The 113,503-nt window shown below is 71.6% G+C and carries 109 protein-coding genes and 3 pseudogenes (1 of these 112 cut by a window edge); 41 read left to right on the forward strand and 71 right to left on the reverse strand.

Annotation, left to right across the window (positions count from 1 at the left end):
- Positions 1-221: 221 nt before the first annotated feature.
- From CLV40_RS28445 to CLV40_RS28485, 9 genes and pseudogenes are all read right to left on the reverse strand, one after another.
- Entirely contained in the window at positions 222-980 is a 759-nt protein-coding gene (locus CLV40_RS28445) for a succinate dehydrogenase/fumarate reductase iron-sulfur subunit (RefSeq protein ID WP_104482080.1), read from the reverse strand.
- A gap of 1 nt (position 981) precedes the next feature.
- The gene (locus tag CLV40_RS28450; RefSeq protein WP_104482081.1) at positions 982-2,892 is read right to left on the reverse strand and encodes a fumarate reductase/succinate dehydrogenase flavoprotein subunit; all 1,911 of its coding nucleotides are present in this window, start codon (positions 2,890-2,892) and stop codon (positions 982-984) included.
- Positions 2,893-2,924: 32 nt separating this feature from the next.
- Positions 2,925-3,707, reverse strand: a complete 783-nt coding sequence (locus tag CLV40_RS28455; RefSeq protein ID WP_104482082.1) for a hypothetical protein — start codon at positions 3,705-3,707, stop codon at positions 2,925-2,927.
- 19 nt (positions 3,708-3,726) lie between these two features.
- Positions 3,727-4,008, reverse strand: a complete 282-nt coding sequence (locus tag CLV40_RS28460) for a hypothetical protein (protein WP_104482083.1) — start codon at positions 4,006-4,008, stop codon at positions 3,727-3,729.
- A gap of 400 nt (positions 4,009-4,408) precedes the next feature.
- Positions 4,409-4,873, reverse strand: a pseudogene (locus tag CLV40_RS39920) (regulatory protein RecX); the annotation flags it as partial.
- Between the two features lie 983 nt (positions 4,874-5,856).
- Positions 5,857-6,897, reverse strand: a complete 1,041-nt coding sequence (gene recA / locus CLV40_RS28470; RefSeq protein ID WP_104482085.1) for a recombinase RecA — start codon at positions 6,895-6,897, stop codon at positions 5,857-5,859.
- Positions 6,898-7,062: 165 nt separating this feature from the next.
- Positions 7,063-7,257 (reverse strand): DUF3046 domain-containing protein, encoded by a 195-nt coding sequence (locus CLV40_RS28475; protein ID WP_104482176.1) that lies wholly within the window; start codon positions 7,255-7,257, stop codon positions 7,063-7,065.
- A 135-nt stretch (positions 7,258-7,392) separates the two neighbouring features.
- Entirely contained in the window at positions 7,393-9,186 is a 1,794-nt protein-coding gene (locus CLV40_RS28480) for an Hsp70 family protein (RefSeq protein WP_104482086.1), read from the reverse strand.
- Between the two features lie 39 nt (positions 9,187-9,225).
- Positions 9,226-11,178 (reverse strand): Hsp70 family protein, encoded by a 1,953-nt coding sequence (locus CLV40_RS28485; RefSeq protein WP_104482087.1) that lies wholly within the window; start codon positions 11,176-11,178, stop codon positions 9,226-9,228.
- 291 nt (positions 11,179-11,469) lie between these two features.
- Between CLV40_RS28485 and CLV40_RS28490 the strand changes: the two genes are divergently transcribed.
- Positions 11,470-16,122, forward strand: coding sequence for an ATP-dependent helicase (locus CLV40_RS28490; protein ID WP_104482088.1), 4,653 nt, complete (start codon positions 11,470-11,472; stop codon positions 16,120-16,122).
- Positions 16,123-16,186: 64 nt separating this feature from the next.
- Here CLV40_RS28490 and CLV40_RS28495 read toward each other — a convergent pair whose 3' ends face one another.
- The 6 genes from CLV40_RS28495 to CLV40_RS28520 form a co-directional block, all read right to left on the reverse strand.
- Positions 16,187-16,918 carry a VOC family protein gene (locus tag CLV40_RS28495; RefSeq protein ID WP_104482089.1) on the reverse strand — a complete coding sequence of 244 codons (732 nt, stop codon included), beginning with the start codon at positions 16,916-16,918 and terminating at the stop codon, positions 16,187-16,189.
- 80 nt (positions 16,919-16,998) lie between these two features.
- Positions 16,999-17,586 (reverse strand): hypothetical protein, encoded by a 588-nt coding sequence (locus CLV40_RS28500; protein WP_104482090.1) that lies wholly within the window; start codon positions 17,584-17,586, stop codon positions 16,999-17,001.
- Positions 17,583-18,089 carry a SigE family RNA polymerase sigma factor gene (locus CLV40_RS28505; RefSeq protein ID WP_104482091.1) on the reverse strand — a complete coding sequence of 169 codons (507 nt, stop codon included), beginning with the start codon at positions 18,087-18,089 and terminating at the stop codon, positions 17,583-17,585. The genes CLV40_RS28500 and CLV40_RS28505 overlap by 4 nt, the downstream gene beginning before the upstream one ends.
- Before the next feature lie 111 nt (positions 18,090-18,200).
- Positions 18,201-18,908, reverse strand: coding sequence for a VOC family protein (locus CLV40_RS28510; protein WP_104482092.1), 708 nt, complete (start codon positions 18,906-18,908; stop codon positions 18,201-18,203).
- Positions 18,909-18,983: 75 nt separating this feature from the next.
- Positions 18,984-19,757, reverse strand: a complete 774-nt coding sequence (locus tag CLV40_RS28515) for a maleylpyruvate isomerase family mycothiol-dependent enzyme (RefSeq protein WP_245931627.1) — start codon at positions 19,755-19,757, stop codon at positions 18,984-18,986.
- The gene (locus CLV40_RS28520; protein ID WP_104482093.1) at positions 19,754-20,161 is read right to left on the reverse strand and encodes an SAV_6107 family HEPN domain-containing protein; all 408 of its coding nucleotides are present in this window, start codon (positions 20,159-20,161) and stop codon (positions 19,754-19,756) included. Before CLV40_RS28520 ends, CLV40_RS28515 begins: the two co-directional genes overlap by 4 nt.
- Positions 20,162-20,387: 226 nt before the next feature.
- On the opposite strand from CLV40_RS28520, the gene CLV40_RS28525 reads away from it, so the two are divergent.
- On the forward strand, positions 20,388-20,909 hold the full coding sequence (locus CLV40_RS28525; protein WP_104482094.1) for a YbaK/EbsC family protein: 522 nt from the start codon (positions 20,388-20,390) through the stop codon (positions 20,907-20,909).
- Positions 20,906-21,472, forward strand: coding sequence for a GNAT family N-acetyltransferase (locus CLV40_RS28530; RefSeq protein ID WP_104482095.1), 567 nt, complete (start codon positions 20,906-20,908; stop codon positions 21,470-21,472). Before CLV40_RS28525 ends, CLV40_RS28530 begins: the two co-directional genes overlap by 4 nt.
- Positions 21,473-21,515: 43 nt before the next feature.
- On the opposite strand, the pseudogene CLV40_RS28535 reads toward CLV40_RS28530, so the two are convergent.
- Together CLV40_RS28535 and CLV40_RS28540 are read right to left on the reverse strand one after the other, a co-directional pair.
- A pseudogene (locus tag CLV40_RS28535) lies at positions 21,516-21,767 on the reverse strand (HD domain-containing protein); the annotation flags it as partial.
- 23 nt (positions 21,768-21,790) lie between these two features.
- Entirely contained in the window at positions 21,791-22,492 is a 702-nt protein-coding gene (locus CLV40_RS28540; RefSeq protein ID WP_181043786.1) for a DUF3153 domain-containing protein, read from the reverse strand.
- Between the two features lie 61 nt (positions 22,493-22,553).
- On the opposite strand from CLV40_RS28540, the gene CLV40_RS28545 reads away from it, so the two are divergent.
- Complete coding sequence (locus CLV40_RS28545) at positions 22,554-24,233, forward strand: DUF885 domain-containing protein (RefSeq protein WP_104482098.1); 1,680 nt, start codon at positions 22,554-22,556, stop codon at positions 24,231-24,233.
- 465 nt (positions 24,234-24,698) lie between these two features.
- On the opposite strand, the gene metF is transcribed toward CLV40_RS28545, so the two are convergent.
- A complete protein-coding gene (gene metF, locus CLV40_RS28550) occupies positions 24,699-25,580 on the reverse strand; it encodes a methylenetetrahydrofolate reductase [NAD(P)H] (protein ID WP_104482099.1) in 882 nt (293 codons plus the stop codon).
- Positions 25,581-25,707: 127 nt separating this feature from the next.
- Here metF and CLV40_RS28555 point away from each other — a divergent pair, with 127 nt between their 5' ends.
- From CLV40_RS28555 to CLV40_RS28570, 4 genes are all read left to right on the forward strand, one after another.
- On the forward strand, positions 25,708-26,835 hold the full coding sequence (locus tag CLV40_RS28555; RefSeq protein ID WP_374066578.1) for a polyprenyl synthetase family protein: 1,128 nt from the start codon (positions 25,708-25,710) through the stop codon (positions 26,833-26,835).
- Positions 26,835-28,355 carry a phytoene desaturase family protein gene (gene crtI, locus CLV40_RS28560; protein WP_104482100.1) on the forward strand — a complete coding sequence of 507 codons (1,521 nt, stop codon included), beginning with the start codon at positions 26,835-26,837 and terminating at the stop codon, positions 28,353-28,355. The genes CLV40_RS28555 and crtI overlap by 1 nt, the downstream gene beginning before the upstream one ends.
- Before the next feature lie 66 nt (positions 28,356-28,421).
- Positions 28,422-29,837 carry a hypothetical protein gene (locus CLV40_RS28565; RefSeq protein WP_146108273.1) on the forward strand — a complete coding sequence of 472 codons (1,416 nt, stop codon included), beginning with the start codon at positions 28,422-28,424 and terminating at the stop codon, positions 29,835-29,837.
- Positions 29,825-30,733 (forward strand): phytoene/squalene synthase family protein, encoded by a 909-nt coding sequence (locus CLV40_RS28570; RefSeq protein ID WP_374066580.1) that lies wholly within the window; start codon positions 29,825-29,827, stop codon positions 30,731-30,733. The genes CLV40_RS28565 and CLV40_RS28570 overlap by 13 nt, the downstream gene beginning before the upstream one ends.
- A 74-nt stretch (positions 30,734-30,807) precedes the next feature.
- On the opposite strand, the gene CLV40_RS28575 is transcribed toward CLV40_RS28570, so the two are convergent.
- On the reverse strand, positions 30,808-31,176 hold the full coding sequence (locus CLV40_RS28575) for an Rv2175c family DNA-binding protein (protein ID WP_181043787.1): 369 nt from the start codon (positions 31,174-31,176) through the stop codon (positions 30,808-30,810).
- 171 nt (positions 31,177-31,347) lie between these two features.
- On the opposite strand from CLV40_RS28575, the gene CLV40_RS28580 reads away from it, so the two are divergent.
- Positions 31,348-33,765 (forward strand): Stk1 family PASTA domain-containing Ser/Thr kinase, encoded by a 2,418-nt coding sequence (locus tag CLV40_RS28580; protein WP_104482103.1) that lies wholly within the window; start codon positions 31,348-31,350, stop codon positions 33,763-33,765.
- Here the strand turns inward: CLV40_RS28580 and CLV40_RS28585 are convergent.
- Positions 33,746-34,573 (reverse strand): class I SAM-dependent methyltransferase, encoded by an 828-nt coding sequence (locus CLV40_RS28585; RefSeq protein ID WP_104482104.1) that lies wholly within the window; start codon positions 34,571-34,573, stop codon positions 33,746-33,748. The genes CLV40_RS28580 and CLV40_RS28585 overlap by 20 nt on opposite strands.
- A gap of 67 nt (positions 34,574-34,640) precedes the next feature.
- Positions 34,641-36,029, reverse strand: coding sequence for a class II 3-deoxy-7-phosphoheptulonate synthase (locus CLV40_RS28590; protein ID WP_104482105.1), 1,389 nt, complete (start codon positions 36,027-36,029; stop codon positions 34,641-34,643).
- A 128-nt stretch (positions 36,030-36,157) separates the two neighbouring features.
- Between CLV40_RS28590 and CLV40_RS28595 the strand changes: the two genes are divergently transcribed.
- Complete coding sequence (locus tag CLV40_RS28595; RefSeq protein WP_219824139.1) at positions 36,158-37,192, forward strand: DUF2891 domain-containing protein; 1,035 nt, start codon at positions 36,158-36,160, stop codon at positions 37,190-37,192.
- On the opposite strand, the gene CLV40_RS28600 is transcribed toward CLV40_RS28595, so the two are convergent.
- The 5 genes from CLV40_RS28600 to CLV40_RS28620 form a co-directional block, all read right to left on the reverse strand.
- On the reverse strand, positions 37,182-38,006 hold the full coding sequence (locus CLV40_RS28600; protein ID WP_181043788.1) for an aminoglycoside phosphotransferase family protein: 825 nt from the start codon (positions 38,004-38,006) through the stop codon (positions 37,182-37,184). The two genes, CLV40_RS28595 and CLV40_RS28600, sit on opposite strands and share 11 nt — an antisense overlap.
- Positions 38,003-39,376, reverse strand: a complete 1,374-nt coding sequence (locus CLV40_RS28605) for an amidase family protein (protein ID WP_104482108.1) — start codon at positions 39,374-39,376, stop codon at positions 38,003-38,005. Before CLV40_RS28605 ends, CLV40_RS28600 begins: the two co-directional genes overlap by 4 nt.
- Before the next feature lie 27 nt (positions 39,377-39,403).
- A complete protein-coding gene (locus tag CLV40_RS28610; protein WP_104482109.1) occupies positions 39,404-39,871 on the reverse strand; it encodes a TspO/MBR family protein in 468 nt (155 codons plus the stop codon).
- Positions 39,872-39,967: 96 nt separating this feature from the next.
- Entirely contained in the window at positions 39,968-40,993 is a 1,026-nt protein-coding gene (locus tag CLV40_RS28615) for a 6-phosphofructokinase (RefSeq protein ID WP_104482110.1), read from the reverse strand.
- A 106-nt stretch (positions 40,994-41,099) separates the two neighbouring features.
- Positions 41,100-41,615, reverse strand: coding sequence for a polyadenylate-specific 3'-exoribonuclease AS (locus CLV40_RS28620; protein ID WP_104482111.1), 516 nt, complete (start codon positions 41,613-41,615; stop codon positions 41,100-41,102).
- A 53-nt stretch (positions 41,616-41,668) separates the two neighbouring features.
- Between CLV40_RS28620 and CLV40_RS28625 the strand changes: the two genes are divergently transcribed.
- Complete coding sequence (locus tag CLV40_RS28625) at positions 41,669-42,757, forward strand: hypothetical protein (RefSeq protein ID WP_146108274.1); 1,089 nt, start codon at positions 41,669-41,671, stop codon at positions 42,755-42,757.
- Position 42,758: 1 nt separating this feature from the next.
- On the opposite strand, the gene CLV40_RS28630 is transcribed toward CLV40_RS28625, so the two are convergent.
- Complete coding sequence (locus CLV40_RS28630; RefSeq protein ID WP_104482113.1) at positions 42,759-43,496, reverse strand: lysophospholipid acyltransferase family protein; 738 nt, start codon at positions 43,494-43,496, stop codon at positions 42,759-42,761.
- A gap of 278 nt (positions 43,497-43,774) precedes the next feature.
- Between CLV40_RS28630 and CLV40_RS28635 the strand changes: the two genes are divergently transcribed.
- Both CLV40_RS28635 and CLV40_RS28640 read left to right on the forward strand, forming a co-directional pair.
- Positions 43,775-44,545, forward strand: a complete 771-nt coding sequence (locus CLV40_RS28635; protein ID WP_104482114.1) for an alpha/beta hydrolase — start codon at positions 43,775-43,777, stop codon at positions 44,543-44,545.
- Positions 44,542-44,994, forward strand: a complete 453-nt coding sequence (locus CLV40_RS28640) for a hypothetical protein (RefSeq protein ID WP_104482115.1) — start codon at positions 44,542-44,544, stop codon at positions 44,992-44,994. The genes CLV40_RS28635 and CLV40_RS28640 overlap by 4 nt, the downstream gene beginning before the upstream one ends.
- Positions 44,995-45,791: 797 nt before the next feature.
- Here CLV40_RS28640 and CLV40_RS28645 read toward each other — a convergent pair.
- From CLV40_RS28645 to CLV40_RS28670, 6 genes are read right to left on the reverse strand one after another with little or no spacing between them, the layout of a single operon-like run.
- Positions 45,792-46,712 (reverse strand): ROK family protein, encoded by a 921-nt coding sequence (locus CLV40_RS28645; protein ID WP_104482116.1) that lies wholly within the window; start codon positions 46,710-46,712, stop codon positions 45,792-45,794.
- A complete protein-coding gene (locus CLV40_RS28650; protein ID WP_104482117.1) occupies positions 46,709-47,041 on the reverse strand; it encodes a hypothetical protein in 333 nt (110 codons plus the stop codon). The genes CLV40_RS28645 and CLV40_RS28650 overlap by 4 nt, the downstream gene beginning before the upstream one ends.
- A complete protein-coding gene (locus tag CLV40_RS28655; protein WP_104482118.1) occupies positions 47,038-48,177 on the reverse strand; it encodes an ArsA family ATPase in 1,140 nt (379 codons plus the stop codon). The genes CLV40_RS28650 and CLV40_RS28655 overlap by 4 nt, the downstream gene beginning before the upstream one ends.
- A gap of 8 nt (positions 48,178-48,185) precedes the next feature.
- Positions 48,186-48,626 carry an SRPBCC family protein gene (locus CLV40_RS28660; protein ID WP_104482119.1) on the reverse strand — a complete coding sequence of 147 codons (441 nt, stop codon included), beginning with the start codon at positions 48,624-48,626 and terminating at the stop codon, positions 48,186-48,188.
- Positions 48,627-48,650: 24 nt separating this feature from the next.
- Positions 48,651-49,439 (reverse strand): metallophosphoesterase family protein, encoded by a 789-nt coding sequence (locus CLV40_RS28665; RefSeq protein WP_104482180.1) that lies wholly within the window; start codon positions 49,437-49,439, stop codon positions 48,651-48,653.
- Positions 49,440-49,449: 10 nt separating this feature from the next.
- Positions 49,450-49,830, reverse strand: coding sequence for an SRPBCC family protein (locus CLV40_RS28670; protein WP_104482120.1), 381 nt, complete (start codon positions 49,828-49,830; stop codon positions 49,450-49,452).
- Between the two features lie 55 nt (positions 49,831-49,885).
- On the opposite strand from CLV40_RS28670, the gene CLV40_RS28675 reads away from it, so the two are divergent.
- The 6 genes from CLV40_RS28675 to CLV40_RS28700 all read left to right on the forward strand — a co-directional run bounded on the left by CLV40_RS28675 (position 49,886) and on the right by CLV40_RS28700 (position 56,625).
- A complete protein-coding gene (locus tag CLV40_RS28675; RefSeq protein WP_104482121.1) occupies positions 49,886-51,649 on the forward strand; it encodes an AMP-dependent synthetase/ligase in 1,764 nt (587 codons plus the stop codon).
- Between the two features lie 97 nt (positions 51,650-51,746).
- A complete protein-coding gene (locus CLV40_RS28680) occupies positions 51,747-52,082 on the forward strand; it encodes a hypothetical protein (RefSeq protein ID WP_104482122.1) in 336 nt (111 codons plus the stop codon).
- Positions 52,082-53,104: a C40 family peptidase gene (locus CLV40_RS28685; protein ID WP_104482123.1), complete on the forward strand. Its 1,023-nt coding sequence runs from the start codon at positions 52,082-52,084 to the stop codon at positions 53,102-53,104. The genes CLV40_RS28680 and CLV40_RS28685 overlap by 1 nt, the downstream gene beginning before the upstream one ends.
- Positions 53,101-53,352: a hypothetical protein gene (locus tag CLV40_RS28690; RefSeq protein ID WP_104482124.1), complete on the forward strand. Its 252-nt coding sequence runs from the start codon at positions 53,101-53,103 to the stop codon at positions 53,350-53,352. Before CLV40_RS28685 ends, CLV40_RS28690 begins: the two co-directional genes overlap by 4 nt.
- A complete protein-coding gene (locus CLV40_RS28695) occupies positions 53,349-53,642 on the forward strand; it encodes a hypothetical protein (protein ID WP_104482125.1) in 294 nt (97 codons plus the stop codon). Before CLV40_RS28690 ends, CLV40_RS28695 begins: the two co-directional genes overlap by 4 nt.
- Before the next feature lie 10 nt (positions 53,643-53,652).
- A complete protein-coding gene (locus tag CLV40_RS28700; protein WP_104482126.1) occupies positions 53,653-56,625 on the forward strand; it encodes an NACHT domain-containing protein in 2,973 nt (990 codons plus the stop codon).
- On the opposite strand, the gene CLV40_RS28705 is transcribed toward CLV40_RS28700, so the two are convergent.
- Positions 56,613-57,761 (reverse strand): glycosyltransferase family 4 protein, encoded by a 1,149-nt coding sequence (locus CLV40_RS28705; protein WP_104482127.1) that lies wholly within the window; start codon positions 57,759-57,761, stop codon positions 56,613-56,615. The genes CLV40_RS28700 and CLV40_RS28705 overlap by 13 nt on opposite strands.
- A 195-nt stretch (positions 57,762-57,956) precedes the next feature.
- Between CLV40_RS28705 and CLV40_RS28710 the strand changes: the two genes are divergently transcribed.
- A complete protein-coding gene (locus tag CLV40_RS28710; RefSeq protein ID WP_104482128.1) occupies positions 57,957-59,306 on the forward strand; it encodes a gluzincin family metallopeptidase in 1,350 nt (449 codons plus the stop codon).
- Between the two features lie 691 nt (positions 59,307-59,997).
- On the opposite strand, the gene CLV40_RS28715 is transcribed toward CLV40_RS28710, so the two are convergent.
- The 5 genes from CLV40_RS28715 to CLV40_RS28735 all read right to left on the reverse strand — a co-directional run bounded on the left by CLV40_RS28715 (position 59,998) and on the right by CLV40_RS28735 (position 65,985).
- Positions 59,998-60,987: a C40 family peptidase gene (locus CLV40_RS28715; RefSeq protein ID WP_245931628.1), complete on the reverse strand. Its 990-nt coding sequence runs from the start codon at positions 60,985-60,987 to the stop codon at positions 59,998-60,000.
- Positions 60,988-61,491: 504 nt separating this feature from the next.
- The gene (locus tag CLV40_RS28720; RefSeq protein ID WP_104482130.1) at positions 61,492-61,677 is read right to left on the reverse strand and encodes a hypothetical protein; all 186 of its coding nucleotides are present in this window, start codon (positions 61,675-61,677) and stop codon (positions 61,492-61,494) included.
- A gap of 115 nt (positions 61,678-61,792) precedes the next feature.
- Positions 61,793-63,553 carry a D-alanyl-D-alanine carboxypeptidase family protein gene (locus CLV40_RS28725; protein ID WP_245931629.1) on the reverse strand — a complete coding sequence of 587 codons (1,761 nt, stop codon included), beginning with the start codon at positions 63,551-63,553 and terminating at the stop codon, positions 61,793-61,795.
- A 222-nt stretch (positions 63,554-63,775) separates the two neighbouring features.
- A complete protein-coding gene (locus CLV40_RS28730; protein WP_104482131.1) occupies positions 63,776-64,630 on the reverse strand; it encodes a hypothetical protein in 855 nt (284 codons plus the stop codon).
- 2 nt (positions 64,631-64,632) lie between these two features.
- The gene (locus CLV40_RS28735; protein WP_104482132.1) at positions 64,633-65,985 is read right to left on the reverse strand and encodes an NYN domain-containing protein; all 1,353 of its coding nucleotides are present in this window, start codon (positions 65,983-65,985) and stop codon (positions 64,633-64,635) included.
- Between the two features lie 110 nt (positions 65,986-66,095).
- On the opposite strand from CLV40_RS28735, the gene CLV40_RS28740 reads away from it, so the two are divergent.
- Positions 66,096-67,799 (forward strand): DEDD exonuclease domain-containing protein, encoded by a 1,704-nt coding sequence (locus CLV40_RS28740; protein ID WP_104482133.1) that lies wholly within the window; start codon positions 66,096-66,098, stop codon positions 67,797-67,799.
- On the opposite strand, the gene CLV40_RS38410 is transcribed toward CLV40_RS28740, so the two are convergent.
- From CLV40_RS38410 to CLV40_RS28750, 3 genes are all read right to left on the reverse strand, one after another.
- Complete coding sequence (locus CLV40_RS38410) at positions 67,796-67,936, reverse strand: hypothetical protein (protein ID WP_181043789.1); 141 nt, start codon at positions 67,934-67,936, stop codon at positions 67,796-67,798. The genes CLV40_RS28740 and CLV40_RS38410 overlap by 4 nt on opposite strands.
- A gap of 294 nt (positions 67,937-68,230) precedes the next feature.
- The gene (locus tag CLV40_RS38415; RefSeq protein ID WP_181043790.1) at positions 68,231-68,386 is read right to left on the reverse strand and encodes a hypothetical protein; all 156 of its coding nucleotides are present in this window, start codon (positions 68,384-68,386) and stop codon (positions 68,231-68,233) included.
- A gap of 68 nt (positions 68,387-68,454) precedes the next feature.
- Complete coding sequence (locus tag CLV40_RS28750) at positions 68,455-68,865, reverse strand: YbaB/EbfC family nucleoid-associated protein (RefSeq protein ID WP_181043791.1); 411 nt, start codon at positions 68,863-68,865, stop codon at positions 68,455-68,457.
- 97 nt (positions 68,866-68,962) lie between these two features.
- Here CLV40_RS28750 and CLV40_RS28755 point away from each other — a divergent pair, with 97 nt between their 5' ends.
- Positions 68,963-69,241: an Lrp/AsnC family transcriptional regulator gene (locus CLV40_RS28755; protein ID WP_104482136.1), complete on the forward strand. Its 279-nt coding sequence runs from the start codon at positions 68,963-68,965 to the stop codon at positions 69,239-69,241.
- Positions 69,242-69,269: 28 nt separating this feature from the next.
- Here CLV40_RS28755 and CLV40_RS28760 read toward each other — a convergent pair whose 3' ends face one another.
- From CLV40_RS28760 to ctaE, 5 genes are all read right to left on the reverse strand, one after another.
- Positions 69,270-70,268 carry a serine hydrolase gene (locus CLV40_RS28760; protein WP_245931630.1) on the reverse strand — a complete coding sequence of 333 codons (999 nt, stop codon included), beginning with the start codon at positions 70,266-70,268 and terminating at the stop codon, positions 69,270-69,272.
- Positions 70,269-70,605: 337 nt separating this feature from the next.
- Positions 70,606-72,279, reverse strand: a complete 1,674-nt coding sequence (gene qcrB, locus CLV40_RS28765; RefSeq protein WP_104482137.1) for a cytochrome bc1 complex cytochrome b subunit — start codon at positions 72,277-72,279, stop codon at positions 70,606-70,608.
- Positions 72,276-73,412 (reverse strand): cytochrome bc1 complex Rieske iron-sulfur subunit, encoded by a 1,137-nt coding sequence (gene qcrA / locus CLV40_RS28770; RefSeq protein ID WP_104482138.1) that lies wholly within the window; start codon positions 73,410-73,412, stop codon positions 72,276-72,278. Before qcrA ends, qcrB begins: the two co-directional genes overlap by 4 nt.
- Positions 73,409-74,206, reverse strand: coding sequence for a cytochrome bc1 complex diheme cytochrome c subunit (qcrC, locus tag CLV40_RS28775; protein WP_104482139.1), 798 nt, complete (start codon positions 74,204-74,206; stop codon positions 73,409-73,411). The genes qcrA and qcrC overlap by 4 nt, the downstream gene beginning before the upstream one ends.
- A gap of 74 nt (positions 74,207-74,280) precedes the next feature.
- Positions 74,281-74,907 (reverse strand): aa3-type cytochrome oxidase subunit III, encoded by a 627-nt coding sequence (ctaE, locus tag CLV40_RS28780; RefSeq protein WP_104482140.1) that lies wholly within the window; start codon positions 74,905-74,907, stop codon positions 74,281-74,283.
- 83 nt (positions 74,908-74,990) lie between these two features.
- On the opposite strand from ctaE, the gene CLV40_RS28785 reads away from it, so the two are divergent.
- The 3 genes from CLV40_RS28785 to trpD all read left to right on the forward strand — a co-directional run bounded on the left by CLV40_RS28785 (position 74,991) and on the right by trpD (position 76,972).
- A complete protein-coding gene (locus tag CLV40_RS28785; RefSeq protein WP_342752314.1) occupies positions 74,991-75,449 on the forward strand; it encodes a hypothetical protein in 459 nt (152 codons plus the stop codon).
- Positions 75,450-75,510: 61 nt separating this feature from the next.
- Entirely contained in the window at positions 75,511-75,921 is a 411-nt protein-coding gene (locus CLV40_RS28790; RefSeq protein ID WP_104482141.1) for a hypothetical protein, read from the forward strand.
- 4 nt (positions 75,922-75,925) lie between these two features.
- On the forward strand, positions 75,926-76,972 hold the full coding sequence (gene trpD, locus CLV40_RS28795; RefSeq protein ID WP_104482142.1) for an anthranilate phosphoribosyltransferase: 1,047 nt from the start codon (positions 75,926-75,928) through the stop codon (positions 76,970-76,972).
- A 116-nt stretch (positions 76,973-77,088) separates the two neighbouring features.
- On the opposite strand, the pseudogene CLV40_RS39125 reads toward trpD, so the two are convergent.
- From CLV40_RS39125 to ctaC, 3 genes and pseudogenes are all read right to left on the reverse strand, one after another.
- A pseudogene (locus tag CLV40_RS39125) lies at positions 77,089-77,815 on the reverse strand (transposase); the annotation flags it as partial.
- Between the two features lie 1,010 nt (positions 77,816-78,825).
- On the reverse strand, positions 78,826-79,224 hold the full coding sequence (locus tag CLV40_RS28805) for a cytochrome c oxidase subunit 4 (protein WP_104482143.1): 399 nt from the start codon (positions 79,222-79,224) through the stop codon (positions 78,826-78,828).
- A 34-nt stretch (positions 79,225-79,258) separates the two neighbouring features.
- Complete coding sequence (gene ctaC, locus CLV40_RS28810; RefSeq protein WP_104482144.1) at positions 79,259-80,218, reverse strand: aa3-type cytochrome oxidase subunit II; 960 nt, start codon at positions 80,216-80,218, stop codon at positions 79,259-79,261.
- 284 nt (positions 80,219-80,502) lie between these two features.
- On the opposite strand from ctaC, the gene asnB reads away from it, so the two are divergent.
- A complete protein-coding gene (asnB, locus tag CLV40_RS28815; protein WP_104482145.1) occupies positions 80,503-82,431 on the forward strand; it encodes an asparagine synthase (glutamine-hydrolyzing) in 1,929 nt (642 codons plus the stop codon).
- Positions 82,432-82,475: 44 nt separating this feature from the next.
- On the opposite strand, the gene CLV40_RS28820 is transcribed toward asnB, so the two are convergent.
- Positions 82,476-82,739 carry a helix-turn-helix domain-containing protein gene (locus CLV40_RS28820; protein ID WP_104482146.1) on the reverse strand — a complete coding sequence of 88 codons (264 nt, stop codon included), beginning with the start codon at positions 82,737-82,739 and terminating at the stop codon, positions 82,476-82,478.
- Between the two features lie 44 nt (positions 82,740-82,783).
- Here CLV40_RS28820 and map point away from each other — a divergent pair, with 44 nt between their 5' ends.
- Positions 82,784-83,548 (forward strand): type I methionyl aminopeptidase, encoded by a 765-nt coding sequence (map, locus tag CLV40_RS28825; protein WP_104482147.1) that lies wholly within the window; start codon positions 82,784-82,786, stop codon positions 83,546-83,548.
- 467 nt (positions 83,549-84,015) lie between these two features.
- Here the strand turns inward: map and CLV40_RS28830 are convergent, their stop codons facing one another.
- Positions 84,016-84,951: a carbohydrate kinase family protein gene (locus tag CLV40_RS28830; RefSeq protein ID WP_104482184.1), complete on the reverse strand. Its 936-nt coding sequence runs from the start codon at positions 84,949-84,951 to the stop codon at positions 84,016-84,018.
- Between the two features lie 217 nt (positions 84,952-85,168).
- Between CLV40_RS28830 and CLV40_RS38425 the strand changes: the two genes are divergently transcribed.
- A complete protein-coding gene (locus CLV40_RS38425) occupies positions 85,169-85,339 on the forward strand; it encodes a hypothetical protein (protein ID WP_181043793.1) in 171 nt (56 codons plus the stop codon).
- A 172-nt stretch (positions 85,340-85,511) separates the two neighbouring features.
- Here CLV40_RS38425 and CLV40_RS28835 read toward each other — a convergent pair whose 3' ends face one another.
- Both CLV40_RS28835 and CLV40_RS28840 read right to left on the reverse strand, forming a co-directional pair.
- Positions 85,512-85,874: a HesB/IscA family protein gene (locus CLV40_RS28835; protein WP_104482148.1), complete on the reverse strand. Its 363-nt coding sequence runs from the start codon at positions 85,872-85,874 to the stop codon at positions 85,512-85,514.
- 122 nt (positions 85,875-85,996) lie between these two features.
- Entirely contained in the window at positions 85,997-87,025 is a 1,029-nt protein-coding gene (locus tag CLV40_RS28840; protein ID WP_104482149.1) for a glycerate kinase family protein, read from the reverse strand.
- Positions 87,026-87,069: 44 nt separating this feature from the next.
- Between CLV40_RS28840 and CLV40_RS28845 the strand changes: the two genes are divergently transcribed.
- The 3 genes from CLV40_RS28845 to CLV40_RS28855 are packed head-to-tail and all read left to right on the forward strand — an operon-like array spanning position 87,070 to position 88,999.
- Positions 87,070-87,723, forward strand: a complete 654-nt coding sequence (locus CLV40_RS28845; RefSeq protein ID WP_104482150.1) for a DUF3043 domain-containing protein — start codon at positions 87,070-87,072, stop codon at positions 87,721-87,723.
- A 54-nt stretch (positions 87,724-87,777) separates the two neighbouring features.
- Complete coding sequence (locus CLV40_RS28850; protein WP_104482151.1) at positions 87,778-88,767, forward strand: aldo/keto reductase family protein; 990 nt, start codon at positions 87,778-87,780, stop codon at positions 88,765-88,767.
- Positions 88,768-88,792: 25 nt separating this feature from the next.
- On the forward strand, positions 88,793-88,999 hold the full coding sequence (locus CLV40_RS28855) for an FmdB family zinc ribbon protein (protein ID WP_104482152.1): 207 nt from the start codon (positions 88,793-88,795) through the stop codon (positions 88,997-88,999).
- 130 nt (positions 89,000-89,129) lie between these two features.
- Here the strand turns inward: CLV40_RS28855 and CLV40_RS28860 are convergent, their stop codons facing one another.
- The 8 genes from CLV40_RS28860 to CLV40_RS28895 all read right to left on the reverse strand — a co-directional run bounded on the left by CLV40_RS28860 (position 89,130) and on the right by CLV40_RS28895 (position 96,741).
- A complete protein-coding gene (locus tag CLV40_RS28860) occupies positions 89,130-90,911 on the reverse strand; it encodes a 3-hydroxyacyl-CoA dehydrogenase family protein (protein WP_104482153.1) in 1,782 nt (593 codons plus the stop codon).
- Between the two features lie 140 nt (positions 90,912-91,051).
- Positions 91,052-91,708 (reverse strand): dihydroxyacetone kinase phosphoryl donor subunit DhaM, encoded by a 657-nt coding sequence (gene dhaM / locus CLV40_RS28865; RefSeq protein ID WP_104482154.1) that lies wholly within the window; start codon positions 91,706-91,708, stop codon positions 91,052-91,054.
- A complete protein-coding gene (gene dhaL, locus CLV40_RS28870; RefSeq protein ID WP_104482155.1) occupies positions 91,705-92,298 on the reverse strand; it encodes a dihydroxyacetone kinase subunit DhaL in 594 nt (197 codons plus the stop codon). The genes dhaM and dhaL overlap by 4 nt, the downstream gene beginning before the upstream one ends.
- Entirely contained in the window at positions 92,299-93,300 is a 1,002-nt protein-coding gene (gene dhaK, locus CLV40_RS28875; protein ID WP_104482156.1) for a dihydroxyacetone kinase subunit DhaK, read from the reverse strand.
- Between the two features lie 53 nt (positions 93,301-93,353).
- Positions 93,354-94,379 (reverse strand): DUF3558 domain-containing protein, encoded by a 1,026-nt coding sequence (locus CLV40_RS28880; protein ID WP_146108275.1) that lies wholly within the window; start codon positions 94,377-94,379, stop codon positions 93,354-93,356.
- 46 nt (positions 94,380-94,425) lie between these two features.
- Positions 94,426-94,689: a hypothetical protein gene (locus tag CLV40_RS28885; RefSeq protein WP_104482158.1), complete on the reverse strand. Its 264-nt coding sequence runs from the start codon at positions 94,687-94,689 to the stop codon at positions 94,426-94,428.
- 11 nt (positions 94,690-94,700) lie between these two features.
- Positions 94,701-96,389, reverse strand: coding sequence for a sodium:solute symporter family protein (locus tag CLV40_RS28890; protein WP_104482159.1), 1,689 nt, complete (start codon positions 96,387-96,389; stop codon positions 94,701-94,703).
- 151 nt (positions 96,390-96,540) lie between these two features.
- Entirely contained in the window at positions 96,541-96,741 is a 201-nt protein-coding gene (locus CLV40_RS28895; RefSeq protein WP_104482160.1) for a DUF397 domain-containing protein, read from the reverse strand.
- 293 nt (positions 96,742-97,034) lie between these two features.
- On the opposite strand from CLV40_RS28895, the gene CLV40_RS28900 reads away from it, so the two are divergent.
- Complete coding sequence (locus tag CLV40_RS28900; RefSeq protein ID WP_181043794.1) at positions 97,035-97,910, forward strand: helix-turn-helix domain-containing protein; 876 nt, start codon at positions 97,035-97,037, stop codon at positions 97,908-97,910.
- Positions 97,911-97,966: 56 nt separating this feature from the next.
- The gene (locus CLV40_RS37495; protein WP_146108276.1) at positions 97,967-98,332 is read left to right on the forward strand and encodes a hypothetical protein; all 366 of its coding nucleotides are present in this window, start codon (positions 97,967-97,969) and stop codon (positions 98,330-98,332) included.
- A 657-nt stretch (positions 98,333-98,989) separates the two neighbouring features.
- On the opposite strand, the gene CLV40_RS28910 is transcribed toward CLV40_RS37495, so the two are convergent.
- Positions 98,990-100,207: an MFS transporter gene (locus CLV40_RS28910; protein WP_104482163.1), complete on the reverse strand. Its 1,218-nt coding sequence runs from the start codon at positions 100,205-100,207 to the stop codon at positions 98,990-98,992.
- 124 nt (positions 100,208-100,331) lie between these two features.
- Between CLV40_RS28910 and CLV40_RS28915 the strand changes: the two genes are divergently transcribed.
- Positions 100,332-100,955, forward strand: a complete 624-nt coding sequence (locus CLV40_RS28915; protein WP_181043795.1) for a hypothetical protein — start codon at positions 100,332-100,334, stop codon at positions 100,953-100,955.
- A gap of 1 nt (position 100,956) precedes the next feature.
- Here the strand turns inward: CLV40_RS28915 and nucS are convergent, their stop codons facing one another.
- Positions 100,957-101,616 carry an endonuclease NucS gene (gene nucS / locus CLV40_RS28920; RefSeq protein ID WP_181043796.1) on the reverse strand — a complete coding sequence of 220 codons (660 nt, stop codon included), beginning with the start codon at positions 101,614-101,616 and terminating at the stop codon, positions 100,957-100,959.
- A gap of 85 nt (positions 101,617-101,701) precedes the next feature.
- Here nucS and CLV40_RS28925 point away from each other — a divergent pair, with 85 nt between their 5' ends.
- Positions 101,702-102,196, forward strand: coding sequence for an NUDIX domain-containing protein (locus CLV40_RS28925; RefSeq protein ID WP_104482186.1), 495 nt, complete (start codon positions 101,702-101,704; stop codon positions 102,194-102,196).
- A 2-nt stretch (positions 102,197-102,198) separates the two neighbouring features.
- Here CLV40_RS28925 and CLV40_RS28930 read toward each other — a convergent pair whose 3' ends face one another.
- From CLV40_RS28930 to CLV40_RS28940, 3 genes are all read right to left on the reverse strand, one after another.
- Positions 102,199-102,711 (reverse strand): hypothetical protein, encoded by a 513-nt coding sequence (locus CLV40_RS28930; protein ID WP_104482165.1) that lies wholly within the window; start codon positions 102,709-102,711, stop codon positions 102,199-102,201.
- Between the two features lie 109 nt (positions 102,712-102,820).
- Positions 102,821-103,465 (reverse strand): response regulator, encoded by a 645-nt coding sequence (locus tag CLV40_RS28935; RefSeq protein ID WP_104482166.1) that lies wholly within the window; start codon positions 103,463-103,465, stop codon positions 102,821-102,823.
- The gene (locus CLV40_RS28940) at positions 103,462-104,616 is read right to left on the reverse strand and encodes a sensor histidine kinase (protein WP_245931632.1); all 1,155 of its coding nucleotides are present in this window, start codon (positions 104,614-104,616) and stop codon (positions 103,462-103,464) included. The genes CLV40_RS28935 and CLV40_RS28940 overlap by 4 nt, the downstream gene beginning before the upstream one ends.
- 154 nt (positions 104,617-104,770) lie before the next feature.
- Here CLV40_RS28940 and CLV40_RS28945 point away from each other — a divergent pair, with 154 nt between their 5' ends.
- Together CLV40_RS28945 and CLV40_RS28950 are read left to right on the forward strand one after the other, a co-directional pair.
- Positions 104,771-105,319 (forward strand): hypothetical protein, encoded by a 549-nt coding sequence (locus CLV40_RS28945; RefSeq protein WP_104482188.1) that lies wholly within the window; start codon positions 104,771-104,773, stop codon positions 105,317-105,319.
- 297 nt (positions 105,320-105,616) lie between these two features.
- Entirely contained in the window at positions 105,617-107,158 is a 1,542-nt protein-coding gene (locus CLV40_RS28950; protein WP_104482167.1) for a chitinase, read from the forward strand.
- 407 nt (positions 107,159-107,565) lie between these two features.
- Here the strand turns inward: CLV40_RS28950 and CLV40_RS28955 are convergent, their stop codons facing one another.
- Positions 107,566-108,339 carry an enoyl-CoA hydratase-related protein gene (locus CLV40_RS28955; protein WP_104482168.1) on the reverse strand — a complete coding sequence of 258 codons (774 nt, stop codon included), beginning with the start codon at positions 108,337-108,339 and terminating at the stop codon, positions 107,566-107,568.
- An 823-nt stretch (positions 108,340-109,162) separates the two neighbouring features.
- On the reverse strand, positions 109,163-109,816 hold the full coding sequence (locus tag CLV40_RS28960) for a hypothetical protein (protein WP_104482169.1): 654 nt from the start codon (positions 109,814-109,816) through the stop codon (positions 109,163-109,165).
- A 56-nt stretch (positions 109,817-109,872) separates the two neighbouring features.
- Here CLV40_RS28960 and CLV40_RS38430 point away from each other — a divergent pair, with 56 nt between their 5' ends.
- On the forward strand, positions 109,873-110,028 hold the full coding sequence (locus CLV40_RS38430) for a hypothetical protein (RefSeq protein WP_181043797.1): 156 nt from the start codon (positions 109,873-109,875) through the stop codon (positions 110,026-110,028).
- On the opposite strand, the gene CLV40_RS28965 is transcribed toward CLV40_RS38430, so the two are convergent.
- Positions 110,021-110,959 (reverse strand): GlxA family transcriptional regulator, encoded by a 939-nt coding sequence (locus tag CLV40_RS28965; RefSeq protein WP_104482170.1) that lies wholly within the window; start codon positions 110,957-110,959, stop codon positions 110,021-110,023. The genes CLV40_RS38430 and CLV40_RS28965 overlap by 8 nt on opposite strands.
- Before the next feature lie 71 nt (positions 110,960-111,030).
- Between CLV40_RS28965 and CLV40_RS28970 the strand changes: the two genes are divergently transcribed.
- The 3 genes from CLV40_RS28970 (at position 111,031) to CLV40_RS28980 (ending at position 113,132) form a co-directional block, all read left to right on the forward strand.
- Positions 111,031-111,570, forward strand: a complete 540-nt coding sequence (locus tag CLV40_RS28970; protein WP_104482171.1) for a cysteine hydrolase family protein — start codon at positions 111,031-111,033, stop codon at positions 111,568-111,570.
- A gap of 118 nt (positions 111,571-111,688) precedes the next feature.
- A complete protein-coding gene (locus CLV40_RS28975) occupies positions 111,689-112,039 on the forward strand; it encodes a hypothetical protein (RefSeq protein WP_104482172.1) in 351 nt (116 codons plus the stop codon).
- A complete protein-coding gene (locus CLV40_RS28980; protein WP_104482173.1) occupies positions 112,029-113,132 on the forward strand; it encodes a WD40 repeat domain-containing protein in 1,104 nt (367 codons plus the stop codon). The genes CLV40_RS28975 and CLV40_RS28980 overlap by 11 nt, the downstream gene beginning before the upstream one ends.
- On the opposite strand, the gene CLV40_RS28985 is transcribed toward CLV40_RS28980, so the two are convergent.
- Positions 113,124-113,503, reverse strand: partial view of a protein meaA gene (locus tag CLV40_RS28985; RefSeq protein ID WP_104482174.1) — the final stretch only. 1,615 nt of this gene lie beyond the right edge of the window; the window shows 380 of its 1,995 coding nt (coding positions 1,616-1,995); the start codon falls outside the window, past its right edge — the gene reads right to left on this strand; it ends in the stop codon at positions 113,124-113,126. The genes CLV40_RS28980 and CLV40_RS28985 overlap by 9 nt on opposite strands.

The following is a 113,503-nucleotide window of genomic DNA, read 5'->3' on the forward strand; positions in this document are numbered from 1 at the left end:
ACTCCATCCGTGTCGTGGTCGAACGCGCCATCGCCCAACTCAAGACCTGGCGTGTTCTCCACACCGACTACCGGCGACCCATCAACACCTTCGCCGACACCATCTCGGCCGTTATAGGACTCTACTTCTACGCCGCTGAATAAGCCTCCGTGGGTAGGCGAAAAATGCGCGAAGCCCGGTGCCGCTTTGGTTGGCGGCACCGGGCTTCGTCCCGCCCGGCGCTAGTTCTTGGTGGTGCGGCGGAAAAGTTTGTTGCCCAGCCAGACAATGGGGTCGTACTTGCGGTCGGCGACCCGTTCCTTCATGGGGATCAGGGCGTTGTCGGTGATCTTGATGTGTTCCGGGCAGACCTCGGTGCAGCACTTGGTGATATTGCACAGGCCCAGGCCGTTCGCCTCCTGCGCGGCGGGCACCCGGTCGGCGGTGTCGAGGGGGTGCATCTCCAACTCCGCGACCCGCATGAGGAAGCGGGGGCCGGAGAAGGATTCCTTGTTGTCCTCGTGGTCACGGACGACGTGGCAGGTGTTCTGGCAGAGGAAGCACTCGATGCACTTGCGGAACTCCTGGGACCGCTCGACGTCGACCTGCTGCATGCGGTAGTCGCCGGGGGCCAGGTCGGCGGGTGGGGTGAAGGACGGGATCTCGCGGGCCTTGGTGTAGTTGAACGACACGTCGGTCACCAGGTCGCGGATGACCGGGAAGGTGCGCATCGGCGTCACCGTCACGGTCTCGTCCTCGGTGAAGGTGGACATCCGGGTCATGCACAGCAACCGGGGCCTGCCGTTGACCTCCGCCGAGCACGAACCGCACTTGCCCGCCTTGCAGTTCCACCGCACCGCCAGGTCCGGGGCCTGGGTGGCCTGCAACCGGTGGATGATGTCGAGGACGACCTCGCCCTCGTTCACCTCGACCAGGAAGTCGTGCAGCTCGCCGGACTCGGCGTCGCCGCGCCAGACCTTGAACTTCGCCTTGTAGGCCACCTCAGTCCCTTCGTCCCGGATGCGCGCCCAGCTCACCGTCGGTGTAGTACTTCTCCAGCTCGGCGAGCTCGAACAGCTCCAGCAGGTCCTGCCGCAGCGGCTCCTGCTCCTGGCGGGTGACCGCGACGTCGGGCACGGTGGCGTCGCCCTCGGTGGAGCAGACCAGCAGGGTGTTGCGCCACTGGGCGTCCAGCATCGGGTAGTCGTCGCGGGTGTGGCCGCCGCGGCTCTCGGTGCGGGTGAGCGCCGCCTTGGCCACGCACTCGCTGACCAGCAGCATGTTGCGCAGGTCGATCGCCAGGTGCCAGCCCGGGTTGAACTGCCGGTGGCCCTCGACGGTCACGTTGCCGATCCGGGCCTTGATCTCCTGCAGCGTCCGCAGCGCCTGCTCGATCTCACCGGCCTTGCGGATGATGCCGACCAGGTCGTTCATCGACTGCTGCAGCTCGTTCTGCAGCGTGTACGGGTTCTCCTCGACGCCGTTGGCGGGCGGGTCGAACGGGGCCAGCGCCAGCCGGGCCGCTTCGTCCACATCGGACTGTGCAACCGCGGGCCGGGATGCCAGACCCTCCACGTAGGACGCCGCGCCGAGACCCGCGCGGCGGCCGAAGACCAGCAGGTCCGACAGCGAGTTGCCGCCGAGCCGGTTGGAGCCGTGCATGCCGCCCGAGCACTCACCGGCGGCGAACAGGCCGGGCACGGTGGCCGCGGCGGTGTCCGGGTCGACCTCGACGCCACCCATCACGTAGTGGCAGGTCGGGCCGACCTCCATCGGCTCGGCGGTGATGTCGACGTCGGCGAGTTCCTTGAACTGGTGGTACATCGACGGCAGCCTGCGCCGGATCTCCTCGGCGGGCAGGCGGCTGGCGATGTCCAGGAACACGCCGCCGTGCGGGGACCCGCGACCGGCCTTGACCTCGGAGTTGATCGCGCGCGCCACCTCGTCGCGGGGCAGCAGGTCCGGGGTGCGGCGGTTGTTCTCCTGGTCGGTGTACCAGCGGTCGGCCTCCTGCTCGCCGTCCGCGTACTGCCCCTTGAACACGTCCGGGACGTAGCCGAACATGAACCGCTCGCCGTCGGAGTTCTTCAGCACGCCGCCGTCGCCGCGCACGCCCTCGGTGACCAGGATGCCCTTCACGCTGGGCGGCCAGACCATGCCGGTGGGGTGGAACTGGACGAACTCCATGTTGATCAGCGTGGCGCCCGCGCGCAGCGCCAGCGCGTGCCCGTCGCCGGTGTACTCCCAGGAGTTCGACGTGACCTTGAACGACTTGCCGATGCCGCCGGTGGCCAGCACGACGGCGGGGGCCTCGAAGAGGATGAACCGACCGGACTCGCGCCAGTAGCCGAACGCGCCCGCGATGCGGCCGTCGTCCTTGAGCAGCTCGGTGACCGTGCACTCGGCGAAGACCTTGATCCGGGCCTCGTAGTCGCCGGACTCGCGGAAGTCCTCCTGCTGCAGCGACACGATCTTCTGCTGCATGGTGCGGATCAGCTCGAGGCCGGTGCGGTCGCCGACGTGCGCCAGGCGCGGGTAGGTGTGGCCGCCGAAGTTGCGCTGGCTGATGCGGCCGTCGGCGGTGCGGTCGAACAGGGCGCCGTAGGTCTCCAGCTCCCAGACCCGGTCCGGGGCCTCCTTGGCGTGCAGCTCGGCCATCCGCCAGTTGTTCAGGAACTTGCCGCCGCGCATGGTGTCGCGGAAGTGGACCTGCCAGTTGTCGTTGGAGTTGGCGTTGCCCATCGACGCCGCGCAGCCGCCCTCGGCCATCACGGTGTGCGCCTTGCCGAACAGGGACTTGCACACCACGGCGACCCGCAACCCGCGCTGGCGCGCCTCGATCACCGCCCGCAACCCGGCGCCCCCCGCACCGATGACCACCACGTCGTAGGAGTGGCGCTCGACCTCGGTCATGTGTTCCTCTCGATGTAGCTGACTAACCGCTTCTAGAAGAAGCGCAAATCGGGGATGGCCTCGCTGGCCACGAGCATCACGTAGAGGTCGGTGAGGACCAGCGTGCCCAGCGTCGTCCAGGCCAGTTGCATGTGGCGCACGTTCAGCTTGGAGATGAGGGTCCAGGCGCGGTAGCGCACGGGGTGCCGGGAGAAGTGCTTGAGCCTGCCGCCCGCGATGTGCCTGCACGAGTGGCACGAGAGGGTGTAGGCCCAGAGCAGCACCACGTTGGTGAACAGGACCAGGTTGCCCAGGCCGAGGCCGTGGGTGAGGGCCGCGACGGCGTCGTAAGTATTGATCACCGAGACGAGCAGCGCCACGTAGAAGAAGTAGCGGTGCGCGTTCTGCACGATCAGCGGCAGGCGGGTCTCCCCCGAGTAGGACCCGTGCGGCTCGGCGACCGCGCACGCGGGCGGGCTCTGCCAGACCGAGCGGTAGTACGCCTTGCGGTAGTAGTAGCAGGTCAGGCGGAAGCCGAGGAGGAACGGCAGGGCGACGAAGCCCAGCGGGATCCAGCCGGGCAGCTCCGGTAGCGGAGTGCCGAAGTGGCTGGATCCCGGCAGGCAGGACTCGCTCAGGCAGGGCGAGTAGAACGGGGTCAGGTAGCCGTAGTCGGCGACCCAGTACCACTTGCCCATGAAGGACCGGACGGTCGCGTAGACCACGAAGGTCAGCAACCCCAGGTTGGTCATCAGGGGCGGGAGCCACCACCGGTCGGTCCGCAGGGTGCGCGCGGAGATGCTCGCCCGGTTGGGGGCGCCTACGCCTGACGTCATCGCTTCCTCTGTTCTCGGGCTAGCGCTGGTAGCCGCCGACTCCCTCGTCGTCGGCGCCGTGCCAGAGCTGGGGGTCGTACGGGGTGTCCGGGATGACCACGATCTCGGCGTCCTCGGCCCGCCTGGGCACCGGCGCCGACGGCGTGGTCGTGAAGTCGGCGGCGTCGATGTCGATGCGCTCGATGTCGTTCACCAACCGCTGCACGGCGGGGACGTCGCCGTACCGCGCCCGCAGGGCGCCGACGCACTGCCGCAGCTGACCGATGGTCCGCCGCAGCTCGCTGATCTCCGTACTCGACATGTCGCACCTCCGTACTCCGGTCCGTTCGCGGGTCGTGTCCGTGCGTAGCCGCCGCCCAGGACCGAACACCGCTCGTCGCCGACTGTGCCTTGCGACGGCAGATGTGACAAGTACCACATGAGGTGCGTCGATGGGTGATCGACCCTTGCCAACCCGTGGTCAAGTGCTGTGATTTCGCGCACACGAGCCCGAGGGGTGGACACTGTCGGTGCTGGTGAAACCGTTGCGCGATAAGGGAAGTGCGGAGAAACGATCGGGTGTGAGACTGACCACTGTGGTCAGCTCTCAAGGTCGTCCGACGACGGTTGAGCACGCATTCTCGACGGCCGAGAAAAGCCCTTGGGAAGACCCCAGCGAACCGCTGGCGATCACGGAGTGTGATCGCCAGCTGTCCCGGTGGTTAGCAGTCCGGGTCGTCTTCGGGGGCGTCGAGTTCGGTGCGGACGACCCGGTAGGCCATGCCCTCGCCGTAGCCGCGCCGGGCGAGCATGGCGACCAGGCGGCGGATCTTGACCTGGTCGTCGAGGTTCCGCATGGTGCCGAGCTTCTTGCGCACCAGGGCGGCGGCGCGGTCGGCCTCGGCGTCCGAGTCGACGGCGGCGACGGCCTCGGCCACGACCTCGGCGTCGACGCCCTTGCGGCGCAGCTCGGTGGCCAGGGCGCGGCGGCCGAGACCGCGGTGGGCGTGCCGGGAGCGGACCCAGGTCTCGGCGAAGGCGGCGTCGTCGATCAGACCGGCGGCGGCGAACTTGTCCAGGACGGTCTCGGCGACGTCGTCCGGGATCTCCTTGCGCCGCAGGGCCTGCGCCAGCTCCAGGCGGGTGCGGTCGCGGGCGGCCAGCAACCGGTAGCAGACGTCCCGGGCCGTGGCCGCCGGGTCCTGCTCCGCGTCCCCGCGCCGCCGCCGCTCCCCGGGCGGGGCCTCGGCATCGTCGTTCGACGACCGCCGGGAGCGACGCCCTCCACGGGACCCGGCACCCGCCGGATCGCCTGTGGACTCCCGCCGCCCAGGTCGCGACCGGGTGGCACCGGTCTCGGTTGAGCCGTCGTCATCCGGCGACCCGACCTCCGGAGGTGTGTCGGGCCGGGGGCTGCCGGACGCACGCGCCCCACGGCCCCGCTTCCCGCCGGAAGGCTCCGGTTCTCGCCGCCGCTCCAACGATTCGAGACGTTGCCGAGCGGCGGCCACCGGATCGGCCACCGCCTCATCCGAGGACTTCCAGCGAGCTCCGGCACCATCGAGGGCAGGCCCCGATGCCTCAGCCTCGGGGGCACCGCTCCCTGCGGGCGAGAGGTCGGACTCGTGCGGACCACCACGCTGCCCGGAACCGGACCGGGGAATTTCCCTTCGCCGGTCCAACGATTCGAGGCGCTGGCGGATGGCGGCGACCGGATCGTCGGCGTTCGCTGTCTTGTCCGAGAACTTCTTCCGTGACCGGCCGCTGTCGGGGGCGGCGGCCGGTAGCTCGGCTTCGTGCGTGCCGTCCGGCGCGATCGGGTTGCGGTCTGGCTTGCGCGAACGGCTGCTGTGCTTGGTCGGAGTGGGCTCGGGAGCCCACCAGTCTTGCTGCTGGGCTGTCGGTTCCGGCCGGTTCGACCGCTCGACGGCCGCGCTCGCCGCAGGTGTCGGATCGTCCTTTTCGGACTTGTCAGGGGTGGGGCGAGGATCGGTGTCCTCGCCCGTTCCCACGTCCGCACCGTCGTCCGGAGTGGACCAGGCGATCGGGGTGGGGGCGGTGGGCGGGGTGTCCGCCCACCAGGTGCCCGGACCGTCCACCGCGGAACCACCGGTTCCGCCGTCCGGCCCGGGCTCGTGCCACCACCGCGGCGCTGGGTCCGGCTCCGGCATCAGAACTCGACGGGTGCCGGGGCGGTCTCGTCGGCGTCGAGCTTGGCGCCGATGCCCAGCTTCTCCTTGATCCGCTTCTCGATCTCGTCGGCCACGTCCGGGTTCTCCAGCAGGAACTTGCGGGCGTTCTCCTTGCCCTGGCCCAGCTGGTCGCCCTCGTAGGTGTACCAGGCGCCGGACTTGCGCAGGATCGCCTGCTCGACGCCCATGTCGATGAGCGAGCCCTCGCGGCTGACGCCCTTGCCGTAGAGGATGTCGAACTCGGCCTGCTTGAACGGCGGGGCGACCTTGTTCTTCACGACCTTGACCCGGGTGCGGTTGCCGACCGGCTCGCCGCCGTCCTTGAGGGTCTCGATGCGGCGCACGTCGAGGCGGACCGAGGCGTAGAACTTCAGCGCCTTGCCACCGGTCGTGGTCTCCGGGGAGCCGAACATCACGCCGATCTTCTCGCGCAGCTGGTTGATGAAGATCGCGGTGGTGCCGGAGTTGTTCATCGCGCCGGTCATCTTGCGCAGCGCCTGGCTCATCAGCCGGGCCTGCAGGCCGACGTGGTTGTCGCCCATCTCGCCCTCGATCTCGGCGCGGGGCACCAGCGCGGCCACCGAGTCGATCACGATGATGTCCAGCGCACCGGAGCGGATCAGCATGTCCGCGATCTCCAGCGCCTGCTCGCCGGTGTCCGGCTGGGAGACCAGCAGCGCGTCGGTGTCGACGCCGAGGGCCCTGGCGTACTCGGGGTCCAGCGCGTGCTCGGCGTCGATGAACGCCGCGATGCCGCCCGCGCGCTGGGCGTTGGCCACCGCGTGCAGGGCGACGGTGGTCTTACCGGAGGACTCCGGGCCGTAGATCTCGACCACGCGGCCGCGCGGGAGACCGCCGATGCCGAGGGCGACGTCCAGGGCGATGGCGCCGGTCGGGATGATCGCGATCGGGGCCCGGCCCTCCTCGCCCAGGCGCATCACGGAGCCCTTGCCGAAGTTCTTGTCGATCTGGGCAAGGGCGAGCTCAAGCGCCTTGTCCCGGTCGGGTGCTGCGGCCATCTTCGATCCACCTTTGGTCTGTTTCGTGCTCACGAGGTGCACGCTACGGGCAGGGACCGACGATTGTCGGCGGGCACCGCCGGTCTGTGGACAAACGGAGCCTGTGTGGATGGCAGGGTAGCGAACACGTGTTCGAGCCGCGCGACCGACACGCCGCCGGCGCGGTCAGCGCCGCTCGGGCGGTACCTCGAACGCCTCGCACACGGCCTGCCAGATCTCCTTGGTCGGCAGCCCCGCGTCGAGCGCTTGGTCGACGGTCCGGCCGCCGAGGGCGGCGAAGACGTGGTCATGGGCGATGGTCTCGGCGCGCTGGTCGCCGAACTCCTCGGCGAGCCTGGCCCGGAAGGCGGTAATACGCATCGGGAGCAGTCTAAGCACAGGGCAGAATCGGGCTATGACGTCTACCGAGAGCCTGCTGCTGGACATCGTGGTCGTCGCCGGTCTGGTGGCGGCCGTGGTGGTGAGCCTGATCGCGCTGCGCAACAACCGCAAGCGCTAGGTGCCCGGCAGCACGTTGGCGACGAAGTAGTCGGCCAGCGCGTCCGGGGTGAACTTGTCGTCGTCGCGCGGCCTACTACGGGTGATCCACCCGACCAAGGGCCGGTCTTGCACGGTGAAGACCAGCACGCCGCTGCTGCTGCTCACGCCCGCGCGGAAGTAGCCGCCCAGACCGTTGCCGCGCCAGTCTGCGCGCACGTGGTCGCCCTCTGTCATGTCGCCGAGTTCGGCTTCCAGGAGGCTCTCCACCTCGTCCTGGGAGCTCAGCTGCGCGTAGCTGACGCTGTAGGAGCCCTGGAGCGCGCAGGTGACGTCGGCGGGTTCGCCGCCCGCCTGGCACTTGTTGTTGTCGGCGATCGTGCCCGCGAGCTGGCGCAGGCAGGCGGTGAAGCCCGTGCCGTCCTTGGTGCCCTCGGTCTGGCAGGACTCCGCGCTCGGCAGGCTGTCCGAGCTGGTCATGAGGTAGATCCCGGTGGCCGCGGCGAGCACCAGGACCACGGCGGCGGCGGCGATGAACGGCAGCGCGCGGCGGCTCTTGTGGGCCTCGGGGCGGCGCGGTGTCGGGAAGTTGCTTTGCAGCGGACCGGTGTAGGTGGCGGTGCTCGGGAAGTTCCCCGTCACCGGCGGCGCCGGGATGTGCTGCTGCTGCGGCGTTACCGGGTTGAGCTGCGGAGGCGGTATCGGGTTGGGCTGGGAGGGCTGGGCCACCGGGGCGGCTCGGTTGGCGCTGTCGTAGCTGACCAGGTGCGCGCCCAACGCGACGGCCGTCTCGGGCTGGTCGAGGCTGACCGGCACGACCCTCAGCTGCTCGGCGAGCAGGGTCGCGACCAGGGGGATCCGACTTGAGCCACCGACGAGGTAGATACCGGCGAGCCTGTCCGGGGTAAGACCGGTCGCGCGGATCGTGCCGCTAAGAAGCTCGACGCTGCGAAGAAGACTCGGACGGATAAGAGCTTCCAACTCGGTCCGCGTGACCAGCACGTCGTCGAAGGGCACCGGCATCGGCACCTCGGTCTGCGGGTGCCGGGACAGTGCTTCCTTGGCCCCCCTGACGTCTTCTTGGAGCGCTCGGCGGGACCGGCGGTCGGCCGTGCTCTCGGGGCGTAGTAGGTGCTGCCAGGCCCGCGGGTCGCGGTGCGAGACCGACCGGCCCACGTGCTCCATCAGCGCTTGGTCGACGTCGACGCCGCCAAGGTCTGGCAGACCGTTCTCGGCCAAGACGGAGAACCCACCAGGGTTGGCACCGACCACGGCCACGTCGAAGGTGCCCGCACCGAGGTCGTAGACCGCCAATGCCTGACCGGGGTGCAGGGTGTGGCCAAGAGAGGTGAAATGCGCCGCTGCGGCGACCGGCTCGGGCACCAGCACGACCGAACCGATACCAACCTGTCGAGCCGCGGCGAGCAGCACGTTGCGCCGCACCGGCCCCCACTGCGCGGGGTGGGTCAAGCGGACCTCGTCCGGCTGACCACCGCCGAGCTGGCGGGAGATCTCCTTGAGCACGTGCGCGAGGATCGCCGCCAACGCCTCGGTGACGGGCACGACGACGTCGCCGAGCAGCAGCGTGCCCTCGTCGACGCGGCGCTTGGGGTTGGGCTCGAAGCGCGCCGGGTCCAGCCGCGCCCGGCGCTCGGCCTCACGGCCGACGACCAAGCCGCCGTCCTCGCTCGCGTAGACCGCTGACGGCATCGTTGTGGCGCCGTCGACCTCGACGACCCTCGGCGCCCTACCATGCGCGGACAGCACCGCGACGGTGTTGGACGTGCCTAGATCAATGGACAACACCCGCACGGGGTTACTACCTCCCAGTGACTACCCGCGACCTGCGCGTCACGCGTCGCCGGTGGGCATCACGTGCTTCTTGAAGTAGTCCACCATCCCATCGGGCGTACCGCCGGACAGGTCCGCGACAATGCCCACGACGGGCGCGTCCTTCACGGTGAACAACAACAACGCGGCGCCGCTATCTGTCCCCACCGCGTAGTAGGTGCCCGATTTGCCACCGCCGTTCCAAGCGTCGGATTTGGTTTCCGACATGGAGAAGCCGAGTTGGCCGATTACCTCGTCGACGCTCTGCTTGGCCTGATCGGCGCTGGCGAAGTGCCCGTAGACGATGTAGTTGCCATCGACCTGGCAGGTGGCCATGTCGGCGCCCGGGGTGGACTGCGTCTTGCCGCTGAGCTTCATGCCGGTCGTGCAGTTCTCTTGGGCGATGGGCCCGGCCAGTTCCTTCGTGCACGGGGTGAAGCCGTGGGAGTCGACCGTGCGATCGCTGCAATCGGCCTTGAGCCCACCCTTACCCGACATGACGATGATGGTGCTGACCACGCCGATGACCACTACGGCCACGATCGCGGCGGCGACGTACCAGGGCCGGTTCGAGCCGCGCCTGGCGGGCGCGGGGGTCGGCACGTGGTGGATCACCGGGGTCGGCACGGACGGCGGGTTCTGCACCGGCGTCGGCATCGAGGGCGGGTTCTGCGGCGAGGGGATCTGCGCGACCTGCGGCGGGGTCTGCACCGGCACCGGGCGCGACGGCGGGCCGACCACGTGCTGCGGGTGGGTGCCGGGGTACTGCTGCACCGGGATGGGGGCGCTCGGCGGGTTCTGCGTCGGCGGCGCCGGGGTGAAGCTGCTGTTGCGGGGCACCATGGCCTGGCTGCGCCGGACCGCGTCGATGGTGTTGGACATGTCGCCCGTGCGCATCGTGATGCCCTCTTGCGGCACGTGGTGCGCGCCGAGGGCGACGGCGGTCTCGGGCTGGTCGAGGCTGGTGGGCACGACCCGCATCTGCTCGGCGATCAGGGTCGCCACCAGCGGGATGCGGCTGGAGCCGCCGACCAGGTAGATGCCCGCGAGGCGGTCCGGGGAGAGGCCGGTCGCGCGGATGGTGCCCGCGAGGAGTTCGACGCTGCGGAGCATGCCGGGGCGGATGAGCGCCTCCAGCTCGACGCGCGTGACGAGCACGTCGTCGAAGGGCTCGGGGAGGGGGACCTCGGTCTGGGGGTGCCGGGAGAGGGCTTCCTTGGACGCCTTCACGTCCTCGCGCAACGCGCGCTGGGCGCGGCGGTCGCCGGTGGACTCCGGACGTAAGAGGCGTTGCCAACCGGCGGGGTCGCGGTGGGAGATCTGACGACCGACGTGCTCTAAGAGGGCTTGGTCGACGTCAAGACCACCGAGGTCGGGCAGACCCGCCTCGGCCAAGACGACGAAGCCGTTCTGCGTGGCGCTCACGATCGCCACGTCGAAGGTGCCCGCGCCCAGGTCGTAGACGGCCAGCGCCTGGCCGGGGGCCAGGGTCTGCCCGGGGAACGAGGCGAAGTGCGCGGCGGCGGCGACCGGTTCGGGCACCAGGACCAGGTTGGAGCCCATACCCGCCTGCCGGGCCGCGGACAGCAGCACGTTGCGCCGCACGGGGCCCCACTGCGCGGGGTGGGTCAGCCGGACCTCGTCGGGTTTCTTGTTGCCGAGCTGGCGGGAGGTCTCGTCGACGACGCGCCGCAGCACCCCGGCGAGCGCGTCGGTGACCGGCACCACGGCGTCGCCGAGCAGCAGCGTGCCCTCGTCGACGCGGCGCTTGGGGTTGGGCTCGAAGCGGGAGGGGTCGAGGCGGGCGCGGCGCTCGGCGTCGCGGCCGACGACCAGGCCGCCGTCCTCGCCCGCGAACACGGCCGAGGGCATCATCGACGCGCCGTCGACGTCGACCACCCGGGGTGGGCGGCCGTGCGCGGACAACACGGCGACGGTGTTCGACGTGCCGAGATCGACCGACAGGACGTTCACTGCTCTCCCCTCAAACAACAACCCCGACCCTGCTTCCCCCAGGGTGTCGTCGCAGATGCTCCCATGCGCGATACGCCCTGTGGGTCCGGTCTCCCAGATCGGCCGCCCCGCCGAACCGCCGAACCGGGTGCCCCACCGTACCCAGGAGTGGACCACGGTCCCAGGGCGAACACCGTGAGGTCCCGGGTGGACACTCCCCGCGATGATCGCGAGTTGTCCACATACACCGGATTCGTCCACCGGAACGGCGGTGGCGTGGAAGTGTCGGACACCAGGGGTAACCATGGGGTCGTGACCGATGACGTGCTCGACCTCTTCACGGCCCCGACCAGGCAGTGGTTCAGCGGGGCCTTCGCCGCGCCCACCGCGGCCCAGGCCGGTGCCTGGCGCGCGGCGGCGGCGGGCGAGCACGCGCTCGTGGTGGCGCCGACGGGCTCCGGCAAGACGCTGGCGGCGTTCCTGTGGGCGTTGGACCGGTTGGCCGCGGAAGGCGTCCCGGAGGACGCCAAACGGCGGTGCCGGGTGCTGTACGTGTCCCCGTTGAAGGCGTTGGCCGTGGACGTCCAGCGGAACCTGCGCGCGCCGCTGGCCGGGATCCGGCAGGCGGCGCACCGGCTGGGGGTGTCCGAGCCGGACATCACCGTCGGCACGCGCACCGGCGACACCCCGGCGGAGGAGCGGCGGTCGTTCGCCAGGACACCGCCGGACGTGCTGGTCACCACGCCGGAGTCGCTGTTCCTGCTGCTCACCTCGGCGGCCCGGGAGTCGCTGCGCGGGGTGCGCACGGTGATCGTGGACGAGGTGCACGCGGTGGCGGGCGCCAAGCGCGGGTCGCACCTGGCGCTGTCGCTGGAGCGGTTGGACGCGCTGCTGGAGCGGCCCGCGCAGCGCATCGGTCTGTCCGCGACGGTGCGGCCGGTGGAGGAGGTGAGCGGCTACCTCGGTGGCGGGCGACCGGTCACTCTCGTTCAGCCGGAGATCGGCAAGACGGTGCTGATCCGGGTGGAGGTCCCGGTGGCCGACATGGCGACCCTGAGCGAGGGTCCGGCCGCGCCGGTCGACCCGGACTCGCCGGAGCCGCCCGCGCAGGCCTCCATCTGGCCCAAGGTGGAGCAGCGGGTGTTGGAGCTGGTGCGCGCGCACCGGTCGACCATCGTCTTCGCCAACTCGCGGCGGCTGGCCGAGCGGCTGACGGCCCGGCTCAACGAGCTGGCGGCCGAGGAGAGCGAGGTGCCCACCCGGTTCCCGGCCCAGGCGATCGGGCAGTCCGGGCTGACCACGATGGTCGAGTCGGTGGTGGCCAGGGCGCACCACGGGTCGATGTCGCGCGAGCAGCGCACGCTGGTGGAGGAGGACCTCAAGTCGGGGCGGCTGCCGTGCGTGGTGGCCACCTCGTCGCTGGAGCTGGGCATCGACATGGGCGCGGTCGACCTGGTGGTGCAGGTGGAGGCGCCGCCCACGGTGGCCTCGGGGTTGCAGCGGGTGGGCCGGGCCGGGCACCAGGTGGGCGCGGTCTCGCAGGGGGTGATGTTCCCGAAGTTCCGCGGCGACCTGGTGTCGTGCGCGGTGGTGGCGGAGCGGATGGCGCAGGGCGCGATCGAGGCGGTGCGCTACCCGCGCAACCCGCTGGACGTGCTGGCCCAGCACGTGGTGGCGATGGTGGCGCTGGAGCCGTGGACGGTGGACGGGCTGGCCGCGCTGGTGCGCCGGGCGGCGCCGTACGCGGCGCTGCCGGACTCGGCGCTGCACTCGGTGCTGGACATGCTGGCGGGCCGGTACCCGAGCGAGGAGTTCGGCGAGCTGCGGCCGCGGATCACCTGGGACCGGATCACCGGCGAGCTGCGCGGCAGGCCTGGGGCGCAGCGGTTGGCGGTCACCTCCGGCGGCACCATCCCGGACCGCGGGCTGTTCACCGTGATGACCCCGGCGGACGAGCGCGGCGCGGGGTCGCGGGTGGGCGAGCTGGACGAGGAGATGGTCTACGAGTCGCGGGTGGGCGACACGTTCCTGCTCGGCACGTCGTCGTGGCGGGTCCAGGACATCACCCACGACCGCGTGATCGTCACCCCTGCGCCGGGGGAGCCCGCGCGGATGCCGTTCTGGAAGGGCGACGCCCCCGGCAGGCCGCTGGAGCTGGGTCGGGCGCTGGGCGCGTTCCTGCGTGAACTGTCCGCTTCGGACGAACCGGCGGCGCGGTCGCGGGCGGCGGCGGCCGGGTTGGACGAGTGGGCCGTCGACAACCTCTTGGCGTACCTGGGTGAGCAGCGCGAGTCCACCCGGCACGTGCCGGACGACCGGACCGTGCTGGTGGAGCGGTTCCGCGACGAGCTGGGCGACTGGCGGCTGGTGGTGCACTCGCCGTTCGGGGCGCAGGTCAACGCGCCGTGGGCGCTGGCCATCGGGGCGCGGCTGCGGGAGCGGCGCGGGGTGGACGCGCAGATCGCGCACGCGGACGACGGGATCGTGGTGCGGTTGCCGGACGCGGTCGACGACGCCGGTCAGGAGGTGGTGGCCGGGATCGAGGACGTGCTGCTGGACCCGGACGAGGTCGAGCAGGTCGTGGTGGCCGAGGTGGGTGGCTCGGCGCTGTTCGCGTCCCGGTTCCGCGAGTGCGCGGCCCGGTCGCTGCTGCTGCCCCGGCGCGATCCCCGGCGCCGGACCCCGTTGTGGCAGCAGCGGCAGCGGTCGGCGCAGTTGCTGTCGGTGGCGGCGAAGTACGAGCGGTTCCCGGTGGTGCTGGAGGCGATGCGCGAGTGCCTGCAGGACGTCTACGACGTGGCGGGGCTGCGCGAGCTGATGTCGGACGTGCGGGCCCGGCGGGTGCGGGTGGTGGAGGTGGAGACGCCGTCGGCGTCGCCGTTCGCGCGCAGCCTGCTGTTCGGGTACGTCGGGATGTTCCTGTACGGCACGGACGTGCCGCTGGCCGAGCGGCGGGCGGCGGCGCTGTCGCTGGACAGCGCGCTGCTGGCCGAGCTGCTGGGCTCGGAGGCGATCCGGGAGCTGCTCGACCCCGAGGTGCTGGCCGAGGTGGAGCGGTCGCTGCAGCGGCTGGACCCGCAGCGGCACGCCCGGCACGCCGAGGACGCCGCCGACCTGTTGCGGTTCTTGGGAGACCTGTCGGTGGCGGAGGCCGCCGAGCGCGGGGTGCGGCCGGAGTGGTTGGCGGAGCTGGAAACCACGCGCCGGGTGCTGCGGGTGCGGATCGCGGGCGAGGAGCGGTTCATCGCCATCGAGGACGCGGGCCGGGTGCGCGACGCGTTGGGCACCGCGCTGCCGGTGGGGGTGCCGGAGGCGTTCACCGAGCCGGTGGCCGACCCGGTCGGCGACCTGCTGGCCCGCTACGCCCGCACGCACGGGCCGTTCCCGGCGGCCGAGGCGGCGGAGCGGTTCGGGCTCGGCGTCTCGGTGGTCACGGGTGTGCTGGAACGGCTGGCGGGCGCGGGTCGGTTGGTGCGCGGGGAGTTGCGGCCGGGCGGGACCCACACGGAGTACTGCGACGCGGAGGTGCTGCGGCGGCTGCGGCGCACGTCGCTGGCCCGGCTGCGGGCCGAGGTGGAGCCGGTGGAACCCGCCGCGCTGGGGCGGTTCCTGCCGAGCTGGCACGGGATCGGGCGGCGGTCGCGGTCGGCGCCGACGGCCGACGACGTGCTGACGGTGGTGGAGCAGTTGGCGGGCGCGCCGCTGCCCGCGAGCGCGGTGGAGTCGCTGGTGCTGCCCGCGCGGCTGCCGGGGTACGCGCCCGCGCTGCTCGACGAGCTGACGGCGGCGGGTGAGGTCACCTGGTGCGGGTCCGGGTCGCTGGCGGGCGGGGACGGGTGGGTGGCGTTCGCGCCGACGGACGTGGCCGACCTGCTGCTGCCCGAGGTGGAGGAGGCGGTGCCGGACACGCCCCTGCACACCGCCGTGCTGTCCGCGCTCGACGGTGGGGCGTTGTTCTTCCGCCAGGTCGCGGACCGGGTGGGGGCGCAACTGCTCGACGGGGGCGCGGAGGCGCCCGGCGACCAGGACGTGGTGACCGCGTTGTGGGACCTGGTGTGGGGCGGGCTGGTCACGAACGACACCATCGCGCCGTTGCGGGCGTTGGTGGTGGGCAAGGGAGCCGCGCACAAGCCGCGGCGGTCGGCGCCGCGCGGCCGGTACGCGCGGCTGCGGACGGCCCGCCCCGCGATGCCGAGCCGTAGTGGGCCGCCGACGGTCGGTGGGCGGTGGTCGCTGGTGGTGCCGCGTGAACTCGACCCGACGCGGCGGGCGCACGCGCGCGCGGAGGCGTTCCTGGAGCGGCACGGCGTGTTGACCCGTGGCGCGCTCGACACCGAGCGGGTGACGGGTGGGTTCAGCGGTATCTACAAGGTGTTGCGGGCGATGGAGGAGTCCGGCCAGATCATCCGCGGGTACGTGGTGGAGGGGTTGGGGGCTTCGCAGTTCGCGGCTCGTGGTGCCGTGGACCGGCTTCGCGCCGTGTCCAAACAGGACTCTCTACCTGAAGAGCCGCGCCTTGACCCGTCCGTGGTGGCTCCGGGCTGGCCCACCCCGGCCGCGTTGCTGCGCGGCGGACCGGCACCACGGGAGCGGGTGGACACCGCCGTGATCCTCGCGGCGGCCGACCCGGCGCAGCCCTACGGCGCCGCGCTGGACTGGCCGGATCCGGTCGGCGAGGGCAAGCACCGGCCGGGCCGGAAGGCGGGCGCGCTGGTGGCGTTGGTGGACGGTGTCCCCGCCCTCTACGTCGAACGCGGCGGCCGAACCCTGCTGTCCTTCACCGACGACGAGCCCGCGCTCCGCGCCGCGGCCCGGGGATTGGTCCGCGCCGTCCAGGATGGCTGGCTGGGCTCCCTGTCGGTCCGCAAGGCCGACGGCGAGGTGGCGCTGACCTCCACCCTGTCCGGCATCCTCCGCGACGCGGGTTTCCAGGCCACGCCCCAGGGCTTGCGGCTGCGGTCATGACCGGAATCGCGAGGAGCACAAGGACTCCCGCGCCCCGGCGCGCCGACGTTCGTGACCGGTGCGGTCAGCGGGAGGACAGGACGCAGAACTCGTTGGCCTCGGGATCGCGGAGGACGTGCCAGGTGACGTCGGGGCCCTGGCCGATGTCGGCGGGGGTGGCGCCGAGGGCGCACAGGGCCTGGACGATCTCGGTCTGCTCATCGCCCGGTTCACCCGCGACCTCGAGGTGGAGGCGGTTCTTCGCGGTGTGCGGCGTCTCGCCGCGCAAGAACTCCAGCCACGGGCCGTGGCCCGGCAGGGCGCGCAGGGTGGCGAAGGCGGGTTCGTCGCGGACGATGCTCCAGTTGGTGGCCGCGGCCCAGAAGTTGGCCTGGGCGCCGGGATCGGCGGCGTCGACCACGATCGCGGCGACGCGGCCGGTGTCGGCGTACTCGGGGCGGGGTTCGAGGACGCAGAACTCGTTGCCCTCGGGGTCCCGCAGCACCACCCAGGGCACGTCGCCCTGCCCGATGTCGGCCCGGGTCGCGCCCAGCAGCTCGGCCCGGGCCACCACCGCGTCCTGGTCCGGCAGGGAGGAGCTGGACAGGTCCAGGTGCACCCGGTTGCGGGTCGTCTTCCGGTCGGGCACGGGCACGAAGGTGAGGCCCAGTCCCGCGCCGTCCTGGTCGGGGGCGACGAGGTCCACCTCTTCCTCGTTGGCGAGGGTGATCTCCCAGCCGAGCAGGTCCGCCCAGAACCGGGCCAGCCCGGCCATGTCCCCCGCGTCCCACCCGACACTGACCAATCGCGACGCCATGCGCCCACGCTAGTGCAGGGCGCGGCTCCGGACGTGACGAACCCGCGCAACGCTTCCGCGGTCGTGGGATCGCTGGTGTGTCACGGGTTCCGGCGGTAGACGGCGAGCACGCGGTGGTTCGAGTCGAAGAGGGTCAGGACGTCTCCCGTGACGGTGTAGGTGGTCGCGGTGGTCACGGCCGCCCCGACGTCGGGGCCGCATCCGGGGGGCGACGCGCCGTCGATGCCGGTGGCGGTGAAGGCGTCGCCGGGGGAGGTCACGTAGGTGCCCGATGTGGGCGAGCAGGGGTCGTCGGTGGTGTACCAGCGGCCGTCGGGGGTGAATTCGACCGCGAGGCCGGGGCGGGATGGCACCGACTGGTGCGCGGTCTTCCCGGCGGAGTCCGCTGCCGCGTGCGAGACCGGTCGCCACGAGCCGACCAGCGACTTGGCGGGTGCGGGTGAGCCCGCGGCCGCGACCGTACCGCTCTCGGACGCCTGGAAGCCCGTGGCCCGCGCCAGCAGGACACCGCCCCCGCCGAGCACGACGACGGCCGCCGCGACCAGGACCCGGCGGGTGCGCCTGCGGCGGACGAGGTGGTGGACGTCGGCGAGCAGCCCCGCCGCGTCGGGCGCGTGGGTGGCGCCCTCGGCCAGGGTCTCCCGCAGCCGCCGTTCGGTGTCGCTCACGGGCTCGGCTCCTTCTCCTCGTCCCCGACCGTCCACGACGACCGCAGCGCCGCCAACGCCCGCGACGCCTGGGAGCGCACGGTGCTCTCCGCGCACCCCAGCAGCTCGGCGATGGCGCGGTCGTCGCAGTCCTCGTAGAAGCGGAGCACCAGCACCGCCCGCTGCCGGGGCGGCAGGGTCGCCAGCGCGCCCCAGGTCCGCGCCCGCTCGGCCACCCCCTCGGCGTGGTCGGCGGCGCTCGCCGCCCCGAACCAGCTGTCCCCCGGCTCCACCGGCAACTCCGTGCTGGACCGCCGACGCCGCCAGTCCAGGTGCGCGTTGACCAGGATGCGTCGCAGGTAGGCGTCCGGCCGGTCGGCGGCGCGCACCCACCGCCACCGCCCGTGGGCCTTCAGCAGCGCGGTCTGCACCAGGTCCTCGGCCAGGTGACGGTCCCCGGTGAGCAGGTAGGCGAACCGCAGCAGCGCCTGTCCCCGGTCCCGGACGTACTCGTCGAAGGTCATCCACCACCCTTTCGCCGCTCCCCCTACGACGAGGTGACCCCACCCGTCCGCTGCGCCCGCCCGGCAACGACTCGGTCTCGAACCGGTCGCCTGGCCGGACCAGCCGGGCGGTCAGGTGCGGACGCGGGCGGGCAGGAGGCGGAACTCGTTGCCCTCCGGGTCGGCGAGGGCGAGTTCGGTGCGGGTGGCGCCCAGGTCGACGAGGTGGGCGGCGTCGCCGTCCAGGGAGGTGGCGGCGAGGTCGAAGCGGACCCGGTTCGGGGCGCGCTTGGTCTCGGGGACGCGCAGGAACTCGAGCCACGGGCCGCCGTCCTCGGTGGCGCGCAGGGCCGCCGAGTTCTCGTCCCGGTGCAGCAGGGGCCAGCCGGTGGCGGCGGACCAGAAGGCGGCCAGGGCGGTCGGGTCGGCGGCGTCCACGACGATGGCGGCGAGGGGACCCGTGCGCTGGTAGATGTCGTTCGGCTCGAGGATGCAGAACTCGTTGCCCTCGGGGTCGCGGAACACCGTCCACGGGACGCCCGGGCCCTGGCCGACGTTCACCTCGCGCGCGCCGACGTCCGCCGCCAGCGAGGTGAGGACCTGGTACTCGTGCGGGCTCTCGGTGGCCAGGTCGAGGTGCACGCGGTTCTTGGCCGCCTTGGGCAGGACCGCGGGCGTGAACAGCAGGTCGACACCGCAACCGCCCAGGTCGGGGGCCACCAGGTGGTAGCTGCCGTCGCGGCAGGCCGTGGCCGTGCCGCCCAGCATGATGTACCAGAACTGGGCGGAGGCCGCCGGGTCGCTTGCGTCGATGACGAGGCTCGCCAACCGGGTGGACATATCCGACACGGTAGTCCCCTTCGCCGGGGCTCCCGCGACCGTGGTTTTCCCACCGGCCGAAACCGGACAGAAGGTTCAGCGGGTGGCCAGCCGCAGCAGCGCCCACAGCTGGGTCAGCGCGTCGAGGTCGCCGCTGCGGTCGATGCGGTCGCCGAAGACCGGGCTGCGGCCCCACAGCCACAGGTAGAGGTCCCGGGGCGCGGCCGTGATGGTGGCCGACGCCGTGGGCGCGACCAGCGGCGACGCCGGGGTGGCGACGGTGCGCTCGGTGCTGACCTCCGCCAGCCAGGTGTGGCCCGCGGCGCGCACGGCGACCGTGGCCTGCCGGGTGCCGGAGACGCCGAGGGCGGCCAGCCGGTGGGTGAACCACAGGGTCAGCGCCTCGTCCACGCCGTCCACCGCGACGTCGTCGCCGATCTCGGTGATCGGGCCGCCGACGGCCGACTGCACGTCCACGCGGTGCACGGTGGCCTCGTGGGCCATGCGCCTGCGCCAGAAGCAGTACGTCTGGTCGTGCGGGTGCCAGGTGGGGCACGGCGCGTCGGGGCCGTGCGCGGCCAACTCCCCCAGCAGCGACCGCAGGCCGTCGCGCAGGTAGTGCTCGACCGGTTCGCCGTCGAGCGGCTGGCGCTGCCAGCGGGTGGGGCGCTCGCCGGTGCGGATCCAGGTGACGACCATGCGGTAGACGCTGCCCACGTGGCGGGCGGTCTCGCCGACCGTGAGCCCCGGGCAGCCGGGGACCGGTTGGTCGTGGTCGGTGTTCTCGGCCGTGGTCGCGATCAGCGCAGTCTCCGCCTCCAGCACGTCGAGCAGTCGGTCCGGGTCGATCAGCGGTGTCAGCGCGGTCACCGCCTGCTGCCGTGCACCGCGCGGTGCACGAGGTCGAGGAACTCGGCGGTCTGGCGGTGCAGGTCGTCGGCGGCGCGCGGGCCGACGCGGCTGGTGATCCCCGCCTGGACGGCGGCGCGGGTGGCCGAGCAGGAGGCGAAGAACGCCGCCCACTCGCGCATCTCCGGCGCCACCGACGACATCAGCGTCCACACGCTGGTCGGCTTCGCGCGCCCCCGGTGCGGCCTGCCGCGCAGCGCCAGCATGGCGGCCGCCGCGCGCAGCGCGCACAGGTAGGACTCGGTGAACCGGGCCGCCGGGGCGGCGTCGACCTCGATGGCGGCGAACCCCCGCTCGGCCTGCCGCAGCAGGGACACCGCCGCGGCGGGCGGTGCCTGGACGGGGAAGTCCAGCGTGCTGGTCATCGGGGCCTCCTCGCGTTCGGGACGTCACGGGCGGACGACAGCGCGCCGAGGGGAGCCGGCGTTCGCCCGGTGGTGAGGCGCTTCCCCCGCCCCACCACCGGGCAGATTCGAACTCATGTTCGAACACCGCCAGCGTAACCCGTGGTGAGCGGGGGTTCAAGCGCTCGGCGGTGTGACCTGTCCGCCCACGTCAACGCACCCCGGGTGGGGGTGGTGAGATGTCGGTGTGACCACACTCGAGCACCGGGCCGTGCAGGAGACCGCGGCGGCGTTGCGGGCCGCCGGGTTGGACGCGGCCGCGGCGGGCATCCGGATCCTGGCCGACGACGTGCGGACCGCCGCCGCGGCCGCCGCGGCGCTCGGGATCCCCGTGGGCGCGATCGCCAACAGCCTGGTCTTCGCCGCCCGGCACGGCACCGAGGACCACCCGCTGCTGGTGCTGACCTCCGGCGACCACCGCGCCGACACGGCGCTGGTGGCGGGCCTCGTCGGCGCCGACGAGGTGCGCCGCGCCAAGCCCGAGTTCGTGCGTGAGCACACCGGCCAGGCCATCGGCGGGGTCGCCCCGGTCGGGCACCCCCGGCCGCTGGAGACGCTGGTCGACAGCCACCTGGCCCGGTACCCGGTGGTCTGGGCCGCGGCGGGCCACCCGAAGTCGGTGTTCCCGACGACCTACGCCGATCTCGTCGCGCTCACCGGGGGCACGGCTGCGCGGGTCGGCGTCGAGGAGGATGATCCGTCTACGTGACCGCCGCGCCATCCCCCAGTGTCGCCCGCTTCGCCGAGCTGACCGGCGACGAGCTGCGCACCCGCCTGCGCGAGGCGCTGAGCCTCTACGTCACCGCGATGCGCTACCCCGAGGGCACCGCCGAGCAGCGCGCCCCGATGTGGCTCGCGCACATCCTCCGCATCGGCTGGCGCTGCGTGGCCGCGTTCGACGCCGACGACCACATGGTGGGCATCGCCTACGGCTACCAGGGCGCCCCCGGCCAGTGGTGGCACGAACAGGTCAAGCGCGGCGTCACCGAACGCCACGGCACCCCCCACGCCGAGCGCTGGATGACCGACTACTTCGAGCTGACCGAACTGCACGTCCGCCCCGACACCCAGGGCCAGGGCATCGGCGGCGAACTGGTCCGCCGCCTGGTCGCGGGCGCGGGCAACGCGCACGTGCTGCTGTCGACCCCGGAAGGCCCATCCCGAGCCTGGAACCTCTACCGCCGGTTGGAGTTCATCGACGTCCTGCGGCACTACAAGTTCGCGGGCGACCCCCGCCCCTTCGGCGTCCTGGGCCGCGCCCTGCCGCTGTGATCCGCGGCGGCGAAACCCACCGCGGTCTCGCGGGGATCACCCGCTAGCGGTCTCGCCAGGTCAGCGGGGAGAGCGTCACAGCGGCTTCGGCGACGCGGCGGGCGGTCTCGGTGGTGAGGCCGTCGCGGGCGGAGTCGATCCACCCGTCGACGCGGTGGACTCCGGTATCGCGGTACTCGACGGCCTGGAGCGGCATTTCCAGCTTGTCCGCGTCTTTCGCGCACCGCGCCTCGGGGGTCTGCCGGGCCTCGAACTCGTCGACCGCCGCCCGGACCAGCTCGCGGGAGGCGTCGGGCATCTTCGGCGGACGACCTCCCGTCAGAACGGGCTGGCGGCCTGGGGTTCGGCGCTGCGGCGGGAGCGGCGGTGGGTGTAGTACGCCAGGGCCAGGACCAGCAGCGCCACGCCGATCGCCGAGGCGCCGACGATGACGACCCACTTGGTCCAGGAGACGCCGGACTTGTCGGTGTACTGGACGGTCGCGTCGAACTCGGTGACCGCGCCCGGTTTGGGCTTCCACGAGACGGTGCCGTTGTCGTTGATGCCGTTGGTCCGGGTCACCGAGCCGGGGAAGGCCACCTTGATCTGCACGTCCGCGCGGTTCGCGGGCAGCTCGCTCAGGTCGACCGAGCCCGACATGGTCACCAGGTCGCCGGAGCGGCGGAAGCTGAGGCGGTACTGCTTGCCCTCGGTGATCGCCTCGCTGAGCACGGCGATGTCGGCGAAGCTCAGGCCCTGGAACGTCAACGTCTGGCCCACGTACCCGTCGGCCGTGTAGACCTGGGTCTTGACCTTGCCGGTCAGCTCGTCCGGGATCTTCAGCGCCGGGCCCTTGTCCTCCTGCTTGACCGGCACGGACGCGATGACCAGCTGGCCGGACACCAGGTCGTCCTCGCTGACCGCCAGCCCGGCCTGCACCCGCACGCACCCCGACAGGGTGAGCACGGCCAGCAGGGCCAGCGCGACCAGCGCCGCCCACCTGCGCCAACCGGATCGGGAACGTGGAATGGCCTGCTGCACCGGGCCATCCTGCCGGCCCCGTCCACCGCCTCCGCCGCCGACCGTTGGGTAACGTGCGGGCATGGCGTCCTCCCAGCACGACGGTGTGCACCAGATCTGCGACCGCTACGTCGACGACATCGCCGCCGCCGACCCGGTCACGGCGACCTACGTCGGTATCGCGGGGTACGACCGCGAACTACCCGATCTATCCCCCGAAGGGGTGAACGCGCGCGCCCGGTTGGCCGCTGCCGCGCTCGCCGCCGTGGCCGGGGCCGAGCCCGCCGACCCGAGCGAGGCCAACGCCAAGGCGGTGTTCGGCGAACGTGTCGGGCTGCAGGTCGAGCTGCACGAGGCGGGTGAGCACCTGGCCCCGCTCAACGTCATCACCTCGGCGCCGCAGGAGGTGCGGCAGGTCTTCGACCTGATGCCGACCGAGACCACCGAGGACTGGGCCACCATCTCCGCCCGGCTCGCGGGCGTGCCCGCCTGCCTGTCCGGCTACCGCGAGTCGCTGCGGCTCAGCGCCGAACGCGGCCGGGTCGCCGCGCTGCGCCAGGTCACCAAGGTCGCCGAGCAGTGCCGCACCTGGGCCGGGCTCGGCGGCACGTCCTTCTTCGCCGACCTCGTCGCCCCCGCCAAGGTGGACGACGCGCTGCGGTCCGACCTCGAGGCGAACGCCCGCGCCGCCGCCGAGTCCTACGCCGACCTGGCCGAGTTCCTGACCGGTGAGCTCGCCGCCAAGGCGCCCACCGAGGACGCGGTCGGCGAGGAGCGCTACCGGCTGTGGTCGCGCGAGTTCACCGGCGCCCGCCTGGACCTGCAGGAGGCCTACGAGTGGGGCTGGGCCGAGCACGCCCGGCTGGAGGCCGAGATGGTCGAGGTGGCGGGCCGGATCAAGCCCGGCGCCACCATCGCCGAGGCGGCGGCCGTGCTCGACGAGGACCCCCGCTACCGGGTCCGCGGCCAGCGCGCGCTGGAGGAGTGGATGCAGCGGCTGTCCGACCAGGCGCTGGCCGACCTGCGCGGCGTGCACTTCGAGATCCCCGACCCGCTGATGCGGCTGGAGTGCAAGATCGCCCCGCCGGGCGGCGGCGTCGGCGCGTACTACACCGGCCCGACCGACGACTGGAGCAGGCCGGGCCGCATGTGGTGGTCCGTGCCCGCCGACCGCGAGGACTTCTCCACCTGGCGCGAGGTCTCGACCGTCTACCACGAGGGCGTCCCGGGCCACCACCTGCAGATCGCCACGGCCGTCTACCAGGCCGCGAGCCTCAACAAGTTCCAGCGCCTGCTCACCTGGGTCCCCGCGCACGGCGAGGGCTGGGCCCTCTACGCCGAGCGCCTGATGCGCGAGTTCGGCTACCTCTCCGACGACGGCAACCTGCTGGGCATGCTCGACGCGCACATCTTCCGCGCGGCCCGGGTCATCATCGACATCGGCATGCACCTCAAGCTGGAGATCCCGCGCGGCACCGGCTTCCACGAGGGCGAGCGCTGGACGCCGGAGCTGGGCCTGGAGTTCCTGCTGACCCGCACCATCACCGACCCGGCCCACGTGCACGACGAGATCGACCGCTACCTGGGCTGGCCCGGCCAGGCCCCCACCTACAAGCTGGGTGAGCGCCTGTGGCTCCAGGCCCGCGACGAGGCCAAGGCCCGCCGCGGCGCGGACTTCGACCTCAAGGCCTTCCACCAGGACGCCCTCGTCATGGGCGCCATGGGCCTCGACACCCTCCGCGAACGCCTCGCGGCGCTCTGAGCCTTGTGCCGCCCGCCTGCCCGATATCGGGCAGGCGGGCGGAGGCTGTGCACACTGGCCGAGGTTGTCCACAACCGGACTCCGACCGCTCCCCCGCGCCCGGGTGCGGCCGATAGGCTTGAAATCAGGGGTTCCCCCTGGTCGGGGACCCCTCGCGGGCGCTGGGCGTTGGCCGTTTCCAGGGTCGTGCCACAAGGGCCAGCGGTGATGTCAGCGGACACCGGGTGCTGGCCTCCGGCGGCGGAGTGGGTCGACGGTTGTCGTGGCGGTGCGACCAACTCGGCAGGTTGCTCGGCGTTGCCTGCCACGGTCCAGGAACCGGACGTAGGCCCGCGCCGAGGGCGCGATGGAACCTTGCCGTTGGTCTGCGGCGAAAGCCGTGCCCGGGTCGGTGTGCTGCCGAGGGCCCGCCGCCGAGCACACGCTCGATCAGCAGCACCGTTGGGCGCCTGCGAGCCCGGTGGATCAGGTGCGGGCGGGGACGAGGTTGAGGCGGCTGACGACTTCCTTCGTCGCCTTGGAGCGGTTGAACGTGTAGAAGTGCAGGCCCTGCACGCCCTCCGCCAGCAGTCGTTCGCTGACCTCGGTGGCCAGGTCGATGCCCGCGGCTCGGAAGCCCTTGGGGTCGGTGTGGGGGTCCAGCAGATCCACGATCCGCGAGGGGGCCTGGGCACCGGACAGCTCGATCGTCTTGGCCAGGGTCTTGCGGGTGGTGATCGGCATGATGCCCGGCAGCAGCGGCGCCTCGCAGCCGCGGGCCGCCACGCGGTCGCGGAGCCGGAGGAAGTCCTCCGGCTCGAAGAACAGCTGCGCGATCGCGAAGTCCGCGCCCGCGTCGAACTTGCGGATGAGGTTGTCCGTGTCGCTGTCCATGTCGGCCGACCGGGAGTGGCCGTACGGGAACGCGGCCACGCCCACGCAGAAGTCGCCCAGGTCGCGGACGAGGCGGACGAGTTCGTTCGCGTAGTTGAGGCCGTCCGGGTGGGCCACCCACTCGCCGTTGGGGTCGCCCGGGGGGTCGCCGCGCAGGGCGAGGATGTTGCGGATGCCGAGGGCGGCGTACCAGCCGATCACGTTGCGCAGTTCCGCGACGGAGTGGTCGACCGCGGTCAGGTGGGCCATCGGCACCAGGGTGGTCTCGCGGGCCACCCGGCCGGTGGTGCGGATCGTGCGGTCGCGGCTGGAGCCGCCCGCACCATAGGTGACCGACACGAACGCCGGGTCCAGCCCCTCCAGTTCGCGGATGGCGTTCCAGAGCCGCTGCTCGTCGGCGTGGTCACGGGGTGGCATGAACTCGACCGAGAACACCGGTCTGCCTACCCGGATCCGCTGCACCACACTGGTCATGCGCTCAGCGTAGCGAAGACATCCGACAACCGAGACCGACCGGAAGACGAGCGGGAGGCCGGTCACATTGGCCCACCCCGCCGCGCACCGCGCGGCCGGTGGAGCGGACCATAGCGGGGTGCGGGCAGTGCGAGGTACCCAGGTGATCATCGACGACATCGAAGAAGACTTCGGCGGTATTGACACCGCCGTGGCCGCGCACGTCGAGCGGGCCCTGGCGGACTACCTGGCGGGACGGCAGGCCGGGATGGCCGCCGTGGCGCCCTACTTCGGCTCGGCGGTCGAGTCGCTCTCGGCGTTCGTGCTCGGCGGCGGCAAGCGCATCCGCCCCACCTTCGCCTGGTGGGCGTGGCGGGGCGCGGGCGGCGCGGGCGACGGCGAGCAGGCCAGGGCCGTGCTGCGGGCGGTCAGCGCGCTGGAGCTGATCCAGGCCTGCGCGCTGGTGCACGACGACCTGATGGACGCCTCCGCGGTCCGCCGCGGCAAGCCGACCGTGCACGTCGAGTTCGCCGCCCGGCACCGCGAGCGCGGCTGGCTGGGCGCCCCCGAGCGGTTCGGCGCCGCCGCCGCGATCCTGCTCGGCGACCTGGCCCTGGCCTGGGCCGACGACATGTACGTCGGCGCGGGCCTGCCCGCGGACCGCCGGGACGCCGCGCTGCCGCCGTGGCAGGCGATGCGCGCGGAGATGCTGGCGGGCCAGTACCTCGACGTGCTCACCCAGGCCAAGGGCGACGAGTCGGCCGAGGCCGCGCTGAGCGTGGCCCGGATGAAGACCGCCGCCTACACCGTCGAGCGCCCGCTGCACATGGGGGCCGCGCTCGCGGGCGCCCCCGAGCAGGTCGTCGGCGCGCTGCGCGCGTTCGGCGCCGACATCGGCCTGGCCTTCCAGCTGCGCGACGACCTGCTCGGCATGTACGGCGACACCGACGTCACCGGCAAACCCGCGGGCGACGACCTGCGCGAGGGCAAGCGCACCCTGCTCATGTCGGTCGGCACGCGCCGCGCCGACGCGGCGGGCCGCGACACCGACGCCCGGGTGCTGCGCGCGGCGCTGGGCGACGAGGACCTGGACTCCGCGACCGTCGAGCGGGTCCGCGACCTGCTGGTCGACCTGGGCGCGGTCGCCGAGGTCGAGCACCGGATGGACGAGCTGACCGACACGGCGATGACCGCGCTGGCCTCGGTCGACCTGGCCGAGCCCGCGGGCGCGGTGCTGGCGGACCTGGCGATCACCGCGACCCGCCGGACCAGCTAGTGCGCGCGGTCCCGGGCCGCACCGACCGGGTGCTCGTGGTCGGCGCCGGGCTCGCCGGCTTGTCCGCGGCGCTGCACCTGGCGGGCGCGGGTCGCGAGGTCACCGTGCTGGAGACCGCGGACGGGCCGGGTGGGCGGGCCCGCCGGGAACGGCTCGGCGACTACACCGTCGACACCGGCGCGACCGTGCTGACCATGCCGGAACTGGTCGAGGAGGCCGTCGCCGCGGTCGGCGAGTCCCTCGACCTGGACCTGGTCCGCCTCGACCCCGCCTACCGGGCGCGCTTCGCCGACGGCAGCACCATCGCCGTGCACACCGACGCCGAGGCGATGGAGGCCGAGGTCCGGCGGGTGGCCGGGCCCGCCGAGGCGGCGGGCTACCGGCGGCTGCGGGCGTGGCTGACCGACCTGTACCGGGTGCAGCGCGACAAGTTCATCGGCGCCAACTTCGACTCCCCCACCGACCTGCTCGGCCCCGACCTGGCCCGGCTGGCGGCGCTGGGCGGCTTCGGCAGGCTCGGCCCGGCCGTGGCCAGGCACCTGTCCGACGAGCGGCTGCGCAGGCTGTTCTCCTTCCAGTCCCTCTACGCGGGCGTGCCGCCGAGCCGGGCGCTGGCCGCGTACGCGGTGATCGCCTACATGGACACCGTGGCGGGCGTGTACTTCCCGCGCGGCGGCGTGGGCGCGGTCGCCGAGGCCATGGCCGCTGCGGCGGCGCGGGCCGGTGTGCGATTCCGCTACGGCGTGGGCGCGGCGTGGCTGGAACGCGTAGGTACCAGGGTAAACGCCGTCCGCACCACAACGGGCGAACGCGTCACCTGCGACGCCGTAGTCCTCACCGCCGACCTACCGACCTCTTACGGACTCGTCGGCATCACCCCACGCCGACCACTACGACTCCGGTACTCCCCGTCCGCCGTAGTCCTGCACACCGGCACCACGCGCTCGTGGCCGGAACTGGACCACCACACGATCTCCTTCGGCGCGGCCTGGGAGCGCACCTTCGACGAGATCACCCGCCGCGGCACCCTGATGACCGACCCGTCGCTGCTGATCACCCGCCCCACCGCGACCGACCCGGGGATGGCGCCCGCGGGCAGGCAGCAGATCTCCGTGCTGGCGCCCTGCCCGAACCTGCGGACCGGCCCGGTCGACTGGCGGCGGATCGGTCCGCGCTACCGCGACGAACTGGTCCGGGTGCTGGAAACCCGCGGCCTGACCGGCTTCGACTCCGCCGTCGAGGTAGCGCGGCTGGTCACGCCCGCGGACTGGGCGGCGGCCGGGATGGCCGAGGGCACCCCGTTCTCGGTGGCGCACACGTTCGGCCAGACCGGACCGTTCCGACCCCGCAACCTGGTGCCCGGGGTGGAGAATGTCGTGCTGGCGGGATGCGGCACGACTCCGGGTGTCGGCGTCCCGCCGGTCGTCATCTCGGGCAGACTGGCGGCCCACCGGGTGGTGGGCCACCCGGCGTCGGCAGGCGCGGGGGCGATCCGCAAGCGAACTGTGCGGTTGATTTAGAGTTCGGGCCGGTCACGACCGCGATAATGCGACTCGGCGGGCCGGTGTCGGGACTGGGAGCGGCGAATGCGCGGGGCAGCACAGCGGGGGACGCGGGCACGGAGAGCGGCGCTGGCACTCGCGGCGTTGGCGGTGACGGCCTCCGCCTGCAGCACCAGCGTGGCGGGCACGGCGGTCCCGCTGGAGATCAAGCCGATCTCGGTCACCGCCGCGGCCGCCCAGGCGACCCGCGACCTGCGGGAGGCCGGGCTGCTGCGCTACCAGGGCTCGATGACCACCGCCAACGGCATCGCCGTGCAGTTCGACCTCGCCGCGGCGGGCAGCGGGGAGATCGCGGGCTCGCTGACCATGGGCGGCAAGCGGGCCGCGCTGGTCGTGGTGGAGAAGGGCATCTACCTCAAGGCCGCGGCCGACTTCTGGGCGTCGCTGTCCGGGGTCGCCAACGGGGAGAACAAGGGCACGGCGGTCGCCGACCGCTGGGTGAAGGCCCCCGGCGGGCTCATCGGCATGGACTTCTCGGACGTGTTCACCCCCGAGGCGCTGAGCCAGTACCTGGTGCTCAACAACGACCAGCGGCAGGACCGGCCGGTGGCCGAGGGCGACCGCGCGGACCTCGACGGCGGCCGGTTCATCAAGGTCCCCCTGGCCCGCGGTAGCGCCTACCTGTCCGAGGAGGCGCCCTACGGCATCGGGCACGTGGAGCTGTCGGAGGCCGGGCAGGCCGACCCGACGAAGGTCAAGCGGTTCGACGCGGCGATCAGCGACGCCACCGGCGACCTGGCGAAGTTCTACCAGGACGTGACCACCGTGGCCGGGCAGCTGACGGCCCCGGTCGACGTGCTGACCACGGTCCAGGAGACCGGCCACACCTTCGAGGGCTGCGGCGCGGAGGGCTGCTCGATCGTCGTGCAGTTCACCAACCCGGGCAAAGCGGCGGTGAAGGTGTCCATCCGCGGCAACTGGCTGGGCGACAACGCGCCGCTGGGCGCGTGCGAGTCGCAGGCCGGGCCGGTGGCGCCGGGGCAGCCGGGCAGCGCCAAGTGCACCATCACCTCCCCGGAGTGGGTGCAGTTCTACTCCAAGGCCAACGCCCAGCCCGGTAACCACCCGTACAGCGTCGAGTGGTCGACGCTGGTGCTGGCCGACGCGCCGGACCTGACCAAGCTCTCCGCGCTGGCCAAGGCCGCCCCGGCGGACGCCAAGCAGCAGCGGCCCGAGGGCTCGCACTACGTCTACGCGCTGGGCTTCGGCAAGGGCAAGGTGTTCAAGTACGGGGTGGTCGCGGGCAAGATGTGGGCCGACAACGCCGCCCAGCAGCTGCCGATCTGCCTGAGCGCGACCAACGCCGTGTGCCAGGTGGACCTGGTGACCGCCACCGACGACGCCGCGTCCGCGCAGGGCCTGCTCAAGCAGCTGGTCGACGCCTACCGCAGCAGCGACGGCAACTGCCCGCCGGGCCAGTGGACCGGCTGCCAGCGCTGACCGTGACCGCGCTCCCCGACCCGGGGTTGGCCGCCGCCTACGCGGAATGCAGGCGGATCAACGCCCACTACGGCCGCAGCTACTACCTGGCCACCCGCCTGCTGCCACCCGCGCGGCGACCGGCCGTGCACGCGCTCTACGGGTTCGCCCGGGTCGCCGACGAGCTGGTGGACGCGCCCGGCCCCGACCCGGCGGGCGACCTGCGGACCCTCGAGGGGGCGCTGGGCGCCGCCCTCGACGGCGCGCCGACGACCGACCCGGTGCTGCGCGCGCTCGCCGACACGGTGGCCCGCCACGGCATCGACCGGTCGCTGTTCACCGACTTCCTGGCGTCGATGCGGATGGACCTCACCGTCACCGAGTACGCCACCCACGACGACCTGGCCCGCTACACGCACGGCTCGGCCGGGGTGATCGGGCTGATGATGCTGCCGGTGCTGGGCACCGAGGACCCCGCGGCGGCGGGCCCGTACGCGGCGAAGCTGGGCGAGGCGTTCCAGCTGACGAACTTCCTGCGCGACGTCGGCGAGGACCTCGACCGAGGCCGCGTCTACCTGCCCGCCGACCACCTCGCCGCGTTCGGCGTGGACCGCGCGCGGTTGCTGCGGGCGCGGGTCGAGGGGCCGGACCGGGCGGTGCGGCGGGCGGTGGCGCACTTCGCCGCCGAGGCCCGCGCGCGCTACCGGGAGGCCACGCCGGGGATCGCGCTGCTGGACCCGGTGTCACGGCCGTGCGTGGCGACCGCGGCGCGGCTGTACGCGGCGATCCTCGACGAGATCGCGGCGGCCGACCACGACGTGTTCACCCGGCGCGCGGTGGTGCCGAACCGGCGTCGGCTGGCCATCGCCGCACCCGGGGCGGGGCGCTGGGCACTGGCCCGGCTGCGCGCGAAGTAAGGGCCTAACCCGAGCTGCGTTCGCGGTAGGCCCCGCCGCCGTCGACGGGCGACGGGGCGGGGTAGTCGTGGGTGCTAGAAGGCGAGGGCCTGGGCTCGGCGCTTGACCTCTCGGCCGCGGTCGCCGCGCAGGGCGTCGATGGGGCGGCCGGGCAGGGAGTCGTCGGCGGTGAACAGCCACTGGATCATCTCGTCCGGGCTGAACCCGGAGTCGTTGAGCACCGTGATGGTGCCCGCCAGGCCCTTGACGATGGCGCCGCTGTCGTCGAGGAACTCGGCGGGGACCAGCAGCACCCCCTTGCGGCGCACGGCGAGCAGTTGGTGGTCGCGCAGTGCCTGGTGCACGCGGGTGATGGGCTGGTTGAGGCGCTCCGCGACGTCCGGCAGGGGGAGCACCGGGACCTCGGGGTCGAGCACGTCGGCGGCGACGGGAAGGGAACTCACGGCTCACAACGATGCCACATCGGGGGCGCGTGAGCAGTTGTCCGTCCACAGGCGCCATTTCGGCGGTCGGTCACGGGAAACCACCGGTCATCCGAGGAATGGCCGGGCAGTTGGTCACAGATACCCGGGGGTGCCGACATCGTTACGCCGATCTCCGTACGATCCACCCTTGTGGAGGACAAAGGCCCGAGTCTGATCGGCGCGCTGCTGGAGCAGCGCTACCGGGTTGACGCGCCGCTGGCCCGCGGCGGGATGTCCGCGGTCTACCGCGGCCTCGACACCCGGCTGGACCGGCCGGTCGCGATCAAGGTCATGGACTCGCGGTTCGCCGACGACAAGACCTTCGTCGAGCGGTTCGAGCGCGAGGCCAGGTCGGCGGCCAAGATCCACCACCCGAACGTCGTGGCGGTGCACGACCAGGGGCTCGACGGCGAGCACGTCTACCTGGTGATGGAGCTGGTCAGCGGCGGCACGCTGCGCGACCTGCTCAACGAGCGCGGCACGTTGCCCACCCCGCTGGCCGTGGCGATCATGGAGCCGGTGCTGTCCGCGCTGTCCGCGGCGCACCGGGCCGGGCTGATCCACCGTGACGTGAAGCCGGAGAACGTGCTGATCGGCCCGGGCGGCATCGTCAAGGTCGCGGACTTCGGGCTGGTGCGGGCGGTGGCCAGCGCCGGGACGACGAAGAGCAGCGTGATCCTGGGGACGGTGTCGTACCTGTCCCCGGAGCAGGTGACGACCGGCGCGGCGACCTCGCGCGGTGACGTCTACTCGGCGGGCATCGTGCTCTACGAGACCCTGACGGGCATGCCGCCCTACTACGGCGACAGCGCCCTCTCCGTGGCCTACCGGCACGTGAACGACGACGTGCCGCCACCGAGCGCGTCCGTGCCCGGTATCCCCCCGATGCTCGACGAGCTGGTCGTGCGCGCCACCCGCCGCGACCCGGCGACCCGGCCCGAGGACGGCGCCGCGTTCCTGGTGGAGCTGCAACGGGTCCGCGCGGCGCTGTCGCTGCCCCGGATGCGCGTGCCGGTGCCCGCGCCGGTGTCGGTCGACGAGACCATGGCCGTGTCGGGCGCGTCGGTGGCCGCCGCGTCCCACGCGTCCCACGCGGGCAGCCTGGCGCCGAGTACGCCCGCGCCGAGCACCCCGGCGCCCGGTACCCCCGTGCCCGCCGCGCCGGGTACCCCCGCGCCCGGGACTCCGGCGCCGTGGGCCTCGGGCCCCGTGCCGGTCGCGGCCTCCGGGCCGGTCCAGGGGCCGGTACCCGCTTCCGGTGGGTCCATCCCGCCGTCGCCACCGCCGGGGACCGACCCGGAAGACCCCGAGACGACGGTCAAGGTGCCGCTGGCGGCGATGTCCGACGCGCTCGCGAAGGGGCCTGGCGACGAGGACGAGACCGTCCGCACGGACGCCACGATCCACACCGCGCCGCCCCGGCACCCGCACTCCGGGCCGACCGGGTTCCCGCAGCAGCAGCCGGTGCCGCACTCGGCGACCGTGGTGCGGCAGGTGCCCGGGTTCTCCGCGATGGGCCCGCAGGGCACGCGCGCGATGCTGCGGTCCGACCTGGAGAAGGTCATCGACTCGGCGACGGCCAACCCGGCACCGCGCACGGGCGCGCACCCGGTGCCGTACGCGACCGGCGGCGTGCCGGTCCAACCGAACACCGGCCCGCAGGCCGCGGCGCCGCGCCCGGCGAGCCCGACCCGGCGGCTGGTGGTCCTGGGCATCGTCGGGGTGCTGCTGCTGGGGCTGCTCGGCACGGGCGTCTGGTGGTTCTCCAGCGGCCGGTACACCGAGGTGCCCGCGCTGGCCGGGCAGGAGCAGGCGGTCGCGGCCGAGGCGGCGCGGTCGGCGAACCTGACCCCCCGGGTGACGAACCAGCGGGACAACAAGATCGAGGCCGGGGTGGTCATCAGCACCCAGCCCGCCGCCGGGACCGAGGCGCTGCGCGGCGACGAGGTCACGATCGTGGTGTCCGCCGGGAAGCCGGTGGTGCCCGACGTGCGGGCCGGGGTCGCCAAGGAGGACGCGGAGAAGGCGGTGCGCACCGAGCAGCTGCAACCCCGCTTCGACGACGGCAAGAACGTCTACGACGACACCGTGGCCAAGGGCAAGGTGGTCAAGCTCGACCCGCCCGCCGGTACCTCGCTCGACATCGCCTCGCCGGTGTTCGTGGTGCTGAGCAAGGGCCCGGCGCCCAAGCCGGTCCCGGACGTGAAGGGCCGCACCCGCGACGAGGCGTTCCAGGTGCTGAGCCAGGCCGGTTTCGAACCGTTCGACGGCCCCGCCGAGTTCTCCCCCGACGTCGAGGGCGGCCGGGTCATCCGCACCACGCCCGGGGCGAACACGCAGGTGGAGGCCGAGGGCAGCAAGCGCGTGTCGGTGGTCGTGTCCAGCGCGGTGACCGTGCCGGACCTGACCGGCCGCACGGTGCCGGAGGCGCAGGCGCTGCTGGGCCAGTCCGGGCTGGTCATGGACCTGGGCCCGTTCTCGAACCCGTCCGGCCGCGTGTTCAACCAGAGCCCGGGCGCCGGCTCCAAACTCCAGCGCGGCGACAAGGTCACGGCCTGGTTGTTCTAGCCCCCCAGAGATCGACGGCTATGTTGCTGGTCAGTTCGCTGAAGGTGCCGCCGGGGCTGCTGGTGCGCAGTAGCGCGCGGAGGTCGGCCTCGAAGTCGGCTCGGCGCTCGCCGAACAGGTGCGGTGTCGAGCTGGAGAGGGAGAAGACCAGCGCGACGGTCTCGTCGGCGGTCCGGGTGATGAGCCTGCCCGGGACCTCGACGCGCTCCGGGCCGGTGAAGCCCGCGGCGCGGTAGATCGGTTCCTCGTCGGAGGCCGTGCCCTGGGCGAGCTGTCCCCGGCCCGCGCGGCGCACCGGACCCAGGTAGGCGCGGACCAGGTCGGTGATGGCCGCGTGCGGTGGGCGCGGGTGCGGCAGGTCGTCGGTCTCGACGCCCTGGTGGGTGCTGGCGTGCACGTGGGCGCAGGTGCCGCCGGGGGCGAGCATGGCGCGGACCGCGGCGGCGACCAGGGGCCGGTCCATCCAGTGGAAGGACTGGGCGAGCGTGACCAGCCGGAAGGTGCCCAGGTCGGCCGGGAGTTCCTCGGCCCTGAGGTGCCGGTACCGGGTGTTGGGCGCGGCTCGCGCGGTGGCCGCGGCGACCATGTCCGGGTCGGCGTCGACACCGACGGCCTCCGCGAAGTCGCCCGCCAGCAGCCCGGTGAGCGTGCCGGGCCCGCAGCCGACGTCCAGCAGGCGCCCGGTGCCGTCCAGGCCGAGGGCGTCCGCCAAGGCGTCGCGCAGCGCGCGCGGGTACGGGAAGCGGCCCTTGAGGTAGTGGTCGGCGCTGCCGGTGTAGAGGGTCGGGTCCCACTGCCACGCGTTCACGCGTCCTCCCGTGAACGACAACGGCACCCTCTCCGCGCGGAGAGGGTGCCGTTGGTTGCCATGATCTTTACGAGCGGAGCATCTCCGCGACCAGGAAGGCCAGCTCCAGCGACTGCTGGGTGTTGAGCCGCGGGTCGCAGGCGGTCTCGTAGCGGCCCGCGAGGTCCGCGTCGGAGATCTCCTGGGCGCCGCCGAGGCACTCGGTGACGTCCTCGCCGGTCAGCTCGACGTGGATGCCGCCGGGGTGGGTGCCGAGCCTGCGGTGGACCTCGAAGAAGCCCTGCACCTCGTCCACGATCCGGTCGAAGTGGCGGGTCTTGTAGCCCGTCGACGACTCGTGGGTGTTGCCGTGCATGGGGTCGCACTGCCAGATGACCCGGTGGCCGGAGGCCTCGACCTTCTCCACGATCGCGGGCAGCACGTCGCGGACCTTGCCGTTGCCCATCCGGCTGATCAGCGTCAGCCTGCCCGGCTCGTTGCGCGGGTCGAGGCGCTCGACGTACTCGACCGCCATCTCGGGCGTGGTGGTCGGGCCGATCTTGAGGCCGATCGGGTTGGACAGCAGCTCGGCGAAGGCGATGTGCGCGCCGTCGAGCTGGCGGGTGCGCTCGCCGATCCACAGGAAGTGCGCGGACAGGTCGTACAGCTTGGGCTCGGCGGAGGTGGTGTCCATCCGCAGCAGGGAGCGCTCGTAGTCGAGCAGCAGGGCCTCGTGGCTGGCGAAGACCTCGACGCTGTGCAGCGAGCTGTCCTCGACGCCGCAGGCCTGCATGAACCGCAGGCCGCGGTCGATCTCGGTGGCCAGCGCCTCGTAGCGCTCACCGGCGGGCGAGGTGCGGACGAAGTCGCGGTTCCAGTCGTGGACCTTGGTGAGGTCGGCCATGCCCGCGCCGGTCAGGGCGCGCAGCAGGTTCATCGCCGCGCCCGCGTTGGCGTACGCGCGGATCATCCGCGACGGGTCGGGCACGCGCGCCTCGGGGGTGGCGACCAGGGAGTTGACGATGTCGCCCCGGTACACCGGCAGGCCGAGCGAGTCGGTCTTGGCCGAGCGCGGCTTGGCGTACTGGCCCGCGATCCGGCCGACCTTGACGACCGGCAGGCTGGCGCCGTAGGTGAGGACCACGGCCATCTGCAGCAGCGTGCGGATGTTGCCGCGGATGTGCGGTTCGGTGTTGTCGACGAAGGTCTCGGCGCAGTCACCGCCCTGCAGCAGGAACGCCTTGCCCTGGGCGACCTCGGCCAGCCGCTGCTGCAGCCGGTCGATCTCGGAGGGCACGGTGATCGGGGGCACGGCCTCCAGCAGCGCGCGCACCTGGCGGACCTGCTCGCCGTCGGGCCACTCGGGTTGCTGGGCGGCGGGCCGGGACAGGGCGTCGTCGAGTTTGGCGCGCAGTGCGGGTGGCAACGGGGGAAGTTCCGGGAGCGTGTCCACCGGCACGTCGACTGTCCAGTTCACACCACCAGACTAAGAGGTCGGGCAACCGGGTTGAGCCCCGGGACGGCCGTTGCGCACGGCGCTACCCGACTGGCGGATTTTGGTAGTCGGGATGCGCGTGGCCAATTGCAGACGGCAAGATGCGCCGGGTGATCACGGCACGAGACACCGGCGGCCTCGACCCCGACACGGCCCGGCGGCTGCTGGACACGGCTGTGGCCAACATCCAGCGCGAGTACCCGGTGCACTGGGTGCACCTCATCGACTCCGCGGAGCAGCTGGTGCCGCAGCGGTCGCGGCACCCGGTGTTCGCGGGGTCGTTCGACTGGCACTCCTGCGTGCACCAGACCTGGCTCGCGGTCCGCCTGCTGCGGCTGTTCCCCCAGCTCCGGGGCGCCGACCTGGCGTTGTCGACGCTGAACCGGCTGCTCACGCCCGAGGGCGCGGCGGTGGAGGCCGAGTTCTTCGCCACCCCCGAGGGCGAGTTCTGGGAGCGCCCCTACGGCTGGGCGTGGCTGCTGCTGCTCGACGCCGAGCTGCGCGCGTGGCCCGAGGGCACGGCGTGGGCCGAGGCGCTGCGGCCGCTGGTCAAGGCGGTGCGAGCGCGGTGGCTGACCTGGCTCGGCCTGGCCCGCTGGCCGGTCCGGGTGGGCACGCACACCAACTCGGCGTTCGCGCTGGCGCTGGGGCTGGACGCGGCCCGCGCGGTCGGCGACCACGACCTGGAGACCGCGTGCGCGGCGGCCACCCGCCGCTTCTACCTCGCCGACCGCGACTACGGCGGCTTCGAGCCCAGCGCGGCCGACTTCCTGTCGCCCGCGCTCGCCGAGGCCGACCTGCTGCGCCGGGTGCTGTCCGCCGACGAGTTCGCCGCCTGGCTGGACGCGTTCCTCCCGGACCTGACCGCGCCCCGCTGGCAGGTCCTGCGCGCCCCGGTCCCGGTCGACGACCCGGCCGACCCGCACGGCTCGCACCTGGCGGGCCTGGCCCTGTCCCGGACCTGGTGCTGGCGCGGCGTCGCCGAGTCCTTACCCGCCGACCACCGCTACGTCGCGCTGGCCCGCGAGGCCGAGGCCGCGCACCACGGCGCGGGCTGGCGGTACGTCTTCGGCTTCGGCTACGCGGCCGAGCACTGGCTGGGCACCTTCGCCGCCTACCTGGACGTGGGCGCGCTCACCGCGTGACGGTCATCCAGTCGAGCAGGTGGTCGATCGGGTTGCCGGTGCGGTGCCTGCCGATGGCGACGGGTGGCGCCAGGGCGCGGCACCAGGCTTCGAGGCGGTCCGGGTCCAGGGTGGACTCGTCGAGCAGCGCGGTGAGCCGCGCGGGGATGTCGTCGGCGCCCAGGACGTAGTCGATGGCGTCCCACTCGGGTTCGCCGAGGATGGCCTTGGGGTCGATGACCACCAGGCCGCGCGGGCCCGCGTCGAGGAGGTTGTCGCGGTGCAGGTCGCCGTGCAGCAGGACGTGGGCGCGCTGGGTGGCGGCGAGTTCGTCCATCAGCGCCCAGCCGCGGTCGAGGTGGGCGGCGGTGACGGGACCGGTGGGCGGGAAGCGCTCGGCCAGCTCGCGCGACCCGGTGGTCAGGTCGCGGCGGGCGTGGCGGGTCGGGTCGGGGACGGCGGAGTGCAGGTCGCGCAGCAGCGCGGCGAAGCGGTCCGGGGTGGGCCAGCCGACGCGGCCGTCGATGTGCTCCAGCAGCAGGGCGCCGTCCGCGCTCGCCAGCACCTCGGGCACGCGCCCGCTGGGCGCGAAGGCCCGCAGGACGTCCGCCTGCTCGGCGGCGAACTCGACCTCCGGCGACACCTTCAGCACCACCGGCACACCGCCCCGCACGGCCCGCAGCGTCACCGCCGAGTTGCCGTCGGGGAACACCTGTCCCAGCTCCAACCCCCACCGCGCGGCGAGCCGGTCCAGCAACGCGGGCAGCCCGACCAGCCAGGTCTGCACCCCATCCCCGAACCGCCGCCGCAACCGCTGCTCGAACCCGTCGCTCACCGCGGCGGCCTCCGGTCGGCCCACGGGTGCGCGCCCTCGTACTGCGCGGACAGCGACAGCAACAACCGCTCGCTGCCCGACGGCCCGACCAGTTGCGCTCCGACCGGCATGCCGTGGTCGTCTTGGCCGACCGGCAGGGTCGCCACCGGGTAGCCCAGCACGTTCCAGGTCGGGAAGTACGGGATCCGCGCGGTCACGCCCAACCAGGTGAACAGCACGCCGTGACCGTGGTACGCGCCCACCTCCGGCGGCGTCCGCGTCCACGTCGGCTGCAGCACCACGTCGTGGCGGGCGAAGAACCCGGCCATCCGCTCCTGAAGGTCGTCTTCCGCCGACAGCGCCCACCGCAGCACCCGGCGCGGTACGCGCGATCCCACGGCCGCGATGCGGCGGGTGCGGGCCTCCAGCCACCTCGGGTTGGGGAGGGCGGCCACGTCCTCGGCCACGCCCGCGAGGTAGCGGATCACGAACTGCGGCGTCGGCCGGATCCCCAGCGGCAGGGTCTCCTCGGTGACGCTGTGCCCCAACGACCGGAACCGGACGGCCGTCTGGGCCACGACCCGCCGCCAGGTCTGGTCCATCCGGGGGCGGCCGACCGGGGTGCGCCACACGAGGGCGATCCGCGCGGGCTCCGGCACGACGTCGACGGCCGCGCGGTACCCGCCGCGCTGCTCGGTGCCGGTGAGCACGTCCAGCAAGGCCGCCGCGTCCGCCACGCGGCGCCCCAGCGGGCCGATCACCGACAGGCCCTGCCAACCGCCTTCGCGCGGCGCTTGCGAGACCAGGTGCCGCGAGGTCTTCAGCCCGAACACGCCGGTCGCGGCGGCCGGGATCCGGATGGACCCGCCCCCGTCGGAACCGGTCGCCACGCCCACGATGCCCGCCGCGATGGCCGCGGCGGACCCGCCCGAGGAGCCACCCGCGGTGCGGCGGAGGTCCCAGGGGTTGCGTGTGGGGCCCGCGCCCGAACTCTCGGTGAACGGCCACAGGCAGCGTTCCGGTGTCCGGGTGTGCCCGACCAGCACGGCTCCCGCCGCGCGTAGACGGGCCACCGCGTCGCAATCCGCCGCAGCGGGCGGGAACTGCGGTCTGCCACCCATGGCGGTCACGTCACCCGCGACGTCGAGATCGTCCTTCACCGCGACGGGTACGCCCAACAACGGTGTGCGCTCTCCGGCGTCCAACCTGCGTTGTGCGTCCACGGCGGCTTGACGGGCTTCCTCGGTATAGAGGACACGGAAAGCGTTAACCGTGTCGGCGAGGTCTTCCGCGCGCCGTAGTACCGACTCCAGCAGTTCCGGCGCGGACACCCACCCGTCGCGAAGGGCGCGTGCCTGGGCGTCCGCACCGGCCCAGAGCAGTTCGTCCATAGCCCGCACCCTAGTCCGAACGGGTGGCTAGTTGAGGCTCGCGACACCCGCGTTGAGCAGCGACGCGAACAGGATCCACGCGAGGTAGGGCGCGAACAGCAGCGCCGCCGCCTTCCGGATCCGGTAGAGGCGGACCAGCGCGACGGCGACGGCGACGTCGAGCAGCAGGATGACCGCGAACGCGGGCCACAGCCAGCGCAGCGCGAAGAACGCGGGTGTCCAGGCGAGGTTGAGCAACAGCTGCGCGGCCCACAGCCACAGCCCCAACCGGTCGCGGCGCATCCAGAAGACCCAGCCCGCGATGCCGATCAGCAGGTACAGGACCGTCCACACGGGACCGAACAGCCAGTTCGGCGGGGTGAAGGCGGGCTTGTCCGCGGTGGCGTACCAGCCGCGCACGTTGTCGGCGGTCGCCAGCGCGCCCAGCGCGGCCACGGCGTAGCTCAGCAGGATGAACCCACCGAGCACGAGCCAGTCCTTCGAACGGGTGACCATGGCTCAAGTTCACCCCGCCCGGGCGGGTCCCACAACTCGAAGCTCAGCCTGCTGAGCGTTCCCGGGCGCGGCGCGCCGCGCCCGGGACGCGCGTCATCAGCCGAAGAAGACCTCGGCCTCGGCGTAGCGCTCCAGCGGCACGGTCTTGAGCTCGGCGGTGGCCTCGGACAGCTTGACCCGGACGATGTCCGTGCCGCGCAGCGCGACCATCACGCCGAAGTCGCCGTCGGCGACCGCGTCGACCGCGTGCAGGCCGAACCGGGTGGCCAGCACCCGGTCGTAGGCGGTCGGGGTGCCGCCGCGCTGGGTGTGGCCGAGCACGACCGCGCGGGACTCCTTGCCCGTCTTCGCCGCGATCTCCTCGGCCAGCCAGGTGCCGACGCCGCCCAGCCGGACGTGCCCGAAGGCGTCCTTCTCGCCGGTCAGCAGGACCTCGTTGCCGCCCTCGGGCAGCGCGCCCTCGGCCACCACGATGATCGGCGCGTACTGCCGCTCGAACCGCCGCTCGACCCACTCGATGACCTTGGCGACGCTGAACTCGCGCTCGGGCACCAGGATCACGTTCGCGCCGCCCGCGAGGCCGGAGTGCAGCGCGATCCAGCCCGCGTGCCTGCCCATGACCTCGACGACCAGCGCCCGGTGGTGCGACTCGGCGGTGGTGCGCAGCCGGTCGATCGACTCGGTCGCTATGTGCACCGCGGTGTCGAAGCCGAAGGTGTAGTCGGTGGCGCCGAGGTCGTTGTCGATGGTCTTGGGCACGCCGACCACGCCGACGCCGTCGTCGGTGAGCCGCTTCGCCACGCCGAGGGTGTCCTCGCCGCCGATCGCGACGAGCGCGTCGACGCCCTGCTCGGCCAGCACGGCCTTGATCCGGTCGACGCCGTCCTCGACCTTGTAGGGGTTGGTGCGCGACGAACCGAGGATGGTGCCGCCCCGGGTGAGGATGTCCTCGACGTCGTCGAGCCCGATCGGCCGGGACTCGCCTTCCAGCGGGCCCTTCCAGCCGTTGCGGAAACCGACGATCTCCCAGCCGTGTGCCTCGATCCCCTTGCGCACGACCGCCCGGATGACCGCGTTCAGCCCGGGGCAGTCGCCGCCACCGGTGAGTACGCCGACCCGCATCGCTACCGACCCTCCAACACATCGTGACCGTGATGGCCATCACTGGTACGGGTGTCAGCCTGCCGGCAACTGAATCGGTATAGCAAGGAGGGTTCCCACCCGGTGGTCAGCTCCCGTGGGGGTCGACCACCCGCCTGCGCCACTCCGCGTCGATGACCTTCCACCGGACGAGGTTGTGCCGGGCGTCGGCGAGCGCGTCGTGCGCGTCCTGCGGCGGGGGCGGCAGGGTCGGCTTGCCCACGTCCTCCCAGCGCTGGCGCAGCTCGCGGGTGAACCGGGGGATCTGCCGGGGCAGCGCGGGCATGGCGCCCCACAGCTGGCCGAGCACGACGTGGTCGTAGGCGCCGAACCAGGCCCACAGCTCGATCTTGTCCTTGGACCGGGGCGTGGTCAGGAACTCCAGCAGCCGCTTGCGCATCTCGCCGCGGTCGCACCAGGCCTTGTCGGCGGGCGACGGGAGCTTGTCGAGCACGTTGGCGCGCACCCAGGTGCCCGCCTTGTCCGGGTCGAACTCGGTGGAAACCGCGTAGAACTCGCGCCCGTCCTCGCCGACGACACCGATCGACACCAGGTCGATGGTCGTTCCGTCCTCGATGAACTCGGTGTCGTAGAAGTACCTCACCGGGCAAAGCCTAGGTCAGGGGCGGGGGTTGATCGCGAGTGGATACTGGCGGGATGCGCAAAGGGGCGGTTGGGGCGGTGCTCGTCGCCGCGATGGTCACGGCGGGGTGCGGTGGGGCCACTACGCCGTCCGCGGTGGTCTTCGGCAGGATCGACTTACCACCTGGTGTTGAAGCGGTAACTCTCACCGACTTCGGCAACTCCCTCTTGGTCGGTACGCGCAAAGACGAGCACCCGGGCCTCTACCGCCGCGATGGTGGCGGCGCGCTAACCGAGGTCCCGGTTAAGGGAACTACGCCATATGGCCTCTTGGCACGGTGGACGGCGATTGCCACCGATGGGAAGGCGATCGTCGCGGTAGGCGGTGAGCGTGGTGGCGCGCACGGCAACGTCCGCTGGTCGGTGTGGGATGGCGACGCGACCGGTCTTACCGAGCGCCGACAGGGGTTCAGCACCTTCGGTGGCTACGGCGCGGGCGACCTGGTCGGCACGGCGATCACCCCGTCCGGCCCGGTCGTGGTCGGCACCTGGGAGAGCAAGGACGCCGGGTTCGACGTGGCCACGTGGACGCCGGAACCGGGCGGTGAGGGCTACTGGGCGCGGGGTGAGTCGGAGACCGAGTTGCGCAGCTCGGCCACCGCGCTGACCTTCCCGCTCGCGGCGACGCGGCTCGGCGAGGGCCTGCTGGCCGTGGGGTGGCAGGCCGCGCAGGGTGATGAGCAGGCGGTCGTGTGGCGGTCGCGCACGGGTACGCGGGACTGGACCCGGACCGTACTCTCCTCCGGCACGGCGATGGCCGTGCACTGCGTGGGCGAGAGTTGTGCGGTGTCCGGGCGTAGTGGCGGGAAGCTCACCATCTGGCGGTTGGCGGCGGACGGGTGGCACCCGCTGCCGGGTGTGCCGGACGTGCCGGTGGGCGACCACGACGTCGTCGCGCCGCCGATCGAGGTCGACGGCGCGCTGGTGCAGGTCGTGTGGGACGGGGCCAAGGTGCGGGTCGCGCGGTTCGCGGACGGGCAGTGGGGCGTGCGGGACGTCGACGGGCCGAGCGGGCCGGTCAGCGCGGCCTCGCTCGTGGGCACCGAGGTCCAGGTGATCGCGGGGGGCGCCCTGTGGCGGGTGGACGCGGGGGCGCTGCGGTAGGTCAGCCCGCCTCGCGCTCCGGGAGGCGGTCGGCGGTGCGGGCGTCGGGCTGGGTGGGCAGCGAGACCGGTTGCGCCTTGGCCTTGGCCGCGTAGATGTCGACGTACTCCTGGTCGGACAGCTCCATCAGGGCGTACATGACCTCGTCGGTGATCGACCGCTCGACGAACCGGTCGCCCGCGAGGCCCTGGTAGCGGCTGAAGTCCAGCGGCTTGCCGATCTTGATCCGGATCGGGTACGGCCGCCACACCTTCGAGCCGATGGGGTTGGCCTTGTCGGTGCCGATCATGACCACGGGCACCACCGGCACCCGGGCCTCGAGGGCGATCCGCGCGACCCCGGTCTTGCCCCGGTAGAGGCGTCCGTCCGGCGAGCGGGTGCCCTCGGGGTAGATGCCGACCAGGTGGCCCTCGCGCAGCAGCCGGATCACGGTGTCCAGCGCGGCCTGCGCCGCCGAGCCGCCGGAGCGGTCGATCGGGATCTGGCCGACGCCCGCGAAGAACCACTTCTTGAACCGGCCCTTGAGCCCGGGCTGGGTGAAGTACTCCAGCTTCGCCGGGAAGGTGACCCGGCGCGGGACCACCAGCGGCAGGAAGAACGAGTCGGACACCGCCAGGTGGTTGCTGGCCAGCAGCGCACCGCCGTCGGCGGGCACGTTCTCCAGGCCCTCGACGCGGGGGCGGAAGAACAGGCGCAGCAGCGGGCCCAGCAGGACCCACTTCATCAGCCAGTACAGCACTCGACCAGAACTCCTCGTCTTCACCGGGCGACCCGGACGAGCCTACGAACCGGCGCCGCGACCGCACAATGGCCGCACTCGATCACCCGCCGGAAGTAACGCGGTGGCGGCCTGGCGAGATGCCGGATACACAGGCGGCGAGAATCGACGGCCGAACCCGGCACATCCACCCCTTGCGGGCGCGGACACACCGGGCCCGGTTCGTGCGACCATGGCGACACGGCCCGGCTCACGAGTGATCGGCTCGGGCCCACCGGTGATGATCTTAGGAGGGCGGGGTGCCCGCAGTCCCCGGCGCGGAGAGCTTCGCGCACGACGGCTCCACCGGGATCGGAGTCGTGCTCAGCCACGGCTTCACCGGCTCACCGATCAGCATGCGGGCGTGGGCCGAGCACCTGGTCGCCGCCGGGCACAGCGTGCGGCTGCCGCTGCTGCCCGGGCACGGCACCACCTGGCAGGAGATGAACCGCACGACCTGGCCGCAGTGGTACGGCGCGGTCGAGGCCGCGTTCACCGAGCTGCGCGGGTCCTGCCACACCGTGTTCGCGTGCGGGCTGTCCATGGGCGGCGCGCTCGTCCTGCGGCTGGCCGAGGAGCACGGGGACGACCTGGCGGGCGTCGTAGTGGTGAACCCGTCGGTGATGTCGCTGCGCAAGGACGTCAAGGTGGTCTCGGTGCTGGCCAGGCTGGTGCCCTCGGTCGCGGCGATCGGCAACGACATCGCCAAGCCGGGGGTGAGCGAGCAGGCGTACACCCGCACCCCGTTGCGCGCGCTGGCGAGTCTGGCCAAGCTGTGGAGGACGGTGCGCCGGGACCTGCCGAGGGTCACCCAACCGGCGCTGGTGCTGCACTCCGCGGTGGACCACGTCGTCGAGCCAGAGAACTCGGCGGTGGTCCTGCGCGGGATCTCCAGCACCGACGTCACCGAGGTCGTCCTCGAGAACAGCTACCACGTCGCCACCCTCGACCACGACGCCCAGGTCATCTTCGACCGGAGCGCCGAGTTCATCGGGCGGGTACGTGCCGAGCGGGCAGGTGATCTGGTGTGAAGAGCCGTCCCGGCGACGGTCCGGAGGACGTGGACGCCGCGTTCGCCCAGATAGTCGCCGACCTGGAGCGCGAGGGCGTCGGCCGCGACCTGCCGGACGACCTGGGCGAACCGGAGACGCCGCCCACCGGCACCCCGGCCCTGGCGGCCCCGACCGCGACCTGGCGCGCCCACGAGACCGAGATCGACTGGGCGGACGACAACGAGAACGAGCACTACGAGCCGCCGGAGCCCCCACCGCTGCCGAAGCTGCGGCCGATGACGATCGTGGCGCTGGTGGCCCTGGTCGCCGGTGTCGTGCTCCTGCTGCTGCCCGCCCTGATCGGCCTCGACGCCCGCATAGCGACCCCGGCGGGCCTGATCGCCCTGGCCGCGGGCATCGCCCTGCTCCTGCTGCGCACCCGCAAAACCCCGCCGACCGACCCGGACGACAACGGCGCCCAGGTCTAGGTATGCCTCCGGCCCCCGGATCAATTCTATCGGGGGGCACCGACAATTCGGCGAACCAGTCGATCATGCCTGTGGACAACCGCCCAAAACCGGTCTGGATCCACCTTCTCGGCCGGTTGTCCACAGGCATGATCGCGCTACCGACCGGTACCGTCGCCCCCTCCGACTAGCGTGGATATCGGGGGCCGGAGGCACATCAAGATCACCCGCGACCGCGGAACCCGCCCGGATCCCGCACCTCGCACCGAGAACACACCGGCCGCCACTCCGCAGGCAGGCCGCCTCCCGCTCGACGCCCGCCGACCCGGCACCCCGCGCAGACCCCGCGTCCCGCAGCGACAACCGGAACGCCGCCCGCACCACCGGCCCCGCCACCAACGTCCCCGGCTGCCGCCGCCGGTAGAACAACCGGACAAGTGCCGTGCGCACTTCACCCCCGGCGTGACCGGGTTGTCCACAGGCTTGATCATCTCCGCCGGAAACCGTCGGTGCCCGCCGGTAGCGTGGATACCCGGGGGCCGGAGGCACGCCTTGATCATCTCCAAGCCTTCGCGCGGGGACCCCGCCCGCGGCGAACTCCCACGCCGAACTCAGTCCGCGCCCGGCGTTCGCGAACGGATTCCCACCTCCGCCGATCCGCATCGCGCGGCAGCCCACGATCCCGCCAAGCGAATCCGCGTGCCCATCCAGCGGCCTGCCCGACAACCCACAGCCCGGGCACTCCCCGCTGAACGCCCCGCGGCCTCCGCAAGTCCCGCCAGGCCGACCCGCGCAATCCACCGCCGCACGGGCCCCACTCACCCCGCGGCCAGCGTCGCCGCCCCCACGATCCCCGCGTTCTGCGTGAGCCGCGCCGGGCGGACCCGCACGGCCGGGCGGTGCCCCGACCCCGTGATCACCGAGTGGAAGTGCGCCTGAGCGTCGTCCAGGAACAGCTCGGCCGAGTCGGACACCCCGCCACCGATGACGACGAGGTCCGGGTCGTAGACGTCGGCGGCCAGCGCCAGGCCCTCCCCCAACCACCGGGCCAACTCCGCCACCGCCAGCACCGCCACCGGGTCGCCGTCGCGTGCCGCCGAGGCCACGAGGCGACCGGTCAGGTCCCGCTCGGCCACCCCGGCCAGCACGGTGGACCGGTGCTCGGCCATCAGCCCGATCGCCGTGGCCACCAGCGCGGTCCCGCTGCAGTACCGCTCCCAGCACCCGGCCTTCCCGCACCCGCACCGCCGCCCGCCCGGCACGAGCCGCAGGTGCCCCAGTTCCGGCGCCACCCCGTGGGCCCCGCGGAACACCTCACCGTCCACGATGAGCGCCCCGCCGATCCCCGTCCCCAACGCGATCAGCAACCCCACCCGGGCCCCGCGCAGCTCCCCGAAGCGGTGTTCGGCGACCCCGGCGGCGTTGGCGTCGTGTTCCAGCACGACCGGCAGCCCTATCCGGTCGGCGATCCGGTCCGCCACCGGCGCCGCGCGCCACGGTAGGTGCGGCGCGAACAGCACGGTCCGACGGTCACTTCCCACGAACCCGGCCACCGCGAGCCCGACGGCGCTAACCGTGTGCCGTTGCCGCAATTCCTCTACCGAGGCGCAGACAGCCTCTTCCAGCTCCTCCTCGCCGGAGGGTGTCGACCCGTGCACGGTGTCGAGGACCGTTCCGTGGCGGTCGACTACCCCGGCCCGGACTCTCGTTCCCCCCACATCGACCCCAATGGTCGTCACCTCCGGCGGACCGGGATGCGCCGCACGCGCCCCGAAGGCGCGGGCTCCGGCCGGAAGCCAGGCATGTGCGGTTCGCCGGGGTGCCAGCGGTCGGCGAGTACCGCGCGCAGGAGCGCCACTACGTCGGCGAGACGGTCGATGCTCTTCGCGGCCAGCTCATTGGGCTCACCGCGCACTACGGCCACCAACGCGCACAACACGCAAGACTGGCAACCGGCGTCGTGTTCCGCGGCCACCCGGTCCAGCCACGGTCCGGCCCGCTCGGCGACGGCGGCCAGCAGCAACACCAGCTCGTCGGCCAGTCGGCTGCCCGGTTCCGCGCTGCTCACCGCCCACCTTCCCGATCGGGCTCCATGCGCAGGACCAGTCCCGCGCCGTCGGCCTCGGCGTCGGTCACGGTATAGCGGCGGAGCACCAGCGGCAGCGCGATCAAGCCCCGCACGCCATCGATCGTCACCGCCAGGTCGTCCCCGACCCGTGCCAGGTCCAGATCGCTGCTGTCCGGGACCGGGAGCGCGATTCTGAGCAGGTAGTCCTGACCGTCGGCGGTTACCGACAACAACGGCTCGTTCGACCCACGAACCGCAAGAGGGTCTTTCTCCCCATAGAGCTCGTCCGCCAACGCAAGCAACGCGTCGACACCAACCGGCTCTTGCGCGGAATGCTCTACCCGGTGCACGGTCAGCGGGGTGGATACGTCCAATTCGGACAACACACGGTCCTGTTCAGCCCTCCGGGTCCGCATCCACGACGCCGCCGGACCGTGCCAGCGACTGGCGCGCGGCACCAACCGGTTGGCCACCAGGGCCTCCACGTGCACACCGCGCAGGGCGAGCGCTGCGAGGGTGCGTCGCGTCTCGGCCACTACGACCCGTTCGGGGGTGAACACGAGCCGCACGGCCGCGTCGGTCAGCAGCGCGCGCAGCCGCTCCGCGTGGTCGGCGAGCCGCGCCACGGCGTCGGAGGCCGCGCGCAGGTCGGCGACCAGCCGGGCGCCGCGCATCCGGTCGAGGTAGCCGGAGACGGCCTCGGGCAGGGCCAGCAGCCGCAGGGTCTCGGCGGTCGGGCCGCAGTCGACGACCAGGGCCTCCCACGTGCCAGTCTCGGCCAGGCGGGCGATCTCGGTGAGCGCCAGCACCTCGTCGACGCCGGGCAGCACGGTCAGCTCCTCGGCGTCCAGCGCGTCGAGGCCGAGACCGGCGGCGAAGGACCGGGCGCTGTCGCGCAGGCCCGGCCAGGCGCGGTCGGCCAGGGCGCGGGCGTCGACGTGCGCGGCGTAGAGCGAGGTGTCCACTTCGGAAGGCTCGGCGCCGACCGGGACGCCGTAGACGTCGGCGAGGGAGTGCGCGGGGTCGGTGGAGACGACCAGCGCTTTGCGGCCCGCCGCGGCGACCCGGGCGGCCGTGGCCGCGGCGAGGGTGGTCTTGCCCACCCCGCCCTTGCCGGTGAACAGCAGGACGCGCACCCGGGCGGTCAGTCCCGCTCGACCCGGCGCTTGAGCTCCTTGAGCGCGGTGTCCATGATCATCTTCTCGGCCTTGCGGCGGAACAGGCCGATCATCGGCACGGCCAGCTCCACCGACAGCGTGTAGGTCACCTTCGTGCGCCGGTCGCTCTCCGGGGTGAGCTGGTAGCGGCCCTTCTGGGCGCGCTGCATCTGCCCCTTGACCAGCGTCCAGTCGACGGTGAGACCGTCGGCCGTCCAGGTGTAGGCCAGGGTGTAGGAGTCCTTGAACGGGCCGGACTCGATGGTGAAGGCGACCTGGTCGGCCCGGGCGTCGGCGCCCCGGGTCAGCACCTCGGCCTTGGTGAACGCTTTCGCCCACTCGGGGTACGCCGGGAAGTCCGCGATCACCGCCATGATCTCCTCGGCGGGCGCGTCGACGACGATGGACTGGGTGGACTCGTCGGCCATGCCGGGGAGGCTACCGGGTCGCTCTTACCACTGGAGCACGTAAGGTCGCCCGGTCCGCTGGAAGTGCCCCACGTTCGCGCACTCGGTAAGGCCCAACCGCAGCCGGGGTGCCAGCGGTTGGTGCACGTGTCCGAACATCGCCCACCGGGGCCGATGTGCGGTAATGGCGTCCACGAGCGCGTGCGAGCCGATCTCGGCGCGGCGAGCCAGCACGTCGTAGGTGAGTTCCGGCACTGCGGGCGGCACATGGCTGCACAACACGTCAACAGCGCCCAGTCCCACTACGGCCGCACCGAAGTCCTCGGCGGTGCGCAGGTACGGGGTGAAGACAGTGCCGCGTCGCGGTATGGCGCCGGGGGCCAGCAGCGCACCACCGACGAACCCGAACCGCAGACCACCGATCTCGGCCGTCTCGCCGTCGAGCACCCGCACACCGTCACCGACGAACTCGGGCCACAACGCGGGCTGGTCGACGTTGCCGGGCGTGGCGTAGGTGGGCGCGGTCATCGCCGCGAACAGCTCCTTGTACTGCGCGCGGATCGCCTCGCGCACCGTGTCGGCGGCGTCGTCGAGCCCCTGCCACAGCTCCCGCGCGAAGGCCGCGGCGGCGTCGTGCCTGCGCTCGCGGCGCAGCCGGGCGAACTCGCCGACCCGCCGCGGGCCGAAGATCCGACCCATGATGCCGCCCGCGTGGTCGTGGTAGTCCACGAAGTCGATCAGGTCACCGAGGACCAGCAGCGCGTCGGCGCCCTCCCCGGCCCGCGCCAGGGCCTCGGCGTTGCCGTGCACATCGGACACCACGTGGACCCGCACGACGACCACCCTACGCGGGCGCGGGCGCGACCCCCGGGGCTCGTCCACCCTCCAAGACGGCCTTGAGCCCGAGCGCGAGCTCCTTGGCCGCGAGCTGGCGGCGGACCCGCTCGCGGTCGAGCCTGCGCGGGGTGAGCGGGGTCGGGGTGTCGGCGCGCAGGAAGTAGTGCACGAGGGTGCCGTCGAGCACGGTCTCCAGCCAGACCTCCATGGTGCCGGTGAGCGCGCCGCGCACGGTCCAGCGCAGGCCCTCGGCGCCGCGGTCGGCGTAGACCGCCAGCACGAGGTCGGGCCAGTGGCGGCGCCACGCGGCCGGGTCGGCGAAGACGGCGGCCACGGTGGCGGGCGGCACGGCGATGAAGGTCTCGTCCACGACGTCGACTTGCGGCATTCCGGCAGCATGTCACGGTGGTCGGGCAGTGGCCTAGGAGACTCGGAGGGGTCGGGTGCGGGAGTTCAGCGTGCCGGTCAGCGCGCCGGTGACCGAGGTGGAGAACCTCACCGACATGGTGTGGGCCAACGCCCGGCTGTCCCCCGCCGCGGTGGCGTTCCGCAGACGGGTCGACGGGGTGTGGACCGCGGTCACCACACGCGACTTCGCCGCGCACGTGCGCGCGGTGGCGAAGGGTTTGGTGGCGAGCGGTCTCGAACCGGGCGACCGGGTCGCGCTGCTGTCGCGCACCCGCTACGAGTGGACGCTGCTGGACTTCGCCATCTGGGCGGCGGGGTGCGTGACGGTGCCGGTGTACGAGACGTCGTCGGCCGAGCAGGTGGCGTGGATCCTGTCCGACTCGGGCGCGCGGGGCGTCGTCGTGGAGACCGCCGCGCACCGGGCGGTGGTGGAGGGCGTGGTCGACCGGCTGGGTGCGGTCGAGCGGATCTGGCAGCTCGACGGGTCGGCGGTCGACGAGCTGTCGGCCCTGGGCGCGTCGGTCGACGACGACGCGCTGGCGGCCCGGCACCGCGCGGTGCGCGCGTCGGACGTGGCGTCGCTGGTCTACACGTCCGGGACCACGGGTCGGCCGAAGGGGGTCGTGCTGACGCACCGCAACCTGCTGGCCGAGGTGCGCGCGGACCACGTGGCGTTCCCGGAGCTGATGCGCGAGGGCAACGCGATGCTGGTGTTCCTGCCGCTGGCGCACGTGTTCGCCCGCGCGATCGCGCTGTGCTGCGTCTACACCCGCACCACGCTGGGTCACCTGCCGGACGTGCGGACGCTGACCGACGACCTGGCGGAGTTCCGGCCGACGTTCGTGGTGGCGGTGCCCCGGGTGTTCGAGAAGGTGTACGCGTCGGCCCGGCAGCGCGCGCACGCGTCGGGCCTGGGGCCGGTGTTCGACCTGGCCGAGTCGGTCGCGGTGCGGTCGAGCGAGTCGCCGGGGTCGCTGGTGCTGGCGGCGCAGCGGGCGGTGGCGGACCTGCTGGTCTACGGGCGGCTGCGAGCGGCCTTCGGCGGCCGGTGCGTGGCGGCGATCTCGGGGAGCGCGCCGCTGGGGGCGCGGCTGGCGCACTTCTTCCGAGGTGTGGGGATCCCGGTGTACGAGGGGTACGGGCTGACGGAGACGGCCGCGGCGGTGTGCGTGAACACGGCGGGGCACTTCCGCGTCGGCACGGTCGGGCGACCGGTGGCGGGGGTGGCGATCCGCGTGCTCGACGACGGGGAGGTCGCGCTGCGCGGGGACATGGTGTCGTCGGGGTACTGGAACAACCCGTCCGCCACCGAGGAGACCTTCCCCGACGGCTGGCTGCGCACCGGCGACCTCGGCGAGCTGGACGACGACGGCTACCTGCGGATCACGGGCCGCAAGAAGGAGATCATCGTGACCGCGGGCGGCAAGAACGTCGCCCCGGCGGTGCTGGAGGACGCGGTCCGCAGGCATCCGCTGGTCAGCCAGTGCATGGTCGTCGGCGACCGGCAGCCGTTCATCGCCGCCCTGGTCACCCTCGACGCCGACGCCCTGCCGGACTGGCTGGCTCGGCACGGCCTGGCGTCGGTCGACCCGGACGACCCGGACCTGCGCGCCGACCTCCAGTCGGCCGTCGACGAGGCCAACCTCCAGGTCTCCCGAGCCGAGGCGATCCGCGAGTTCGTCGTGCTGCCCCGCGACTTCACCGAGGAGTCGGGCGAACTGACCCCCAGCCTCAAACTCCGCCGCGACGCGATCCTCAAGTCCCACGCCACGGAGGTCGCCGCGATCTACCACCCCTGAGCTGTCCCGGTTGTGCAGTGGTCGTGCCCGCCCGTGCACCGGCCATGGGCGCCGGGCCCGACTTCCCGCGAGAGTGGGCGAGGCGGGAGGAGCCGGGATGGACGAGCGGGAACTGATAGGTCTGATCGACGCGGCGTTGGGGTTCACCGTGGACGCCGACGGCCTGCGCCGCCGCGGCAAGGACCTGGCGGACCACGCCGACGAGGTACGTCGGGTGAAGCGGGAGCTGGCCGTGGTCGACGGGCGCGGGTTCGGGTGGATCGGGCGGGAGTCCGGTTTCGCCGAGGCCTTGAAGGACTTCGCGGAAACCTTGGGCGAACGCGTCGACGGCGCGGTCTCGCGTGCGGAGAAGCTGGGCCACGCGCTCACCCAGGCGGGCACGGACTACCGGCGCGACGACCGCGACGCCGCCGAGTCGTTCCGGGGGGCGTGATGGACACCCGGCAGGTCGCGCGGCACTTCGCCGCGGAGATGATCGAGCACCGCAACCGGTTGGCGGGCAAGGTGGGCGACGCCGTAGAGGCGGAACAGGCCTTCACAACAGTCCACACAAGACTTACCGAACACCAAGACAACCAGCGCAAGTCCACCAGCTCCCTGCTGTCGGAGTGGCAGGGCAAGGCATCCGACGGCTTCGCGCACCAGGCCGACCGATACGGGAAGTACCTGGAGTCCACAGCCGACAACGCCAAGAAGGCCGCCCGAATCACCAAGAACGCGGCCCACACCCTGGACGCCGGCCACACCGCCGTAACCCGCCTGCTCGACGAGTACACCGAGAAGGCCGTCCGGGTACTGGACGCGGGCTTGGCCGTCGGCCAAAAACCCTTGCTACTACGCGCTGTCGCCCAGGTCGCCGACCTCGTGCAGCACTACACCGCCGAGTCTACCAAGCACGTAGCCGAGGTCCGCTCCCACCTCGAAGCCGCCGCCACCCACCTACGCTCCCTCCATTCCCCTCCTCCCCACCCCCACTCTTCCCCTTCCTCTCACCCTTCCCCTTCACCTTCCCCCAAAGGCAACCACCCGAACCACTCCACCGCCTCCCGGATCACCCACACCGCCGCCACCCAACTCGGCTACCGCGAGGGCTCGAACAACGCCAACAAGTACGGCCCCCAGGCCTCGTGGTGTTCGTCCTTCGCCACCTGGGTCTGGCGCCGCAGCGGCGTCAACATCCCCCTCTACCCCTTCACCGGCGACGTCTTCCGCTGGGGCCAGGGCAAAAACCTCGCTTACCACGACCTCGACAAGGCCCGCCCCGGCGACGTGCTCCTGTTCGGCACCGGCCCTCAGAGCCCCCAGACCAGCAAGCACATCGGCATAGTCGAAAAGGTCGACGGCACCACGGTAACCCTCATCGAAGGCAACTCCGGTCCCAACACCGACTCGGTCGTCCGTCGCACCCACCCCTTGTCCCACAACACCTTCTACGGCGGAGTCCACCCATCATGACCGGCCACGCCACCGAACCGGGCGTCACCGCCGAGGTCTTCCCAGGCGGCGCCCTGGCATCCCTGCACCTCACCGAGTCGGCACTACGCGACCCCGACCTGGCCGCCACCATCCTCCGCGTCATCCAAACCGCCACCACCGCCGCGAACCTCAAAGTCCTGCACCTGCTCAACGGCATAGACCCGGAACTCCTTGGCCTACAACCAGAACCGGAGGAAACCACACCGCACACCTGGAGGCACCAATGACCCTCACCGAGCGGCTGTCATCCATCACCGCCACCGCAACAGGCAACCACGGAATCAAGACAACAGTCACCGTCGACGGCCTCCTCATAGCCCTGGACCTGGGCACAACCACCTACACCATGTCCGCGTCCGCCCTCGCCGCCGAGATCACCACCCTCACCCACCGCGCCGCCGCGGACGCCCTCGCCCAAGGCATGGCAATCCTCGAACCCCACACCGGCACGGAGTTCCCCACCAACGAACCCCCAGAACCGGACTACACACCCCCAACCTGGTCCCTATCCCCGTAACCTGTACCGCGTGCGCGAACCGGCCATCACCTTCAGCGGCGCCCTCAAAATCCTCGGCCACCACGACCACAAGTGGCTGACCCGCCTGAACACCCTCTTCGGCGGAATCCTCCTCGCCACAGGCGCGGCCCCCGAGGCTTGGACCATCAGCAAACTGTGGGGCTGGGTAGACCAGAAGAACGAGAGCACCACCCTGCTACGCCAGTCCCTCGACACGGTGCAGACTCGCCTGACCAGAACCGACGGCCTAGCCCGCCACGAGTTGGTCGTCGCCGCCCACACCACAATCGTCCTGGCCGCGTTCTTCAACACCCTCCGCGACCGCGACCACGAACTGTACAAGCAGGCCGCCATCACCAATCGCGAAAAGGTGATGCTCGCCCAAAACGACTGGCCCCGCCACGGCGAGCCCCTGGTCCGCCACCTCTACACGGCCGAGGTCCCAATCCCGTCGGGCACGCGCGGCTTCGAGGAGAACGTCGCCGCCGTCCGAACCTGGGCGTCCGCCTGCCTTGAGCGCGCCACCGCCTTCCTCGCCGGCCTGGACATCGACACACCCCAGGACCAGTCCACCGACACCTTCGCCGTAGACGTGGCAGGCCGCTACCGCTCGGACTACCTAACGCTCGCCAAGACCGTCCCAGAGTTCAAAGTCTGGTCCGACACCGCCGAACACTCAGCAACCCGCACAGTCCTGGCCCGCCTGGAATCCCTCCTCACCACCCCCGGCGCAGGCACCGTCACCGACCTCCGCGAGCAACTGGGCAACATCAACCGCGCAGAACTCGCCCGTCCGGTCATCGACGCCAACACCGACGGCTACGGGATAGATGCCGTCTTCCCCTCAGTAGACGACATCTTCATCACCCCCCACTTCCGCCTGACCCAGTCCGGCCCCCACTCCCGCCTCTCCGACGAGTCCTGGTGGCGCGACGTCCCCCTAGGCGGAGACCTGGACCTCACCCTCGCCCAACACTTCAGCTCCCCCGAAGCCACCCGTCGCCCCATGCTCGTACTAGGTGACCCAGGAGCCGGAAAGTCCCTACTCACCAAGGTCTTGGCCGCCCGTCTCCCCGTGGACACCTACACCGTCATCCGCGTCCCCCTCCGCCACGTAGATGCGGACGCCGAGATCTGGGAGCAGGTCCAGAAGTCCCTCGCCTCCGCCTCCCACAACGACATCCAGTGGCCCATCCTGGCCACCCAAACCACCAACACCATCCGCGTAGTCCTGTTGGACGGCTTGGACGAACTCCTCCAAGCCACCACCCACGACCGCCGCACCTACCTAACCGAAGTCAAACGCTTCCAAGAGCGCGAAGCCGACCTGGGCCACCCAGTCTCCGTCATCGTGACCTCCAGAACCCTCGTCGTGGACCGAGTGCGCGTCCCGGCAGACTGCCCGGTCATCAAACTGGCAGAGTTCAACAACGGCCAGATCGGCGAGTGGATCCACATCTGGAACCAGGCCAACCCCGCCCTGCCTATGACCGCCGACCTATCCGAGCCCCAGCGCGACATGGCCCGCCAGCCACTCCTGCTCCTGATGCTGACTCTCTACTTGGTCGATCCCCAGACAACGACCAAGGAAGAGCTCTCGAAAGCGGGACTGTACCGCCAGCTCCTGAACACCTATGCCCGCCGGGAAGCCACCAAGCAGGCGGGACGCCCGCTGAGTGGCGCCGAACTGGACCAAGCGGCGCACGAGCAGTGGCTACGATTGTCCGCAGCCGCGCTCGGCATGTTCAACCGCGGCCGTCAATCCATCACCGCGGCAGACCTCACCAAGGACATGGACGCCCTCGGCGTTGAGGCCGCCGATGGCCATCGGGTTCTAGGCGAGTTCTTCTTCGTCCACGACAACAAGGCCATAGCGGCAGGAGAAGTCCACAGCTACGAATTCCTGCACGCCACTATCGCGGAATACCTCGTCGCCGCCCGAGCAGTCGAGGTGCTGTGCCGGATGGCCCAGGTGGCCTACGGCCTCGGGTACCCCCAGGAACCCCAGGATGACGAACTTTTCACCCTGTTCTCCCATGAGCCGTTCGCCATCCAACCACCCACAACATCCTTTATCAAAGACGAACTCTCCCACCTTGATCCCCACGACCGAGACCATGTCAGCCGGGCCTTGAGGCAGCTTCTCGCCACTTTCCGCGAACGTCAGACCAGGCGACAGTTCACCGAGTACCGCCCACTTCCCCTTGACGCTATTCGCACTATGGCGGCATACTCGGCAAATCTCTTCATACTCGCAGCGACGAACAGCGAAACCTTGCACCTTGCCGAGATCTGGCCGGACGACGATGTGTTGGGACCATGGCAGCAGGTGGTGAGCTTATGGGAGGCCGGATTGGACGCCATAGGGTTGCGGGGATTGCTTGATCTTCTCAGCTTCTCCGCCATCGATGGCACGTTGCGATCCGACTCGGCAGGCCTCCGGCGCGACTTCACCCTAGACCTGGCCTCCTTGCGAGGTGAATCAGAGATCGAGATCTACTTCGGCCGGACGCTGACCGACCCGACTGGATTCTTTCCCGAATCGGCCATGCGGTCGAAATACTTCACCGCCACGACCCTACTTCGCTTGATGATCGGCGACATAAACAACACGTACGAACCGGAGGACTACCTGGATGGTCTGACCGAAATCGACGATCCCGCCATGCACGAGCAACTCTTTGCAGTCTTCAGCAGAATTGGCGCGACAATCAGCAGCTATTTCGCATACGAATTGCTCGGCATACTCACCCGAAATCCGGCACCGATCAACGCTCACTACACGGCGTTGGCGGTTGCCGAGGCCGCCCACCCTGGCTTACTCGAGGAATTACAAAGCAGTCGCGAAGACTGGCGCACAGGCTGGGCAGAAATCGTAGACCAGGCGATCGCGGCCGACCCCCTGAAGTTCAGCGCGACCGCCCAATACCTGGCTTCCCTGGACACCAACGCCTGGTGGAAGCTGGTGGGTCAGTTGTCGTGACTGAAGCGGTAGACCGTCTCGCCATCGAGTAGGTGCCGGAGGCGGGCGGCTCGGTCCGGCCACTGCCAGGACTTCTCCATCCACCGCCTGCCCGCAGCGCCCATCTGGGCAGCCTTTCCCTTGTCCACCAACAGGTCCGCGATGTGCTCGGCGATCTTCGAGACCTCGCGGCCGTGCACCACATGGCCGGTTTCACCGTCCAGCACCGTCTCCGGAGCACCGCCGGAGTCCCCCACGATCACCGGCAACCCCGTCGCCGCCGCCTCCAGGAAGACGATCCCCAACGCCTCCACGTCCAACCCCTTGCCGTGCGTCCGACAAGGCATCGCGAAGACATCCCCCACCGCGTAGTGGGCGGGGAGTTCCTCCCACGGAACCGAACCCGTGAAAACCACGTCTCCACCCGCCTGCTGCGCCAACGCCTCCAGCCGGGGACGGTACGGGCCGCCGCCTACCAGCAACAACGCCGCATCCGGGACGCGTTTGCGGATCTCCGGCAGGGCGCGAATCAGCACATCCTGCCCCTTGCGCGGCATCAGCCGGGACACGCAGACAATCACCGGGCGGTCTCCCAACCCGTGACGGGCTCGGATCTCGGCCCGGGCAGCCGGATCCGGGCGATACACCTCAGTGTCCACTCCGGACGGTAGAAGCTCCAGGGCGGCCTGCGCGCCGAACGCGGCGGCGAACCGGCCCCGGGTGTACCGGCTGACATACGTGATCACATCCGTCGTACTACCGATCCGACGGATCGCCTGCCGCGCGGCGGGCAACATCGACCAGCCCACCTCGTGCCCGTGCGTACTCGCGACGATCCTCCGCGCGCCCGCGCGCCGCAGGCCCGGGCCCAACAGGGCCAGGGGGGCGGCGGCGCCGAACCACACGGAGTCGCAGCCCTCGGCGCGCAGGATCTCGCGGGCCCGGCGGGCCACCGACGGGGTCGGCACCATCAGCTTCCCCGGGTGGCGGACCACCTGGAACGGTTGGGCCGCGTCGAAAGCCGCCGCGCCGTCCCAGGCCGGTGCGTAGACCACCAGTTCCTGACCCGGCAGCCACTTCGCGAAGGAGTGCAGGTACGTCTGGATGCCCCCCGGCCTCGGCGGGAAGTCGTTGGTGACGAGGAGCGTCTTACGCACCTTCCCAACTTAGACCCGGGGGTGCGCGGACTCCCCGGCGCCCACGTGACCGGAGACACACCGTGGGCCTCAACCGGGCGGCGGTGGTGCCTAGGCCGGACTTTCGGGGTGCGCATTGTCGGCCGGGCGGGTACTTGATCAAGCAAGCAGGTGGACTTGGTCGCGGGTGTCGCCCCGCCGACCTAGGATTTGCGCGTGGCCAGCAGGGCGAGGGCGAGGGCGTGGTTGAGCGCGGCTGTCGCCGTTGTCGCGTTGGCTGGTCTCACCGTCGCGTCGCTGCCGCACCAGCCGGTCGCGTCGCCCGAGGCGCAGGTCAGGCAGGGGCAGCCCCTGGGAGCGGTGCCGCCGCCCACCGAGCCCGAGGACACGGCGCGCGCGGGTGCGATCACCGAGCTGCTGCACCGGCGGGCGGATGCCCTGGTCAGACGTGACGAGGCCGCTTTCACCGCGACCCTCGACCCACAGGCCGAACCCACCTTCCTGGAGGCGCAGCGGGCGCTGTTCGCCAACCTCGGCGACGTCCCCTTCGACGCCTGGTCCTACATCCTCCGCCCCGACGACACCCTCGACCTCACCTCGCTGCCCACGCCGGTCGCCGACCCTTCGGCCGAGCTGTGGGCGCCGGGGGTCGAGCTGCGGTACGCGCTGCGCGGCATCGACCAGATGCCGACCACGCGGACCATGGGCTACCTGTTCGCCAAGCGCGCGGGTGCCTGGTACCTGCGGTCGGACACCGCGCTCAACGACCTGGGCAGGCGCACGTGGCGCGGGCCGTGGGACTTCGGGCCGTGCGTCGTCGCGACGACGGAGAACGGGCTGGTCCTGGCCCACCGCGGCAGCCAACCGATGGTCGACCGGCTGGTCCGCGAGCTGGACCCGTCGGTGCGCGCGGTGAGCGAGGTCTGGGGCGACGCGTGGCCCAAGCGGGTCGCGCTGTTCCTGCCGGACAGCCCGGAGGAGATGCGCGCCCTGGTCGGGCCGGACTTCCCGGTCGACTCGGTGGTCGCGGTGGCCATCGCCGACCGGGTCGACACCGCCAAGCACACCGCCACCGGCCAACGGGTCGTGCTGAGCCCGGCGGGTGCTCGCGCCCTGTCGCTGTCGTCGCTGCGGGTGGTGCTCCGCCACGAGATCACCCACGTCGCCGCCCGCGCCGCCACGGTCGACGGGTCACCGATGTGGCTGCTGGAGGGCTTCGCCGACTACATCGGGTACCGCGACAGCGGGATAACGCTGGCCCAAGGCGCCCCCGACCTGGCGCGGCGCGTGCGCGAGTCCGGCCCGCCGAGCACCCTGCCCGACGACCGCGAGTTCCGCGCCCGCGACCGCAGCCTCGACCTGGCCTACCAGCAAGCCTGGTCCCTGGCCCGCTTCCTCGCCGACCGCTTCGGCGAGCCCCGGCTGATCTCCCTGTACCGGGAGCTGGCGGGCGCGGGCCCCATCTCAGCCAGCGAAACCGACGAACTCCTCCGCCGCGCCATCGGCCTGGACCGCGGCGGCCTCCTCGCCGAGTGGCAGCGCTACCTGCGCCTCACCCTGCGCTGACCTCCACCCACCCCGCCGCCTCAGCCCCGCCGCACCGCTCCCCGTTCATGATCAACTTCTATCCGGCATCCATCCACATGCCCCGTACCAATCCACAGGAAATCGCCGAGCCTCCCCCGCCACCCCCTCGCCGATAAGCTGGAGCAGGGCTGTCCCCCCGGTGGAGGGCGGGGGCTGTCCTGGGGGCGGGGTGGGGCGGTTCAGCAGTGAGCCTGAGTCTCGGACCTGGTTCGACGGGGTTTGACAGTTGCTGATCGTGGTGGACCAGCGAGCCCGCGATCGGCCGTGCCGGGCGCGCTCGCCGATCGAGGTGTGGCTCCCCAGGTCGGAGGTGGGCGGACGGCCGCGCAACGGAAGGCGCAAGCCTGGGACCGTATGGGCGGGACCTGGGCGTCAAGCCGGAAGGCCGGCTGCGCCAGCGCCGGGTCCGCACGGCGATCCCGAAACGGCGTGACCGGCAAACGGGCCGCGGATCTGCTGGTGGACGGACCACCCGACGTCGATTCGACGGCGTCGAACGCCGATTCGATCAGCTCGAACATGATCGACCTGGCCGCGGACAACGCGTTTCGGCTGGTGAGGGTGCTGGTGGAGGCGCGAGCGGGCGGGCCCGGATTGGGCAGGGGCGAAAAAGACCGTGACCGGGACCCGTTGGTTCGGGTCCCGGTCACGGTCGTGGACTTGCGGGTCGTCAGCCGACGATGCGCTTGGCGCCCAGGTAGTCGCGGCCGCCGCCGTCAATGGTGTCGGTCTTGACCGGGACGCCCGAGGTGGAGGCGTGGACGATCTTGCCGCCGCCGATGTACATGGCGACGTGGTGGATGGAGCTCGCGCTGCCGCCGTAGAACAGCAGGTCGCCGGGCTGGAGCTCGCTGCGGGACACGGACTTGCCGTAGCCGTACTGGGAGCGGCTCGAGTGCGGCAGGCTGACGCCCGCCGCGGCGTAGGCGTACATGGTCAGGCCGGAGCAGTCGAAGCTGTTCGGGCCCTCGGCGCCCCACACGTAGGGGTCGCCGCGCTGGGCGAGGGCGACCTCCATGGCCTTGCCCGCCGCGCCGGCGGGGGCCAGGTAGACGCCGTCGTCCTTGGGACCCTCGAGCTCCTTGGTCTCCTTGGGCGTCAGCCGGGCCTTCGCCGCCAGGACGGTCTGCTTCTGGGCCTCGAGGTCCTGGGCCGTCTTGGTGATGTCGGCGGTGAGCTTCTCCGCGGCGGCCTTGGCCTCGGTGGCGCGGCGCTGGCCGTCCTCCGCGAGCTTGCGGGCCTCGGCGGCGGTGGTCACAGCACCGGTGTACTTCGACAGCGCTTCCTGGTTGTCCGCGGCGAGCACGTTGAGCGCGGAGGCGCGCTCGAGGAAGTCGTCCGCGGAGGTCCCGGTGAGCAGCGCCGAGATCTTGTTGAACCGGGCACCCTGGAAGGAGGCGCTGGCCAGCGCGTCGACCTGGCCGCGGAACTGCTCCTCGAGGGCCTTGGCCTGCTTCTCGTTGGCGGCCGCGACGTTGACGTCGTTGGTCGCCTTCTCGAGTTCGGCCTTCTTGACCTCGAGGTCGGCCTTGGCCTTGAGCAGGTCCTCGTTGACCTTCTCGGCCTGCTTGCTCAGGTCCTGGTACTGCTTGACCGCCTCGGAAGCGTTCGTGGGCGGGGCCGGGGGCTGGGCGTACGCGGGGGAAGGCGAGAAAGCCACCACGGCGATGACGGCCGTGACACTCAGCGCACCACGCTTTGCACGTTTGAGTCGATGCGACGACACGTCGCGCGTACTCCTTCGTCCGTCTTACCGCCGACGGGGCCGCCTCGGTGCCCACGGGCCGGTGCGGCGCCTTTCGGCGCCCGGCCCGAGTTCGGCGCGAGCGGGAGTGCCGCTGCGGCCCGATCGAGGAGCCCCACCATGAGGGGAGTCCGGTTCAGCCCGGGGAGACAGGCTGATTTCGGCGGCGATCTCGCGTAGCCACCCTCGGGGTGGGCGGCTGCCTGCCGCGAGATCTCGGACAGGTTACGAAAAGTGAGCCCACGCGTCCACCGGCTCGGGCGAAAAAGGGTTGTCGGTCGTCGCAAAACACCAACGGAGCAGTCTCGACTGCCCTCTGTGACAGTGACAACAGCACTGTTCACCCGGGTGGTGAACCGCTCGCCGACCGAACCGACCACTCATCGCGCCGCCGGATTCACCCGGGCGTGTCGGGGCGGTTCACGCCGACTTCTCGATCGGAATGAGCCGCAGCCGGGGCACCAGACCGGCCCCGGCGAGCGCGTCGATGGCGCTGCGCTCGGAGTCGTCGAGCTCCACGGTGGGCGGCGCGCCGAGCAGCACCGTGATCACGCACTCCTTGCACGCGTTGCCCCGGACCTCGCAGGTGTCGCAGTCGATGATCATCCCTGGCCCCTTTCCACGCCCGTGCCTGTCGATGTCGATCTCTCCCGGTCGAGATTAGGAGAGGGGACCGACAATTTCGCTCAGGTGTTCGAAGGGTTCACCCGATCGGTGGCGATCAGGGGCCGGTGTATTCCCAGTGCCACGGTTCCTCGCGGCCGGCACCCGGCCTGGCCCAGGGCGGATTCGACCATCCGAAACGGGGCGCGTTCGCGATCATCCACGCGTATTCGGCGGTGCCGTGGGACTGCACTCCGCCGCACAGGTCGACGGCCAGTCCCCAGCCGTGGTTGCTGGTTCCCGGAACGGCGGCCAGGGCCGGTTTCGAGGCGTAGAGGCGGACTTGCGCGGCGAAGGGGCGATAGGAGTCCGTGAGGCAGATCGGGGTGCCGAAGGAGGCTTCGTGGTAGGACGACATGGCCTTGAACGCCTCTGCGGCGTCGCAACGCAAGACGTGGGATGCCTGACCGACGGGACACAACGCGGTAAGCGGGATGAGGCCGTTGGGGTAGCCACCCCAGGCACCGACAGCCTCACCGGCACCGCGAGGGGGCAACTCGACCCCACCGCAGCGCCACGCCAAGCCGCCGTCGGTGGCCTTAGGGACGGGCTGGGGCGCCCTCTGCGGCAGGGTGGGCCTACCGAAGCCAAGGGTGTTCTCCCTGGCCGGTAGATCCGCCACGACCACACCGGCCAACCGAGCGTCGGCGGCCAACATCGTGTGTTCGTCCAAGACGATGCCGACGCCCTGGGCACCGAGGCGGGCCGGTCCGAGGAAGACGACGTCACCGGGGCGTGGGTCGGCGACGGGCGTAAGAACCGCCATCTGGTCGCCTACGGCGCCGGGGAGGGCTATGCCGCTCGCGGCGTAAGAGGCGCGCACAAGGCCATCGCAGGAGTAGGCGGTCGGTCCTTCGCCTAGGGGGACGTACGGCTTGCCCAAGGCGGCGATGGCCGTGTCGACCGCTTTGACGGTCTCGGCGGGGAGGACCAGCAGCCGTTCGCCGTTGACGTCGGCTTGGGCGACCCCCGGTTGCGGCGCGCCGTCGGCACCAGTGACGGGTAGCAGACCGGCGGGCATGGTTGCCGGGTTGCGAATTGTGGCCACAGCCGGTGGGGTGATCCCGGCCGCCGCGAGCCGCCCGGTGTAGGCCCGCCAGTTGGCGGCGGTGGCCGCGTTCCGCTCGCTCTGCGCCTTCTGCCGCGCGATCACCGCCTGGTTGGTGGCGTCGACCTGGCCGCGCATCTCGGAGGAGACCGCCGCCGCCCGGTTGGTCGCGTCGGCGGTCCGCCGGTCGAGGTCGGCCTTGCGCTCGGCGGCCGTCCGCTCCGACGTCGTGGCCGCGTTCTCGGCGTCGGCCGCCGCCCGCTGACGGCCGAGCGCGGCACCCAGGCGGCGGTCGAGGTCGGTGCGCAGGCGGGCGACCAGGTCGCTGCCGGTGAGGAAGTCCTCGGGGCTGTCGGCGGTGAAGAGCACCTGGAGTTCGCTGGGGGCGGAGGTCGTGGCGAAGTAGGCGGACAGGAAGGCGTCCACCTCACCCCGCCGCTCGGCGACGACCCGGTCGGCGGCCTCCCGCGCGGACCGCGCCTGGGCCGCGCGACCGGTGGCCAGGCGAACCTCGTCGTCGGCCTGCCGCACCCGCCCGGCCAACTCGGCCAGCTCCCGCTGCACCCCGCCCGCGGTCCGCTGCAACTCCGCCACCTTGGGGTCGGCGAACGCCTCGCCGGGCCGCGTATCCCCCACCACGACGCCGGGCCCGACCCCGGACTCGTCCCCCGGCCCCTGCGCCCCCGCCGCGGGCCACACGCCGCCGCACACCAGCACCCCGACAGCGACCCCGACCGCCCCGCGAGCCCGCCACCGCCGCTGCAAGATCACCCCACCACCAAACCACGCCCGCCCCAAGACATACCCCTGCCCACCCAGGGGGCCGCCCCGATTCCAGGCTATCGGGGCCTGAGCTGCGGAAACAAGGGAGCGAAGTGGGGTTGGGGACAGAGTCGAGCCCTGGGGATCAGTTGAGTGCAAACGGACTACCGCGCGCGGAATCGAGCGGCGCAAGACAGGAAAGGGAGCAGACCGGAGCTGGGGCGCGGCGGGTCAGGGTTTCTTGCGCAGGACGCCCGTGGTGATCCACTGAACGGCCAGGGCCGCCAGGTGCACCGCCGCCTCCGCCTCGGCCTGGGTCTGCTCGCGGGAGTTCGCGCCGCCGCCGTGGCGGGAGCGTTGGCCGGTCCAGAGTTGGTTGAGCAGGGTGACCACGGGGTCGATCGCGGTGGGGCGGTCGTGGCTGTCGACCAGGACCAACTCCCACTTGGCCGACTGGTTGACCAGGTCCTTGCACACCGACCCCAGCGACGCCCGGGTGTTGGTCGGCGAGACGACCGGCACGAACGCGGACTCCACCGCGCGCACGGCGTCGCGGTAGGCGGCCGACGGGTCGGGGTGGATGCCATAGGCGTTCCCCCACGCCTTGCGGAGCAGGTCGCTCACCTCGCCCGCGGCACCCCGGATCGCCTGGTTGGCAGCCTCGCTCACCGTCTCGTCGACGCGCCTGATCAAGCCGTGGCCGGCGGGGTCCAGGGTGTACGCCGAGCCGCCCGCCTCCAGCATCACGCCCAGTCGGCCCGCCAAGTCCCAGTCACCAAGGCCGAACGACACCCACCGGACGTACAGGACGGCGTCGAGGACCTCCAGCAACTGCTCCCCCGTCGCCGCCTTCAACGCGGCCGCGTACGAGAAGCCCGACGGGTCGCGGCGCGGGTGCAGTCGCAGCCGCAGGGCCACTTCCTGGCAGATGCCGTCGTGCGTGCGCCCGTCGACGGAGATCGCTTGCCGCAGCCACTGGCTGACGGCCAGTTCGAGGTGGTCGGGAACCCCTTCGAACAGCACCTCGTCCGGCGGTTTGCCCGCCAGCCGGGTGCGCAGTGGCTGGAACGGCGGTGAGTCGCCCACGGTCAGATGCGTCCCAACCTGGCCAGCAGCACCGCCGACGGCACCGGGTGGGCCCCCCGACGGCGAACGGCGTCCGCCACCGCCCGGTCCGACGTGGCCACGACCACCGGCCGCCCCTCCGGCTCGGCGGTGACCAGGGCTTTGATCACGTCGTCGGCCAGCACCCCCGGGTCGCTGAACAGGACCCGCACGCCGCGCGGCGCCGCGATGGGGACCGCGACCACGCCCGCGCCGTCGAAGACGAGGGTGACCTCAGCGGACGTCCGGGCGGCCAGCGACGCCAGCTGGCGGACCAGGCGGTCTCGCTGGTCGGCCAGGGACAGCTCCGGGTAACCCGTCTTGGTGACGTTGTAGCCGTCCACCACCAGGTGCACGGCGGGCAGCGCCAGCAGCCGGTCCAGCGCGGCCGGGTCCTCGACGCGTCCCCCGACGCCCTGCGCCGCCGTCGCGCCGCGCACCAGGTCGGCCGGGCGGGGTCCGCCCCCGCCCAGGGCCAGTTCGCGGCGCAGGCCCGTCACCGCGCCGTCGAGGGTGTCGACGAGCAGGGCCAGGCGGACCTCGTCGGCCTGGCGGGCCTCGCGCGCGGACTGCCGGGCGATCTCGGCGTCGGCCTCCGCGCGGGCCGCGCGGGCGCGTTCGACCTCGGCCCGTTCGCGTTCCCGGTCGCGCTGCTCGGTCAGCGCGGTCAGTTCGACCCCGGCCTCCGCGCGGACCCGGTCGGCCGCCGCCTCGGCCGCGACCGCGGCGTCCTTGGCCTCCCGGAGTCGGGCGCCCTGTTCGCGCAAACGTTTGCGGAGGCGTTCCAGCTCGGTTTCGCTCTCCGCGCGCACCTGGTCGGCCGCGCCGGTGGACTCCTCCAGCTGGGCGCGGACGCGTTCCAACTCGGCCTCGACCTTGCGCAGCTTGGCCACCGCCGTGTCGCGCTCGGCGCGCAGGGACGTGTCCGACGCGCGGCGCGAGACCAGTTCCAGGTAGTGGACCGCGGACTCCTCACCGAGCAGCACCGCCGCCGCCGCGACCGCCACCGGGTCGTCCCCGCCCAGGTCGAGTGCGGCGGGCTTGTGCTCGCGGCACCACTCGACCACCGCGGTGCGGAAGCCGTGCGAGTCGCGCAGGCTGGAGATGATCGTGGCGCCGCCCAGCCGGGCCCGCTTGGCCGGGGCGAAGCGGGCGACCGCGCGCAACTGCTGCGGCACGTCGACCTTGGGCAGCGCGCCCACCGCCTCCGCGCCCAGCTCGGCGATGCGGGCCCGGACGGCCTCCGGCAGCCCCGACCACTCCACGGCCGGACCCGAAGCGTCCGATGTGGACATCTCCGGTTCCTCCGGGTCGACGGGCAGGGACGACAGTGCCATCCCATAAGGCTAGCCGCGCCCCGCCGCGGCGCAGCGGGGAAGTGTCGGTGGTGTGATCTAGCTTCGGTCGCGATGAGCGCCACGACCCAAACCCCCAGGCAGCGGGCCCGATGAGCGGGCAGCTGGTGTTCGACGAGCTCGGCACGCCGCTGCGCGAGACCACCTTCGTCGTGTTCGACCTGGAGACCACCGGCGGCAGCGCCGAGGCGGACGCGATCACCGAGTTCGGCGCGGTCAAGGTGCGCGGCGGCGAGGTGATCGGCGAGTTCGCGACCCTGGTCGACCCCGGTCGCGGGATCCCCCCGGAGATCGTCACGTTGACCGGCATCACCAACGCGATGGTGCACGCCGCGCCCCGGCTGGAGGCGGTGCTGCCCGCGTTCCTGGAGTTCGCCGCCGGGTCGGTGCTGGTCGCGCACAACGCCGGGTTCGACGTGGGTTTCGTCAAGGCCGCGTGCCGCAGGCTGGGCTACGCCTGGCCCAAGTCCACGGTGGTGTGCACGGTGCGGCTGGGCAGGCGGGTGCTCAGCCGGGAGGAGGCGCCGAGCTGCCGGTTGTCCGCGCTGGCCGCGCTGTTCCGGGCGACGACCACGCCGATCCACCGCGCGCTGGCCGACGCCCGCGCGACGGTGGACGTGCTGCACGGCCTGCTGGAGCGGGTCGGGTCGCTGGGCGTGCAGTCGCTGGAGGAGCTGCTGGACTACATCCCGGAGGTCACCGCGGCCCAGCGCCGCAAGCGCACGCTGGCCGAGGACGTGCCGAACGAGCCGGGCGTGTACCTGTTCCGCGGCCCGTCGGACGAGGTCCTCTACGTCGGCACCGCCAGCGACCTGCGGCGCCGGGTGCGGCAGTACTTCACCGCAGGCGAGACCCGCCGCAGGCTGCGCGAGATGGTCGCCCTCGCCGACCGGGTGGACACGATCACCTGCGCGCACCCGCTGGAAGCCGAGGTCCGCGAACTGCGGCTGCTAGCGGCGCACAAACCGGCGTACAACCGCAAGTCGAAGAACCCGCGCGGCGGGTGGTGGGTGGTGCTGACCGAGGAGCCGTTCCCCCGGTTATCGCTGGTCCGGCGCGCGCGGGAGGGGGCGTTGGGGCCGTTCCGCAGCCGGGGGCACGCGGAGGAGGCGGTGTTCGCGTTGCAGGAGGGGACGGGCGTGCGACCGTGCGCGCTGCGGATCCCGTCGTCCGGCGTGCCGGGCGGGAGCGCGTGCGCCCTGGCCGAGTTGGGGCGGTGCGCGGCGCCGTGCGTGGGTGGGCAGAGCGTCGAGGAGTACGAGCCCGCGGTGGTCGCGGTGGGCGAGTTGGTGGCGGGCCGGAACCTGGACGTGTTGGCGCGGTTGGCGCGGGGGTTGGCCGAACACGCGGCGGCGGAGCGGTTCGAGCAGGCCGGTGTGGACCGCGACCGGATGCGGACGCTGATCCGCGCGCTGGACAAGGGCCAACGCCTGGCGGCCCTGGCCACCGTCGCGGAACTGGTCGCCGCCCGCCCGGACTCCCTGGGCGGCTGGGAGTTCGCGGTGGTCAGACACGGCCGGTTGGCGTCGGCGGGGGTGGCGCGGCGCGGGGTGGCGCCGATGCCGGTGGTGGAGGCCCTGGTGGCGTCGGCGGAGACGGTGATCCCGGAGGACGGACCACTGCGGGGGGCACCGGCGGAGGAGGTGTCCGTAGTCCTGCGCTGGCTGGACAAACCGGGGACGCGGATGGTCCGGTGCTCGACCCCGTGGTCCGAACCCGCCCACGCGGCGGCCCGGTGGCGTCCTTGGCTGGAACGCGCGGACCATGCCCGCACGTCGTTGTTGCCCAGGGACTAGTCCTCGGCGGGTACGGCGTAGCGGTAGGTCAGGGGTGTGGGGTCCAGGTCGTCGGGTTGCCAGGGGTGGATGGTTCGCAGGTGTCCGCCGGTGGCGGTGAGCGGGGTGGACCGGCGGTTCAGGCTGATGCCGGTCACGACCTCAGGAGCCGGTTCCCCGGTGCGGACAGGGCCCCGTCCAGATGGGCGTAGAGACCGGCAAGGGTGGTCAACAGGAAATCGAGGTCAGCCAACATCGTGTCCTCGGAGGGGACGGCGCCTCGGGGGTAGTGGAACGCCGCGACATTGCCGCTCGTAGCCACGCCCCAGCTCGTCGGGGACACCCCGGGAGATGTCACGGTCCAGGTCCGGACGCACGGAGAGTTGGTCGCTCAGCACGTCTCGCGCCCAACGAACCCGCTCGGCCAGTTTCGCTGCGGGAAGGTGGACGGACTAGTCGATTCCGGGCGGGGCGAACTTCGCCATCTCGCCACGCAACCACGTGGGGATGGTCCGCCGAATCAACTGGCCGCGGCGCTGCATCGGCGGCAGGTTCTCGGCGGTGAACTGCGGCTGGAGAGCGAAGACTTCGGCAAGAAGATCACGCACGGTGTCCATTGTGGCACGTGCCTGACACGAACGTGCGTCACTCGAAAAGTGGCCTTGTCTGCGCTGAGCTACCAGGACTCGTTGCGGTAGACGGCTGGGGAGTCTGAATAGTCTGCTTCGGGGTCGTGCGGGCGGGGCGGCTGGTCCGCCTTCGGTTCCGCGATGTGTTGGACGACCGAGGCGTCTCCGCCCAGTGGGGCGAAGGCGCTGGCCACGGTCGTGGCGGCGGTCTGCCGTGCGTGACGGGTGAGGGCGAGGATGTCGGCCGCCAGCTCGGCGGCCGGGCGGGTCATGGCCGAGTCGGTGAGGCGGAGGTCGGTCAGGGCGCCGTTGGGGGCGACGGCGACCGTGATGGCGCCGTCCGGGGACTGCTCGGTGGTGGCGGCCGACTCGACGTCCTGTTTGAACTCCGTGGCCCTCTGCTGGAGGTCCGCCACCTTGGCCTCGAAGTCGGCCAGCCATTCGTCGGGGGTTTGCACCGCTGCCGTCCTCTCGTCGCACCTGGCGGCACGCCGGAGCCTAGTGCCTGATCTAGGCTGGGTCTGCCCGTGATCCGGACCCGAGGAGTCGCTGAAGATGATCACCGCGATCGTGCTGGTCTCCGCCGCCACCGACGCCATCCCGGAGACCGCGCAGGCCATCGCGGACATCGACGGGGTGGCGGAGGTCTACTCGTGCGCGGGTGACATCGACCTGGTCGCCATCCTGCGGGTCGCCGACCACGAGGACCTGGCGCGGATCGTGCCGGGGCGGATCAGCAAGCTGCCCGGGGTGCTCGACACGGCCACCCACATCGCGTACCGGTCGTTCTCCCGGCGCGAGGTCGACGCCGCCTTCGACCTCGGCGAGGACTGAGCCGGGTACCGGGGCGGAACGTCGACGCTCAGAACCGGCCCGCGAAGATCAGGCGGGCGACCTCGGTGTCGGTCTGCTGACCCTCGTCGTAGCCGCCCTGGCCGCGCAGGTTGTTCATGATCGCGAGGGTGTACCGCTCACCCGGCCCGACGAAGCCGACCGAGTTCATCACCCAGCCGCCCTCCTCCTCCGACCAGCCGTCCTTGTTGCCGGGGCGGGCGGCGGGGCCCGCGCCCCAGACGCCCCACTGCTGGTTGGGGGCGACGGTGCGCATGTTGTCGAGGATGTAGCGCTTGTCGTCGGCGGGGACCTTGTCCAGGACGTAGTTGATGAGCCGGTCCAGGTCGTCCGGGGTGCACTTCTGGAAGCCCCAGTACGGGTAGACCTTGCTGAAGCCGCGCTCCGGGTGCAGCGAGGTCATGCCGTAGCCGGGGAACGCCTGGTTGAACGCGGTGTGGTCGGCGCCGCCGTACTTGGACCACAGGGCGGTGGCCGCGTCGTCGTCGGAGCGGTGCAGCATGGCGGTGATCTGGGCGCGGTCGCCGCCGGTCAGGGTGATGGCACCCGCGCGGTCGCGGCGGAGCAGGTCGACGACCATGGCCAGCTTGATGGTGGACGCGGTCCAGGTGAGGTCGCCCGCGTGGTCGTTGCGCCAGACCGCGCCGGTCTGCCGGTCGCGCACCACGATGCCGACGGTGCCAGGCCGGTTCGCCACGTAGGCCTGGGCGGCGGCGAAGCGGCGCTGGAAGTCGCAGTCGAAGCCGGACTTCGGCACTGGGCAGTCCTGCGGCTTCGCGGCGCTGGTCGCGGGCGTCGCCTGGGTCGTCGTCGCGGGAGCCGGTGGCGGGGCGCTGGTCGGCTCAGGCACAGCGCTGGGGGTGGGTGGCGCGGACGCGGCCGTGGTGCTCACCTGGGTCAGCGCGACCGGCTCGGGGGAGGCGGGCTCCTCGGGCGCACCGCACCCCGCGAGCACCACCCCGGCCACCGCGACACACGCCACCGCACGGCACCGGACCTGCTGAATCACGGCGGCAGGCTACCGCGAAACCCTTTCGCGCGGCAGCAGCCGCCGACAACGCCACTCCCGGCAACCCCGGGGACGCCAGTCCCCCAGCCAGCTTCAAGATCATCATCTGTCCCGGGTGGTTACCCGCGGGTTCTTCCACACCCGCCGTATTCGTCCACAGGCAGACTCGCACCCGTTCGGCCCGCTCGCAGCGGCAACTAGCCTTGAAATTAGGGGTTCCCCATTGCGGAGGCCCCTCGCGGGCGTTGCGGCCGAGGTCGCGAGGGCTAGGGCAGAGGCAGGGCGAAAGCCGCGAGGGCGGCACCCCGGTGGGGTACCGCCCTCGGCAGGGACTTCGTCAGAGCTTCTTCGACGGGTCCTCGGTCGCCTGGTGCTGGCCGACCTCGTTCGGGCCCGCTTCCAACTGGGCGTGCTCGCCGTGCTGGGCCGCGCGGGCGCGGGCCAGGGCGGCGGTCTCCTCCGGCGGGTCCGGCGTCAGCCACGAACCCTGCACCGGCGCACCCGCCGAGCCGAGCTTGTTCATCTTCTTCGGCACCGGCGCGCCCTGGTACTCCAGGGGGATCGGGTGGCCGTGGTCGTCCACCGGGCCCAGCGGCTGGTGGATCTCGATGAACTCGCCGTGCGGGAGGCGCTTGATGATGCCGGTCTCGACACCGTGCTCCAGCACCTCGCGGTCCGAGCGCTGCAGGCCCAGGCAGATCCGGTAGGTGATGAAGTACGCGATCGGCGGCAGCACCAGCAGGCCGATGCGGCCCATCCAGGTCGTCGCGTTGAGGGAGATGAAGAACTTCTCCGCCAGCACGTCGTTGGCCGCCGAGAGCAGCGACACCATGAAGTACGTGATCGCCATGACGCCGAGGCTGGTGCGGACCGGCACGTCGCGCGGCCGCTGCAGCAGGTTGTGGTGCGCGTCGTCCTTGGTGAACTTCCGCTCGATCCACGGGTACACCGCCGCGATGCCGCCGAGCAGCGGCAGGCCGAGCATGAACGGGAAGAACGCCGCCGGGATCGTGTAGTTCCCGAGGTAGACCTCCCACGCGGGCCACAGCCGGATCAGACCGTCGGTCCAGCCCATGTACCAGTCGGGCACCGTGCCCGCCGAGATGTGCGCGGCGTTGAACGGCCCGAAGTTCCAGATCGGGTTGATCTGGAAGAGCCCGCCCAGCGCGGCGCAGACGCCGACGACGACGGCCATGAACGCGCCGCCCTTGACCGCGAAGACCGGCATGATGCGGACGCCGACGACGTTGGTCTCCTTGCGCCGCACGCCCGGGAACTGGGTGTGCTTCTGGTACCAGACCAGCGCGAGGTGGACGCCGATGAGCGCGAGCAGGATGCCCGGCAGCAGCAGGATGTGCACGGTGTAGAGCCGCGGCACGATGTCCTCACCGGGGAACTCGCTGCCGAAGAGCAGCCAGTGCACCCAGGTGCCGAGCACCGGGATCGACAGGATCAGGCCGGACATGATCCGCAGGCCCGCGCCGGAGAGCAGGTCGTCGGGCAGCGAGTAGCCCGCGAAGCCCTCGGTGGCGCCGATCAGGAACAGGTTGACGCCGATGACCCAGTTGACCTCGCGCGGGCGGCGGAACGCGCCGGTGAAGAACACGCGGAACATGTGGGTGACGATCGACGCCATGAACAGCAGCGCCGCCCAGTGGTGCATCTGCCTGGCGAACAGGCCGCCGCGCACGTCGAAGGTGATGATCAGCGTGGACTCGTAGGCCCGCGACATCTCCAGGCCGCGCAGGTTGTTGAACGACCCCTGGTAGACGACCTCCTGCATGGAGGGGTCGAAGAACAGCGCCAGGTACGTACCCGTGAGCAGCAGGACGATGAAGCTGTACAGCGCGATCTCACCGAGCAGGAACGACCAGTGCGTCGGGAAGACCTTGTTCAGCTGTTTGCGCAGGCCACCGGCCGGGTGGAAGCGGTCGTCGGCCCACTTCGCCGCGCCGCCCGCCGCGCGGGTGGCCAGGTTGTTGGGCTTGGTGGGAGTTGTGATTGCGCTCATGACTTGCGCTCCCAGAAGGCGGGTCCGACCGGCTCGATGAAATCGCTCCGTGCGTAAAAGTAACCCGTTTCCTCATCGACCGCGATGGGAAGCTGGGCCAGCTTGCGCGTGGCCGGACCGAAGATGGGCTTGGCGTACTCCAGCGCGTTGAACTGCGACTGGTGGCACGGGCAGAGGATCCGGTTGGTCCGCTGCTCGTAGAGCGAGGTCGGGCACCCCAGGTGGCTGCAGATCTTCGTGTACGCGTAGTAGTCGCCGAAGTTGAAGTCCTCCTGGCCCTGGTGCTTGACCACGCGGCGGGCGTCCTCGGGACGCAGCCGGATGATCATCACCGGGTTGTCGGAGCGCTTGAGCGCCTTCGACAGGGCCTCGTGGTCCTTGCGCTCGGTCTCGCGGAACGGGAACACCGTCTCCATGCCGCCCGCGTCCAGGTCGGCGGGGCCGACCAGCGCGACCTCCTCCGGGTCACCGGTGTCGCGGCGCAGGAAGACCTTCTCGCCCTCGTGCTTGGGCTTCCAGCCGGTGTGCCAGAGGGAGTTCTCGGTGTCGCTCTGCGCCCACGGGTCGCGGACCAGGCCACCCAGGGCGAACACCCCGATGCCCAGGCCCATCGCCCCGGCGCCGAGGCCCGCGGTGCGCTTGATCAGCGAGCGGCGGGCGATCGTGCTGCGGACCCCCGCGTCGGCCAGGTGGGCCAGGATGGTCGCCTTGTCCAGTTCGGCGGAGCCGCCGTCGTGGCGCTGCTGGACCGACACCTCGTGCGGGATGAACTTCTTGGTGTAGAGCAGCGCGCCGACGCCGACCGACAGCACCGACAGGCCGAGCGTGGCGCCCAGCAGCGGGGTGTACAGGGAGTACATGAAGTACCCGTCCGTGTCCGGCGCGGTGTAGGCCGACGGCCAGAACAGGAACACGCCCGCGAACGCCAGGCCCGACGCCGCCGCGATGAGGAACCAGAGCGCGACCAGGCGCTCGGCCCGCTTCTCCGCGCGGGTGCCCTTGACCGGCCACGGGTCCGGGTACTCGACGATGTCGACCTCGTCGAGCTTGCCGCCCAGGCGGACCAGGTCCTCCCTGGACATCGCCGCGAGCTCCTCGTCCGAGGGCAGCTCCGGGGGGTTGGTGGAACTCATGCTTTCGCCCCAATCCAGAGGGTCACGCCGACCAGGGCGGCGATACCCACGATGAATGCGATCAGACCCTCGGACTGCGGCCCGAGCCCACCGATCGGGTTGCCGCCGGGGTTGTTGTTGCCGTCGGTCACCGACTTGACGTAGGCGACGATGTCCTTCTTCTCCTCCGGCGTGAGCTGCCGGTCGGAGAACTTCGGCATGTTCTGCGGACCGGTCAGCATCGCCGCGTAGATCTCGGTCTCGGTGACCCCGTCCAGCTTCGGCGCGTACTTGCCGGAGGACAGGGCACCGCCGCGGCCGGTGAAGTTGTGGCAGGAGGCGCAGTTGAGCCGGAACAGCTGGCCGCCGCGCGCCGGGTTGTCGCCGACGAGCGCCTTGCCCTGCTCCTCGGGCAGCTCCACGCCGCCGCCCTTGGACTGCACGAACGCGCTGATCGCGTCGATCTCCTCGGGGCTGAGCTTGGCGGGCTTGCGCTCGATCTGGGCTTCCTGGCGGACCGCGGGCATCCGGCCCGTCGAGGTCTGGAAGTAGGTCGACGCCTCGCCGACACCGATCAGGCTGGGGCCGCGGTCCTGCACGCCCTCGAGGTTCGCGCCGTGGCAGCTGATGCAGGTGTTGTTGTAGACCTGCTCGCCCTTGCGCAGCAGCGCCGGGTCGCCCTCGGCCTGCGCCACCGGCGGGGTCGGGGCCAGGGCGGAGTACGCGAAGCCCACCGACAGCAGGGCGAAGCCGATGGCCAGCAGCCCGGCGACCCGCCTGCGGAGCTTGCTGCGGCGCGGGGATTTGTTGTTCATTGCAACGGCAACCCTTGCTGTCGGTTCGGGCCCGGCGTGGCTGGTGGTGGCGGGCGGTGGTTCGGGCGTGTCGCTCATGGGACCAGGTAGATGACCGCGAACAGGCCGATCCAGACCACGTCGACGAAGTGCCAGTAGTACGAGACCACGATCGCGGAGGTGGCCTGGGCCGGGGTGAACTTGCTCAGCTTGGTGCGGATGAGCAGGTAGACGAACGCGATGAGGCCGCCGATGACGTGCAGGCCGTGGAAGCCGGTGGTGAGGAAGAAGACCGTGCCGAACGGCCCGGACGGGATCGTCACGCCCTCGTTCACCAGGTTGTAGTACTCGTAGGCCTGACCGCCGACGAAGATCGCGCCCATGATCAGCGTCAGGATGTACCAGCGGCGCAGGCCGAACACGTCACCGCGCTCGGCGGCGAAGACGCCGAGCTGGCAGGTGAACGAGGAGGCCACCAGGATGATGGTGAAGGGCAGCGCGTAGGGGACGTCCAGGTGGACCTGCTCCCCGCCCTCGAGCGGCGGCGGCCACACACCCGTGCTGTTCTGCGCCTTGACGGTGAAGAACATGGCGAAGAGCCCGGCGAAGAACATCAGCTCGCTGGACAACCACACGATGGTGCCGACGCTGACCATGTTCGGCCGGTTCAGCGAGTGCACACGCTGGCCAATGGAGGGCGCTGCTGCAGTCACGGGTCGCATTATGTCTTGCGGGTACACGGCTCGCCCGGTCGGGTCGTGAGTAGACCGCGTCGTGTCGCGGGGGTGTCCGGAAAGGCGGCTACGTGGGGTTTCTCGGTGCGCTGCGAGCTCGGGTTCGTACGCTGTTCACCTCGACGAAGGGGCCCGGCGTCACCGTCGACTCCCCCGGTTTGGGGGTGGTGGCCCGCTCCTTCGACGACACGGAGGCCGCGTCCGCCGCGCTCACCCGGGCGAGTGAGTTCCGGGCGGCCGAGACCGCGGTCCTGCGGCACCATTTGATCTTGCCACAGGACCGGGTCGCGGAGGCGGCCGCGGTGGTCGCCCAGGACGGTTACGCACTCCGGGAAATCGGCCCGCACCAGGGCGATCAGGTGCTCGCGCACGCGCTGCGGGCCGAGCTGGTGACGGCGCTGGGCTGCGCGCGGGAACGGTCCCGAATGGCCGGTCTGGCGCAGCGGTTGGGCGGGGACGCGCTCGGGTGGGACGTGTTGCAGACGGGTGGACGTGAGACCGATAACATCAACCCGCCGGACCGGCCGTGACGCGCTCGCGACCGGCCAGGGAGCCCCACCTGCCCGAACGCTTCCGACCAAAGGATGTGGCATGACCACTGCACCGCTGAAAGTCCTGGTCTTCAGCCACCGGCCCGAGGTGCGGGAGACGATCATCACAGCGGTCGGCCGCAGGCCCGCGGCGGACATCGGCCGGGTCGCCTTCGTGGAGGTCGCCACCGTCGCCGAGGTGCTGATGGCGATGGACGCGGGCGGCATCGACCTGGCCATCCTCGACGGCGAGGCGCAGCCGACCGGCGGCATGGGCCTGTGCAGGCAGGTCAAGAACGAGATCACCGACTGCCCGCCGGTGGTGGTCGCGGTGCGCCGCAAGGACGACCGCTGGCTGGCCACCTGGTCGCAGGCGGACGCGGTGCTGGTGCACCCGCTGGACCCGCTGACCGCGGCCGAGACCGTGGCCGACGTGCTGCGCACGAAGCGGCTGCCGTTAGTGCGGGGCTGAGCCGATGACCGGAGAACGCACCTGGAAGGGCCTGCTCAACCAGCTGGTCTCGGGTGAGGACCTCGGCGCCGGGGACACGTTCTGGGCCATGAACGAGATCATGTCCGGCGCCGCGACCCCCGCGCAGATCGCCGCGTTCGCGGTGGCGCTGCGCGCCAAGGGCGAGACGCCGCAGGAGATCGCGGGTCTGGCCGAGGGCATGATGGCCAACGCCCGGCGCGTGTCGCTGGACGACGTGCGCGCGGTGGACGTCGTCGGCACCGGCGGCGACCAGGCGCACACGGTGAACATCTCCAGCATGAGCGCGATCGTCACGGCGGCGGCGGGCGCGGCGGTGGTCAAGCACGGCAACCGCGCGGCGTCGTCCAAGTGCGGCACGGCGGACGTGCTGGAGGAACTCGGCGTCGCCATCGAGCTGTCACCCGAAGGAGTGGCCACCTGCGTGCGCGAGGTGGGCATCGGCTTCTGCTTCGCGCCCGCGTTCCACCCGGCGTTCCGGCACGCGGGCCCCGTGCGCGCCCAGATCGGCATCCCCACGGCGTTCAACGTGCTGGGGCCGCTGACGAACCCGGCGCAGCCGGGCGCGGGCCTGGTGGGCTGCGCGAACCTGAAGCTGGCACCGACGGTGGCGGCCGTGTTCGCCGCGCGCGGCACGAGCGCCTTGGTCGTCCGCGGCGACGACAACCTGGACGAAATCACCACAACGACCACAACAAGTGCCTGGGTCGCCAGCAACGGCGAAGTACGCGAAGACCGCGTCGACCCGTCGCGGCTGGGGATCGCGCCCGCGCGCCCGGAAGACCTGCGCGGCGGCGACGCGCCGTACAACGCCCAGGTGGTGCGGGATCTGCTGACGGGCAAGCCGGGCCCGGTCCGGGACGCGGTGATCCTCAACTCAGCGGGCGCCATCGCCGCCCACCGAGGCCTGACCGACGACCTCCACGCCGACCTGGCCCAGGGCCTGTCCCGAGCGGCGGAGTCCATCGATTCCGGCGCGGCGGCGGCTTTGCTGGACCGCTGGATCACCCGCTCCCAGGAACTGGCGGGCTGACTCCCGGTCCACAGTGGCCTCTACCCCGCCCACCCCACCCCAGACCGACCCGCTTTTGCCCTCCCCCGAGCCCCAACAAACGGCCCCCGCCCTCCTCTGGGGGCCCTATGGGGTTGTCAAGCCGCAGCCGGAGCGGAAACAGGCTCGGGTGGCCGGTGGTGGGTCGTGGTGTGGAGCGTGGCGAACAGGACGTCGCAGCGGCGGCGGGGCCGGGCGGATGAGGGCGGCGTTGTGCTTGTGGCCTTCGGCTCTCGTGTGGTCGTGGTAGGTCCGGCTGGTGGCCAGGGCGGCGAACGCGGCGGGGAAGAAGGCTCGTGTGAGTGTGTGGTTGCCGGTGCGGGCGGGGGTGTTCGCCTGTGGTGGAGGACCGGGAGCTGCGGGTGAGCGGGGCGATCCCGGCGTAGGCGGCCAGGTGTGCGGAGGAGGCGAGGTTGGTGGCGTCGCCGATCTCCGGCAGGATGCGGCGGCGGTCCTGACCCCGATGCCGGGCATTGACGTCAAGACCCCGGCGAGAGGGTGCGCATCGAGTATCCCCTCGACCTGGGCGGCGACCTGTTCGCGCTGCGCGAGCACGGTGTTCAGGCTGTCGGCCACGCGGGGCGGCACGGTGTCCGCTGCCGCAGTGCCCGCAACGATGACCACCTGTTCGTCCAGAGCTGTCAGGATCGCAGTGACGAGCTTGTCGCCCACGCGGAGCGCGTGCGTGGCGGCGACCGCTGTGAGCTTGCGGCGGCCCGCTGTGGCGATGCCGGTCGGGCCGCCGCAACGGGAGAGGATCTCCAGCACCGCCGGGTGAGCGATCGTCGGGCCGATGGCGCGTTCGAGAGCGGGGTGGACGCCGGATCATGCGTTCGACTGGGAGCGTCAGTCATTCCGGACCTGGCGACCACAACTCCTTGATCAGGAGCTGCGAAGAAGGTAACGGGGACAGCCCTGCTCCAGTTTATCGGGGGTGGGGTGGTGGGAGCGGGGTGGCGATTTCCTGTGGATGGGTCCAGGGCATGTGGACAACTCGTGATCAAGGCGAAATCCGCGGGCGGGGCGCGCGAGACCGGTGCAGATGACGGATGCGCTGCTCGGCGTGCCTGCGCGGACCAGCCAGTCGATGGGCGAGTCCGGAGAGATTGAGCCCGTATCGCGGTGGATGTGCGGGCCTCGGTGGTAGGTGGGGCGACCGTCCGGGTTCGGATGGGTGGGGTATTCGGAAGCCAACCGCCCACTGCGGTCAGGATCAGCACAACCGCGATGACCAGCCGCGTGGCGGAGGTAGCTCGGGGCCGTAGCTACCAGGCCGAACAGGTGGCGGCGGGTGCGGCTCAGCAGACGAGCAAGGGTGAATCCGAAAAGGACCGAATCCGCACACCTCTGCTGATGTGAACGTCTCATTCACAGTTGGGGCACCAGCCCGAGCTCAGGGGGTGCGGATGTCCACAGAAGGATCAGCAATACCGCGATGACCAGGACCTGGAACGCCATCGCGAAGCCCGCTGACGCACCGCCCAGCAGCTCCCCGCGTCGGTGACGAGTGGCGGCGGATGCCGCGGCACAGCCCGTAGACGGGCGAGTCAGGAATGACTGGGGCCTCCCGCCTCGGCGGACGTGCAGGCCCCGAGCCCAGCCCGACCTCGGCGGTGACGTATCTGAAGGCCGGCCACCACCGCGGTCAGGATCAGCACCACCGCGATGACCAGCAGCCACACCTGCAAACCATCGAGAGGCCAGGGCAACCGGTCAGTAGCTCAAACCGAACGGGTGGCGGTGGATGCGCGGCCGAAGTGCCCGCGGGTGAGTGGTCCCGAAAGGACTGAAGGCCCCGCGCGCGGTGCGTGCGGGGCCTTCAGGTCTCGAAAGCGTCAGTCCGAGTTGGGGCGGGTGTGGTACTCGAAGACCAGGCCGCCCACCGCGGTCAGGATCAGCACGATCGCGATGACCAGCAGCCACACCTGCCAGAACGCCATGGCGAAGCCCGCCAGGGCCGCCGAGGCGGCCAGGGCGACCGGCCAGTAGCTGCCCGGGCTGAAGAAGCCCAGTTCGCCCGCGCCGTCGCTGATCTCGGCGTCCGGGTTGTCCTCGGGGCGCTGCTCCAGCCGCCGGGCGACGAAGTGCAGGTAGGAGCCCACGATGAGGGACAGGCCACCGGAGAGGATCAGCGCTACGGTGCCGACCGGTTCCTTGGCCCACACGCCGTAGACGATCGCCGACAGGAAGAAGAAGCCGGTCGTGACGTCGAAGAGCCTGGCTTCGACCTTCATGCTGCTGTCCTCGCAATCACAGTGGACTGACCCGCTACTTGGTCGCGGTGCGCGCGGTGCGGTCGGTGTTGAACGGCTTCGTGGTGACCGCGGTCGGGGTGCACAGCTCGCCGCAGTTCAGCTCGGTCAGCGCCTCGGCGGTGGTGAACGGCTTGCCGGTGGCGGGGTTCACCTGCTGGCGCAGCTTGAGGTACTTGTCGAACAGCTCCGGGGTGACCGCGCGGACCTCGAAGTTCATCGCCGAGTGGTAGGTGCCGCACAGCTCGGCGCAGCGGCCGACGAAGGACCCGGTCTTGTCGATGACGTTCTGGAAGTCCGAGTCCTGGTTGTTCTTCTCCGGGTGCGGGAAGACGTCGCGCTTGAACAGGAACTCGGGGACCCAGAACGAGTGGATGACGTCGCGGGAGACCAGGTTGTACTGCACGGTCTTGCCCGTCGGCAGGACCAGGATCGGGATCTCCGCGGAGCTGCCGATGGTGCGCACCGTCTCGTCGCCGGGGGCGGCGGGCTTGGTGGCGGTGCCGCCGGCATCCTTGTAGCCGACGTAGTCGAACTCCCAGTTCCACTGGAACGCGCGCACGGTGACCGTGACGTCGGGGTCCGGCTTCTGCGCCTGGATGTAGTTCTGCGTGGTGGCGGTGAAGTAGAACAGCACGACCACGATCACGACCGGGATGCCGGTGTAGATCCACTCCAGGAAGTGGTTGTACTGGAACTGCTTGGGCAGCGTCTCCCCGCGCTTGCGGTGCGCCACGACCGGCCACAGGATGAGCGCCCAGGTGATGACACCGATGATCAGCGCCGCGACGACGGACCAGGTCCAGAACTCGCGCATCCGGTCGGCCTGCGGGGTGACGCCCTCCGGCCAACCGAAGCGCAGCACCTCGTCGGTGGAGCAGCCGGTGGCGCCGAACGCGACCAGGGTGACCAGGGCGGCTACCTTGCCGCGCCGGGCCACCGGCGAACGGTGTCCGGCGGCCTTGGGTGTGCCCACTGCGCGCTCCTTCTCGAGGCGGTACTTCAACCCACTAATCCAACGCTGTTTCACTGCCCCCGCACCGGGTCCGCACCACCGCTGGGCAGCGACGATCCCCGCTCTGGGAGAGCACTGCGCAGCCTAGCCGAGCGATCGGGGCCACACCGCCTGAGGGGTGATCGGATGTCGGTCACACCCTGGGGAACACTGGCACCGTCCCCCGTCCGGGCAACCGGGAACGGCATACTGACGTCTTCCCCGCCAGATACACCCCGGCTCGACACGAGAGGTGCGCGAGAAGCGTGTGCGGTCTGCTTGGCCTGGTCTGCCCTTCGGAAATGGACGCCACCGCGGCGCGGTCGGCGGTCGGCGCGGCGATGCGCTGCCAGCGCCACCGCGGCCCCGACGAGAGCGGCACCTGGACCGGCGGTGAGGTCGTCTTCGGCTTCAACCGGCTGTCCATGATCGACATCGAGCACTCCCACCAGCCGCTGCTGTGGGGGCCGCCGGAGGCGCCGCAGCGTTACACGCTGCTGTTCAACGGCGAGATCTACAACTACCTGGAGCTGCGCGCCGAGCTGACCGACCGGAACGGCGCGCGGTTCTACACCGACGGCGACTCCGAGACGATCGTCGCGGCGTACCACTACTGGGGCGAGGCCGCAGTCACCCGGCTGCGCGGCATGTTCGCGTTCCTGATCTGGGACTCGCACACCTCCACGCTCTTCGGCGCGCGCGACCCGTTCGGCATCAAGCCGCTGTTCTACGCGGCGGGCCCGGGTGGTGTGGCGTTCTCCAGCGAGAAGAAGTCGGTGCTGGAGCTGGCCCCCCTGCTGGGGGTCCGCCAGGAGCTGGACCGGCGCTCGCTGCAGTACTACCTGACGCTGCAGTACGTCCCCGAACCGGCGACGATGCACACCACCGTGCACCGGATCGAGTCCGGGCACAGCTTCACGCTGTCACCGGGCGAGGAGCCGGTGGTGAAGCGGTACTGGACGCCGCGGTTCGACCCGCGCCCGGTGCGCGGACCGGCCGACGCGGAGAGCCTGTACCAGCGGATCGCGGACGCGATGAGCGAGTCGGTCCGGATGCACATGCGCGCGGACGTGACCGTCGGGTCGTTCCTGTCCGGCGGCATCGACTCGACCGCGATCGCGGCGCTGGCCCGCGAGCACAACCCGGACCTGGTCACCTTCACCACCGGTTTCGAGCGGCAGGGCTACTCCGAGGTGGACGTGGCCGCCGAGTCGGCGGCGGCGATCGGGGTCAAGCACGTGGTCCGCACGGTGTCGGCGCGGGAGATGATGGACGCGCTGCCGCTGATCGTCTGGTACCTCGACGACCCGGTGGCCGACCCGGCGCTGGTGCCGCTGTGGTTCATCGCCCGCGAGGCGCGCAAGCACGTCAAGGTGGTGCTCTCCGGTGAGGGCGCGGACGAGCTGTTCTGCGGGTACACGATCTACCGCGAGCCGCTGTCGCTGGCGCCGTTCGAGCGGGTGCCGGGGTCGCTGCGCCGGTTCATGGGCAAGGTGTCGACGAAGATCCCGGAGGGCACCCGCGGCAAGGACCTGCTGCGCCGGGGCTCGTTGAGCCTGGAGGAGCGCTACTACGGCAACGCGCGCATCTTCCGCGACGACCAGCTGCGCGGCGTGCTGCGCACCTTCGACCCGGGCATCAGCCACCGCGACATCACCGCCCCGCACTACCGCGAGTCGGTGTCGCTGGACCCGGTGACCCGCATGCAGCACGTCGACCTGTTCACCTGGCTGCGCGGCGACATCCTGGTCAAGGCCGACAAGGTGACCATGGCGAACTCGCTGGAGCTGCGGGTGCCGTTCCTGGACCCGGAGGTCTTCCGGGTGGCGGCGCAGATCCCGCTGGAGCAGAAGATCACCAAGGAGACCACCAAGTACGCGCTGCGCCAGGCGCTGCGCCGGGTGGTGCCCGCGCACGTGCTCAACCGCCGCAAGCTGGGCTTCCCGGTGCCGATCCGGCTGTGGCTGCGCGAGGAGATGTACGAGTGGGCGCGGGGCATCGTGATGGCCTCGCAGACCGACGCGCTGATCGACAAGAACGCGGTGATGCGGCTGCTCGAGGAGCACAAGGCCGGGACGCTGGACCACAGCAGGCGGATCTGGGCGCTGCTGGTGTTCATGCTCTGGCACGGCATCTTCATCGAGCGGCGGATCACGCCGGTGGTGCCGGAGCCGCACTACCCGGTGAAGCTGTAAGACTCGGCGTCAAGCCCGGTGGGGGTCACCCCACCGGGCTTTTCTTATGCGCTGAGTCGGTTCTCGGCCGGTTCGGCGCTGGCCAGCAGCTCGGTCAGCGGGAGCGCCACGGCCTCGGCGATAGCGGCGACGGTGAAGAAGGCGGGGGTCGGCACGCGCCCGCGCTCGATCTTGCGCAGCGTCTCGACGGAGATCCCGGCGGCGGCGGCCACCTCGACCATGGAGCGGTCGCCGCGGGCGGCGCGCAGCGCCTCGCCCAGCAGGGCACCCCGGAGGCGGTCGTCTTGGCTCAGCGGCGGTCGCACCATGCGCCCATGCTAGCGCGGGATAGATATACCGTTATAGTTATCCCATGATTGAGTTGAAGACGCCCGGCGAGATCGACGCCATGCGGGTGGCCGGGCACGTGGTGGCGACGGCGTTGGCCGAGGTGCGCTCGGCGGCGGCGGTCGGGGTCCGGGCGACGGACCTCGACGAGGTCGCGCGGGACGTGCTGGACCGGTTCGGGGCCAAGTCGTCGTTCCTGGGGTACCTGCCGGGGTTCGCGCCGACGCCGTTCCCGGCGGTGCTGTGCGTGTCGGTGAACGACGCGATCGTGCACGGGATCCCGGGCCGGACGCGGTTGCGGGACGGGGACCTGGTCAGCGTCGACTTCGGGGCGCACGTGGACGGGTGGCACGGGGACGCGGCGGTGTCGTTCGTGGTGGGGGCGGCGGACCCGGCGGACCTGCGGCTGATCGCGACGGCGGAGGAGTCGTTGGCGGCGGGGATCGCGTGCGCGGTGCCCGGCGCGCGGATGGGGGACATCGGGCACGCGATCGGGGCGGTGGCCCGCGGGGCCGGGTACGGGATGGTGACGGATTTCGGGGGGCACGGGATCGGGCGGGCCATGCACGAGTCGCCGTCGGTTTACAACGAGGGGACGGCGGGGCGGGGGATGCGGTTGCGGGTGGGGCTGGTGATCGCGATCGAGCCGATGCTGATGGGGGGCGGGGACGAGTACGTGACCGATGGGGATGGGTGGACCATGCGGACCGTGGATGGGGAGCGGGCGGCGCACGTGGAGCACACGGTGGCGATCACGGAAGATGGGCCGCGGCTTCTGACAGCGCTCTGACCTGGTGTTTCGCTCGGGCTGTGGGTCTGGGAGTTGTCCACAGGCTTGATCGTCTTCGGCCGGTCTTGTCGGTCTGCTTGGCTAGAATTGGTATTGGGGGCCGGAGGCGTGCGTTGATCATCTTTGTGCTGCGGGGGTGCCGGTTGGAGCCGTGGCTGGGTTGATCGGTCCGGCTGTTCGCGGAAAAGATGCGCGGCCTCGATTGAGTGAACTTGCTTTGCGCGGGGCCCCTACGGACCTGCGGTGGGGAAGAGCGGTGGGAATGGGCAAGCCCACCCCACCCGCCGGGAAGCTTGGCAGGTCCGTCCCCCACGCAAAGCAAGCCCACCCAATCAAGGCGTATGACGGGGGCGCGTTGCGTTCTGCGGGGGCTGGGATCTTGTGGCGGTTTCCGGGGTGGAAGGGCGCGACAAGGCTTGGCGGGAGAGGGCCGGGCCTGTTCGGGGAACAAGCCCGGCTTTCCCAGGTCAGCCGGGGAGGATGGCGCCGATCTCGGTGCCCGCGTCCGCACCGTAGGCGTCGGCCAGGCGGGTGATGGCGTCCTGCTTGTCGAAGGTCCACTCCTGGGGGCCGTCGACCTCCAGGACCAGGACCGCGATCAGCGAACCCAGCTGGGCGCACCGCTCGACGGGCAGGTCCTGGGTGAGGCCCGCGAGGAAGCCCGCGCGGAAGCCGTCGCCGACGCCGGTGGGGTCTACCTTGGCCTTCTCCGGGACGGCGCCGATGTGCAGGGAGGTGCCCTCCTTGTCGACGATCTCCGCGCCCTTCTCGCCCAGGGTGGTGATGCGGAGGCCGACGCGCTCCATGACCTCCTTCTCCGACCAGCCCGTCTTGCGGCAGAGGAGTTCCCACTCGTAGTCGTTGCTGAACAGGTAGTTCGCGCCGGTCACGAACTCGCGGATCTGCTCGCCGGTCATCCTGGCCAGCTGCTGCGACGGGTCGACCGCGAACGCGTAGCCGCGCTGCCTGCTCTCCTGGGCGTGGCGGAGCATGCCCTCGGGGTCGTTGGGGCTGATCAGCACCAGGTCGAGGCCGCCGACCCGCTCGGCGACCGGGGCCAGCTCGATGAGCCGGGCCTCGGACATGGCACCCGCGTAGAACGACGCGATCTGGCACATGTCGTCGTCGGTGGTGCAGACGAAGCGAGCCGTGCTCGCGGTCTCGGAGACGTGCACGCCCGCGCAGTCGACGCCGTGGCGCTCCAGCCAGGAGCGGTAGTCGGCGAAGTCGGCGCCGACGGCGCCGACCAGGACCGGGGCGCGGCCGAGGACGCCGAGGCCGAAGGCGATGTTGGCGCCGTTGCCGCCCCGGCGGACGATCAGGTCGTCGACCAGGAAGCTGAGGGAGACGCGGTGGAGCTGCTCGGCGACGAGTTGTTCGGCGAACCTGCCCGGGAAGTGCATCAGGTGGTCTGTGGCGATGCTTCCGGTGACGGCAACGGGCACGGTGGCCCTCCCCTGTCTGTCGGCCCGGCGACGCCGGGGGTGACGTCGGGCACGGGCTCGGCGCGGTCATGGCATGGCGGACCCGACCACCCGTTCGGGTGGCCCCAGGTCTCTGTTGAACCCTACCGCCAGGTACCCCTGGGAAGTCCCGCGTCGAGCGCATAGCGTCCGACCAATGAAGCCCCAGGAACCGGACAACCTCGACGAACTGATCGCCGACTGCGCGGACATCCCGCCGGTGCTCACCGAGCGCAAGCCGGTGCTGCCCGCGCCCCGCCCCGCGACCAGGTGGGTCGTCGACGACGCGGCGGTCGCCCAGGTGGCGGGGATCGACGAGTTCGTCTGATCGTCAAGGCACGACGAAGGGCCACGGCGGAAGATCCGCCGTGGCCCTTTGCCTGAATGCCACTGGTCAGCGCCGCCCACCTCCGTACCCACCGGGCCTGGTGGCCGTCAGCTCGCCAGGTCGGGAACGATGCCGGGTGGGGATGAGGGGGTGGGTGGCGGGAGAAGGTGTCTCAGTGGAAGGAGTCGCCGCAGGCGCAGGAGCCGCCCGCGTTCGGGTTGTCGATCGTGAAGCCCTGCTTCTCGATGGTGTCGACGAAGTCGATGGTGGCGCCCTGCACGTAGGGGGCGCTCATCCGGTCCACGGCGACCTTCAGGCCGTCGAAGTCGCGGAACAGGTCGCCGTCGAGGGTGCGCTCGTCGAAGAAGAGCTGGTAGCGCAGGCCCGCGCAGCCGCCCGGCTGCACGGCGATGCGCAGGTGCATGTCGTCGCGGCCCTCCTGCTCGAGCAGGGCCTTGGCCTTGACAGCCGCGGCGGCGGACAGCTCCACACCGTGGGTTGCCGCCTCGGTGCCGGATTCCTGAGCGGTCGTCATCGCGTTCTCCCCTGGAAGGTCCTACTCGGGCACGTACCCCGGCACAACACGGAGCGCGCGGGATTTGTTCCGTACCCCTCCCATGGTTGCACAGGTACCGCCGGTCACGGCAGGCCGTGCGCTCAAGCCCACTGCCGGGCGACGTGTTCGGCCAGGTCGGCGAGGGTCCCGGCGGGGTCGGCGACGGCCTTCTCGACCGACCCGACGTACTCGGCGACGGCGTGCGCCTCCGACACCCCGACCGAACCCGCCTGCCTGCGGCCGACCGACACCTGCCCGGCCAGCACCACGCAGGGCACGCCGTGCTCGGCCGCGGCGGCGGCCACCCCGGTGACCAGCTTGCCGCGCAGGGACTGCCAGTCGAAGCTGCCCTCGCCGGTCACCACCAGGTCGGCGCGGGCCACGGCCTCGTCGAGGCCGGTCGCGGCGCGCACCAGGGTGGCGCCGGACACCACGCCCGCGCCCAGCGCGAGCAGGCCGAAGCCGAGGCCGCCCGCGGCGCCCGCGCCCGGGTCGGCGCGGGGGTCGCGGCCGTACCGGGTGGCGACCTCGTCGGCCCAGGCGGCCAGCCGGGTCTCCAGGCGCTCGACGGCGGCCGGGTCGGCGCCCTTCTGCGGGCCGAAGACCGCGGCGGCGCCGTGCGTGCCGAGCAGGGGGTTCGCCACGTCCGTCGCGGCGATGAGCCGGGGTAGCGACTGCCCGTCGAGCACGGCGAGCGCGCCCGCGCCACCGTCGGTGGTCGCCGAGCCGCCCAGGCCGACCACGACGGTCTCGGCGCCCGTGTCCCTGGCGGCCAGGACCAGCTCGCCGACGCCGCGCGTGGTGGCCGACTCGCAGGTCGCGGCGCGCCGGTCGGGTGGGACCAGGTGCAGTCCCGCGGCCTCGGCGGTCTCCAGGTAGGCGGTGTCGTCGTGCAGCAGCCAGCGGGCCTCGACCGGGGTGCCGAGCGGACCGGTGACGGTGTCCGCGCGCAGGTCGCCGTCGAGTGCGGCGTGCAGGACGTCGACGAAGCCGGGGCCGCCGTCGGCGAGCGGGCAGCGGGTGAGCAGGGCGCGCGGGGCACCGCGCCGCCAGCCGGTGGCGATGGCGTCGGTGGCCTGCGCGGCGGTCAGCGTGCCGCCGAAGCAGTCGGGGGCGATAACGACTCGCACGGGCGCAGCGTAGCGACCGCCGGGCTTGTCCTACCCTTGTCGACGTGAGGTTCCTTCGCCGCAACTCAGCCGACAGCGCCGACGCCGACCAGGTGGCGGACGCTGCCGTCACCGTGGGTGACACCTCGACGAAGGGCCACACCCCGGGCAAGGGCAGGCCCACCCCGAAGCGCCGCGAGGCCGAGGGGCGCAAGCGCGGGCCCGTCCCGCCGCCGCCGAAGACCACCCGGGAGGCGATGCGCCGGGCCCGCGGCTCCAAGGAGGAGCGCGCGGTCCAGGCCGCCAAGCGCAAGGAGGACCGCGTCGAGCAGCGGCGCCGGATGAACGAGGGCGACGACCGCTACCTGATGCCGCGCGACCGCGGCCCGGTGAAGGCGTACGTGCGCGACCTGATCGACGCCAAGCGCAACTTCCTCGGCCTGTTCATGCCGCTGGCGGTCGTGGTGTTCGTGTCGCTGCTCGCCCAGTCGCCCCGGGTGCAGCAGTACGCGACGCTGTTCTGCCTGCTCATGCTGATCGTGATGGTCGTCGAGGCGATCTTCAACGGTCGTCGGATCAACCGGCGGGTGCGCGCGAAGTTCCCCAAGGAGAACTTCCGCCCGCTGTCGATCGGCTGGTACGCGTTCGTCCGCGCCACCCAGCTGCGCAAGCTGCGCGTCCCGAAGCCCCGGGTCTCCCCCGGTGACGTGGTCGGCTGACCACCCGCTGGAACCACCCGGGACATCCTTAGCCGCGCGAAGTACATTCGCGGCATGGAGTTCCGTCGCCTGGGCCGAAGCGGCCTCAACGTCAGTGAGATCTCGTACGGGAACTGGATCACGCACGGTTCGCAGGTCGAGGAGGAGGCCGCGCACGCGTGCGTGAAGGCCGCCCTCGACGCGGGCATCACGACCTTCGACACCGCCGACGTCTACGCCAACACCCGCGCCGAGGCCGTGCTCGGCCGCGCGCTGCGCGGCACCCGGCGGCAGTCGGTCGAGCTGGCGACCAAGGTGTTCTGGCCGACCGGCCCCGGCGGCCCCAACGACCGGGGGCTGGGCCGCAAGCACATCATCGAGTCGGCGCACGCGTCGCTGAAGCGGCTGGAGACCGACTACGTCGACCTCTACCAGGCGCACCGGTTCGACCGGACGGTGCCGCTGGAGGAGACCATGCTGGCCTTCGCCGACCTGGTGCGGCAGGGCAAGGTGCTCTACGTCGGGGTGTCCGAGTGGAACGCCGACCAGATCACCCGGGGCGCGGCGCTGGCCCGCGAGCTGAACATCCCGTTCATCTCGAACCAGCCGCAGTACTCGATGCTGTGGCGGGTCATCGAGGAGCAGGTGGTCCCGGCGTCCGAGCGCGAGGGGCTCTCGCAGATCGTGTGGTCGCCGATCGCGCAGGGCGTGCTGACCGGCAAGTACCTGCCGGGTGCCGAGCCGCCCGCGGGCTCGCGGGCGACCGACGAGGCCGGTGGCAAGAACATGATCTCCCGCTGGCTGCGCGACGACGTGCTGACCGCGGTGCAGCGGCTCAAGCCGCTGGCCGAGGAGGCCGGGCTCTCGCTGGCGCAGCTCGCGGTGGCGTGGGTGCTGCAGAACCCGAACGTGGCCTCGGCGATCATCGGCGCGACCCGGCCGGAGCAGGTCGAGGAGAACGCCAAGGCGGCCGGGGTGAAGCTGGACGACGACCTGCTCAAGGCGGTCGACGAGGCGCTGGAGGGTGTCGTCGAGCACGACCCCCGGTTGACCGTCACGCCCTGACCGGTCCATCGGGGAGAATGGCGCCGTGCCCATGTACGAGTTCCGCTGCCGCGAGTGCGGCGCCACCTTCACCGTCCAGCGGCCGATGAGCGACTCGGCCGCCCCCGCGTCGTGCCCGCAGGGGCACGACGACACCGTCCGGCTGCTGTCCGTGGCGGCTCTGGCGCGCGGCGCGAGCGGCCCCGAGCCGTCGTCGGGCGGCGGGTGCTGCGGCGGCGGTTGTTGCGGATAGCGCGGTCGCTCCCCGGGAACCCGGGCCCTGGCAGGCGAGATCCATCTCGTCAGCCGACTCCGCCCGAACTCACCCGGTCGTCCGCTCGCCCGGTCGGGAACGGTGCCGGGTGGGGAAGAGGGGGGAGAAATCAGACACAGTAATCGCGGAAGCCTTGGCCCGTCTTGCGGCCTAGACGGCCTGCGGTGACCAGGTGCTCCAACAGCGGCGCCGGGGCGTACCCGGCCTCGTGGAACTCGTCGTAGAGGGTCCGTTCGATGGCCAGCGAGACGTCGAGGCCGACCACGTCGAGCAGTTCGAACGGGCCCATCGGCAGGCCGCAGCCGACTTTCATCGCGGTGTCGATGTCGTCGGCCTCGGCGTAGTGCGCCTCGAGCATCTTCACCGCGTCGTTGAGGTACGGGAACAGCAGCGCGTTGACGATGAAGCCCGCGCGGTCGCCGCAGTGCACGGGGTGCTTGTCGACGCGCAGGCACAGCGCGCGGGCGGTGGCGACGACGTCGGGCGCGGTCGCGATGGTCTCGACGACCTCGACCAGCTTCATCACCGGGGCCGGGTTGAAGAAGTGCAGGCCGATGACGTCCCCGGGGCGGCTCGTGGCGGCCGCGCACTCGATGACCGGCAGGGACGACGTGGTGGTCGCCAGGACCGCGCCGGGTTTGACGATCTCGTCGAGCGCGCCGAAGACGGCCCGCTTGACCGCCAACTCCTCGGCCACGGCCTCGATGACGAGGTCGCAGTCGGCGAGTTCGGTGAACTCCACGGCCGGTGCGACGCGGGCGAGCACCGCGTCGCGGTCCGCTTCGGACAGCCGCCCCTTGGCCACCTGCCGGTCCAGCGACTCGCGGACCTTGCCGATCGCGGCGTCGGCCTTGTCGGCGCTCCTGGCCCGCAGGACGACGTCGAAGCCCTTGCGGGCGAACACCTCCACGATGCCGGTCGCCATCGTGCCGGTGCCGACGACGCCGACGCGCCGGACCTCGCGGGTCGCCGTGGCGGATTCCGCCGCGGCCACCGGGGTCTGCGCGTCGGGCACGACCGTGGGCGAGTCGGGGCCGTCGTAGGTGTAGAAGCCGCGCCCGCTCTTGCGGCCCAGCAGGCCCGCGGTGATCATCTGCTTGAGGACGGGTGTGGGGGCGTGCAGCCGGTTGCGCGACTGCGCGTACATCGTCTCCAGGATCTCGTAGGCGGTGTCGAGGCCGATGAGGTCGAGGAGGGCGAGCGGGCCCATGGGGTAGCCGCAGCCGAAGCGCATGGCGGCGTCGAGGTCCTCGCGGGTGGCGTAGCGCGACTCGTACATCGACACGGCGTGGTTGAGGTAGCCGAAGAGCAGCGCGTTGGCGATGAAGCCGGCGCGGTCGCCGATCACCACGGGTTCCTTGCCCAGCCGCCGGGTGAACTCGACGACGTCGGCGACCACGTCGGGCTCGGTGACCACGGTGCGCACGACCTCGGTCAGCCGCAGCACCGGGGCGGGGTTGAAGAAGTGCAGGCCGACGACCTTGCCGGGCCGTCCGGTGTGGACACTGATCCGGGTGATGGACAGCGAGGACGTGTTCGAGGCCAGGATGACCTCGGGGCGCACGATCCGGTCGAGTTCGGCGAAGACGCGGGCCTTGAGGTCGAGGGATTCCGGGATGGCCTCGACGACCAGGTCGGCGTCGGCGAGGCCGGAAAGCGCTGTGGTGTAGGAGATCCTGGCGAGCAGGTCGGCGCGGGCGCCTGCGTCGAGCTTGTCCTTGGCGACCGCGCGACCGGTGGAGTGCTCGATGTGCGCGCGACCGCGCCCGACGCCCGCCGCGTCGGCCTCGACGGCGATCACGGTGATGCCGGTGCGGGCCAGCACCTCCGCGATGCCGGCGCCCATCGTGCCGAGCCCGACCACGCCGACGGTGGAGATCTCCCGTGCCACAGCTGCCTCCCGGGACCGCGTCCGGCGATGCTACCTACCGGTAACATGTGCCGATGATGCCACGGCGATCCATGATCGAGACGTGAACCACGTCACTGCACCGGTTCCGTCGCGGTCCCGTCCCCCGATCGGCCCACACCTCAGCGGAACTCGCCGCGCACCAGGTTTTCCAGGCGGGTCAAGGCTTCTCGCGCGTCCGGGCCGGTGGCGCCGACGGTGATCCGGTCACCGGCGGCGGCGCCGAGGCCCATGAGCGCGAGGACGCTGCGGCCGTCGGCGGAGCGGTCGCCGAAGCGCACGGTGACCTGGGCGTCGAGACCGGCGATGGCCTGGACGACCTGGCTCGCGGGGCGCGCGTGCAGACCGGTCTCGTTGGTCAGCAGCAGCGTGACGCCAGCCGTCTCACTGTCCACTTCGGTCTGATCGGCCAGTGCGGACGCGGCGGCGGAGAGCACGCCGTCGAGGTCGGCCCCGGCCTGGGCCGCGACGGCACCGGCGACCGCGCCCTCGACCAGGGGCGCGTCGACGACAGCGGCCGATTCCGGGTCGCCCAGCATCTCCACGGCGAGATCGGCGACCATCTTGGCGCTGCCGAGGTCGTAGAGCAGAACGACGCCGTCACCGGACTGCGCGCGCTCGACCGCCTCGGAGACGGCCTCGAAGTCGGTGCCGAGCCCACCGTCGCCGTCCCCACCGGCGGCGATGATGACCACGTCCGGTGCCATCTGACCGGCGAGTTCGACCACCCCGGCGGCGAGTGCCGCGCTGTGCGAGACGATGACGATGCCGACGGTCACGACGCCGCCTCGGCGAAGGCGCGCAGCACGAGCGCGGTCGACCGGGCACCGGGGTCTTGGTGGCCTATCGCGCGTTCGCCCAGGTAGGACGCTCGTCCCTTGCGCGCGACGAGCGGGATCGTCGACTCGGCACCCCGCTCCGCCGCCGTCGCGGCCGCCGCCAAGGAGCCCACTTCCGCCGCCGGCGCCAGCGCGTCCACCATCGTCTTGTCCCCCACTTCCGCTTTCCCCCGCGCCACAACGCCTTCCAGCGCGGCTCGCAGGGCTTTGGCCACCAACTCCGGTGTCAGCTCGGTCGCGTCGCCGACGGCCGTGGCGGCACGCAGGAAAGCCGTGCCGTACAGCGGTCCGGCGGCGCCGCCGACCTTGGAGATCAGCGTGGTGGCGACCAGCTTGAGCACCGCGCCCGGAGTGTCCGGTGTGGACTCGTCGAGGGCTTGGACGACGAATCCGAAGCCGCGCTTGAGGTTCTCGCCGTGGTCGCCGTCGCCGATGGCCTGGTCGAGGCGGACGAGTTCGTCCCGGTGCGCGGTGACCACCGCGGCGGCCGCCCGGACCGCCGCCGCCACGGCCCGCGCGTCGCAGCCCACCTACGCTCCCCACCGCAGGGCCGCGGTGCGCACGGGCGCGTCCCACAGCCGGGTCAGCTCGTCGTCCAACCGCAGCAGGGTCAGGCTCATGCCCTGCATCTCCAGGCTCGTCACGTACGGACCGACCAGGCGACGGGTGACCGTGATCCCCTTGTCCACCAACGACTGCTCGGCGATGCCGTGCGCGAGGTAGAGCTCCAGCAGGGGTGTGCCGCCCATGGAGTTGGTGAACAGCAGCACCTCGTCGCCCGCGGCGAAGGGCAGGTCGGCCAGGACCGGTTCCAGCAGCGCGGCGACGACGCCGTCCGCGTCGGTGAGCCGTTCCCGGCGGCGGCCGGGCTCGCCGTGGATGCCGATGCCGACCTCCATCTCGTCGTCGGCGAGGGTGAAGCTGGGCTCGCCGACGTGCGGCACGGTCGGCGCGGTCAGCGCGATGCCCATCGAGCGCGCGCCCGCCACGGCGGCGCGCGCCACGCGTTCGCAGGTCGCCAGGTCCGCGCCCGCCTCGGCGGCGGCGCCGACGACCTTCTCCACCAGCACCGTGGCACCCACGCCCCGGCGGCCCGCGGTGTAGAGGGAGTCCCGCACGGCCACGTCGTCGTCGATCAGCACGGTGCGGACGTCGACGCCGTCGGCGGCCAGCAGCTCGGCGGCCGTCTCGAAGTTGAGCACGTCCCCCGTGTAGTTCTTGACCAGCAGCAGCACCCCGGCGCCGCCGTCCACGCGGGACACCGCGGCCTGGATCTGGTCCGGGGTCGGGGAGGTGAACACCGCGCCGGGGCAGGCCGCGTCGAGCATGCCCGGGCCGACGAAGCCGCCGTGCAGCGGCTCGTGCCCGGAACCGCCGCCGGACACCACGGCCACCTTGCCCGGGCGCGGCCCGTCGGCGCGGCTGACCACGGCCGGGTCGGTGGTGACCCGCAGCAGGTCCGGGTGCGCGGCGGCCAGCCCGAGCAGCGACTGGGCGACCACCGCGGCCGGGTCGTTGAGGATCTTCTTCACGCGGGCCTCCCTGGCTCGAGGGTCCGCCTTCCTTCCTACACCGGCCCGGCGGGCTAGCGCTTGGGCAAACGGGGGATCAGCGACTTGGCCACGGTCTGGGTCTTGGCGCAGACGTCCTCGCCCGCCTTGGCCGAGTAGCGGCTGAACTCCAGGCTGACCACCTCGGCGCGCTCGTTGTCGCCGGGGAACGCCGCGTGCGCCCACTCCAGCCTGCACCGGGCGCCGGTCTTGACCTCGTTGAGCTGCTGCGCGGTGACGCCGTCGCCGAGGTTGACCGGGGTGGTCTTGGACGTCTCGGCGAGGTCGTCCGGCTTCATCGCGATGCGGAAGCGCAGGGAGAACGACACGTCGTCGCCGTTCCAACCGCACCCGTGCAGGCCGTTGGGGCGGGTTCGGGGACCGGTGCCGACCACGGTTTCGAGCACGGCGTTGGAGAACAGCGTGCACGGTTCGAGCGCGCGCAGCGTGCGGTTGTCGACCTTGAGCTCCGGCGCGCCCTCGCGGATCCGGTTGACCGCGGCCTCCAGCAGCGCGCGGCCCGGGGTGCAGGAGTCGCTCGCGTCGCGGGTGCCGGTCTGCACGGTGATGCCCTGGTTGGCGTTGGTGTCGGTGATCGCGGTGAGGAAGCAGGCGGTGTGGTCGTCGAGTTCGGTCTGGGCCAGCGGCAGGCCGCCGACGGTCTTGCCGTCGGGTTTGACCGTGGCGGTCTCGCCGATGGTCAGGGTGAAGTTCAGGTCCTTGCCGCGGGTGTCCTTCATGTAGTTGGAGCACTGGGCGTAGTCGCGCAGCCGGTTCTCCGCGGGTTCGCCGAGCCCCTTGAGGGTCTTCTCCGCCATCAGGCCGCAGGGGTCGACCTCGCGCAGCGCGTCGAGGGTGAACGCGGCTCCGGCCGACGTCCGGCTGGTCGTCGTGGTGGGCTTGGCGCCGGAGGTGGTGGGTGGCCCGGAGGTCCCGCCGAACCCCGCGTCGGGGGCCAGGTGGGTCCGCTGCGGGTTGGCCCACTTGCCCCGGTCGACGCCGCAGGAGACGAGCAGGATCCCGGCCAGTACGGCCACCGTCAGTCGAAGTACAACGCGCACGGCCAAACGGTAACCACCCGACCGGGCCTGCGGGGACTGAATCCCGCTACGCGTCCTCGGGCGCGCGTTCCCCGGTCTCCTCGGTGGGCACGGTGAGCGGTCGCCAGCGCACCCAGAGTGCGAACAGCAGCGCCGCGCCCAGCATGCCGACGCCCATCCACAGGTTGACGTTGATGCCGCCCGCCCGGTCGAGGTCCTCTTGGGACGTGGTGGCGATGCCCATGACCGTGAGCACGAAACCGTAGACGCCGAACAGCAGGGCCAGCACTCCGCGCAGGTCGAACAGCCCCGCGCGCTTGTTCCCGCTCATCGTTTGCCCCCTCACCAGAAGACGATGTTGAGTACCAGGGTGATCGCGAGCACGCCGCCCGCGAGGACGACCGGTTTGCGGTACCAGCCCGCGTTCTCCCCGGTGTCGTCGTGCCGCAGCTGGTCACGCGGGGTGAGCGACCAGACCAGGCCGACCAGTTCGCTGTCCGGCTTGGGCCGGGTGAGCAGCGACACCACGACGCTGAGCGCGATGTCGACCACGAACGCCGCGCTGGCCGCCACGAAGCTGGCGCCCTGGCCCGCCAGGTGCAGCACGTCGTTGCGGTTGAGCACGTCGATGGTGACGGCCGTGCCGGTACCGGCGATCAGCCCGAGCCCACCGGCCAGCGGGGTCATCCGCTTCCAGAACATGCCGAGGATGAACGTCGCGAACAGCGGCGCGTTGAAGAAGCCGAACAGGGTCTGCAGGTAGTCCATGATGTTGTTGAAGCTGCTGGCGATGAACGCCGTGCCGATCGCGACCACGCAGCCGACGACGGTGACGAGCCTGCCGACGCGCAGGTAGTAGTCGTCGGGTTTGTCCTTGCGGACGTAGGCCTGCCAGAGGTCGTAGGTGAAGACGGTGTTGAACGAGCTGACGTTGGCGGCCATGCCCGCCATGAACGCGGCCAGCAGACCGGTGATCGCGATGCCGAGCATGCCGTTGGGCAGCAGGTCGCGGATCAGCAGCAGGATGGCGTTGTTGTAGGTGACGTCGCTGCTCTGGCCCTGCTTGAGCGCGGCCAGCTCGGGGACCAGCACCGCGGCGATCATGCCGGGGATGATGATGATCAGCGCGATGAAGGTCTTCGGGTACGCGCCGATGAGCGGCGTCCGGCGGGCCGCGGACATGCTCTTGGCCGACATCGCCCGCTGCACCTCGGCGAAGTTGGTCGTCCAGTAGCCGAAGGACAGCACGAACCCGAGCCCGAAGACGATGCCCAGGACGGACAGCGTCGCGTCGGCGATGCCCGTGAGGTTGGTGCCGGGCCAGGAGGAGAGCTGGACGGCGGCGGTACTGGGGTTGGCGGCGGTGATCTTGTCGACCAGCCCCTGCCAGCCGCCGACCTTGTGCAGCCCGACGAAGGTCAGCGGCAGCAGCATCGCCACGATGACGAAGAACTGCATGACCTCGTTGTAGACCGCGGCCGACAACCCGCCGAGCGAGGTGTACGCGAGCACGATCGCGGCGGCGACCACCACGCTGAGCCACAGCGGCCAGCCGAGCAGCAGGTTGACGACCGTGGCCAGGGCGAACAGGTTGACGCCCGCGATGAGCACCTGCGCGGTGGCGAAGCTGAGCCCGTTGACCAGGTGCGCGAACTTCCCGAAGCGGCGCAGCAGGAACTCGGGGACGCTGCGGACCTTGGAGCCGTAGTAGAAGGGCATCATGACCAGGCCGAGGAAGACCATGGCCGGGATGGCGCCGATCCAGTAGTAGTGCATCGTCGGCAGCCCGTACTGGGCGCCGTTGGCGGTCATGCCGAAGATCTCGACCGCGCCGAGGTTCGCCGAGATGAACGCGAGCCCGGTCACCCAGGCGGGCAGGGACCGCCCGGAGAGGAAGAAGTCGAGGCTGCTGGACACCGACCGCCGGGCGAGCGCCCCGATCCCCAACACCATGACGAAGTAGACCGCCAACAGGACGTAGTCGATGGGTGCCGCGTCGAGCCGCAGGTCGGCATCGGCCAGAAGGTGCATGTCCTCACCCGCCGTTCACCTCGCAGTGATCACCGGCACAGCATCCACCCGCCCGGCGCACCCTGCATGACGAACGTTCAACCAGTCCGCTATAGCCGATTTGACCGATGTGTCGAGCCGCTGCGGCACCGCGGCCCGACCACCGGTGGCATCACATTCGCGGGCGTTCCCCCAGCCCTGCGGAGAGGAAAGCCAAGAACCGAACAGCGGACGATTCGGAAATGTCCACTTTCTGTCCAGGATTCTTCGAGTCGCGAATTCCGAGCCCCGTCGGAGTCCAGGCGAGCTCGACACAGTTCAGAAAAGCCTCGCTCCTGGTGCTCTTCCGCCACGCGGCGACACACGGTGTCATGAAATCCTCCAGGCCGGTCCGATGAAACGGTTCATCAAGTATTCCGACGGCTCGTGGAGAATCACATCCGCTGGTCGGGTGGCGAGAAATCCCCGTTTCGCCCAACGCGCGCCGGATGCTCGGGTTCCACCGCCGCGCGATCGGCCGGGCGCACAGGTCACAGATCGGACATCCACCGCACACACCGTGCTAGATTCGATGTCACATGACTGCATGACCCGTGACAGCGATTGGTCCGGCGAGCCTGCGCGGCGGGGCGCGCACGCCGGATCCCCCACCCCCGGAGGTCTCACGTGGCACACCTCCCTGCCCCCGCGGTCCCCGGCCTGCGCCTGGGGGCGGAGCTGCGGCGGCTGCGCGACGCCGCCAAGCTCACCCAGCAGCAGGCGGCGAAGGCGCTCGACTGGTCGACGCGCACGCTGATCCGCAAGGAAAGCGGCGTCGGCCGGTTCACCGCGGCGGACGTGCACGCGCTGCTGGCCGTCTACGGGGTGACCGACCGGGCCGAGGTCGAGAAGCTGCTGGAACTGGCCAGGGAGACCAGGCGCCCGTCGCCCTTCGGCAAGTACCACGACGTCGTGCAGCCGCAGTTCCTGACCTTCCTGGCGCTCGAAGGGGCCGCGAAGGTGATCCGCCAGGTCAGCACCGTCCTGTTACCCGGGCTGTTGCAGACCGGCGGCTACGCCCGCGGTCTCCAGCCGATCGACGGCACCTCCGAGGAAGACCTCGCGCTGCAACTCGAACTCCGGCGGACCCGCCAGGGGCTGCTGGCGTCGGACCGGTCCCCCGCGTACACCGTCGTCCTCGACGAGTCGGTCCTGCACCGGCGGGTCGGCGGCCCGGGCGTGATGGCCGACCAGCTGCGGCACCTGCTCGACCTGGTCGAGGCGGGCAAGGTGGACGTGCGGATCATCGAGTACTCGGTGGGCGCGCACCCGGGCCTGCGGGAGTGCTTCGCGGTCTTCGACCTCGCCGCGGAGAGCGACGACCCGGTCCCCACCAGCACGGTCGTGTTCATCGACCACCCGGTGCACAGCGCGCTGGTCCGCGAGGACGAGCGCATACCCCACTACACCGCGACTTTCGAGGCGTTGACCGCGCTCGCGCTCACCGCCGAGCAGAGCACCCGCCGCTTGGCGCACGAGATCTCCCGCTATACCGACGCGTAGGCGCTTTCCCACGAACCGCGACACGCGCCGGGTATTTCATTCACCAGGAGTCAGTGATGAGTGAGCAGGCTGGCACCCAGCCATCTGCCGATTCGGGGGACGAGAAGAAGGCTGTCGAGCCGAGCACGAACCCGACGACGGCGGGTGAACGACGCCCGGCGCTGCACGAGTCCGTGGCGGCCATGCACAAGGAAGCCGTCAGTTCCGATGCCAAGGCGCGGCGCACCCAATCACTTCTGCACACGATCTTCGGCTGGCTCGGGGTGATCATCGCGGGGCTAGTGGCGGCCGGTTTCCTCGCTCAGGGAAACGTGCCAGGGCTGCCCTGGGTTCTTTCCGGCGTGGTCGCCGCGGCCGCGGCGGTCGGTCTGGTCCGCAAGGTGGTTCGGTGGTTCAAGGGGAAAGGTCATCGGAAACGGTGAGCGCTCGCGGATCGGGGCCAGCACCGCGATGACCCGGTCGCCCGCCAACCCGGCGAGCACGACGGCCGCGAGGCCGATCCCCAGCGGAACTCCCCAGTTCTCCGGTCCCACAAGGCGCCGCGCGAGCACCGCTAGTGCCACGGCGACCAAGCCCGCGGCGGTGCAGTAGCAGACGGCCGCCACCGTCCGATGTGGACTCCTGCCGGTCATGGCGCCGAACTCCGGGTGGCTAGGTCCGCGGCGGGCACGGAGAACAGCTTTTCGACGAGGCCAGGCCCGCGCTTCCCCCGACGCGGACGACCCCCGGGCATAAATCTTACGGCAAGCGGCTCGCCAAATGTGTTCACGATGGGGTGATCATCGATCACCCTCGGTTGTTCACGTCGGTTCACATTCGGCTCGCTCACCCAACCACCGCCCCACCAGTCGATAGTTGATCTTGACACGGGCGCCGCGGACATTCAACGCCGTGCCACGCAGCAAAGGTCGCCCGACATCGTCCCGGTGTTACGCCGCCGCGCCATATCCTGCGCGAACAGACCAGCCGGGAACCGCCTCCCTGGCAAATTCGCACACCGTTCGGGAATCGCCCCGGGAGATCGAATGCACATCCATATGCACGTGCATTTCACATGGGCCGATTCCCGCCGAATGGACTCAGACCTTTGTCACCCTTTTCAGGTCGCGGATCGGCGGGGTGGCGATGAGGGCGACGGCGCACACGGCGGCCGTCGCGGCGGCCACGTAGAGGAGTTCGTGGATGCCGAACAGGGCGCTGGCCGGGCCCGCGATCGCCTGGCCGAACGGGACCGCGAGGATCGAGCCCGCCACCTCGTACGCCGCGACCCGGTTGAGCTTGTCCTCCGGGATCTGGGTCTGCACCGTGGTCGCCCACTGCACGCCCCAGAACGCCCAGCCCGCGCCGCTGATGGCGTAGCCCAGGATGAGCAGGGGGACACCCGGGACCGCGGCGGCGGCCAGGGGCATGAGCGGGAACAGGAACATCGCGATGCCGCCACCGAAGAGGGGGCGGGACGGGCGCAGGCGGATGGCCACCAGGCCGCCGAGGACGCTGCCCAGGCCGAAAGCCGCCTCGGCCCAGCCGAAGGCGGCCTTGCCGTGCGCGTCGATGATGGACGCGGCGCCCAGCGGGGTGATCGGGCCCCAGACCAGCACGCCGAGCAACCACCAGATGAGGATGACCGACCAGAGCCAGGAGCGGGACCGGAACTCGTACCAGCCGGCGCGGAGGTTGGCCAGGGTGGACTCCGTGCGGTCGACCTCGAAGCGGGGCACCTTCAGCAGCAGGAGGCACACCCCGCTGACGCCGAACGTCACCGCGTCCACCGCGAAGGCCCACGCCGTCGAGGTGGACGCGACGAGCACGCCCGCCAGCGCCGGGCCGATCATGGTCGCCACGCCCTGGCTGACCCGGAGCACCCCGTTCGCGTGCTGCGGGTCGGCCGCGACCTGCGGCACCAGGCTGGTGAGCCCGGGCTGGAACATCGCGGTCGCGATGCCGCCGAGCACGGAGCCGACGATGATCACCCACAGGGGCGGGTGGCCCAGCCAGAGGTAGACCGCCAGCCCCACCTGCAACCCGCAGCGGACCGCGTCCGCGCCGACCATCTGCGGCAGCGGGTGGAACCGGTCGGCGAACACCCCGCCGAAGACCACGAACAGCGCGAAAGCGCCCATCCACGCGCCGAGGGCGAAGCCGACGCCGCTGACCCCGTAGCCGAGCCCGAGCACCGCGACCGACATGGCCACCGGGACCATCGCGTCGCCGAGCATGGACACGATGCGGGCGACGAAGTAGAGGGTGAAGTTCGACGTCCACAGGCGCTGCGGCGGCGCGACGACGGGGATCGACATGAGCGCATCGTAGGTGCGCGGATCCGGGCCGCCGCAGTGATTTTGCCTACCGGACGTCCAAGTCGGACAGTCGCGCCGGATACAGTTCGACGAAACAGTTACTTGTCGCTCACGGGAGGCGCACGTGTCCGTTCGGGAGGCCGTCTCGGCGCGGGGGCTCGCGGTGCGCGCGCGGCACCGCCGCAACCCGTACCGCTACCTGCTCGACGACGCGCGGCTGGCCGACCTGCTGCTGGACCTGGGTCTGCGCCGCGCCGAGAGCATCTGGCGCAACCACAACGACCCCGACGCCGCGCGCGGGCCGTACCCGCGCGACAGCATGGGTTTCGTGCTGCTCGACCCGACCGCGCAGCCGTGGGAGACGCACGAGGAGGCCGTGCTCGCCGCCATCACCGTCGGCGCGGAAGGCCACGCGTACCTGGCGAACGCCGCCGCGAAGGCCGCGGGCCACCGCAGGCTCGGCCGCAACTACGGCGAGGCCGTCCTGGTCGACCCGCACCTGTGCGGCACGGACGCCTTCCGCTACGGCCACTCCGCCGACGTCCGCGGCGTCATCGCGGGCGCCAGTTCCCAGTCCCCGGACCAGGACCTCGTCGAGGCGGGCCTGCTGGCCGCCGACTTCGTCGACGCCATCACCGAACACCACCGCGCGTGGGAGGCGACCACCGGCAAGGGCCGCTGGCTCAACGCGACCGACACCCCCGGCCCGGAAGCCGCGGCGATGGTCGCGTTCTTCGACGGGAACTGAGTCAGAACAGCCGGAACTCGTCGGATTCGATGCCGCGGAGGGCGTCGTAGTCGAGGGTGACGCAGCGGATGCCGCGGTCCTGGGCCAGTACCCGGGCCTGGGGTTTGATCAGCTGGGCGGCGAACACGCCCTGGACCGGGGCCAGCAGGGGGTCGCGGTTGAGCAGTTCGAGGTAGCGGGTCAGCTGCTCCACGCCGTCGATCTCGCCGCGGCGCTTGATCTCCACGGCGACGGAGGTGCCCTCGCCGCTGCGGCACATGATGTCGACCGGGCCGATGGCGGTCGGGAACTCGCGGCGGACCAGGGTGTAGCCGTCGCCGAGGGTGGTGATGTGCTCGGCCAGCAGCTCCTGCAGGTGCGCCTCGACGCCGTCCTTGACCAGGCCGGGTTCGGGGCCGAGGTCGTGCGCGGTGTCGTGCATGACCTCCTCGATGGTGATGACCAGCTTCTCGCCCGCCTTGTTCTGCACCGTCCACGTCCCGGGCTCCTCGGTGAGCCAGCAGGGCGGGGTCATCCAGTTCAGCGGCTTGTACGCCCGGTCGTCGGAGTGCACCGACAGCGAACCGTCGGCCTTCACGAGCAACAGGCGGTTGGCCATCGGGAGGTGGGCGGTGAGCCGTCCGGCGTAGTCGACCTGACAGCGAGCGATCACTAGACGCACCCGGGCAGGCTATCCCGCCGCCGCCCCAGGGCAGGATCAGGGTGTGGAAGCACTGGAGACGACGCAGGTCTACGCCAACCCGTGGATGACCGTGCGCGAGGACCGCATCCGGCGCGCCGACGGCAGCCCCGGCCTCTACGGCGTCATCGACAAACCGGACTACGCCCTGGTCATCCCCCTCGACGGCGACCGGCTGACGCTGGTCGAGCAGTACCGCTACCCCCTGGGCCTGCGCCGCTGGGAGTTCCCCCAGGGCACCGCCCCGGACCTGGCCGACCTCGACCCGACCGAACTGGCGACCCGCGAACTGCGCGAGGAGACCGGCCTGCGCGCCGGGAGGATCACCCGCCTCGGCACCCTGGACGTCGCGGCGGGCATGTCGAGTCAGCGGGGCCACGTCTTCCTGGCCACGGAGCTGACCCAGGGACCGGCGGAACGCGAACCGGAGGAGCAGGACATGCGCACCGCGTGGTTCACCCGCGCCGAGTTCGAGTCGATGATCGAAATCGGGGAGATCACCGACGCGCAGTCCATCGCCGCCTACACCCACCTGCTCCTGCACGAGCGCGGGAACGCCTGAACTCACAGCACGCCGGTCACCTTCGCGGTCAACTCGGCCTTCGACGACGTGGTCTGGATCATTTCCTGCGAGGAGAAGTTCGCGACCTTGCCGCTAATGGTGAAGTGCCCGATCTGCGGTTCGTCGCCGCCGTTCATCTCGTAGACGACGGTGAACTCCTGACCTTCGGGGAGTGGGGTCGAGCCCGTGTACGCGGGCTCGACCCGGTAGGTGATGTTGCAGCCCGCCGCGCCGAAGCAGTGCTTCTCCAGCACGTTCACCGCGACGGTGAAGTCTCCGGGCTTGGGCAGCGGATCCGGCGTGGGAGTGGCCGCCGTGGTGGCCGCGACCAGCACCTCCGCCGCGTCACCCGAGCCCGCCGGGTCGGTACCCGCTTTCCGACCGCCGAACGCCGCGCCGCCGAGCAGGAATCCGACCAGCAGGGCCGTGATGACGAGAACGCCGCCGTTGAACCGCCTGCGCTTCTTCGTCGCGATGTCGGCGGGTTCGGGCTTTTCCGGGTTCTGCTCGATCATGGCGATCCCTTTTCCGGGTCGGTGTGCGAGTGACGTCGCCGGGGGTGGGAACGGTGTTATCCAGTGACGGCCGTTGTCGTTCGTTCGAGTGAGCCGTCACCGGAAGGGGTCAGACCAGGCCCGCCTCCTGGGCCAGGACCGCCGCCTGGACGCGGGAGCGGAGGTCGAGTTTGGTCAGGACCCGCGAGACGTGGGTCTTCACGGTGGCCTCGCCGATGCCGAGCCTGCGGCCGATCTGCTGGTTCGACAGCCCCTGCCCCAGGCAGACCAGCACCTCCGACTCCCGCTCCGTCAGCTGGTCCAGCCCCGGCGGCGGCTCCTGCGCGCGCGGCTCGTGCGCGGCGAAGGCCCGGATCAGCCGACGGGTGACGCTGGGTTCGATGACGCCGTCGCCCGCGGCCACGACGCGGATGGACTCCAGCAGCCGGGGGGCGTCGACGGACTTCAGCAGGAAGCCGGACGCGCCTGCGCGCAGCGCGCCGTACACGTACGAGTCCATGTCGAAGGTGGTCAGCACCAAGACCGGGCAGACGCCGTCCGCGACCAGCCTGCGGGTGGCCTCGATGCCGTCGAGCTCCGGCATGCGGACGTCCATCAGCACCACGTCCGGTTTCAGCGCCACGGCCTTGCGCACCGCGGCGGCCCCGTCGGCGGCCTCGGCGACGACCTCGATGTCCGGGGCGCCGTCGAGGATCATCGTCAGGCCGGTGCGGATGGCGGCGTGGTCGTCGGCGACCAGGACTCGGATCGTCACCGTTCCTCCAGTGGCAGTTCGGCCCGCACGCGCCAGCCGGTCGGGCGGGGACCCGCGACCAGGGTGCCGCCGACGGACTCCGCGCGCTCGGTCATGGTGATCAGGCCCGCGCCGACCGGGTTCGGGAGGGCGGCCCGGCCGTCGCTGTCGACCTCGACGACCACCGCGGCCCGCTCCCGCCGGACGTCCACCCGCACCTTCGCGCCCGGCGCGTGCTTGAGCGCGTTGGTCAGCGCTTCCTGCGTTATCCGGTACGCCGACAGGTCTACCGCGGCGGGCAGGTCGTCCACACCCGACACCGCCACGTCCACCTCCAGTCCCGCCGCCCGCGCCGAGCGCACCAGTTGGTCGAGCTGGCGCAGCCGGGCGGGCGCCGTGAGCCCGTCCTGGGTGCCGTCGGGCGAGCGCAGGACGCCGATCATGGCGCGCATCTCGTGCAGGGAGGCCAGGCTGTTCTCGCGGACCGACCGCAGCACCGTCCGCGCGCGCTCCGGGTCGGCGCCCGGGGCCATGGTCAGCAGGGCCTCGGTCTGGATGGCGATGGCCGAGATGTGCCCGGCGACCACGTCGTGCAGGTCGCGGGCCATCGCGGCGCGCTCGGCGGTCACGGCGGCGGAGCGGTCCAGCTCGGCGATGCGGGCGAGGCCGTCGGCGCGGGCGCGTTCGGCGATGGCGATCTCCCGCTGCTGGCGGACGTTGAGCGCCCACCACGCGGGCAGCGCGGGCAGCGGGCAGGTGCTCAGCATGATCAGCAGCGCGGTGCGCACGTCCGGGGCGATGATCACCGCGATGACCACCACCGCCGCGAGGTAGACCCACACCAGGGCGATCAGGGCGCGGCTGGCGCGACGGGACCCGTAGAGCACGGCCGCGTACAGCAGGTCGCCGAAGGCCAGCAGGACCGCCAGGTCCAGGCCCATGGCGAGGTTGAGGTTCAGCAGCACCAGCCCGATCAGGAACGCGCGGACCGGGGCGCGGTGGCGCAGCAGCTGCAGCGCGCTCAGCGCGGTCAGGATCAGCAGCCGCGCCCACATCGGACCCGGGAGCAGGTCCACATGCACCAGGCGCGGGAAGTCGATGAAGTACAGCACCACGCCCAGCCCGAAGGCGAGTACGATCTGCCACGCGCCGCTGCGCCCCGCTCTTGCCACCGCGCCATCACAGCACACCGCCCGGTGCCGCGTATCAATCGAAAGCCGGGGCACCGGTCAATCAAAGGGATGACTCGGGCAACCCGGGTTTCCATCCTTTCGCCGATGCGTCGGCCCCGCGGGTCGCGGGAAGCTCGACGCCGTGGACATCACGATGATCGGACTGATCGCGGCGTGCGAGGTGGGTTTCTGGGTGCTGCTCGCCGCCGGGCTCGCCGCGCGCTACCTGCTGCGCCTGCGGCGGGTTGGCGCGGCGCTGCTGGTCGCCACGCCGGTGCTCGACATCGTGCTGCTCACCGCGGCCGTGGTCGACATCGGCCGCGGCGCGCAGGCGTCGACGGGGCACGCGCTGGGCGCGGCGTACCTCGGCTTCAGTGTCGCGTTTGGACACACAGTGTTGCGCTGGGCCGATCAGCGCGTGGCGCACCGGTTCGCGGGTGGGCCGCCGCCGTGGCGGCCACCGGGCCGAGGGACCGGGGAGCGCGTGCGGTACGAGTGGCGGGAGTGGCGCAAGTGCCTCTTAGCCTGCGGGGTCGGCATCGTGGTGCTGGCCCTGCTGTCCTTTGTGTTCGGAGAACCCGGGCGGACGGAGGTGCTCTGGCAAGGCTGGATCCCGCGACTGGGAACGGTGGCGCTCATCTGGCTCGCCGCCGGTCCGGTGTGGACTGTTATGGAGTATAGGAAAGCGGTATCACATCGGTGAAAACCCTCAGGGAGGTCATGGGCGTCGTGGGCCGCAGGTAGAGCGCGGGTGTCGGGCGGTTCGGCGGGGTGGCGGGTCGTGCGCCATACGCTCGGCGGAGCCGGGCCGGGCCGGGCGGTGGTTCGTTGTCGCTGGTCGGCGAGGCGCTGCCGTGGTCCACCCGCGAGTGGGGGGCGCAGCGCGGGCGAGCGGGGGTTACCGCTCGCCGACGCGGGGGTTGACAGCGCCTATTGGTCTAGTCCATTTTGAGGTGGTCTCGATCACCCTGCACCCGCACATGCCCCTTTGGAGGCAGCCATGACGTCCCACGCGAAGCGTGCGCTCGTCGCCATGCTGTCCGCCCTGTCCGTGACCGCAGGACTCGTCCTGGCGTTCTCCGGCAGTGCCACAGCCGCCAACCTGGTGGCCAACCCCGGTTTCGAGTCCGGCTCGCTCGCGGGCTGGACCTGTTCCGGCGGTAGCGTCACCAACAGTGACAAGCACGGGGGTTCGTACGCGCTCAGCGCGGCCCCGGCGGGCGCGGACAACGCCCGTTGCTCGCAGACCGTGACCGTGAACCCGAGCTCGCGCTACACCCTGACGGCGTGGGTGAAGGGTTCGTACGTCTACCTCGGCGCCTCCGGCACCGGCACCACCGACGTCAGCACCTGGAACCCGGGCGCGGGCGCCTGGACGCAGCTGTCGACCTCGTTCAGCACCGGTGCCAGCACCCGGTCGGTGACCGTCTACCTGCACGGTTGGTACGGCCAGCCCGCGTACCTGGCCGACGACGTGAGCCTCGACGGCCCGGGCACCCCGCCCAGCACGCCGCCGTCGTCCTCGACGCCGCCGTCTTCGTCCACGCCGCCGTCCTCGTCCACGCCGCCGTCCTCCTCGACTCCGCCGTCGTCCTCCACGCCGCCGTCGTCGTCGACCCCGCCCACCAGCAACCCGCCGGGTGACGGCAGCCTGCCCAAGCACGTGCTGACCGGCTACTGGCAGAACTTCTACAACGGTGCCAAGGCGCTGACCCTGGCGCAGGTGCCGACCACCTACGACATCATCGCCGTCTCCTTCGCCGACGCGGTGCCCGCCACCCGCGGCGCGGTGGACTTCAACCTCGACGAGGGCCTGTCCAAGCAGCTGGGCGGCTACACCGAGGAGCAGTTCAAGGCCGACATCAAGACCGTCCAGGCCCGCGGCCAGAAGGTCATCATCTCGGTCGGCGGCGAGAAGGGCACGATCTGGGCCGGTGACACCGCCTCCGCGACCGCGTTCGCCAACAGCGTCTCCGCGCTGATCCGCGAGTTCGGCTTCAACGGCGTCGACATCGACCTGGAGAACGGCGTCAGCGCCCAGTACATGGGCCCGGCGCTGCGCACCATCTACGCCAACGGCGGCAAGGTCATCACGATGGCGCCGCAGACCATCGACGGCCAGTCCGCGCAGCAGCCGTACTTCCAGCTGGCCCTGGCGGTCAAGGACATCCTGACCATCTGGAACATGCAGTACTACAACTCCGGCACGATGCTGGGCTGCGACCAGAAGGTCTACTCGCAGGGCACGGTCGACTTCCTGACCGCGCTCGCCTGCATCCAGCTCCAGGGCGGCCTGCGCCCCGACCAGGTCGGCCTCGGCCTGCCCGCCTCGCCGTCCGGCGCGGGCGGCGGCTACCAGAGCCCGGCCAACGTGAACGCGGCGCTGAACTGCCTGGCCAAGGGCACCAGCTGCGGCACGTTCAAGCCGTCGACCACCTACCCGTCCATCCGCGGCGCGATGACCTGGTCGATCAACTGGGACGCCTCGAACGGGTACGCGTTCGCCAACTCGGTGGCCGCGAACCTGAAGACCCTGCCGTAGGAGGCTGACCAGTTCGGGCGTGTGCGGCGGGACGAGGGTGCCCGCCGCGCACGTCCGCACCAAGACCGCCCCCGAGGCCGCGCGGAAAACCGTGCGACCTCGGGGGTTTTCAGTCGCGGGGTTGTCGAGCACCAGCAGGTGACCAACGCGCTCCCGGCGAACGCCGCGGACCCCGGAGCCCCCCGCGCGGACGGCCGTGGACCGGGGACGACCTGAGCGGCAAGCTCATCGACCAGGTCGTCGAGAACTCCGCCGGCGGCTTGGGCCGGGTCGTCCCGGTGCGTGGGCGTGTTCATGTCGGCCGCTCCACCATGACCGTGTGCGCCTCGGCGATCGGGGCCCACTGCCGGTCATCGGTCTGCGGGCGGCGTCGGAGACGCGCAGCAGGACGGCTTGTCGGACACGCTCTAGTCCGGCCAAACCGGTTGGCGTTTCTCCAGGAAGGCCGCCATGCCTTCGCGCGCACCGCGCAGCTGGGACGCGGCGGCCATGACCTCGATCGCGGTCGTGTAGGCGTCCGCCTCGGGGCGGTCCAGCTGGGCGTAGAGGGTCTGCTTGCCGAGCGCCTTCGACGCGGCGCTGCCCCTGGTGGCGCGGGCGATCAGGTCGTCGACGGCCGCGTCCAGTTCGCCATCGGGCACCGCGCGGTTGACCAGGCCCCAGTCCGCGGCGGTGCGGGCGTCGATGACGTCGCCGGTGAGGGCCAGTTCCATCATGCGCTTGCGGCCGACCGCGCGGGCCACCGGCACGGCCGGGGTGTGGCAGAACCAGCCGCCCTTGCCACCGGGCAACGCGAACCCGGCCGACTCGGCGGCGATGGCCAGGTCGCAGGTGGCGACGAGCTGGCAGCCCGCGGCGGTGGCGAGGCCGTGCACGCGGGCGACGACGATCTGCGGCACGGACTGGATCGTGCGCATGAGTTCCGTGCACAGCCGCAGCAGCCCGCGCACGCCGAGCAGGTCGCGCGCGGCGACGTCGGCGAAGTCGTGGCCCGCGGAGAAAACCGGACCGGTACCCGCGAGCACGATGCCGCGCGCGTCAGAGGTACCCGCGACGCAGAAGGCGGCCAGCAGCTCGGCCAGGTGCTCCGCAGAAAGCGCGTTGCGCCGGTCCGGGCGGTTCATCGTGATCCTGATGGTCTCCGCCGCGCGGCTGACCAGGATGTGCTGGTACTCGGCCATGCCCCGACGGTAGCGGTCGACGGGCGTCCCCCGCGCTCCCGAAGCTCACCCGCGCGAACACCGCCGAGACCTCCTCGGCCCGCGGCTCGACCCGTCAGGCGAGGTCCGACCTCGGGCACCACCAGCCGCGGCGTCGGCTCCGGCAGCCCCTCGCCCACGCGAACGGCGGGCCGCGATTGTTCGCGCCTGCCTACCTGGAGATGGGCGGCCGGCGGGTGTCCTCGCGCTCCCGAAGCCCACCTACGCGAACACCGCCAAGACCCCCTCGGCCCTTCCGTCGAGCGCGGTCCCGTCCCCGGCACCGCCAGCCACGTCGCGGGCGCCGTCTCCAGCAGCCGCTCGCCCACGCGAACGAGCGAGCCGCGCCTATTCGCGCCTGCCTACCTGAAGTTGGGCGGCCGGCGGGTGTCCTCGCGCTCCCGAAGCCCACCTACGCGAACGCGACCGAGACCCCTCGGCCCCTCCGTCGAACGCGGTCCCGCCCCCAGCACTACCAGCCGCGGCGCGGGCGCCGTCTCGGCAGCCGCTCGTCCGCGCGAAGGGGGCCGCGCCATGTTTGCGCCTGCCTGGAGGTGGGCGGCCACCGGCCCCCGGAATCAATGCTACCGGCGGACACCGACAGTCCCGGCGGATGATGATCAAGCTTGTGGACAACTCGAGGACGCCCGGCGCTCGACCGGTCGCCCATCTCGGTGCCGCGATCCGGCGATGATCAAATCGATGCCTCCGGCCCCCGATATCCATTCTAGCCAAGGGGAACGACACTCCAGGCCGAAGACGATCATGCCTGTGGACAACCGGGCGGGGGTGTGGGTCGGTGGGCTCAGCGGCCGGAGATCGCGCTGTCGGGTGGTACGTCCACGGTGATCTCCTCGCCCAGGCGGGCGCCGTCGAGCAGGGGTAGGTGGTCGCCGCTCCAGAAGCGGCCCGGGTCGTAGGCGTGTGGGCGCTCGCCTGCGGGGAGCAGGCCCATGGCCTCGTAGGTGAGGGCGACGACCTCGGCGCAGTAGGCGTTCTCCAACTCGGCCTGGTGCGGCTTCTGCCAGCGCAGTCGGGGGACGCGGCCGCTGGCCCAGCGCGCGGCCAGGCGGGCGGTGGAGGGGAACGGGGTGCCGTCGAGGCGGGCGACCGTGCGCAGGACGGCGTCCTCCTGCTCGGCGGTGACGGGCTCGGCGAGCTGCCGCAGCCAGGCCCGCTGGCCGTACTTCGTGGCCCACACGACCACGGCGTCGCGCAGGTCGTGCAGCTGGACGCCGCGCTGGTGGGTGCCGCTCCAGCGGTCGGGCAGCGACCGGCCCAGCTCGGCGTGCCACATCAGCGGTGGCAGGTCGTCGAGGACCACGGCCATGCCGACGTGGTTGACCGGCGCGTTGGTGAGGGTCCGGATGGCACGGTCGGCGGGGCTGCGGCCGCGGAAGAGCCAGAGGTCGCCGGTGCGGGTCAGCTGTACGGCGTCCTCGAGGCCCAGAACGGTCATGGCCCAACCCTAAGCAGCGATCGGCCACCCCGCCGAAGCCGAGGTAGCCTGGGCCCGTGCGTCGCGTGTGGAAGTTCCTCGGACTGGCGGGGTTGCTGGGTGTCGCCGCCACGGGTGCCGTAGTCGCCCGCGCCGAGCGCCAGCGGCGCGCGTACACCCCGGACGAGATCCGCGCCCGGCTCCGCGAGCGCGTGACGGAGTCCGCTAAGTAGCGGCGAAGGTGCGGCGGTAGGTCGACGGGGTCGTGCCGAACTCCGCCCGCATGCGGCGGCGGAGGTTGGCCGGGGTGCCGAGACCGCTGCGGGTGGCGATGCGGTCCACCGGCAGGTCCGTGGTCTCCAGCAGCAGTTGGGCGTGCCGGAGTCGTCGCAGCAGGAGCCAGCGGCCGGGGGTGTCGCCCATGGCGGCGTGGAAGGCGCGGTGGAAGGCGCGGGGGCTCATGGTCGTGGTGGCGACCATGTCGGCCACGCCGATGGGGTCGGCCAGCCTGGCCACCGCCCAGTCCACTGTAGACGCGATGTCCCCGCGCTCCGGTCGGTGCGGCACCGGCGCCTCGACGTACTGCGCCTGACCGCCCTCGCGGACGGGCGGCATCACCAGTCGACGGGCCAGGGTGGTCGCCACCTGGGTGCCGAGCGCGCGGCGGACCAGGTGCAGGCACAGGTCGAGCCCGCCGACGACGCCCGCCGAGGTCAGCAGGCCGTCGTCCTCGGTGAACAGGACGTCGCGGTCGACCAGCGCGGCGGGGCAGACCCGGGCGAGGGTGTCCAGGAGCGCCCAGTGGGTGGTCGCTCGGCGGCCGTCGAGCAGGCCCGCGGCGGCGAGGGTGAAGGCGCCGGAGCACAGGGCGGCGACGGGGATGCCCGCGGCGTGCACCTCGCGGAGCACCGCGCGGACGTCGTCGGGCACGTCGGCCAGGGGGTCGCCGCGACCGAGGGTGATGACGAGGTCGCAGCCGCGCAGCCCGTCGAGCCCGTGCGTCGGCACCGCGTCACCGGCGGGGCTCAGCCGGACCGGCCCGCCCGCGCACAGCCGCACCTCGAACGGGCCGACCCGGTCGCGGTCGACCGCCCAGACCTCGTTGACGACGGCGAAGTCGAAGACCCGGGAGTCGGGCAGGAGGAGGACACCGATCGTGCGCATGGCAAGAAAGTATCGCAGGACGCCTTTCTTGCCTCCTGTGCCGCCCCCTGGGCCTGGACAGGGTCAACGGCATGACAACCGCGCTGATTCTGATCGACGTCCAGCAGGGCTTCGACGACCCGGTCTTCGGCCCCCGCAACAACCCGGCCGCCGAGACCAACATCAAGACCCTGCTCGACGCCTGGGCCGCCGCAGGTCAGCCGCTGGTCCTGGTCCGCCACGACTCGCTGGTCGAGGGTTCGCCACTGCACCCCGGGACCCCCGGCTCGAGGTTCAAGCCCGTCCTGGACGACGCCCACCCGGACCTGCTGTTCACCAAGACCGTCCACTCCAGTTTCCACGGCTCGGTCGACCTGCACGGCTGGCTGACCACCCGAGGCATCGAGCGGATCGTGCTGGCGGGCATCCAGACCAACTTCTGCGTCGAGACCACGGCCCGCGTGGGCGGCAACCTGGGCTTCGACGTGCACGTGGCCCTGGACGCGACGTACACGTTCAACCTCGGCGACCTGACCGCCGACGAGCTGAGCAAGGCCACCGCCACCAACCTCCAGGGCGGCGGCTTCGCCACGGTGTCCACGACCGCCGAGGTCCTGACCCTGCTCGACTAGCCCGCGCGACCGCCGCACGGCCATCCGGGTGAACCGGGGCCGTGTGGCGGTCGAGACCCAACCCCCCGGTGTTCAATCTGGCCCGGTTTCGCACACCGCCGGAAAGCCGGGGCGAACGATGACGGTCGTGGAATGCCTGAGCTGGGGCCTGTTCGGCGGCTTCGCCGTGGAGGGCCTGGAGTTCGTGGCGCGGATCCGCCGCACGGGCACCTGGCCGTGGCGCGGCAAGAACGCCCCGGCGGTGTTGCCGTTCGCGGTCTCGGTCCTGATCCGCCTGACCATCAGCGGAGGCTTGGCGGCAGCGGCGGGGAGTTCGGGTCAGTTCGCGGGACCGCTGGGCGCGCTGGTGGTCGGGATCAGCGCGCCGCTGATCGTGGAGAAACTGGCCCGGCAGACGGTGGCACTGGTGACGGAGCCACCACCCGTCCCGGCACCCCAAGCGGTCGAGGAGGTCAGCGGTGGCCAGTGACTCGTTCGGCACCCAACTCCTCGCCGCGCTCGCGCGGGTGGACACCGGTCCGGCCAGGCCGAGGCGGTCGAAGAAGCTCCTGCTGCCCACGGCAACCGGCTTGGCGGTCCTACTGGTCGCGGGGGTGTTGTGGCTGGCGAAGGACCGCCCCGACACCCCACCGGGAGCCGTTCAGGTCTCCGTCGCGGCGGCCTATCCGGTCGCGGGGGCGGCGACCTTTCCGACCGACTCAGGTCGCGCGCTGGCCATGGTCGACGTGGACGGGGTGCTGCGGGTCCGGCGGGCGACCGGACAGGTGATCACCGGCAAGCTGATCGCCGGGCGAACCGTGGCGTTCTCGCCCAACGGCCGCCTGGTGGCGGTCGGGTTCGTCGGCTTGGCGCGCGCGAGCGGCGGCGGTGAAGGGGTGCCCGAAGCCGGTGCGGTCTGGGACATCAGCGATCCCGCGCGGCCCGCGCGGCGCGCGACCCTGGACGGCGGCGCACTGGTCAACGCCTTGGCGTTCTCCCACGACGGCCGATTCCTCGCCGAAGCGAACACCCAGGGCCGGGTGCGGCTCCTGGACGTCACCACACCCGCGCGGATACGCCCCCTGTCGGCCAGCTACGTGCCGGTGGGGGTGAACACCGTGGTGTTCGCACCGGGCGATCGGCGCCTTGCCGTGGGCACCGAGGACGGCACGATAGCGATGTGGGATCTCACCGACCCGTCCGAGCCCGTCGAAAAGTCCGTGCTGGGCCCGCAGGGCGGCGAGGTGAAGGCTTTGGCCTTCACCCCGGACGGGCGGGCGATCGCGAGCGGCGACGCCAGCGGCGAGCTCCACCTCTGGACCACGGACGGCCCCCAGCCGCAGAACGGGTTCCTGCACTGGGACGGCATCGCGGTCACGGCGCTGAACTTCTCGTCCAACGGACGCACCCTCGCCGTGGGGAAGACCGACGGCAGCGTCCAACTGTGGGACATCGCCAAACAACGCCTCCAGAGCGGTTTCCGGCTGGAAGCAGGGGTGCTCACCAGCGTCAACCCCGATTTCGGGTCCGACGCGTTCGTCTTCGGCACCAGCAGCGGGGTCGCCGAGGTCCGGTCACCCTGACGCCAGGCCGTTCGCCTCCCGGATGACGGTCACGATCTCCGACATGATCCGGGTCATCTCGTAGTCCTTCGGCGTGAAAACCCTTGCCACGCCCCGCGACCGCAACACCTCCGCGTCGTCCGGCGGGATGATGCCGCCCACCACGACCGGGATGTCCCCGGCACCCGCCGCGCGCAACCCGTCCACCACGGCGGGTACCGCCGCCAGGTGCGAGCCCGACAGGATCGACAGGCCCACCACGTGCACACCCTCCTGCACCGCGGCCGCCACGATCTGGTCCGCGGTCAGGCGGATGCCCTGGTACACCACCTCGAAGCCCGTGTCCCGTGCCCGGACCGCGATCTGCTCCGCCCCGTTCGAGTGCCCGTCGA

This window comes from Actinokineospora auranticolor (genome assembly GCF_002934265.1).
Taxonomy (GTDB): Bacteria; Actinomycetota; Actinomycetes; order Mycobacteriales; family Pseudonocardiaceae; genus Actinokineospora; species Actinokineospora auranticolor.

Coding starts and splice junctions, on each gene's coding strand:
- CLV40_RS28495 (WP_104482089.1), bottom strand. CDS start 16,918: ATGGCGTCGCGATTGGTCAGTGTCGGGTGGGACGCGGGGGACATGGCC.
- ctaE (WP_104482140.1), bottom strand. CDS start 74,907: ATGCGACCCGTGACTGCAGCAGCGCCCTCCATTGGCCAGCGTGTGCAC.
- CLV40_RS28805 (WP_104482143.1), bottom strand. CDS start 79,224: ATGAAGGTCGAAGCCAGGCTCTTCGACGTCACGACCGGCTTCTTCTTC.
- CLV40_RS28885 (WP_104482158.1), bottom strand. CDS start 94,689: ATGAGCGGGAACAAGCGCGCGGGGCTGTTCGACCTGCGCGGAGTGCTG.
- qcrC (WP_104482139.1), bottom strand. CDS start 74,206: ATGAACAACAAATCCCCGCGCCGCAGCAAGCTCCGCAGGCGGGTCGCC.
- CLV40_RS28680 (WP_104482122.1), top strand. CDS start 51,747: ATGGACGAGCGGGAACTGATAGGTCTGATCGACGCGGCGTTGGGGTTC.
- CLV40_RS28910 (WP_104482163.1), bottom strand. CDS start 100,207: ATGTCGATCCCCGTCGTCGCGCCGCCGCAGCGCCTGTGGACGTCGAAC.
- CLV40_RS28720 (WP_104482130.1), bottom strand. CDS start 61,677: ATGATCATCGACTGCGACACCTGCGAGGTCCGGGGCAACGCGTGCAAG.
- CLV40_RS38425 (WP_181043793.1), top strand. CDS start 85,169: ATGAAGCCCCAGGAACCGGACAACCTCGACGAACTGATCGCCGACTGC.
- qcrB (WP_104482137.1), bottom strand. CDS start 72,279: ATGAGCGCAATCACAACTCCCACCAAGCCCAACAACCTGGCCACCCGC.
- CLV40_RS28605 (WP_104482108.1), bottom strand. CDS start 39,376: ATGGACGAACTGCTCTGGGCCGGTGCGGACGCCCAGGCACGCGCCCTT.
- CLV40_RS28930 (WP_104482165.1), bottom strand. CDS start 102,711: ATGATCGAGCAGAACCCGGAAAAGCCCGAACCCGCCGACATCGCGACG.
- CLV40_RS28685 (WP_104482123.1), top strand. CDS start 52,082: ATGGACACCCGGCAGGTCGCGCGGCACTTCGCCGCGGAGATGATCGAG.
- CLV40_RS28830 (WP_104482184.1), bottom strand. CDS start 84,951: ATGCACTTCCCGGGCAGGTTCGCCGAACAACTCGTCGCCGAGCAGCTC.
- CLV40_RS28890 (WP_104482159.1), bottom strand. CDS start 96,389: ATGCACCTTCTGGCCGATGCCGACCTGCGGCTCGACGCGGCACCCATC.
- metF (WP_104482099.1), bottom strand. CDS start 25,580: ATGACCAGTGTGGTGCAGCGGATCCGGGTAGGCAGACCGGTGTTCTCG.
- CLV40_RS28965 (WP_104482170.1), bottom strand. CDS start 110,959: ATGCGCACGATCGGTGTCCTCCTCCTGCCCGACTCCCGGGTCTTCGAC.
- trpD (WP_104482142.1), top strand. CDS start 75,926: ATGACCGGAGAACGCACCTGGAAGGGCCTGCTCAACCAGCTGGTCTCG.
- CLV40_RS28820 (WP_104482146.1), bottom strand. CDS start 82,739: ATGGTGCGACCGCCGCTGAGCCAAGACGACCGCCTCCGGGGTGCCCTG.
- map (WP_104482147.1), top strand. CDS start 82,784: ATGATTGAGTTGAAGACGCCCGGCGAGATCGACGCCATGCGGGTGGCC.
- CLV40_RS28735 (WP_104482132.1), bottom strand. CDS start 65,985: ATGGCACTGTCGTCCCTGCCCGTCGACCCGGAGGAACCGGAGATGTCC.
- CLV40_RS28565 (WP_146108273.1), top strand. CDS start 28,422: ATGCGCGGGGCAGCACAGCGGGGGACGCGGGCACGGAGAGCGGCGCTG.
- CLV40_RS28625 (WP_146108274.1), top strand. CDS start 41,669: ATGCGCAAAGGGGCGGTTGGGGCGGTGCTCGTCGCCGCGATGGTCACG.
- CLV40_RS28615 (WP_104482110.1), bottom strand. CDS start 40,993: ATGCGGGTCGGCGTACTCACCGGTGGCGGCGACTGCCCCGGGCTGAAC.
- CLV40_RS28505 (WP_104482091.1), bottom strand. CDS start 18,089: ATGACCTTCGACGAGTACGTCCGGGACCGGGGACAGGCGCTGCTGCGG.
- recA (WP_104482085.1), bottom strand. CDS start 6,897: ATGGCCGCAGCACCCGACCGGGACAAGGCGCTTGAGCTCGCCCTTGCC.
- CLV40_RS28925 (WP_104482186.1), top strand. CDS start 101,702: ATGACCGTGCGCGAGGACCGCATCCGGCGCGCCGACGGCAGCCCCGGC.
- CLV40_RS28945 (WP_104482188.1), top strand. CDS start 104,771: ATGATCGGACTGATCGCGGCGTGCGAGGTGGGTTTCTGGGTGCTGCTC.
- CLV40_RS28460 (WP_104482083.1), bottom strand. CDS start 4,008: ATGTCGAGTACGGAGATCAGCGAGCTGCGGCGGACCATCGGTCAGCTG.
- CLV40_RS28610 (WP_104482109.1), bottom strand. CDS start 39,871: ATGGTCACCCGTTCGAAGGACTGGCTCGTGCTCGGTGGGTTCATCCTG.
- CLV40_RS28950 (WP_104482167.1), top strand. CDS start 105,617: ATGACGTCCCACGCGAAGCGTGCGCTCGTCGCCATGCTGTCCGCCCTG.
- CLV40_RS28520 (WP_104482093.1), bottom strand. CDS start 20,161: ATGACCAGCACGCTGGACTTCCCCGTCCAGGCACCGCCCGCCGCGGCG.
- CLV40_RS28690 (WP_104482124.1), top strand. CDS start 53,101: ATGACCGGCCACGCCACCGAACCGGGCGTCACCGCCGAGGTCTTCCCA.
- CLV40_RS28960 (WP_104482169.1), bottom strand. CDS start 109,816: ATGACCGTTCTGGGCCTCGAGGACGCCGTACAGCTGACCCGCACCGGC.
- CLV40_RS28450 (WP_104482081.1), bottom strand. CDS start 2,892: ATGACCGAGGTCGAGCGCCACTCCTACGACGTGGTGGTCATCGGTGCG.
- CLV40_RS28955 (WP_104482168.1), bottom strand. CDS start 108,339: ATGGCCGAGTACCAGCACATCCTGGTCAGCCGCGCGGCGGAGACCATC.
- CLV40_RS28895 (WP_104482160.1), bottom strand. CDS start 96,741: ATGACACCGTGTGTCGCCGCGTGGCGGAAGAGCACCAGGAGCGAGGCT.
- CLV40_RS28545 (WP_104482098.1), top strand. CDS start 22,554: ATGGCGTCCTCCCAGCACGACGGTGTGCACCAGATCTGCGACCGCTAC.
- CLV40_RS28455 (WP_104482082.1), bottom strand. CDS start 3,707: ATGACGTCAGGCGTAGGCGCCCCCAACCGGGCGAGCATCTCCGCGCGC.
- CLV40_RS28670 (WP_104482120.1), bottom strand. CDS start 49,830: ATGCCGCAAGTCGACGTCGTGGACGAGACCTTCATCGCCGTGCCGCCC.
- CLV40_RS28835 (WP_104482148.1), bottom strand. CDS start 85,874: ATGACGACCGCTCAGGAATCCGGCACCGAGGCGGCAACCCACGGTGTG.
- CLV40_RS28510 (WP_104482092.1), bottom strand. CDS start 18,908: ATGTCCACCCGGTTGGCGAGCCTCGTCATCGACGCAAGCGACCCGGCG.
- CLV40_RS28755 (WP_104482136.1), top strand. CDS start 68,963: ATGATCACCGCGATCGTGCTGGTCTCCGCCGCCACCGACGCCATCCCG.
- CLV40_RS28970 (WP_104482171.1), top strand. CDS start 111,031: ATGACAACCGCGCTGATTCTGATCGACGTCCAGCAGGGCTTCGACGAC.
- CLV40_RS28475 (WP_104482176.1), bottom strand. CDS start 7,257: ATGCGTATTACCGCCTTCCGGGCCAGGCTCGCCGAGGAGTTCGGCGAC.
- CLV40_RS28740 (WP_104482133.1), top strand. CDS start 66,096: ATGAGCGGGCAGCTGGTGTTCGACGAGCTCGGCACGCCGCTGCGCGAG.
- CLV40_RS28850 (WP_104482151.1), top strand. CDS start 87,778: ATGGAGTTCCGTCGCCTGGGCCGAAGCGGCCTCAACGTCAGTGAGATC.
- CLV40_RS28975 (WP_104482172.1), top strand. CDS start 111,689: ATGACGGTCGTGGAATGCCTGAGCTGGGGCCTGTTCGGCGGCTTCGCC.
- CLV40_RS37495 (WP_146108276.1), top strand. CDS start 97,967: ATGAGTGAGCAGGCTGGCACCCAGCCATCTGCCGATTCGGGGGACGAG.
- CLV40_RS28790 (WP_104482141.1), top strand. CDS start 75,511: ATGACCACTGCACCGCTGAAAGTCCTGGTCTTCAGCCACCGGCCCGAG.
- qcrA (WP_104482138.1), bottom strand. CDS start 73,412: ATGAGTTCCACCAACCCCCCGGAGCTGCCCTCGGACGAGGAGCTCGCG.
- CLV40_RS28695 (WP_104482125.1), top strand. CDS start 53,349: ATGACCCTCACCGAGCGGCTGTCATCCATCACCGCCACCGCAACAGGC.
- CLV40_RS28660 (WP_104482119.1), bottom strand. CDS start 48,626: ATGGCCGACGAGTCCACCCAGTCCATCGTCGTCGACGCGCCCGCCGAG.